The organism is Streptomyces sp. NPDC005303 (genome assembly GCF_040607335.1).
Classification (GTDB): domain Bacteria; phylum Actinomycetota; class Actinomycetes; order Streptomycetales; family Streptomycetaceae; genus Streptomyces.
Map to the genome: position 1 here is coordinate 1 of NZ_JBEXGM010000011.1, position 115,343 is coordinate 115,343.

Annotated in this window: 101 protein-coding genes, 3 tRNA genes, 3 pseudogenes and 1 riboswitch (1 of these 108 running past the window's edge); of the genes and pseudogenes, 49 read left to right on the forward strand and 58 right to left on the reverse strand. The window is 68.4% G+C overall.

Annotated elements, in window-relative coordinates:
- The coding region (locus ABZT93_RS17835; protein WP_356105386.1) for an MBL fold metallo-hydrolase at positions 1–289 on the reverse strand (289 nt) is incomplete at its 3' end.
- A gap of 610 nt (positions 290–899) precedes the next feature.
- Here ABZT93_RS17835 and ABZT93_RS17840 point away from each other — a divergent pair.
- Positions 900–1,337 (forward strand): MarR family transcriptional regulator, encoded by a 438-nt coding sequence (locus ABZT93_RS17840; protein ID WP_356105389.1) that lies wholly within the window; start codon positions 900–902, stop codon positions 1,335–1,337.
- A gap of 516 nt (positions 1,338–1,853) precedes the next feature.
- On the opposite strand, the gene ABZT93_RS17845 is transcribed toward ABZT93_RS17840, so the two are convergent.
- A complete protein-coding gene (locus ABZT93_RS17845) occupies positions 1,854–1,991 on the reverse strand; it encodes a hypothetical protein (RefSeq protein ID WP_356105392.1) in 138 nt (45 codons plus the stop codon).
- Between the two features lie 133 nt (positions 1,992–2,124).
- Positions 2,125–2,211, reverse strand: a tRNA-Leu gene (locus ABZT93_RS17850).
- Between the two features lie 489 nt (positions 2,212–2,700).
- Here ABZT93_RS17850 and ABZT93_RS17855 point away from each other — a divergent pair.
- The 6 genes from ABZT93_RS17855 (at position 2,701) to pknB (ending at position 10,878) form a co-directional block, all read left to right on the forward strand.
- Positions 2,701–3,582, forward strand: coding sequence for a DUF3662 and FHA domain-containing protein (locus tag ABZT93_RS17855; RefSeq protein ID WP_356105395.1), 882 nt, complete (start codon positions 2,701–2,703; stop codon positions 3,580–3,582).
- 10 nt (positions 3,583–3,592) lie between these two features.
- The gene (locus ABZT93_RS17860; protein WP_356105398.1) at positions 3,593–4,105 is read left to right on the forward strand and encodes an FHA domain-containing protein; all 513 of its coding nucleotides are present in this window, start codon (positions 3,593–3,595) and stop codon (positions 4,103–4,105) included.
- A 98-nt stretch (positions 4,106–4,203) separates the two neighbouring features.
- Positions 4,204–5,769, forward strand: a complete 1,566-nt coding sequence (locus tag ABZT93_RS17865) for a Stp1/IreP family PP2C-type Ser/Thr phosphatase (RefSeq protein WP_356105747.1) — start codon at positions 4,204–4,206, stop codon at positions 5,767–5,769.
- A gap of 27 nt (positions 5,770–5,796) precedes the next feature.
- Positions 5,797–7,242 (forward strand): FtsW/RodA/SpoVE family cell cycle protein, encoded by a 1,446-nt coding sequence (locus ABZT93_RS17870; RefSeq protein ID WP_356105401.1) that lies wholly within the window; start codon positions 5,797–5,799, stop codon positions 7,240–7,242.
- A complete protein-coding gene (locus ABZT93_RS17875) occupies positions 7,239–8,711 on the forward strand; it encodes a penicillin-binding protein 2 (RefSeq protein ID WP_356105403.1) in 1,473 nt (490 codons plus the stop codon). Before ABZT93_RS17870 ends, ABZT93_RS17875 begins: the two co-directional genes overlap by 4 nt.
- Before the next feature lie 169 nt (positions 8,712–8,880).
- Positions 8,881–10,878 carry a Stk1 family PASTA domain-containing Ser/Thr kinase gene (pknB, locus tag ABZT93_RS17880; RefSeq protein ID WP_356105406.1) on the forward strand — a complete coding sequence of 666 codons (1,998 nt, stop codon included), beginning with the start codon at positions 8,881–8,883 and terminating at the stop codon, positions 10,876–10,878.
- A gap of 124 nt (positions 10,879–11,002) precedes the next feature.
- Here pknB and ABZT93_RS17885 read toward each other — a convergent pair whose 3' ends face one another.
- Genes ABZT93_RS17885 through ABZT93_RS17910 form a run of 6 tightly spaced genes read right to left on the reverse strand, consistent with a single transcriptional unit; the run spans position 11,003 to position 15,242 of the window.
- Complete coding sequence (locus tag ABZT93_RS17885; RefSeq protein WP_356105409.1) at positions 11,003–11,740, reverse strand: class E sortase; 738 nt, start codon at positions 11,738–11,740, stop codon at positions 11,003–11,005.
- Positions 11,741–11,753: 13 nt separating this feature from the next.
- Positions 11,754–12,887: a class E sortase gene (locus ABZT93_RS17890; RefSeq protein WP_356105412.1), complete on the reverse strand. Its 1,134-nt coding sequence runs from the start codon at positions 12,885–12,887 to the stop codon at positions 11,754–11,756.
- Positions 12,884–13,522, reverse strand: coding sequence for an aminodeoxychorismate/anthranilate synthase component II (locus ABZT93_RS17895; RefSeq protein WP_356105415.1), 639 nt, complete (start codon positions 13,520–13,522; stop codon positions 12,884–12,886). Before ABZT93_RS17895 ends, ABZT93_RS17890 begins: the two co-directional genes overlap by 4 nt.
- Positions 13,519–13,680 (reverse strand): hypothetical protein, encoded by a 162-nt coding sequence (locus tag ABZT93_RS17900; protein WP_155057297.1) that lies wholly within the window; start codon positions 13,678–13,680, stop codon positions 13,519–13,521. The genes ABZT93_RS17895 and ABZT93_RS17900 overlap by 4 nt, the downstream gene beginning before the upstream one ends.
- A 53-nt stretch (positions 13,681–13,733) precedes the next feature.
- Positions 13,734–14,435 carry a class E sortase gene (locus ABZT93_RS17905; protein WP_356105417.1) on the reverse strand — a complete coding sequence of 234 codons (702 nt, stop codon included), beginning with the start codon at positions 14,433–14,435 and terminating at the stop codon, positions 13,734–13,736.
- Positions 14,436–14,462: 27 nt separating this feature from the next.
- Complete coding sequence (locus ABZT93_RS17910) at positions 14,463–15,242, reverse strand: DUF881 domain-containing protein (protein WP_356105420.1); 780 nt, start codon at positions 15,240–15,242, stop codon at positions 14,463–14,465.
- Positions 15,243–15,382: 140 nt separating this feature from the next.
- Here ABZT93_RS17910 and crgA point away from each other — a divergent pair, with 140 nt between their 5' ends.
- A complete protein-coding gene (gene crgA, locus ABZT93_RS17915; RefSeq protein ID WP_020119474.1) occupies positions 15,383–15,637 on the forward strand; it encodes a cell division protein CrgA in 255 nt (84 codons plus the stop codon).
- A 262-nt stretch (positions 15,638–15,899) separates the two neighbouring features.
- Here the strand turns inward: crgA and ABZT93_RS17920 are convergent, their stop codons facing one another.
- Together ABZT93_RS17920 and ABZT93_RS17925 are read right to left on the reverse strand one after the other, a co-directional pair.
- Positions 15,900–16,784, reverse strand: coding sequence for a rhomboid family intramembrane serine protease (locus ABZT93_RS17920; protein ID WP_356105423.1), 885 nt, complete (start codon positions 16,782–16,784; stop codon positions 15,900–15,902).
- Between the two features lie 104 nt (positions 16,785–16,888).
- A complete protein-coding gene (locus tag ABZT93_RS17925) occupies positions 16,889–17,422 on the reverse strand; it encodes a peptidylprolyl isomerase (protein ID WP_280850479.1) in 534 nt (177 codons plus the stop codon).
- Positions 17,423–17,664: 242 nt separating this feature from the next.
- On the opposite strand from ABZT93_RS17925, the gene ABZT93_RS17930 reads away from it, so the two are divergent.
- Positions 17,665–18,366 (forward strand): DUF5324 family protein, encoded by a 702-nt coding sequence (locus tag ABZT93_RS17930; protein WP_356105425.1) that lies wholly within the window; start codon positions 17,665–17,667, stop codon positions 18,364–18,366.
- Between the two features lie 149 nt (positions 18,367–18,515).
- Positions 18,516–19,469 carry a glycosyl hydrolase gene (locus ABZT93_RS17935; protein ID WP_356105427.1) on the forward strand — a complete coding sequence of 318 codons (954 nt, stop codon included), beginning with the start codon at positions 18,516–18,518 and terminating at the stop codon, positions 19,467–19,469.
- Between the two features lie 199 nt (positions 19,470–19,668).
- Here the strand turns inward: ABZT93_RS17935 and ABZT93_RS17940 are convergent.
- Positions 19,669–19,741, reverse strand: a tRNA-Ala gene (locus ABZT93_RS17940).
- Between the two features lie 184 nt (positions 19,742–19,925).
- On the opposite strand from ABZT93_RS17940, the gene ABZT93_RS17945 reads away from it, so the two are divergent.
- Positions 19,926–20,474 carry a DNA-binding protein gene (locus ABZT93_RS17945; RefSeq protein WP_031036313.1) on the forward strand — a complete coding sequence of 183 codons (549 nt, stop codon included), beginning with the start codon at positions 19,926–19,928 and terminating at the stop codon, positions 20,472–20,474.
- Positions 20,475–20,712: 238 nt separating this feature from the next.
- A pseudogene (locus ABZT93_RS17950) lies at positions 20,713–21,609 on the forward strand (serine/threonine-protein kinase); the annotation flags it as partial.
- Between the two features lie 2,038 nt (positions 21,610–23,647).
- On the opposite strand, the gene ABZT93_RS17955 reads toward ABZT93_RS17950, so the two are convergent.
- Positions 23,648–25,024, reverse strand: coding sequence for a hypothetical protein (locus ABZT93_RS17955; protein ID WP_356105430.1), 1,377 nt, complete (start codon positions 25,022–25,024; stop codon positions 23,648–23,650).
- A 270-nt stretch (positions 25,025–25,294) separates the two neighbouring features.
- A complete protein-coding gene (locus tag ABZT93_RS17960; RefSeq protein WP_003999697.1) occupies positions 25,295–25,423 on the reverse strand; it encodes a DLW-39 family protein in 129 nt (42 codons plus the stop codon).
- Between the two features lie 339 nt (positions 25,424–25,762).
- On the opposite strand from ABZT93_RS17960, the gene ABZT93_RS17965 reads away from it, so the two are divergent.
- Entirely contained in the window at positions 25,763–26,116 is a 354-nt protein-coding gene (locus ABZT93_RS17965; RefSeq protein ID WP_356105433.1) for a DUF6344 domain-containing protein, read from the forward strand.
- Positions 26,117–26,442: 326 nt separating this feature from the next.
- On the opposite strand, the pseudogene ABZT93_RS17970 reads toward ABZT93_RS17965, so the two are convergent.
- The 10 genes and pseudogenes from ABZT93_RS17970 to dnaA all read right to left on the reverse strand — a co-directional run.
- A pseudogene (locus ABZT93_RS17970) lies at positions 26,443–26,605 on the reverse strand (VOC family protein); the annotation flags it as partial.
- A 94-nt stretch (positions 26,606–26,699) separates the two neighbouring features.
- Positions 26,700–26,776 (reverse strand) — tRNA-Ile (locus ABZT93_RS17975).
- Between the two features lie 111 nt (positions 26,777–26,887).
- Positions 26,888–27,742 (reverse strand): DUF3566 domain-containing protein, encoded by an 855-nt coding sequence (locus ABZT93_RS17980; protein ID WP_356105436.1) that lies wholly within the window; start codon positions 27,740–27,742, stop codon positions 26,888–26,890.
- Between the two features lie 18 nt (positions 27,743–27,760).
- Positions 27,761–30,358: a DNA gyrase subunit A gene (gene gyrA, locus ABZT93_RS17985; protein ID WP_356105438.1), complete on the reverse strand. Its 2,598-nt coding sequence runs from the start codon at positions 30,356–30,358 to the stop codon at positions 27,761–27,763.
- A 42-nt stretch (positions 30,359–30,400) separates the two neighbouring features.
- Positions 30,401–32,449, reverse strand: coding sequence for a DNA topoisomerase (ATP-hydrolyzing) subunit B (gene gyrB / locus ABZT93_RS17990; RefSeq protein ID WP_356105441.1), 2,049 nt, complete (start codon positions 32,447–32,449; stop codon positions 30,401–30,403).
- A gap of 396 nt (positions 32,450–32,845) precedes the next feature.
- Positions 32,846–33,388 carry a DciA family protein gene (locus ABZT93_RS17995; protein ID WP_356105442.1) on the reverse strand — a complete coding sequence of 181 codons (543 nt, stop codon included), beginning with the start codon at positions 33,386–33,388 and terminating at the stop codon, positions 32,846–32,848.
- Positions 33,385–34,506, reverse strand: a complete 1,122-nt coding sequence (gene recF, locus ABZT93_RS18000) for a DNA replication/repair protein RecF (protein ID WP_356105445.1) — start codon at positions 34,504–34,506, stop codon at positions 33,385–33,387. Before recF ends, ABZT93_RS17995 begins: the two co-directional genes overlap by 4 nt.
- A gap of 65 nt (positions 34,507–34,571) precedes the next feature.
- Positions 34,572–35,447 (reverse strand): phosphogluconate dehydrogenase (NAD(+)-dependent, decarboxylating), encoded by an 876-nt coding sequence (gene gnd, locus ABZT93_RS18005; RefSeq protein ID WP_356105447.1) that lies wholly within the window; start codon positions 35,445–35,447, stop codon positions 34,572–34,574.
- A 127-nt stretch (positions 35,448–35,574) separates the two neighbouring features.
- On the reverse strand, positions 35,575–36,705 hold the full coding sequence (dnaN, locus tag ABZT93_RS18010; RefSeq protein ID WP_037707198.1) for a DNA polymerase III subunit beta: 1,131 nt from the start codon (positions 36,703–36,705) through the stop codon (positions 35,575–35,577).
- Positions 36,706–37,599: 894 nt separating this feature from the next.
- On the reverse strand, positions 37,600–39,567 hold the full coding sequence (gene dnaA / locus ABZT93_RS18015; protein WP_356105451.1) for a chromosomal replication initiator protein DnaA: 1,968 nt from the start codon (positions 39,565–39,567) through the stop codon (positions 37,600–37,602).
- Positions 39,568–39,950: 383 nt separating this feature from the next.
- Here dnaA and rpmH point away from each other — a divergent pair, with 383 nt between their 5' ends.
- The 9 genes from rpmH (at position 39,951) to ABZT93_RS18060 (ending at position 46,864) form a co-directional block, all read left to right on the forward strand.
- On the forward strand, positions 39,951–40,088 hold the full coding sequence (gene rpmH / locus ABZT93_RS18020) for a 50S ribosomal protein L34 (protein ID WP_005482975.1): 138 nt from the start codon (positions 39,951–39,953) through the stop codon (positions 40,086–40,088).
- Positions 40,089–40,109: 21 nt separating this feature from the next.
- Positions 40,110–40,481 (forward strand): ribonuclease P protein component, encoded by a 372-nt coding sequence (gene rnpA / locus ABZT93_RS18025; protein WP_078902551.1) that lies wholly within the window; start codon positions 40,110–40,112, stop codon positions 40,479–40,481.
- A complete protein-coding gene (gene yidD, locus ABZT93_RS18030; RefSeq protein WP_037707204.1) occupies positions 40,478–40,828 on the forward strand; it encodes a membrane protein insertion efficiency factor YidD in 351 nt (116 codons plus the stop codon). The genes rnpA and yidD overlap by 4 nt, the downstream gene beginning before the upstream one ends.
- 3 nt (positions 40,829–40,831) lie before the next feature.
- Positions 40,832–42,118: a membrane protein insertase YidC gene (gene yidC / locus ABZT93_RS18035; protein WP_356105455.1), complete on the forward strand. Its 1,287-nt coding sequence runs from the start codon at positions 40,832–40,834 to the stop codon at positions 42,116–42,118.
- A 15-nt stretch (positions 42,119–42,133) separates the two neighbouring features.
- A complete protein-coding gene (locus tag ABZT93_RS18040) occupies positions 42,134–42,646 on the forward strand; it encodes a R3H domain-containing nucleic acid-binding protein (protein ID WP_356021487.1) in 513 nt (170 codons plus the stop codon).
- Positions 42,647–42,765: 119 nt separating this feature from the next.
- Entirely contained in the window at positions 42,766–43,482 is a 717-nt protein-coding gene (rsmG, locus tag ABZT93_RS18045; protein WP_356105458.1) for a 16S rRNA (guanine(527)-N(7))-methyltransferase RsmG, read from the forward strand.
- Positions 43,483–43,747: 265 nt separating this feature from the next.
- Positions 43,748–44,821, forward strand: coding sequence for a ParA family protein (locus ABZT93_RS18050; RefSeq protein ID WP_078935937.1), 1,074 nt, complete (start codon positions 43,748–43,750; stop codon positions 44,819–44,821).
- Positions 44,818–45,918 carry a ParB/RepB/Spo0J family partition protein gene (locus ABZT93_RS18055; RefSeq protein ID WP_356105460.1) on the forward strand — a complete coding sequence of 367 codons (1,101 nt, stop codon included), beginning with the start codon at positions 44,818–44,820 and terminating at the stop codon, positions 45,916–45,918. Before ABZT93_RS18050 ends, ABZT93_RS18055 begins: the two co-directional genes overlap by 4 nt.
- Positions 45,919–46,246: 328 nt before the next feature.
- Positions 46,247–46,864: a GNAT family N-acetyltransferase gene (locus tag ABZT93_RS18060; protein ID WP_356105463.1), complete on the forward strand. Its 618-nt coding sequence runs from the start codon at positions 46,247–46,249 to the stop codon at positions 46,862–46,864.
- A 55-nt stretch (positions 46,865–46,919) separates the two neighbouring features.
- Here ABZT93_RS18060 and trxA read toward each other — a convergent pair whose 3' ends face one another.
- The 7 genes from trxA to ABZT93_RS18095 all read right to left on the reverse strand — a co-directional run bounded on the left by trxA (position 46,920) and on the right by ABZT93_RS18095 (position 56,553).
- A complete protein-coding gene (gene trxA / locus ABZT93_RS18065; protein WP_003991504.1) occupies positions 46,920–47,252 on the reverse strand; it encodes a thioredoxin in 333 nt (110 codons plus the stop codon).
- A gap of 46 nt (positions 47,253–47,298) precedes the next feature.
- Positions 47,299–48,267, reverse strand: a complete 969-nt coding sequence (trxB, locus tag ABZT93_RS18070; protein WP_266562422.1) for a thioredoxin-disulfide reductase — start codon at positions 48,265–48,267, stop codon at positions 47,299–47,301.
- A 168-nt stretch (positions 48,268–48,435) separates the two neighbouring features.
- On the reverse strand, positions 48,436–49,329 hold the full coding sequence (locus ABZT93_RS18075) for a hypothetical protein (protein ID WP_356105466.1): 894 nt from the start codon (positions 49,327–49,329) through the stop codon (positions 48,436–48,438).
- Entirely contained in the window at positions 49,326–50,051 is a 726-nt protein-coding gene (gene sigM / locus ABZT93_RS18080; RefSeq protein ID WP_356105469.1) for an RNA polymerase sigma factor SigM, read from the reverse strand. Before sigM ends, ABZT93_RS18075 begins: the two co-directional genes overlap by 4 nt.
- A 15-nt stretch (positions 50,052–50,066) precedes the next feature.
- On the reverse strand, positions 50,067–51,755 hold the full coding sequence (locus tag ABZT93_RS18085) for a protein kinase family protein (RefSeq protein ID WP_356105472.1): 1,689 nt from the start codon (positions 51,753–51,755) through the stop codon (positions 50,067–50,069).
- 119 nt (positions 51,756–51,874) lie between these two features.
- Complete coding sequence (gene murJ / locus ABZT93_RS18090; protein WP_356105475.1) at positions 51,875–54,139, reverse strand: murein biosynthesis integral membrane protein MurJ; 2,265 nt, start codon at positions 54,137–54,139, stop codon at positions 51,875–51,877.
- A 44-nt stretch (positions 54,140–54,183) separates the two neighbouring features.
- Positions 54,184–56,553 carry a DUF6049 family protein gene (locus ABZT93_RS18095; protein WP_356105477.1) on the reverse strand — a complete coding sequence of 790 codons (2,370 nt, stop codon included), beginning with the start codon at positions 56,551–56,553 and terminating at the stop codon, positions 54,184–54,186.
- A gap of 257 nt (positions 56,554–56,810) precedes the next feature.
- Between ABZT93_RS18095 and ABZT93_RS18100 the strand changes: the two genes are divergently transcribed.
- Complete coding sequence (locus tag ABZT93_RS18100) at positions 56,811–58,253, forward strand: CCA tRNA nucleotidyltransferase (protein ID WP_356105480.1); 1,443 nt, start codon at positions 56,811–56,813, stop codon at positions 58,251–58,253.
- Between the two features lie 83 nt (positions 58,254–58,336).
- Here the strand turns inward: ABZT93_RS18100 and ABZT93_RS18105 are convergent, their stop codons facing one another.
- The 3 genes from ABZT93_RS18105 to ABZT93_RS18115 form a co-directional block, all read right to left on the reverse strand.
- Positions 58,337–59,611: an MFS transporter gene (locus ABZT93_RS18105; RefSeq protein ID WP_356105483.1), complete on the reverse strand. Its 1,275-nt coding sequence runs from the start codon at positions 59,609–59,611 to the stop codon at positions 58,337–58,339.
- Between the two features lie 89 nt (positions 59,612–59,700).
- Complete coding sequence (locus ABZT93_RS18110; RefSeq protein WP_356105485.1) at positions 59,701–60,783, reverse strand: inositol-3-phosphate synthase; 1,083 nt, start codon at positions 60,781–60,783, stop codon at positions 59,701–59,703.
- Positions 60,784–60,827: 44 nt separating this feature from the next.
- On the reverse strand, positions 60,828–61,508 hold the full coding sequence (locus ABZT93_RS18115; protein ID WP_356105488.1) for a PadR family transcriptional regulator: 681 nt from the start codon (positions 61,506–61,508) through the stop codon (positions 60,828–60,830).
- A gap of 351 nt (positions 61,509–61,859) precedes the next feature.
- On the opposite strand from ABZT93_RS18115, the gene ABZT93_RS18120 reads away from it, so the two are divergent.
- Both ABZT93_RS18120 and ABZT93_RS18125 read left to right on the forward strand, forming a co-directional pair.
- Positions 61,860–64,559, forward strand: a complete 2,700-nt coding sequence (locus ABZT93_RS18120) for a transglycosylase domain-containing protein (RefSeq protein WP_356105491.1) — start codon at positions 61,860–61,862, stop codon at positions 64,557–64,559.
- Positions 64,560–64,667: 108 nt separating this feature from the next.
- Positions 64,668–66,167, forward strand: a complete 1,500-nt coding sequence (locus tag ABZT93_RS18125) for a glycosyltransferase 87 family protein (protein ID WP_356105493.1) — start codon at positions 64,668–64,670, stop codon at positions 66,165–66,167.
- A gap of 103 nt (positions 66,168–66,270) precedes the next feature.
- On the opposite strand, the gene ABZT93_RS18130 is transcribed toward ABZT93_RS18125, so the two are convergent.
- The 3 genes from ABZT93_RS18130 to ABZT93_RS18140 form a co-directional block, all read right to left on the reverse strand.
- Positions 66,271–67,302: an alanine racemase gene (locus tag ABZT93_RS18130; protein ID WP_355748755.1), complete on the reverse strand. Its 1,032-nt coding sequence runs from the start codon at positions 67,300–67,302 to the stop codon at positions 66,271–66,273.
- A gap of 74 nt (positions 67,303–67,376) precedes the next feature.
- Positions 67,377–68,498 carry a peptidoglycan bridge formation glycyltransferase FemX gene (gene femX / locus ABZT93_RS18135; protein ID WP_123761879.1) on the reverse strand — a complete coding sequence of 374 codons (1,122 nt, stop codon included), beginning with the start codon at positions 68,496–68,498 and terminating at the stop codon, positions 67,377–67,379.
- A gap of 180 nt (positions 68,499–68,678) precedes the next feature.
- Complete coding sequence (locus ABZT93_RS18140) at positions 68,679–68,993, reverse strand: hypothetical protein (RefSeq protein WP_356105496.1); 315 nt, start codon at positions 68,991–68,993, stop codon at positions 68,679–68,681.
- Positions 68,994–69,256: 263 nt separating this feature from the next.
- On the opposite strand from ABZT93_RS18140, the gene rpsF reads away from it, so the two are divergent.
- From rpsF to rplI, 4 genes are all read left to right on the forward strand, one after another.
- Positions 69,257–69,547: a 30S ribosomal protein S6 gene (gene rpsF, locus ABZT93_RS18145; protein ID WP_007383258.1), complete on the forward strand. Its 291-nt coding sequence runs from the start codon at positions 69,257–69,259 to the stop codon at positions 69,545–69,547.
- A gap of 78 nt (positions 69,548–69,625) precedes the next feature.
- Positions 69,626–70,231: a single-stranded DNA-binding protein gene (locus ABZT93_RS18150; protein ID WP_356105499.1), complete on the forward strand. Its 606-nt coding sequence runs from the start codon at positions 69,626–69,628 to the stop codon at positions 70,229–70,231.
- A gap of 56 nt (positions 70,232–70,287) precedes the next feature.
- Positions 70,288–70,524, forward strand: coding sequence for a 30S ribosomal protein S18 (rpsR, locus tag ABZT93_RS18155; RefSeq protein ID WP_003949403.1), 237 nt, complete (start codon positions 70,288–70,290; stop codon positions 70,522–70,524).
- An 18-nt stretch (positions 70,525–70,542) separates the two neighbouring features.
- Positions 70,543–70,989, forward strand: a complete 447-nt coding sequence (rplI, locus tag ABZT93_RS18160; RefSeq protein ID WP_020134131.1) for a 50S ribosomal protein L9 — start codon at positions 70,543–70,545, stop codon at positions 70,987–70,989.
- A 139-nt stretch (positions 70,990–71,128) separates the two neighbouring features.
- On the opposite strand, the gene ABZT93_RS18165 is transcribed toward rplI, so the two are convergent.
- The gene (locus tag ABZT93_RS18165) at positions 71,129–72,466 is read right to left on the reverse strand and encodes an MATE family efflux transporter (RefSeq protein ID WP_356105502.1); all 1,338 of its coding nucleotides are present in this window, start codon (positions 72,464–72,466) and stop codon (positions 71,129–71,131) included.
- 459 nt (positions 72,467–72,925) lie between these two features.
- Between ABZT93_RS18165 and dnaB the strand changes: the two genes are divergently transcribed.
- Positions 72,926–74,404 carry a replicative DNA helicase gene (gene dnaB, locus ABZT93_RS18170; RefSeq protein ID WP_356105504.1) on the forward strand — a complete coding sequence of 493 codons (1,479 nt, stop codon included), beginning with the start codon at positions 72,926–72,928 and terminating at the stop codon, positions 74,402–74,404.
- Positions 74,405–74,655: 251 nt separating this feature from the next.
- Positions 74,656–76,059 (forward strand): serine hydrolase domain-containing protein, encoded by a 1,404-nt coding sequence (locus ABZT93_RS18175; RefSeq protein ID WP_356105507.1) that lies wholly within the window; start codon positions 74,656–74,658, stop codon positions 76,057–76,059.
- 69 nt (positions 76,060–76,128) lie between these two features.
- On the opposite strand, the gene ABZT93_RS18180 is transcribed toward ABZT93_RS18175, so the two are convergent.
- Together ABZT93_RS18180 and ABZT93_RS18185 are read right to left on the reverse strand one after the other, a co-directional pair.
- Positions 76,129–76,581, reverse strand: a complete 453-nt coding sequence (locus ABZT93_RS18180; protein ID WP_356105509.1) for a GNAT family N-acetyltransferase — start codon at positions 76,579–76,581, stop codon at positions 76,129–76,131.
- A 188-nt stretch (positions 76,582–76,769) separates the two neighbouring features.
- Positions 76,770–76,875 (reverse strand): annotated as a pseudogene (locus ABZT93_RS18185) (MarR family transcriptional regulator); the annotation flags it as partial.
- A 154-nt stretch (positions 76,876–77,029) separates the two neighbouring features.
- Between ABZT93_RS18185 and ABZT93_RS18190 the strand changes: the two are divergent.
- Positions 77,030–78,238 (forward strand): MFS transporter, encoded by a 1,209-nt coding sequence (locus ABZT93_RS18190; RefSeq protein WP_356105512.1) that lies wholly within the window; start codon positions 77,030–77,032, stop codon positions 78,236–78,238.
- 82 nt (positions 78,239–78,320) lie between these two features.
- Here the strand turns inward: ABZT93_RS18190 and ABZT93_RS18195 are convergent, their stop codons facing one another.
- On the reverse strand, positions 78,321–79,187 hold the full coding sequence (locus ABZT93_RS18195; protein ID WP_356105515.1) for a GNAT family N-acetyltransferase: 867 nt from the start codon (positions 79,185–79,187) through the stop codon (positions 78,321–78,323).
- A 208-nt stretch (positions 79,188–79,395) separates the two neighbouring features.
- On the opposite strand from ABZT93_RS18195, the gene ABZT93_RS18200 reads away from it, so the two are divergent.
- A complete protein-coding gene (locus ABZT93_RS18200) occupies positions 79,396–80,028 on the forward strand; it encodes an HAD-IB family phosphatase (RefSeq protein WP_356105517.1) in 633 nt (210 codons plus the stop codon).
- A gap of 351 nt (positions 80,029–80,379) precedes the next feature.
- Positions 80,380–81,996: a globin domain-containing protein gene (locus ABZT93_RS18205; protein WP_356105520.1), complete on the forward strand. Its 1,617-nt coding sequence runs from the start codon at positions 80,380–80,382 to the stop codon at positions 81,994–81,996.
- Between the two features lie 11 nt (positions 81,997–82,007).
- On the opposite strand, the gene ABZT93_RS18210 is transcribed toward ABZT93_RS18205, so the two are convergent.
- The 5 genes from ABZT93_RS18210 to ABZT93_RS18230 all read right to left on the reverse strand — a co-directional run bounded on the left by ABZT93_RS18210 (position 82,008) and on the right by ABZT93_RS18230 (position 85,758).
- Positions 82,008–82,490: an NUDIX hydrolase gene (locus tag ABZT93_RS18210; RefSeq protein WP_356105523.1), complete on the reverse strand. Its 483-nt coding sequence runs from the start codon at positions 82,488–82,490 to the stop codon at positions 82,008–82,010.
- An 88-nt stretch (positions 82,491–82,578) separates the two neighbouring features.
- Entirely contained in the window at positions 82,579–83,499 is a 921-nt protein-coding gene (locus ABZT93_RS18215) for a LysR family transcriptional regulator (protein WP_356105525.1), read from the reverse strand.
- 247 nt (positions 83,500–83,746) lie between these two features.
- On the reverse strand, positions 83,747–84,886 hold the full coding sequence (locus tag ABZT93_RS18220) for a cystathionine gamma-lyase (RefSeq protein ID WP_356105528.1): 1,140 nt from the start codon (positions 84,884–84,886) through the stop codon (positions 83,747–83,749).
- Positions 84,883–85,374, reverse strand: a complete 492-nt coding sequence (locus ABZT93_RS18225) for a low molecular weight protein-tyrosine-phosphatase (protein ID WP_356105531.1) — start codon at positions 85,372–85,374, stop codon at positions 84,883–84,885. Before ABZT93_RS18225 ends, ABZT93_RS18220 begins: the two co-directional genes overlap by 4 nt.
- Positions 85,375–85,380: 6 nt before the next feature.
- Complete coding sequence (locus ABZT93_RS18230; protein WP_356105533.1) at positions 85,381–85,758, reverse strand: phage holin family protein; 378 nt, start codon at positions 85,756–85,758, stop codon at positions 85,381–85,383.
- Positions 85,759–85,815: 57 nt separating this feature from the next.
- Between ABZT93_RS18230 and ABZT93_RS18235 the strand changes: the two genes are divergently transcribed.
- From ABZT93_RS18235 to ABZT93_RS18250, 4 genes are all read left to right on the forward strand, one after another.
- Positions 85,816–86,133 (forward strand): cupin domain-containing protein, encoded by a 318-nt coding sequence (locus ABZT93_RS18235; protein ID WP_356105536.1) that lies wholly within the window; start codon positions 85,816–85,818, stop codon positions 86,131–86,133.
- Positions 86,134–86,291: 158 nt separating this feature from the next.
- Positions 86,292–86,504 carry a DUF5326 family protein gene (locus ABZT93_RS18240; protein WP_037711649.1) on the forward strand — a complete coding sequence of 71 codons (213 nt, stop codon included), beginning with the start codon at positions 86,292–86,294 and terminating at the stop codon, positions 86,502–86,504.
- A 510-nt stretch (positions 86,505–87,014) separates the two neighbouring features.
- Entirely contained in the window at positions 87,015–87,752 is a 738-nt protein-coding gene (locus tag ABZT93_RS18245) for a helix-turn-helix domain-containing protein (protein ID WP_356105538.1), read from the forward strand.
- Positions 87,753–87,850: 98 nt separating this feature from the next.
- Complete coding sequence (locus tag ABZT93_RS18250; protein WP_356105540.1) at positions 87,851–88,288, forward strand: SsgA family sporulation/cell division regulator; 438 nt, start codon at positions 87,851–87,853, stop codon at positions 88,286–88,288.
- Between the two features lie 437 nt (positions 88,289–88,725).
- On the opposite strand, the gene ABZT93_RS18255 is transcribed toward ABZT93_RS18250, so the two are convergent.
- On the reverse strand, positions 88,726–90,207 hold the full coding sequence (locus tag ABZT93_RS18255; protein ID WP_356105750.1) for a YibE/F family protein: 1,482 nt from the start codon (positions 90,205–90,207) through the stop codon (positions 88,726–88,728).
- Between ABZT93_RS18255 and ABZT93_RS18260 the strand changes: the two genes are divergently transcribed.
- Both ABZT93_RS18260 and thiC read left to right on the forward strand, forming a co-directional pair.
- Positions 90,124–90,546, forward strand: a complete 423-nt coding sequence (locus ABZT93_RS18260) for a hypothetical protein (protein ID WP_356105764.1) — start codon at positions 90,124–90,126, stop codon at positions 90,544–90,546. The two genes, ABZT93_RS18255 and ABZT93_RS18260, sit on opposite strands and share 84 nt — an antisense overlap.
- Positions 90,547–90,563: 17 nt before the next feature.
- A riboswitch (TPP riboswitch) is annotated at positions 90,564–90,753 on the forward strand.
- Positions 90,746–92,521, forward strand: a complete 1,776-nt coding sequence (thiC, locus tag ABZT93_RS18265) for a phosphomethylpyrimidine synthase ThiC (protein ID WP_356105542.1) — start codon at positions 90,746–90,748, stop codon at positions 92,519–92,521. It overlaps the preceding riboswitch by 8 nt.
- Positions 92,522–92,627: 106 nt before the next feature.
- On the opposite strand, the gene ABZT93_RS18270 is transcribed toward thiC, so the two are convergent.
- From ABZT93_RS18270 to ABZT93_RS18280, 3 genes are all read right to left on the reverse strand, one after another.
- The gene (locus ABZT93_RS18270; RefSeq protein ID WP_356105544.1) at positions 92,628–93,491 is read right to left on the reverse strand and encodes a hypothetical protein; all 864 of its coding nucleotides are present in this window, start codon (positions 93,489–93,491) and stop codon (positions 92,628–92,630) included.
- A gap of 193 nt (positions 93,492–93,684) precedes the next feature.
- Positions 93,685–94,749 (reverse strand): metallophosphoesterase, encoded by a 1,065-nt coding sequence (locus tag ABZT93_RS18275; RefSeq protein ID WP_356105546.1) that lies wholly within the window; start codon positions 94,747–94,749, stop codon positions 93,685–93,687.
- Between the two features lie 200 nt (positions 94,750–94,949).
- Positions 94,950–96,062, reverse strand: a complete 1,113-nt coding sequence (locus ABZT93_RS18280) for a LacI family DNA-binding transcriptional regulator (RefSeq protein ID WP_356105548.1) — start codon at positions 96,060–96,062, stop codon at positions 94,950–94,952.
- Between the two features lie 423 nt (positions 96,063–96,485).
- Between ABZT93_RS18280 and hisC the strand changes: the two genes are divergently transcribed.
- The 4 genes from hisC to cydD all read left to right on the forward strand — a co-directional run bounded on the left by hisC (position 96,486) and on the right by cydD (position 103,840).
- Positions 96,486–97,565, forward strand: a complete 1,080-nt coding sequence (hisC, locus tag ABZT93_RS18285) for a histidinol-phosphate transaminase (protein ID WP_356105550.1) — start codon at positions 96,486–96,488, stop codon at positions 97,563–97,565.
- A 183-nt stretch (positions 97,566–97,748) separates the two neighbouring features.
- Positions 97,749–99,257 (forward strand): cytochrome ubiquinol oxidase subunit I, encoded by a 1,509-nt coding sequence (locus ABZT93_RS18290; RefSeq protein WP_356105552.1) that lies wholly within the window; start codon positions 97,749–97,751, stop codon positions 99,255–99,257.
- An 18-nt stretch (positions 99,258–99,275) separates the two neighbouring features.
- The gene (gene cydB / locus ABZT93_RS18295) at positions 99,276–100,280 is read left to right on the forward strand and encodes a cytochrome d ubiquinol oxidase subunit II (protein ID WP_356105554.1); all 1,005 of its coding nucleotides are present in this window, start codon (positions 99,276–99,278) and stop codon (positions 100,278–100,280) included.
- Between the two features lie 59 nt (positions 100,281–100,339).
- Entirely contained in the window at positions 100,340–103,840 is a 3,501-nt protein-coding gene (gene cydD, locus ABZT93_RS18300) for a thiol reductant ABC exporter subunit CydD (protein WP_356105556.1), read from the forward strand.
- Between the two features lie 40 nt (positions 103,841–103,880).
- Here cydD and ABZT93_RS18305 read toward each other — a convergent pair whose 3' ends face one another.
- The 8 genes from ABZT93_RS18305 to ABZT93_RS18340 all read right to left on the reverse strand — a co-directional run bounded on the left by ABZT93_RS18305 (position 103,881) and on the right by ABZT93_RS18340 (position 111,376).
- The gene (locus ABZT93_RS18305; protein ID WP_356105558.1) at positions 103,881–104,765 is read right to left on the reverse strand and encodes an HAD family hydrolase; all 885 of its coding nucleotides are present in this window, start codon (positions 104,763–104,765) and stop codon (positions 103,881–103,883) included.
- Between the two features lie 83 nt (positions 104,766–104,848).
- Positions 104,849–105,751, reverse strand: coding sequence for an LLM class flavin-dependent oxidoreductase (locus ABZT93_RS18310; RefSeq protein ID WP_356105560.1), 903 nt, complete (start codon positions 105,749–105,751; stop codon positions 104,849–104,851).
- 52 nt (positions 105,752–105,803) lie between these two features.
- Complete coding sequence (locus ABZT93_RS18315) at positions 105,804–106,259, reverse strand: hypothetical protein (RefSeq protein ID WP_356105562.1); 456 nt, start codon at positions 106,257–106,259, stop codon at positions 105,804–105,806.
- Positions 106,260–106,283: 24 nt separating this feature from the next.
- The gene (locus ABZT93_RS18320; protein ID WP_356105564.1) at positions 106,284–106,856 is read right to left on the reverse strand and encodes an RNA 2'-phosphotransferase; all 573 of its coding nucleotides are present in this window, start codon (positions 106,854–106,856) and stop codon (positions 106,284–106,286) included.
- Between the two features lie 122 nt (positions 106,857–106,978).
- Positions 106,979–107,917 (reverse strand): MerR family transcriptional regulator, encoded by a 939-nt coding sequence (locus ABZT93_RS18325; protein ID WP_356105566.1) that lies wholly within the window; start codon positions 107,915–107,917, stop codon positions 106,979–106,981.
- Positions 107,914–108,783: a metal-dependent hydrolase gene (locus ABZT93_RS18330; RefSeq protein WP_356105568.1), complete on the reverse strand. Its 870-nt coding sequence runs from the start codon at positions 108,781–108,783 to the stop codon at positions 107,914–107,916. The genes ABZT93_RS18325 and ABZT93_RS18330 overlap by 4 nt, the downstream gene beginning before the upstream one ends.
- Positions 108,780–110,537: an SDR family oxidoreductase gene (locus ABZT93_RS18335; protein ID WP_356105570.1), complete on the reverse strand. Its 1,758-nt coding sequence runs from the start codon at positions 110,535–110,537 to the stop codon at positions 108,780–108,782. The genes ABZT93_RS18330 and ABZT93_RS18335 overlap by 4 nt, the downstream gene beginning before the upstream one ends.
- Positions 110,534–111,376 (reverse strand): M24 family metallopeptidase, encoded by an 843-nt coding sequence (locus tag ABZT93_RS18340; protein ID WP_356105571.1) that lies wholly within the window; start codon positions 111,374–111,376, stop codon positions 110,534–110,536. Before ABZT93_RS18340 ends, ABZT93_RS18335 begins: the two co-directional genes overlap by 4 nt.
- Before the next feature lie 248 nt (positions 111,377–111,624).
- Between ABZT93_RS18340 and ABZT93_RS18345 the strand changes: the two genes are divergently transcribed.
- The 5 genes from ABZT93_RS18345 to ABZT93_RS18365 form a co-directional block, all read left to right on the forward strand.
- Complete coding sequence (locus tag ABZT93_RS18345; protein ID WP_356105752.1) at positions 111,625–112,590, forward strand: ABC transporter ATP-binding protein; 966 nt, start codon at positions 111,625–111,627, stop codon at positions 112,588–112,590.
- Positions 112,580–113,488, forward strand: a complete 909-nt coding sequence (locus tag ABZT93_RS18350) for an ABC transporter permease subunit (RefSeq protein WP_356105573.1) — start codon at positions 112,580–112,582, stop codon at positions 113,486–113,488. The genes ABZT93_RS18345 and ABZT93_RS18350 overlap by 11 nt, the downstream gene beginning before the upstream one ends.
- Positions 113,485–114,396: an ABC transporter ATP-binding protein gene (locus ABZT93_RS18355; protein ID WP_356105575.1), complete on the forward strand. Its 912-nt coding sequence runs from the start codon at positions 113,485–113,487 to the stop codon at positions 114,394–114,396. The genes ABZT93_RS18350 and ABZT93_RS18355 overlap by 4 nt, the downstream gene beginning before the upstream one ends.
- A 10-nt stretch (positions 114,397–114,406) precedes the next feature.
- Positions 114,407–115,126, forward strand: a complete 720-nt coding sequence (locus tag ABZT93_RS18360) for an ABC transporter permease (RefSeq protein WP_356105577.1) — start codon at positions 114,407–114,409, stop codon at positions 115,124–115,126.
- A gap of 96 nt (positions 115,127–115,222) precedes the next feature.
- A protein-coding gene (locus ABZT93_RS18365; protein WP_280850557.1) for a hypothetical protein crosses the window boundary here: on the forward strand, positions 115,223–115,343 show its 5' portion. It continues 77 nt past the right edge of the window; only the first 121 of its 198 coding nucleotides appear in the window; it begins with the start codon at positions 115,223–115,225; the stop codon falls past the right edge of the window.

Here is a 115,343-nt window from a genome sequence, read left to right on the forward strand (position 1 = left end):
GCTGGATGTGCTCGATGACGATCGGGGTGGCGACGAACTTCGCCTCGGGGAAGGCGTCGGCGATCACCTCGGCGCCGAAGTAGAAGTCGGGGTCGCCGTGGGAGACGAAGACGGTGGTCAGCGTCTTGCCGGAGTCGAGGATCTCGGCGACCAGACGGTGTCCGTCGGCGCGGGTGAAGGCCGCGTCCACCAGCAGGGCCTCGCTCTCGCCGGTGACGAGGGTGGCCGTCTTGTTCCTGGATCCGGCCGGGAAGTCGAGATCGAGGACTTTGAAGGAGAGAGTGCTCATGCGTGCTTCCTCGGGTGAAGGGTGACGGTCGGAGAAATCGCCTCGCGGCGAGGTGTACGACGTGAACCGGATCGAGGTGGGCAGCCCGTGGCGAGCAGGGGTTCAACCTTGAGTGCCCGGCTGGTCGATCGGGTGGAGGCTGAGGACGTGGGGTCGGGCGAGTCGGCGCCGTGTACATCGGCGATGTAGAGGCTGAGGCGGGCCTTGTAACGGTCGAGGGCAGCGCGGCTTCTTCTCGAACGCGTTCTTGAGGCAGTCGTCCTGCCCGGACCTGTCACCACCGGTGAAGACGACGTGCCGGCCGCCTTCGGCCACGGCCCGCCGGTACAGCGCCCGCAACTGGGCCTCCTTGTCAGAGCCGGTCCGCTCGGCGGTGGAGGAGGTGGCGGCGTCGGCCGAAGTGGGCGCGCCGCGGACAGGCCGGACGCGAGGACGTCGTCCATGGGAGCTACGACGCCGAAGGCGGCCAGGACGCGCTTTCCCATGGGACGGACTCCACATCTGTGGGGTGGACACGGCGAAGTATCTGCCAACGCAGACAATATATCTGCCACAACAGATATTGCAACGGCAGATTCTTCCGCACACGCCCTTCTGTCATCCTTGAGGAGTGAACGAGCAACTGCTGAACGACGACGACGTGACACTCTTCGGTCTCTTCGTGGAGGCCCACAGCCGTATCAAGCCCCTGGTGAACCGCGATCTCGAGATACCGCACACCTGGTTCGAAGTGCTGCTGCGACTGGGCCGCACCCCCGGCCACCAGCTCCGCATGACGGACCTCGCAGAGGCCGTGTCCTTCAGCTCGGGCGGCTTCACCCGGCTCGCCGACCGCATGGAAAAGGAAGGACTCATCCGCCGCGACCCCGATCCTGCCGACCGACGAGCCGCACTCGCCGTACTGACCGACAAGGGCGGTCAGGCGCTCGACCACGCACTGACCGCCCACGTCTCCCACCTGCGCAACCACCTCGCCGGACCACTCTCAGCCGAGGACCGCCGCCACCTCGGGCGCATCCTGCGCACGCTCCGCGACGCGAACGCGTAAGTTCCTGCCCTTGATCCGGATCACCGTCGCGGGCTTCGGACGCCGCCAGAGCCTGCCCCTGGCTCCATCAGGCGTTTCTGATCCCTGGCCGTGAGGTGTGTACGACTGGATCATCTGGGTTGTGGGGGCTGACAAGGCGGCGCGACGGCACCATCGGCCACCGCGCTTCGGCTCAGCCGGGCACGAGCCTGACACCGACACAGGCCGTGTGGTGCGCCGCAGCTCCGGTGATCTCCACAGCGCTGTAGGTGTAGCAGTTCGCTGAGTCGGCACTCCAACTGTGCTCTGTGGATTGAACGGTCGCGAGCAAGCGCCTGAGAGATCGCCTGCTCCAAGTACTCCTCGGGAGTCTGCCGCTCCGCTGCCGCCAACCTCTGGATCCGCTCCTGAACCTCCTCACTCATGGGGATGCTCGTGAGGTACTTCCGTCGGACCCCGGAAAGAGGGTGCAGAGCACATCGATGGAGAGTGCGTCCTCCAATCGTCTCCAGATCTTTCTCACGCTCTGCGTTCGTTCTAGGCGGTCACCAGCACCACGAGCCGTTTCCGATCTCCCGCAGCCGCCATCAGCAGGTCGCTCTCCTGCTGTGCGGCCTTGAGCTCGGCGGCGTCGACGGTGCGGGTCAGGGCGATCTCAATGACATGCACGGTCACTGTTCGCTCTCCCGGCTGGGGGTTCGGGTCGGCCGTGAGATACCTCACCGCCGGGGCCCTGTCACGACAACGAGGAACGGGCCCCCACCGGTGACTTTCGTCACTGGTGAAGACCCGTTCCGTCGGTTCTTCATGGTGCGCGAGGGGGGAGTTGAACCCCCACGCCCTTTCGGGCACTGGAACCTGAATCCAGCGCGTCTGCCTATTCCGCCACCCGCGCATTGGGTGTGTCCTCGGGCCCCTCGCCTTGCGGTGCGGCGCCTTCCGACACGCAGAACATTAGCACGCTGGAGAGGGTGGGTTCACATCCCATATCCGCGGGCAGCCGCCCACCAGCGGCTTGGGAAGCGGCCCCCCGAACCGGGGTTCCGACGGGCACTTATCGACCTGCGCCGGTGCACGTATCAACTTGTGCTGGTTCACGTATCAACCTCGTACCGGTAGCACCCGTCTCCCCAGGACAGGTAGGGGTCCACAGCCAGGTGCGGGACACTGGTCTGCGGCCGCCTCTACGATCCTTGACAGAGGAGTTGGACAGCGGAGTTCGAAGTGGAGCTCCACAGGGAACTTCGGAGGCGTCGACACCCGTCGACCGTGCCGACAGGGGGAACCACCCGATTCACCGGCGCGTGGATACGATCAGTAAGCAGTACCAGGTAAGCAGCAGCCGGCGCAGTACCCAGGACGGCAAGGACGGAGGAGGTGCCTCATGGGAGTCCTGAAGAAGTTCGAGCAGCGTCTCGAAGGTCTGGTCAACGGCACCTTCGCCAAGGTGTTCAAGTCCGAGGTCCAGCCCGTGGAGATCGCGGGCGCGCTCCAGCGGGAGTGCGACAACAACGCGACCATCTGGAACCGCGACCGCACGGTCGTACCCAATGACTTCATCGTGGAGCTGAGCACGCCGGACTTCGAGCGGCTCAGCCCCTACTCGGGCCAGCTCGGCGACGAGCTCGCCGGCATGGTGAGCGACTACGCCAAGCAGCAGCGCTACACCTTCATGGGCCCGATCAAGGTCAATCTGGAGAAGGCGGACGACCTCGACACCGGTCTGTACCGGGTGCGCAGCCGTACGCTCGCCTCCTCCACCAACCAGCAGGCCCCCGGACCCGCGGCTCCGGCCGGCCGGGGCGGCGCACCGGGCCCGGGAGCCGGCTACGGCTACCCGCCGGCCGCTCCGGCGGGCGCCCCGCCCATGCCGGCCGCCCCGCCACCCGGTCGCGGCGCCCCCGGCGGCTACGGCTATCCGCAGCCGGCCCAGGCCCAGCGCCCCGGCGCCGGCGGCCCGGTCGGCGCGCCCGCGCCGGGCTCCCGTACCCGCCACTGGATCGAGATCAACGGCACCCGCCATCAGATCTCCCGCGCCACGCTGGTGCTGGGCCGCAGCACCGAAGCCGACGTGCGGATCGACGACCCCGGCGTCTCGCGCCGGCACTGTGAGATCCGGACCGGAACGCCCTCGACGATCCAGGATCTCGGGTCCACCAACGGCATCGTGGTGGACGGGCAGCACACCACCCGCGCTACGCTCCGCGACGGCTCGCGGATCGTCGTGGGCAGTACCACCATCATTTACCGGCAAGCCGAAGGGTGAAGCGGGGGCAATGTCAGAGCTGACCCTCACGGTCATGCGGCTGGGTTTCCTGGCCGTACTGTGGCTGTTCGTGATCGTGGCCGTGCAGGTCATCCGCAGCGACCTGTTCGGTACGCGCGTCACCCAGCGCGGCTCGCGCCGGGAAGCCGGGCGGGCCCAGCAGTCCCAACGGCAGGCGCCCCCGCAGCAGCGCCAGCAGCCGGCCGCCGGGGGCCGCCAGCGCCGTAACGCCCCCACCAAGCTCGTCGTGTCCGAGGGCACCCTCACCGGCACCACCGTCGCGCTGCAGGGGCAGACCATCACGCTGGGCCGGGCACACGACAGCACCATCGTGCTGGACGACGACTACGCCTCCAGCCGCCATGCCAGGATCTACCCGGACCGCGACGGCAACTGGATCGTCGAGGACCTGGGCTCGACGAACGGCACGTATCTCGACCGATCGCGGCTGACGACCCCGACACCGATTCCGCTGGGCGCGGCGATCCGCATCGGCAAGACCGTCATCGAGCTGCGGAAGTAGTGCTACATCATGAATAGGCGCGAGCGGAGCGAGCACGCGGTGTGGGCCCCCACCCCGGGCCCCGGCGCGCTCCCGACCGGAGGGTGGGCACCGTGCGGATGTACCCGGAGCCGACAGGCGAGGTGCGCATGAGTCTGTCACTGCGCTTCGCCGCCGGATCGCACAAAGGCATGATCCGGGAGGGCAACGAGGACTCCGGATACGCCGGGCCCCGCCTGCTCGCCATCGCCGACGGCATGGGCGGCGCCGCCGCCGGCGAGGTCGCCTCCTCCGAGGCCATCTCCACCATCGTCGCCCTCGACGACGACGTCCCCGGCTCCGACGTCCTCACCTCGCTCGGCGTGGCCGTCCAGCGCGCCAACGACCAGCTGCGCTCCATGGTCGAGGACGACCCCCAGCTCGAAGGCATGGGGACCACACTGACCGCCCTGCTGTGGACGGGCCAGCGGCTCGGCCTCGTGCACGTCGGCGACTCGCGCGCGTACCTGCTGCGCGACGGTGTCCTCACGCAGATCACGCAGGACCACACCTGGGTGCAGCGCCTGGTCGACGAGGGCCGCATCACCGAGGAAGAGGCCACCACCCACCCCCAACGCTCCCTGCTGATGCGAGCGTTGGGCAGCGGCGAACACGTCGAGCCCGACCTCTCCATCCGCGAGGTCCGCGCCGGCGACCGCTACCTGATCTGCTCCGACGGCCTCTCCGGCGTGGTCTCCCACCAGACCCTGGAAGACACCCTCGCCAGCTATCAGGGCCCCCAGGAGACCGTGCAGGAGCTCATCCAGCTCGCACTGCGCGGTGGCGGCCCTGACAACATCACGGTCATCGTGGCCGACGTCCTGGACCTGGACACCGGGGACACCCTCGCCGGGCAGCTCTCCGACACCCCGGTCGTGGTCGGCGCGGTCGCCGAGAACCAGCACCAGCTGCACGACAACGGCATCATGCAGACCCCCGCGGGCCGCGCCTCCGGGCTCGGCCGCCAGGGCCACGGGCAGGGCGGGGGCGGCGACTTCGGGCCGTCCAACCCCTCCGACACCACCGGCTACATCCCCGCGGGCAGCTTCGGCGACTACTCCGACGACGACTTCGTCAAGCCTCGCAAGAGCCGCAAGTGGCTGAAGAGATCCTTCTACTCGGTCCTCGCGCTCGCCGTCATCGGCGGCGGCCTGTACGGCGGCTGGCGCTGGACGCAGACCCAGTACTACGTCGGCACCAACGGCGAGCACGTCGCGCTGTACCGGGGCATCAGCCAGGACCTGGCGTGGGTCTCGCTCTCGAAGGTGTCCAAGGACCACCCCGAGATCGAACTCAAGTACCTGCCGCCGTACCAGCAGAAGTCGGTCGAGGGCACCATCGCCGAGGGCGACCTGAAGACGGCCCAGAAGAAGATCGACGAACTGGGCGTCCAGGCCTCCGCGTGCAAGAAGCAGGCCGAGGCTCAGGCCACGGAGAGCAACAAGAACTCCAAGACTGGCGAGGGCGAGGCCGGCGGCACCACGGGAACCACTCGGTCCTCCCTGACGTCAAAGGCCACACCGACCCCGACGAGCACGACCTCCCCGTCCCCGAGCGCTTCCGCATCCCCGAAGCCCACTCCCACCCCCGGCCCCACCCTCTCGGACGAGGAGAAGCAGGTCGTCGGGAACTGCGGAACGCAGTAGGCAAGCCGTGAGAGGCCCTGGCACACGATGAGCAGCAGTACTTCGAACACGTCGACGCACCACACGTCCACGATCGGCGCGATCGGCGCTCCGAGCCGTCGCAACACCGAGCTGGCGCTGCTGGTGTTCGCCGTCCTCATCCCGGTCTTCGCCTACGCCAACGTGGGCCTGGCCATCGACGACCAGGTCCCGACCGGGCTGCTGAGCTACGGCCTGGGCCTCGGTCTGCTGGCCGGCGTCGCCCATCTCGCCGTACGAAAGTTCGCCCCGTACGCGGACCCGCTGATGCTGCCGCTGGCCACCCTGCTCAACGGCCTCGGACTCGTCGCGATCTGGCGCCTCGACCAGTCCAAGCTGCTGCAGCAGATCGGCCAGGCCGGCGGCAAGGCCACCAACCAGCTGATCTACACGGCGATGGGCATCGCCCTGTTCGCCGTCGTCCTGGTCTTCCTCAAGGACCACCGGGTCCTGCAGCGCTACACCTACATCTCCATGGTCGGCGCACTGGTCCTGCTGCTCCTCCCGCTGGTCCCGGGCCTCGGCGCCAACATCACCTACGGCGCCAAGATCTGGATCCAGGTCGGCAGCTTCACCATCCAGCCCGGAGAGTTCGCCAAGATCGTCCTGGCGATCTTCTTCGCCGGCTACCTGATGGTGAAGCGCGACGCGCTCGCCCTCGCCAGCCGCCGCTTCATGGGCCTGTACCTGCCGCGCGGCCGCGACCTCGGCCCGATCATCGTCGTCTGGATGATCTCGATCCTCATCCTGGTGTTCGAGACCGACCTCGGTACCTCGCTGCTGTTCTTCGGCATGTTCATCGTCATGCTGTACGTCGCCACCGAGCGGACCAGCTGGATCTTCTTCGGTCTGCTGATGTCCGCGGCCGGCGCCGTCGGCGTGGCCAGCTTCGAACCGCACGTCCAGCAGCGCGTCCAGGCCTGGCTCGACCCGATGAAGGAGTACACGCTCTCCCGGCAGAACGTCGTCGGCCACTCCGAGCAGTCCATGCAGGCCCTGTGGGCCTTCGGTTCCGGCGGCACCCTCGGCACCGGCTGGGGCCAGGGCCACTCCGAGCTGATCCGCTTCGCCGCCAACTCCGACTTCATCCTCGCCACCTTCGGCGAGGAACTGGGCCTCGCCGGCATCATGGCGATCCTGCTCATCTACGGCCTGATCGTGGAGCGCGGTGTCCGCACCGCCCTCGCCGCCCGCGACCCCTTCGGCAAGCTGCTCGCCATCGGCCTGTCCGGCGCCTTCGCGCTCCAGGTCTTCGTGGTGGCCGGCGGTGTGATGGGCCTGATCCCCCTGACCGGTATGACGATGCCCTTCCTCGCGTACGGCGGCTCCTCCGTCATCGCCAACTGGGCCCTCATCGGCATCCTGATCAGAATCAGCGACACCGCACGCCGCCCGGCGCCCGCCCCCGCCCCCAGCCCCGACGCCGAGATGACCCAGGTGGTCCGCCCGTCATGAACAAGCCCCTGCGCCGGATCGCGCTCTTCTGCGGTCTCCTGGTCCTGGCCCTGCTCATCCGCGACAACTGGCTCCAGTACGTCAAGGCCGACAGCCTCCGCGAGGACCCGGCCAACCGCCGGGTGCTGATCGCGCGGTACGCCACGCCCCGCGGCGACATCATCGTCGACGGCAAGTCGATCACCGGGCACGCGGAGACCACGTCGGGCGACTTCAAGTACAAGCGCACCTACAAGGACGGCGCGATGTGGGCGCCGGTCACGGGCTTCGTCTCGCAGTCCTACGGCGCCACCCAGCTGGAGTCCCTCGAGGACGGCATCCTCACCGGCAACGACGACCGGCTCTTCTTCCGCAACACCCTCGACATGCTCACCGGCAAGCCGAAGGAGGGCGGCAACGTCGTCACCACCCTCAGCGCCGCCGCGCAGAAGGCCGCCTACGACGGTCTGAAGAAGCGGGGCGCCAAGGGAGCGGTCGCCGCCATCGAGCCGTCCACCGGCAAGATCCTGGCGCTGGCCTCGTACCCGTCGTACGACCCCTCGACGATCGCCGGTGGCAGCGACTCCGACGCGGAGGCGTGGAAGAAGCTCGACAAGAAGAGCAACCCCGACGACCCGATGCTGAACCGGGCGCTGCGCGAGGTCTACCCGCCCGGCTCCACCTTCAAGGTCGTCACCGCGGCCGCGGCACTGCAGAACGGCCTGTACAAGACGGCCGACGAGAAGACCGACTCACCGCTGCCCTGGACGATGCCCGGGACCACGACCCAGCTGAAGAACGAGGGCAGCATCCCCTGCAAGAACGCCACCCTGCGGGTCGCGCTGCAGTACTCGTGCAACACCGTCTTCGGCAAGGTCGGCTCCGACCTCGGCAACGACAAGATGCTCGAGGAAGCCAAGAAGTTCGGCTTCACCGAGGAGCAGTTCACTCCGGTCCGCTCCAGCGCACCGGTCTTCTCCGACGACATGAACCCCTCGCAGACCGCGCTGTCCTCCATCGGCCAGTACAACACCGCCGCGACCCCGCTCCAGATGGCCATGGTCGCCTCGGCCGTCGCCAACAACGGCACCCTGATGAAGCCGTACATGGTCGACTCCCTCCAGGCCCCGAACCTGGACACCCTGGAGAAGACCGAGCCGGAGAAGATGAGCGAGCCGCTGTCCGCGGAGAACGCCCAGATCCTCCAGTCGATGATGGAGACCGTCGTCCAGAAGGGCACCGGCACCACGGCCCAGATCGACGGCGTCACCGTCGGCGGCAAGACCGGTACCGCCCAGCACGGCGAGAACAACAGCAAGAACCCCTACGCCTGGTTCATCTCGTACGCCAAGGTCGGCGACAGCGCGCCGGTCGCCGTCGCCGTCGTCGTCCAGGACGACAAGGCGGTCCGCGAGAACATCTCCGGCAGCGGTCTCGCGGCGCCCATCGCCAAGAGCGTCATGGAGGCGGTCATCGACTCCAAGAAGTGACCCCGATCACGTCACCTCCACATCGATGCACGTTGCGATACCGGTCCTGTATCGGGTGACGCACTTGGCCAGGTCACACAAAGCTAGCCGGGTACGGTAGGCCCGGAGTGCAGCCTCCGACCGCACACACGTGCCGGTCGGGACCGACGGAGAGGGCTGGTAGGAAGCTATGGAAGAGCCGCGTCGCCTCGGCGGCCGGTACGAGCTGGGCCAGGTGCTCGGCCGTGGTGGCATGGCGGAGGTCTACCTCGCCATGGACACGCGCCTCGGCCGCACCGTGGCGGTGAAGACGCTGCGCGCGGACCTCGCGCGCGACCCGTCCTTCCAGGCCCGGTTCCGCCGGGAGGCCCAGTCGGCCGCCTCGCTCAACCATCCCGCGATCGTGGCGGTCTACGACACGGGCGAGGACTACATCGACGGGGTCTCGATCCCGTACATCGTCATGGAGTACGTCGACGGCTCCACGCTCCGCGAACTCCTGCACAGCGGCCGCAAGCTGCTGCCGGAGCGCTCCCTGGAGATGACCATCGGGATCCTCCAGGCGCTGGAGTACTCCCACCGGAGCGGGATCGTCCACCGGGACATCAAGCCGGCCAACGTCATGCTCACGCGCAACGGCCAGGTCAAGGTCATGGACTTCGGCATCGCCCGCGCCATGGGCGACTCCGGCATGACCATGACGCAGACCTCCGCGGTCATCGGCACCGCCCAGTACCTCTCTCCGGAGCAGGCCAAGGGCGAGCAGGTCGACGCGAGGTCGGACCTCTACTCCACCGGCTGTCTCCTCTACGAGCTGCTGACGGTCCGGCCGCCCTTCGTGGGCGACTCCCCGGTGGCCGTCGCGTACCAGCACGTACGCGAGGAGGCGCAGCCCCCGTCGGTCTTCGACCCCGAGATCACGCCCGAGATGGACGCCATCGTCCTCAGGGCCCTGGTCAAGGACCCGAACTACCGCTACCAGTCGGCCGACGAGATGCGCGCCGACATCGAGGCCTGCCTCGACGGCCAGCCGGTCGCGGCCACCGCGGCGATGGGCTCGGTGGGCTACGGCGGCTACCCCGACGACCAGCCGACCACGGCCCTGCGCTCCGACGCGGGCGCCACCACCATGCTGCCGCCGATGAACCCGGACGACGGCGGCTACGGCTTCGACGACCGCCCCGACCGACGCCGCCAGAAGAAGTCGAACACCTCGACGATCCTGCTGGTGGTGGCGGGCGTCCTGGTGCTCGTCGGCGCGATCCTCATCGGCAAGTGGATCTTCAGCGGCGGCGGTGCGGCCAACGACACGGTGCCCGTACCGAACCTGGTCAGCCAGTCACGGGCCGACGCGGAGAACCTTCTGACCAACAGCGATCTCAAGCTGGGTACCGTCACCAAGAAGGCCTGCGAAGACCAAAGTACGGGCAAGGTCTGTGAGCAGGACCCAGCCCAGGGAACCAAGGTCGACAAGAACTCCACCGTCAGCATCGTGATCTCCACCGGGGCACCCAAGGTGGCCGTCCCCAGCGTCCTCGGTCAGGACGTCGACAAGGCCACGGAGACGCTGGAGGGCGACAAGTACCAGTTCGTCGTCAAGACCAAGCAGAAGGTGTCCACCGAACAGGCGGGCACCGTGCTGGAGCAGGACCCGCCGCTGGGTGCGGAGGTGGAGAAGGGGTCCGACATCACCCTCACCATCGCCAAGGCCGAGGAGAAGTCCACGGTCCCGGACGTCATCGACCGCTCCTGTGACGACGCCAAGGCACAGATGCAGGCGAACAACCTCGTCGGCAACTGCACCGAGGTGGAGACCGACGACACCAACCAGATCGGCAAGGTCATCTCGACCACGCCGTCGGCCGGCGCCCAGGCCGACAAGGGCTCGTCGGTCAACATCCAGATCGGCAAGCCGAAGGACAAGACCGAGGTCCCGGACGTCAGGGGCCGCACGGTCGCCCAGGCCAGGCAGATCCTCAACAACGCCGGCTTCACGAACATCCAGTTCGCGAACGGCAGCGACCAGAGCGACACCGCGGTCGTCGCCCAGCAGGACCCGGGCGGCGGCAACGAGGTCGACGACCCGGGCCAGACCCAGATCAACCTGACCACCGTGAGCTTCGGCAACGGGGGCAACAACAACGGCGGCAACAACGGCGGAGGCATCTTCGGAGGCGCCGGAGGCTGACCCCCGCCTGCACCCCAGCACGAAGGAAGAGCCGGACCCCGTGCGGGGTCCGGCTCTTCTCGTCTGGAGGCGCACAGAGGCCCGTGGCCGCAAGAGCAACTTGCGGCTACGGGCCTTCTCCGTGCTAGGTCAGTTCCTTCGGCAACGTCCGCTCGCTGTCCACCTTCTCCGTGCGGACCAACTCCCCCCACACCACATACCGGTACCGCGACGTGTACACCGGCGTGCACGTCGTCAGGGTGATGTAGTGGCCGGCCTTCTTCTTGCCGGACTCCGCGGGGATCTGGCCGAGGACCTTGACGTTGTACTTCGAGGTCTCGGGCAGGACGGCGAAGACCTTGTAGACGTACCACTCGTCCTTGGTCTCGAAGACGATCGGATCGCCCTTCTCGACCTTGTCGATGTTGTGGAACTTCGCCCCGTGGCCGTCGCGGTGGGCCGCGAGGGAGAAGTTGCCGGTCTTGCCGCTGGTGGGGAGCGTGGCCTTGACCGGGTCCGTGTAGTAGCCGGCGACACCGTCGTTGAGGATCTTCGTCGAGGTGCCCTTCTCGACCAGGACCTCGCCGTTCTTCATCGCGGGGACGTGCAGGAAGCCGATGCCGTTCTTGGTGTCCAGCGCGCCGGGGCCGCCGGTGGTCCTCTCGGTCCAGGCGTCGCGCACCTTGTCGGCCTGTTTGTCAGCCGCGCGGTCGGCGACGACGTTCGTCCACCACAGCGAGTAGACGACGAACAGGCCCAGCACCAGGCCTGCCGTGATGAGGAGTTCACCGAAGACGCTGACCGCCATGGCGATCCGGCCGGTGCCGCGGCGACGCGGCGCGGGGCTGCCGGTGTGCTGCTCTTGCTCTGTGGTCGCTGCCACTGGTCATCTGCCCTTACTGGACGAGCGCATCCGGCTTGCCCTTGCTGCGCGGCCGTTCCTCGACCATCTTGCCCCAGACGATCAACCGGTACTTGCTGGTGAACTCAGGCGTGCAGGTGGTGAGCGTGATGTAGCGGCCGGCCGAGGTGAAGCCGGATCCCTTGGGGATGGGGTCGATCACGCTCGTGTTGCTCGGAGACGTCACCGGCAGCGTCGAGGTCATCTTGTAGACGTAGTACTCGTCCTGCGTCTCGACGACGATCGCGTCACCCGGCGAGAGCTTGTTGATGTAACGGAAGGGCTCGCCGTGCGTGTTGCGGTGCCCGGCCAGCGCGAAGTTGCCGGCCTTGGCGTCGGGCATCGCCGTCTTCAGCGCGCCCTCGCCGTAGTGCCCGACCATGCCCTTGTCGAGGACCTTCTTGTTGCTGACGCCCTCGGCTATCGGCACCACCACGTCCAGCTTGGGGATGTGCAGCAGAGCGAAACCCTGGCCCGGCTCGAAGGTGCCCGGAGCGCCCTTCCCGCTCGCCCAGTCGTTCTGGAGGCTGCTCGCCTCCTTGTCCGCCTGCGCGTGCGCCCGGACGTTGGTCCACCACAACTGGTAGCTGACGAACAGCAGCATCAGCACGCCGGTGGTGATGAACACCTCGCCGATCGCCCGGCTCGCGACGACGGCCGGGCCGGGTTTGCGCGCCTTGGCCGCCTTGCGGGCCTCGACACGCGAGAGCGGCTTGCCGTCCGGCGACTCCTGCTCCGGCTGCGGCTCGGGGGCGGCCACACCGCCATGCCGCCCATGACGGCCCTTGGCTGCCTTTCTACGGGCCGCACGGCCGCCCTGTGGGGATCCAGTGGCGGATGTGACGGAAGAGGCCGCAGAAGCGGGTATGGAGGGCGGCGGTGGATCGGGGATCCGCAGCGCGACCGTCTCGTCGTCAGCCGGAGGCACGTACGGCGCCGACGCCCCGCCGAACGACTCCTCGGTGTACGGCTCCTCGGTGTACGACTCCTCGACGTACGGCTCCTCCACGCGGCGCTCTTCGGCGTAGGGAGAAGCGCCGACGGGCCCCCCTGCGTAGGGATCGCCGCCGTAGGACTCGTACGACGCGTCGCCGTACAAGTCCTCGCGCTCGGGGCGCAGGGCCGTCACGCCGTGGCCCTGCCCACCACCGGGGCGAGCCCCGCCGACCTCGCCACCGCGCCCTGATCGCCGCACTCCACCAGCCAGTTGGCCAGCATCAGGTGACCGTGCTCCGTCAGCACGGACTCGGGGTGGAACTGCACGCCCTCGACCGGGAGTTCACGGTGCCTGAGCCCCATGACGATCCCGTCGTGCGTCCGCGCGGTGACCTCCAGCTCGGCCGGGACCGTCGACGGCTCGGCGGCCAGCGAGTGGTACCGGGTCGCCGTGAAGGGAGTGGGCAGCCCGGCGAAGACCCCGCGGCCCTCGTGCTCGACCAGCGATGTCTTGCCGTGCAGCAACTCGGGAGCACGGTCCACGACACCGCCGTACGCCACCTGCATCGACTGCATACCCAGGCAGACGCCGAAGACCGGCACCCCGGTCGCGGCGCAGTGGCGCACCATCTCGATGCAGACCCCGGCCTCCTCAGGCGTACCGGGACCGGGCGAGAGCAGGACGCCGTCGAAGCCGTCCTGGGCGTGCGCCGTAGACACCTCGTCGTTGCGCAGCACCTCGCACTCCGCACCCAGCTGATACAGGTACTGGACCAGGTTGAAGACGAAGCTGTCGTAGTTGTCGACGACGAGAATGCGCGCGCTCACTGGTTGTCCACCGTCACATCGTTGAAGGGCAGCAGCGGTTCGGCCCACGGGAACACGTACTGGAACAGGACGTAGACCACAGCAACGACCAGCATGAGCGAGAGCAGCGCCTTCACCCACGCGTTCCCCGGCAGATGCCGCCAGATCCAGCCGTACATGCCGTCCCTTCCGTCGCACCACGGCACCTACACACACGCCGTACCGCACCAGACTAACGGCGCAGGGCGACAGGCTTGCCGTCCTCCACAGGCTGTGTGGAGTCCAGGTGTGCCCAGACGATCAGCCGGTGACTGTGTCCCCACTCCGGATCGCACGTGGTCAGCGTGAGATAGCGGCCAGGCCGCCTGTACCCGGATTTACGTGGCACAGGATCGATCACCTCAATGTCGGTGGGCACGGTTTTGTAAGGCCCTTTGTCGATCCGATACGTGAACCAGGTCGTCCCGTCGGTCAGGACGACCGCGTCACCATGCCGCAGCCTCGGAAAGTCCTTGAAGGGATCGCCGTAGGTGCGCCGGTGACCAGCGACCGAGAAGTTGCCCTGCTGCCCGAGTCGCGCGGTGTTCGCGTAGTGCCCGAGGCCCTTCTTCAGCGTGCCGACCTCGGTGTCTTCGAGCACGGGCTTGTTCCACGTGAAACCGAGCCGGGGGATGTACATGATCGCGAAGGGCTTCCCGCTGCGGTACGGCGCCGGCTCCGCGGGAGACGGCGATGTCGAGGCAGCCGCGCCGGCCGTCGACCTGGGCTGCCCGACGCTCCCCTTGGCCCACTGGTTCTGTAACTGGTCGATCTGGTCGTCCATGACGGTGTCGGCCTTCACACCCGTCCAGAAGAGCACATAGGCGACGAACAGCACGATCAGGGCGCCGGCGGTGATGCACAGCTCGCTGACGATCCGGACGACGACACGCACCGGCGGCTCCAGAGGCTCACACCGTGCTCACTCCACGGGCTTGGCGTACTGCAGATCCACTGTGCCCGAGTAGCCGGGAAGAGTCACCGTGCCGTCGTCGGCGACATTCCAGCCGAGACCGTAGACGTTGACGTAGACCATGTAGTTCTGGATCGCCTTGGAGTCCGCGAGCGCCTGCTTCAGCCTGCCGGGGTCCCCTACCGCCTGGATCTTGTACGGCGGCGAGTAGACGCGGCCCTGGAGGATCAGGGTGTTGCCGACACAGCGCACGGCACTGGTGGAGATCAGCCGCTGGTCCATGATCTTGATGCCCTGGGCGCCACCCTTCCACAGGGCGTTGACCACGGCCTGCAGGTCCTGCTGGTGGATGACCAGGTAGTCGGGCTGCGGCTCGGGGTAGCCGGGGAGCTTGGCGGTGGCATTCGGCGGGGCGTCGTCGAGTGTGACCGTGACCGCCTTGCCCTTGATCTTCTGGGTGCCCGCCCGGTCCTCCAGGGCGGCGAGCTTGTCGTCTTCGGCCTTGGTGCTGCCGTCGTCGCGCTCGGCGAGCGCCTCGACGTCCCGGCGCAGCGAGCCGTTCGACTCGTCGAGCTCACCGTTGTTGCGGCTGCGCTCCTGGATGAGGTCCGAGAGCTTCAGCATGGAGGCGTCCGTGCGGATGTCGGTGCCCTTGGCCGTGTTGAAACTCGTGAAGAAAATGAGTCCGGCGAGAGCGAAGACACCCACCGTGAGCACCCGAACCGGCCGGAAACCCCGCCTGCGGACAGGACTGGATCCGGACTGGGGAGAGTCGGCAGAATTGCTCAACGTACCCTTATCTCCTTCGGCGCCGCGGAAGCACTACGCTAACGGACGCCCGGGGGAGCACTCAGTGTCCCCTTGTACGCTGCCCCGAGCCCGACCAGTTACCTGCGCGGCCACGCAGCGCATCGACAGGAGAGACCCTCGTGCCGAAGTCACGTATCCGCAAGAAGGCCGACTACACGCCGCCCCCGGCGAAGCAGGCGACCGCCATCAAGCTCAACAGCCGCGCCTGGGTCGCCCCTGTGATGCTGGCCATGTTCCTCATCGGGCTCGCCTGGATCGTCGTCTTCTATGTGACCGACGGCTCACTGCCCATCGATGCCCTGGACAACTGGAACATCGTGGTGGGCTTCGGTTTCATCGCCGCCGGATTCGGCGTCTCCACCCAGTGGAAGTAGCTCTCCCCAGGGGTATCCGCTGAGTTATCCACAGCCTGGAGCAATTTCCACAGGGCCTGGGGAAAAGACTACGATCTGTGGATAACTCATCGAGTGTTGACGCCGGTGCGACCATCACACCAGTCTCCGCAAGCCTGTTCGCCCCCTGCCTGACCTGCACAAACACGGTTCAGACGCAGGGGGCACAGCTGTTCCCGCACTGTATGCACAAGATCCGGGACTCTCTGTGGACAACGGGCCGCTCAGAGGGGTCGCGGACCCGTCAGGTCAGCTGGGCGGTTCTGACCAGAATCATGACCACGACTACCAGCAGTACCAGCGCACAGGTCCCGTACTGCACGAGTGCCCGCCGCTCACGCGGGGCGTGGACCATGCCGTAGCCCGTGATGAGACCGGCGACGAGGCCGCCGATGTGGGCCTGCCAGGAGATGCTGCTCCAGCCGAAGGTGAAGATCAGGTTGATCACCAGGAGCGCGATGATCGGCCGCAGGTCGTAGTTGAGCCGCCGCATCAGGACCGCGGTGGCGCCGAAGAGGCCGAAGATGGCACCGGAGGCGCCGAGCGTCTGGGTGCCCGGATCGGCCAGCAGGTAGGCCAGGGCGCTGCCCGCGAGACCGGAGACGACATAGACCGCGAGATAGCGCGCGCGGCCCAGGGCCGCTTCGAGCGGGCCGCCGAGCCACCACAGGCTCAGCATGTTGAAGCCGATGTGCCAGATCTCCTGGTGCGCGAACATCGAGGTGACCAGGCGGTAGTACTGCCCGTCCGCGACTCCCTCGGTGAGCAAGAACGGCGGCGCCGGATAGGCCCCGACAAGGCTGAGGTCCGCCGCCAGGGACGCGTTGGCCTGGATGGCGATGAACACCGCGACATTGATCCCGATCAGGATCTTGGTGAACAGCCGGGGGTCGGCCGTGACCGCGCCGCCCGCGATGGTGCGGGGCCTCGCCGTGGCCGGAGCCGGTCCGCTGCCGCCCCCGTCGCGCACGCACTCGGGGCAGTGGAAGCCGACGGAGGCGCTGACCATGCACTCGGGGCAGATCGGGCGCTCGCAGCGGGTGCAGCGGATGCCGGTCTCACGGTCCGGGTGCCGGTAGCAGCCAGGCAGGTTCTGGGCCTCCGGTGTGCTGCCCGCCTCCTGATTCATGCCATCCCCTAAGTCGCCCTGGGTCGTCGTGCCCACATGCACCGCCCCGCTCATCCTTACGGTTGAGCGGGGCGTTTGGTTCCCTGCGTGGAGCTGCCCGGGGCTCAGCCCTGGCGGGTCTCCACGACGACCTGCTCGATGACGACGTCGTTCACCGGGCGGTCGTTGGGGCGGGTGGTCTTGACGCCGGCGATGGCGTCGACGACCTTCTGGCTGGCCGGGTCGGTGACCTCGCCGAAGATGGTGTGCTTGCGGTTCAGCCAGGCCGTCGGGGAGACGGTGATGAAAAACTGCGAGCCGTTGGTGCCGGGGCCGGCGTTGGCCATGGCGAGCAGGTAGGGCTTGTTGAAGCCGAGGTCGGGGTGGAACTCGTCCTCGAACTCGTAGCCCGGGCCGCCGATGCCGGTGCCCAGCGGGTCGCCGCCCTGGATCATGAAGCCGCTGATGACGCGGTGGAAGATCGTGCCGTCGTAGAGCCTCTTGGTGGACTTCTCACCGGTGCCGGGGTGCGTCCACTCGCGCTCGCCCTGGGCGAGTTCGACGAAGTTCCTGACCGTCTTCGGGGCGTGGTTCGGCAGAAGCCGGACTTCGATGTCGCCGTGGTTGGTCTTCAGGGTGGCGTAAAGCTGCTCGGCCACGATCTGCCTTCCGTTGTCTTCTTGTGCCCCACCGATCCTCGCACGGATCCGGCCGAGGAGGGCCCGGGCAGGGGCGCGGAGCGGCGATCCGTGGCATTGTCGTCGACAAGCTCCTGTTGCCACGTATTCATCCGTTATTGATCCGGATGCCCGCCCTCAGGTGCCGGGCTGCACTCCGGCAGGCATGATCCGTAAAAGGGTGGAAAGTCGAATTACCGTACGCCACCGAGGAGGAGGATCCCGTGACCCGCATCGACAGCGTGCGCGCCGCGACCGGCTCGGCGAAGGACAGCGTGCTGCACGCCGCGGAAGTGGTGGCGCCCTACGCCGACACGGCCAAGGACAAGGCCTCGCACTACGCGACGGAGGCACGCGTACGGCTCGCGCCCAAGGTTTCCCTGGCGGCCGAGCAGGCGCGTGTCCAGTACGGCGCTCATGTCGCGCCGCGTCTGGAGCAGGCCCGTACGCATGTTCCGCCGAAGGTCGACCAGGCCGCCCACGAGGCCGCTGTACGCACTCGCAAGGCAGCTCGGCAGGCCGCCGACTATTCCCGCCCCAGGATCGAGCAGGCCGTCGCCGCGGCCGGCCCGGTCCGTGAGGAGGCCACAGCCCGCAGCGTGGCCGCACTGGCCGCACTGCGTGGCCAGATCACGCCGAAGGAGGTCCAGAAGCTGGTCCGCAAGCACGAACGGCGGGCCCGCGCAGGACGGCTCGCCAAGGCGCTGGCGGTCGCGGGCCTCGTCGCGGGCGGCGCCTACGCCGCCTGGAAGTGGTGGGACAAGCAGGCCAACCCCGACTGGCTGGTCGAGCCGCCCGCCGCGACCGAGGTACCCGAGACGGGTCGGCTGACGTCCGTGGACGGCACCGGCCAGTCCGTCCTGGACCCGGAGGTCCAGGCGAAGGAGGCCGAGGAGGACGCCGCGAAGCACGACGAAGGGCGCTGACGCCGACACCGGCGTGTACCAGGGGTGGGGCGGAACTTCTCCGCCCCACCGTCGTGTTCACCCGACAGTGTGGCCGGGCCGGTGCGGCAGGGTTCCCGTGCGCCACAGTCGCGGGGACATGTCTTCGCACCGGATGGACCGCCGCCCTGATGAAGTCCTCGCGCCGCGGGCCGCTCGCCCTGGCCGTCGTACTGCTGCTCCTGGCCTCGGCCTGCACCGCCGCCCGTGACCCCGAGCCCGCGGCGGTTTCCCCGTACGGCGCGTACGTCGGCTACGAGCCCGCCGACGTGGGGCGCATTGGCGCGCTCGGTGCCTGGCTGGGCGGTCCCGCGCCCCGGGTGGGGCACGTGTATCTGCCCGGCGACCGCTGGAGCAACATCGAGGGGGCGCCTGACTACCTGGAGTCATGGGCGGCGTGGCGGCGGGCGGATCCGCGGCGGATGTTCGTCCTGAACGTGCCGATGCTGGAACACACGGAGGCCGACCTCCCCGACGGTGTGGTCCGCGAACAGCTTCGGCGTGGGGCGAACGGCGACTACGACGGCCATTTCCGCGCCCTGACCCGGCGGCTGACGGCTCTCGGCGTCCCGGACACGATCGTCGTCCTCGGTTGGGAGATGAACGGCACCACCTACACCCACCGCTGCGGCCCGGACCCGGCCGCGTGGAAGGCGTACTGGACGAGGATCGTGCGCGCGATGCGCTCGGTGCCCGGTCAGCGCCTGCGCTTCGAGTTCACGCCGAACCGAGGCCGCGACGCGATCCCGTGGCCGCGCTGTTATCCGGGCGACGAGGTCGTCGACATCATCGGCATGGACGCCTACGACGCCCCGCGCGGTCTCGGCTTCACCGAGCAGGTGAGCGAGCCGTACGGGCTGCGCGCCCACGTCCGCTTCGCCCGCGCTCACGGCAAGCCCTTCTCGTACCAGGAGTGGGGCCTGTACAAGAACGGCGACGACCCGGCGTACATGCGCGGCATGCTCACCTGGTTCGCCCGTCAGCGGCCCCTGTACCAGGCCATCACCGACTACTGCCCGCACGGGGTGTGGGGCTGCCGGGCCCATCCGAGGTCGTCTGCGGTGTATCGCTCGCTGATGAAGTAGGCGGACGGCCACGTCCTGGCGCGCGGAGGGGGTGCTCGGATCCATGCAGGCGCGGCAGCGGCTCGGAGGCTGCGGGCAGACCGACGGCCGGTGCGGTGCGGGGATCGGCAGGCCGCATGACTCGCGGAGCCACCGCTCCCGGCTCCCGCACGAAAAACCCCTCCGCCCGCGTATCCGCAGGTCGGAGGGGATCTTGGAGTGGAGCCTAGGGGAGTCGAACCCCTGACATCTGCCATGCAAAGACAGCGCTCTACCAACTGAGCTAAGGCCCCGGGAAGAGTGACGTCCGCCGCAAGAACCACTTGCCGGTGGGCGCCGCAGACCAGAGTACCGGGTCACCCCCGGTATTCCGCAAAAAGATTGGGGGTCCCCGCGAACGACCACTCTCCGTAAGATGCTCGGCGTGGTTCGCTGTCGCGAACCACGGTTTTTTGGGGAAGCGATGGGGAGACGCACATGGACGCCGCACAGCAGGAAGCGACCGCAAGAGCGCGGGAACTGCAGCGGAACTGGTATGGGGAGCCGCTGGGGGCGCTCTTCCGTAAGCTCATAGACGACCTCGGCCTCAACCAGGCTCGTCTCGCGGGGGTGCTGGGACTGTCGGCTCCGATGCTGTCACAGCTGATGAGCGGTCAGCGGGCGAAGATCGGCAATCCCGCCGTGGTCCAGCGGGTGCAGCTGCTGCAGGACCTGGCGGGGCAGGTCGCGGACGGCAGCGTGAGCGCGGCCGAGGCGACCGAGCGCATGGACGAGATCAAGAAGTCGCAGGGGGGCTCGGTGCTCAGCAACACCACGACCACGACCAGCAGTTCGGGCGCGCCGACGGTCAAGCGGGTCGTCCGCGAGATCCAGTCGCTGCTGCGCTCGGTGGCGGCCGCGGGAGACATCATCGACGCGGCCGACACTCTCGCCCCGACCCACCCGGAACTGGCAGAGTTCCTCCGTGTCTACGGCGCCGGCCGCACCTCCGACGCGGTCACGCACTACCAGTCCCACCAGAACTGAGCCGCCCGTCCGGTCGCCGAAGGGGGTTCGGCAGCCGGGCGGGGGGCCGTGCGGTGCGACGGAGGAGCGCGAGGGGGTCGCACTCCTCACCGGCGGGCGACATACGGGGGTGTGTCGCCCGCCGAGGAGACGAGGAACACGGGGCCGTATCTCTCATCGGGGAGGCCACGAGGGGTCGTATCGCTCATCGAGGGGGAAGCAACGGGGGTAACCGCAGGGGGAGGAGCGACGCGCAGTCATGGGTGAGGTGTTCGCCGGCCGGTACGAACTGGCCGATCCGATCGGACGCGGAGGCGTCGGCGCCGTCTGGCGTGCCTGGGACCACCGGCGCCGCAGGTATGTGGCAGCCAAGGTTCTGCTGCAGAGCGACGCCCACTCCCTGCTGCGCTTCGTGCGCGAACAGGCCCTGCGAATCGACCATCCCCATGTCCTCGCGCCCGCCAGCTGGGCCGCCGACGACGACAAGGTCCTGTTCACCATGGACCTGGTCGCCGGTGGCTCGCTGGTCCATCTGGTCGGGGACTACGGCCCCCTGCCGCCCGCGTTCGTCTGCACCCTGCTCGACCAACTCCTCGCGGGGCTGGCCGCGGTGCACTCGGAAGGTGTCGTGCACCGTGACATCAAGCCCGCCAACATCCTGCTCGAAGCCACCGGCACCGCCCGCCCACGGCTGCGGCTGTCCGACTTCGGCATCGCCATGCGGTTGGGTGAGCCCCGCCTGACCGAGACCAACCTCGTCGTGGGTACGCCCGGTTATCTCGCCCCCGAGCAGATGATGGGCGCGGAACCGGACTTCCCCGCCGACCTGTTCGCCGTCGGCCTGGTCGCGCTGTACCTCCTGGAGGGTGCCAAGCCCGACACCAAGGCGCTCATCCAGTACTTCGCCGCCCATGGCACCCCCGGCGCGCCCCAGAGCGTCCCCGACCCACTCTGGCAGGTCGTGGCCTCTCTCCTCCAGCCGGATCCCCAGGCCCGTTTCCGCACCGCGACGGGGGCCCGCAAAGCCCTCGCCGCCGCCAGAGAACTCCTCCCGGACCCCGGCCCCGACGACGAGTCCATCGAGATCTTCGACCAACTCGGCCCCTTGCCGCCCGGGTTCGGCCCGGAAGGACCACTCAAGCGGGCACCGGGCGTGGACCCGAACAGGACACGGAACGGGGGATCCGGGACGGGGGGAGGGGCGCGCTTCGGGACGGGTGACGCGAGCGGGGGTTCCTTTGGGGGCGGCGGAGGGAGCGGGGTTCCTTCCGAGGCCGGCGGAGGAAACGCGGGGGCTTTTGCGGGCGGCGGAGGGAATGGGGGAGCTTTCTGGCGGGGGGCCGGCGGAGGGGCTGATGCTGGGTCGGGGGCCGGTGGTGCCGGGGGCGGTGTCGGGGCCGGTGGTGCTGGGTCGGGTGCCGGTGGGGGCGGTGTCGGGCCCGGTGGTGCTGCGTCGGGGGCCCGGCCCAGTGGTGCTGGGTCGGGTGCCGGCGTCGGGGCCGGTGGTGCTGGGGCCGGTGCTGAACCGGGTTCCGGTGCGAGATCTGGTGGTGCTGCTGGGCTGTCCGGTGCCGGTGCTGCGCCCGGTGCGGGTGAGGCCGACGGGATGCTTTGGCCCGGCCAGGGGGACGGCGTGGCTTCCGGGCAAGGTGGGGCAGGCGGGGCACCCTCCTGGTTCGGTGTGGGAAATGAACCGCCTCTCTCCCAGCCCGGAGAGGCGAGGGGGACACCCCCCTGGTCCGGTGAAGGACACGGCGTGGGGTCGCAGCCCGGGGAAGTGAGCAGCACCCCCTCCCAGCCCGGGGAGGCAAGGGGAGCGACCGACTGGTCCGGCGAAGGACACGGACGGTCCTCCCACCCCGAGATACCCGGTGAGGTCCCCTCCTGGCCCAGAGAGGTAAGCGGACTTCCTTCCCAGCCCCACGAGGCAAGTGAGCCGCCTTACCAGCGAGGTGGGGCCGATGAACCTCCCTACGGGTTCGACTACCGACCCGGCGAGCCGAGCAGACCTGGGTCTCAGCCCGGCGAGCCATACGGGGCGGTCTCCTGGCCGGGCCAAGGAAACGGCGCGTCCTGGCCCGGAGAGGGCAGCGAGGCCCCCGGAAGACCTCCCGAGGAGGGACCCGCCGAAGGAAACACACCACCCTGGTCCGCCGAGGCGAACTCGCCGTCCTGGCCCAGGGAACCGAACCCGGCGCCATGGCCAGAACAGGCCCACCCGCTCTCCTGGCCCCGCGAGGCCGGCACCCCGTCCTCCCCAGGCCCCGACACGCCAACTACCCCTCCGCACACCGGCACCGACGCGCCCTCCCCCACCACCGGCCGCGGAACCCCCTGGCCCGCTCCCACCAACCCACCCCCGTTGTCGGACACCGGCAGCTTCCATCTGCCGCCGCCCCTCCCCCCGAACTCCGGCTCCCGGCCCTCCACTCCACCGGAGCATCACGCGCAGGCGCACCACCCCCAACCACAGGCCCAAGCCCAACCACGTCGGCCTGCGCCCCCGGCCCCCTCCGCCTACGACTCCCCCCACGACCCCACACCCCCCACTCATGTCCTGCCCTCCCCCCAACCCCGCGCCGCACGCTTCCCCACGCAGGCTCCGCCACCGGTCCAGCACCAGCTCCACGCCGCTACCTCTACTGCTTCGTACACCGCTCAGAGCCCGCAGGTTCCACCTCCCGCCCCGTCACTTTCGCAAGCGCGCCGCAGCGGCCCACCCGCAAAGGTGGCGATCCCCCTCCTGCTCCTGGCCCTGGCCTGCTACGCCGTGGGGTTCTGGGCACTCAGCCAGATCTGAGATCCCGGCATTCCGGACGGACCGGCATCTCGGCAGACCGCCGTCACAGCAGACCGCCACCTCGACAGACCGCCGTCTCAGCAGACGGCCATCTCGACAGACGATCGTCCCCACAAACGGCACTTTGAGCAGCCACACCACCCACACCCTCGGGGGGGAGCTCCCCAGCCCCGGATCACCTGTGGGCCCGCACTACCCGCAGCGCGCCGCCGCAGGCAGTCCCCCGACCGACGGCAAGAAAGCCGCACACAAGCAGGCAGGCGTCAACCCCGAGCTCCGACCCCCGCATCGCCCGCATCGCCCGCATCGCCCCGCTCATCCCAAGCCCCCGGAACCGAACCGTTCAGTCGCCGAGCCCCGCCCCGTCACGTACCTCCGCAGCGCCCCCCACGCCCTACACCCCGGCAGCCCTCCGCCGCCCCACCGCAACCCACACCCCGAGAACCACCAGCACCACGGTCCCCGCCCCGATCCCCCCGACGGCGACCAGCTTCATCCCGGTGCCACCGCCACCCGCCCCACCACCGTCACCATCGCTCGCACCCGCGTCCCCCACCGCCCCCGAAGCCCGCCCAAGCAGCCCCACCTGGAAGATCCCCGAGGGCTCGGACTGCCCCGCGTAACCAGGCCCGGCCGTCGCCGCCCCCTTCACCCTCACCCTCAGCGTCAGCTCGAACGGCCCGTCGCCGAAGTCCTCGCCCACTCGAGCGGCGAGATGGACGACGAGGTAGTAGGACCCGGCGAACCGCATCCCGCCCACCCGGTCGGAAACGGCGTACCGGTTGTCGTACCCCACCGGCGGCAGCGCAGCGAGCGCACCGGACTTCTGGCTGCCGTTGTAGCTGATGCTGGTGTCGTCGACGAGTCCGCGTACGGGGTTGTACAGGGCCAGATTCACGCCCCCCGGCACAAAGCCACCCCCCGCCCCGCCACCGCTCGCACTGCTCAGATCGGCGGTCGCGTACACCTGCTGTCCCCAGTCGACCGGCACCTTGTAGAACAGCGTCTGCCCGGGCCGTAGGTCGTCGCGCCAGGCCCCTTGTTCCAGTGCGGTCGCCGAGCCGAAGCCTTTGCCGCCCCGCAGCCGCACGGACTCCCCGCCGGGAGGCGAGGGGGTGGCCGAGTCCCAGGCCTCGGGCGCACTGGTCGAACCGGCCTTCCGCAGCCCCGGTTCCAGCACGGGCGCGAGCTCCAGGTCCCAGTCACCCGGTGAGGACGCGGTGCGCAGCACCCGCTCGACGACGACGTAGTACGTACCGGCGGTCCGGCACAGTGACCGGCTCGTCGGGAGCTGACGCGCGCCCCACACGGTGAGGGGGCGCGGGCTGCGGCCGGCGCCGATGCTGGCGGTGTCGGGCGCGGAGCAGGAACGGCCCTCGGCGTCCTGCACGGACACTCTGACGCCTTCCGTGGGGGTGACTGAGGCGTCCGTCGGGGGTACGGCCGTCGCGGCGACGTACACGGTCGATGTGCCGTCGAGCACGAGGCGGTAGTACACCTTGCCGTCGCTGGGCAGCGAACTCCGATAGGTCGTGCCGGGTCGGAGACGCTCGGCGTCCGCGGTGTCCGTCGCTCCGGTGACCGACGGGGCGTCTTCGGCAAAAGCGTACGAGGAGGCCGTGGCGGACGATGAAGGAGAGGTGGCAGAGGCGGAGGGGGACGCGGGAGGAGAGGTCGAGGCGGCGAAGCCAGGAGATCCCGGCGCACCCGCCACCGCGCCCAGCACGACCCCCATGACGGTCACCCGCCACCACGCCGTACGCCGCCCCATCCCGCGCCACCCCTCCGTGCCCGCGCCCGAACTCCTACGACCGTCACCGATCACGACATGCCCGGACGTGCGGTCGGGCGTCCGTGCGGCCGGGAGCCGTGGCCCATCCTGCCCCGCAGGGCCGCCCCCCACCCTCGCAATCCGTACGACCGTCCGAAACCCCTGGCCACCCCCGGCCACTGCCGGTCCCGGAGCCGGGCCGGGCCATGGGCAACACAAAACCCCGACCGCAACAACGGCCGGGGTCTGTTCAGAATCGGATGTCGGTACTCACGAACCCGTGGGCACGGAGTCAGTCGCCTCCGTCCACAGATCCTGCTCGGCGCGATCCGCCTGGATCTGGCGGTACACGAGGAGCCCGCCGATGGCGGCCAGTGCGACCAGGAGCAGCTTCTTCACCGCGCTACCTCGTCTTTCCTTGACGTAGGGGACCTCTGGCGCCCGACTATACACACCGACCGATACCGATCGGTGACCTGCGTCCGGGCCCTCAACTCCCGTCGAGAACGGCCCAGTAGAAGCGGAACAGGGACCTCCGACCAGAGAGTGATCACACCTCCACGGACTACCATTTCGACCCCTATCGCACCAGTTCTCCTATTTTTCGCCCTTTATGCACCCATCCGTGTGGTGTTCATCGGAAGATCCACGCGCCACAGACTCGGGTCCGTGATTTCGCGGCGCTCATACACATCATGAGGAAAGTACGCAAATCGCCCAACCCGAAAGTGAGGGACCATGGCCCAGAACAAGGTCATGAAGCTGTGGACCGTCGTCATCACCGCCTTCCTCGCGCTGTTCACGGCGCTCGGACTCATCACGACGACCACCGCCGCCGCGGTACCGCAGAACCAGCCGGCCCGCAACAGCGCCGCCGCCCACCCGGAGCCCCCGGCGGTGTCCCAGGGGCTCTGGTCCCACGACAGGTCCCTGCCTCCCACGATGAAGCAGCGGATCCGGGCAGAGGCCCACGGCAAGACCCCCAGCTGCCGCTCCGGCTCCCTCGCCGACACGGCCACGGACACGGCCACGGAGCTGGCCCCGGACACGGAAGCGGCCACAGCCGAACCGGTCGGCGCGGACTGCGTGTGACACCCCCGCCCCGCTCCGCCCTATGACCCGCCGAAGACGCACCACGGACGCACCACAGACGCACCGAAGACGCACCACAGGCGCAACGATGACGCAGCGAAGACGTACCAAAGAGGCAGCGAAGAGGCCCCGAAGAAGTGTGATGACGTCGCACCCAGCACCGCACGCAAACACCCGCACGGAGACACCCGCCCGCACGCCGAAGACCCCGACCGGAACCGGCTGAAGGTCTTCGCCTCCGGGCGAATCAAGAGGACGTACTCCCGAGGTCACCGCACCGATGGACGCGCCCCCGTGTTCACCGGCCCCCGACCCGCTCAGGGGCCTCACTGACACCGTTGGCCCAGGACACAGAACCCGTTTGCCTTCCGAGTCGGCCATGACCACCCACGACTGGTCCCCCTGGCCGATGTCGACCCGCTTGGCGCCGTGAGCCTCAAGGCGAGCCACCTCGGCGGCCTGGTCATCAGGCCTGAAGTCGAGATGCAGCCAGCTTATGACTCTCGTAGACGCCAAACCCCCGACGGCGAAACACTCCGGACGACAAAAACCCCCAACCGTGATCGGTTGAGGGTCTTCGTGCTGGTGGGGCTAACAGGATTTGAACCTGTGGCCTCATCCTTATCAGGGATGCGCTCTAACCAACTGAGCTATAGCCCCGCCGCGCTCTGCGGAGTGTGTCCCGCGCGCTGACTCCTGAAGATTAGCGCACGACGTGGGCAGTCCCAAAATCGGTTCCCGGAGGACCGCCCCCGCAGGTTTGGGGCAGCGTTACTCGTCCTCGGCCAGCGTCAGCTCGACGCCGCCGACGAAGCCCGCGGAGAGGTTGTAGATGAACGCGCCGAGAGTCGCGAGCGCCGTCGCGAGGACGACGTCGATGACCGCGATGATCGACGTGAACATCAGGACGTTCGGCAGGGAGAGGAACGCCTGGAGGTCGAAGCCGTTCGACTCGTTGGAGCCGGTCGCCTCGGAGATCGTCCCGCCGACCGTCGAGAAGACGCCCATCGCGTCCATGACCATCCACAGCACGGCGGCCGCGACGATCGTGCAGATGCCGAGCGCGATGGAGAGCAGGAAGCTGACCTTCATGACGGACCACGGGTCGGCCTTGGCCACCCGCAGACGCGCCTTGCGGGTACGGGGCATGGTGCGCGCACCGGTGCGCGGGCGGCGTACGGTACCGGCCGCGGCGCCCTGGGTCGGGTAGGCCTGCGGCGGGTGGTACGGGCCGGCCTGCTGCTGCGGCTGCCGTTCCCCCGGAAGCGGAGAGGGCGAAGGCTGGGGCTGTACCGCGGGCTGAGGCTGCGGCTGGGCCGCCCCCCTCGGCGGTGCGGCGGGCGCCGTCGGCTGGGCCGGCGGCTGGGTGTCCGTCACAGGTCCCCCCTGGGATCCATGAGTCTCGGGCGAGCGCGACTGGGTCGCGGGCGGCTTGATCGCCTTGAGTTGAGTCGTGTGCGTATCTGTCGTGTGCGGTTCTGTCGCCCGCGCGTCACTCGCCCGTCCGTCTGTCGCCCGTCCGTCGGCCGCACGCGCGGCGGAGCCACGGCCGCCGCCGTCCGCCTCCGTGCCGGGGGAGGACCCCCTAGAGGTTCCGGTCGATCCGGCGCCCGTGGCTCCGCTCACGATGACTCTCTCCTCGTGCTACTCGGCCGAGGGTGCCTCACCCTCGTCCGTGCCGATGGTCTCGGCGGCACCGTCGACGGTCTCGTCGTCGGCCACATCGCCGTCGACCTCCTCCGCCTCACGTCCCGCCTCGGCGTTACGTGCGATGCCGACGACGGCATCGCGCTTGCCCAGGTTGATCAGTTGGACGCCCATGGTGTCACGGCCCGTCTCCCTGACCCCGTTGACTCGCGTACGAATCACACCGCCGGACAGCGTGATGGCGAGGATCTCGTCGGTCTCCTCGACCACCAGCGCACCGACGAGCGATCCGCGGTCCTCCACGATCTTGGCAGCCTTGATGCCGAGGCCGCCACGACCCTGGACGCGGTACTCGTCGACGGGGGTCCGCTTCGCGTACCCGCCGTCCGTAGCAGTGAACACGAACGTACCGGGTCGAACAACATTCATCGAGAGCAGCTCGTCGCCCTCGCGGAAGCTCATGCCCTTGACACCCGAGGTGGCACGGCCCATGGGACGCAGGGTGTCGTCCGAGGCGGTAAACCTGATCGACTGCGCCTTCTTGCTGATCAGAAGCAGATCGCTGTCGGCCGAGACGAGTTCGGCACCGATCAGTTCGTCGTCCGAACCGTCCTCGCGCTCCCGCAGATTGATGGCGATGACGCCACCGGAACGCGGAGAGTCGTAATCCTTCAGTGACGTCTTCTTGACCAGACCCGCCTTGGTGGCGAGCACCAGGTACGGCGCGGCGTCGTAGTCACGGATCGCGAGGATCTCGGCGATCGCCTCGTCCGGCTGGAAGGCCAGCAGGTTGGCGACGTGCTGTCCGCGCGCGTCCCGCCCGGCGTCCGGCAGTTCGTACGCCTTGGCCCGGTAGACGCGGCCCTTGTTGGTGAAGAACAGCAGCCAGTGGTGCGTGGTGGAGACGAAGAAGTGGTCGACGATGTCGTCTTCCTTGAGCTTCGTCCCGCGAACGCCCTTGCCGCCGCGCTTCTGGGCGCGGTAGTCGACGGCCTTGGTGCGCTTGACGTAACCGCCGCGCGACACCGTGACGACGATGTCCTCCTCGGCGATGAGGTCCTCGATGGACATGTCGCCGTCGTAGGGCACCAGCATGGTCTTGCGGTCGTCGCCGTACTTCTCGACGATCGCGGCGAGTTCGGCGCTGACGATGCCGCGCTGGCGCACCGGCGAGGCGAGGATCTCGTTGTACTCGGTGATCTTCGCCTGGAGTTCGTCGTGCTCCTGGACGATCTTCTGGCGCTCCAGGGCGGCCAGTCGCCGCAGCTGCATCTCGAGGATGGCGTTCGCCTGGATCTCGTCGATCTCCAGGAGCTCCATCAGGCCCGTGCGCGCGATGTCCACGGTGTCACTGCGCCGGATCAGCGCGATGACCTCGTCGATGGCGTCCAGGGCCTTCAGCAGGCCGCGCAGGATGTGCGCCCGCTCCTCGGCCTTGCGCAGCCGGAACTTCGTACGGCGGACGATGACCTCGATCTGGTGCGCCACCCAGTGCCGGATGAACGCGTCCAGGGACAGCGTGCGCGGAACGCCGTCGACGAGCGCCAGCATGTTGGCGCCGAAGTTCGACTGCAGATCCGTGTGCTTGTAGAGGTTGTTCAGTACGACCTTGGCGACCGCGTCACGCTTCAGGACGATCACGAGTCGCTGGCCCGTACGCGACGACGTCTCGTCCCGGACGTCCGCGATGCCGCCGACCTTGCCGTCCTTCACCAGGTCGGCGATCTTCTGCGCGAGATTGTCGGGGTTGGTCTGGTACGGCAGTTCCGTGACCACCAGGCACTGGCGGTTCTGGATCTCCTCGACCTCGACGACCGCGCGCATGGTGATGGAGCCACGGCCGGTGCGGTACGCCTCCTCGATGCCCTTGCGGCCGACGACGAGGGCGCCGGTCGGGAAGTCGGGGCCCTTGATGCGCTCCATGAGGGCGTCCAGGAGCTCCTCGTGCGAGGCCTCCGGGTTCTCCAGGTACCACTGGGCGCCGGCCGCGACCTCGCGCAGGTTGTGCGGCGGGATGTTGGTGGCCATGCCGACCGCGATACCGGCCGAACCGTTGATCAGCAGGTTCGGGAAGCGGGCCGGCAGAACGGTCGGCTCCTGGGAGCGGCCGTCGTAGTTGTCCGTGAAGTCGACGGTCTCCTCGTCGATGTCACGGACCATCTCCATCGACAGCGGCGCCATCTTGCACTCGGTGTAGCGCATGGCCGCCGCCGGGTCGTTGCCCGGGGAGCCGAAGTTGCCGTTGGAGTCGACCAGCGGCATCCGCATCGACCACGGCTGGGCGAGGCGCACCAGGGCGTCGTAGATCGAGGAGTCGCCGTGGGGGTGGTAGTTGCCCATGACGTCGCCGACCACGCGCGCGCACTTGTAGAAGCCGCGCTCGGGGCGGTAGCCGCCGTCGTACATGGCGTACAGGACGCGGCGGTGGACGGGCTTGAGACCGTCCCGGACGTCCGGCAGCGCACGGGACACGATGACGGACATCGCGTAGTCCAGGTACGAACGCTGCATCTCCGTCTCGAGCCCGACGGGCTCGACACGCTGGGCGATGACGCCGCCCTCTTCAGAGGTGACGGGCGTGTTCTCGTCGGCCATTGCGGGTGAAGATCCTTCCTGGTGCGGTCAGCTGAGACCGACTCAGATGTCGAGGAAGCGGACGTCCTTGGCGTTGCGCTGGATGAACTGGCGGCGGGCCTCCACGTCCTCGCCCATCAGGACGGAGAACAGATCGTCCGCCTGGGCTGCGTCGTCGAGGGTGACCTGACCGAGGACGCGGTGCTCCTGGTCCATGGTGGTCACACGCAGCTCCTCGGCGTTCATCTCGCCGAGACCCTTGAAGCGCTGGATGGAGTCCTCGCGGATGCGCTTGCCGCGCTGGCGGCCCATCTCGATCAGCGCGTCGCGCTCGCGGTCGGAGTACGCGTACTCGATGTCGTCCCGGCCCCACTTGATCTTGTACAGCGGGGGGCGGGACAGGTACACGTGCCCGGCCTCGACCAGCGGCCGCATGAAGCGGAACAGGAAGGTCAGCAGCAGGGTGGAGATGTGCTGGCCGTCGACGTCGGCGTCCGCCATCAGGATGATCTTGTGATAGCGCAGCTTCTCGATGTCGAAGTCCTCATGGACCCCGGTACCGAAGGCCGAGATCAGCGCCTGGATCTCCTGGTTCTGCAGGATCTTGTCGATCCGCGCCTTCTCGACGTTCAGGATCTTGCCGCGGATCGGAAGGATCGCCTGGTACTCCGGGTTACGGCCGGACTTGGCGGAGCCGCCGGCGGAGTCACCCTCGACGATGAAGATCTCGCACTTGGTGGGGTCGTTCGACTGGCAGTCGGAGAGCTTGCCCGGCAGGGACGCGGTCTCCAGCAGGCCCTTGCGGCGGGTCAGGTCGCGGGCCTTGCGGGCCGCCACGCGCGCGGTGGCCGCCTGGATGGACTTGCGGATGATGTCCGCGGCCTCGACGGGGTTGCGGTCCAGCCAGTCGGTGAGGTGCTCGTAGACGACCTTCTGGACGAAGGTCTTCACCTCGGTGTTGCCCAGCTTGGTCTTGGTCTGGCCCTCGAACTGCGGCTCGCTCAGCTTCACCGAGATGATCGCGGTCAGACCCTCGCGGATGTCGTCACCCGTGAGGTTGTCGTCCTTCTCGCGCAGCAGCTTCTTGTCGCGCGCGTACTTGTTGATCAGCGAGGTCAGCGCCGCGCGGAAGCCCTCCTCGTGCGTGCCGCCCTCGTGCGTGTGGATGATGTTGGCGAAGGAGTACACACCCTCGCTGTAACCACCGTTCCACTGCATCGCGAGCTCGAGGGACAGGCCCTTGTCCTTGTCCTCGGCCTCGAGGTCGATCACGGTGGGGTGGACGACCTCTCCCTTGCGGGAGTTGAGGTACTTCACGAAGTCGACGATGCCGCCCTCGTAGTGGTACGAGACGGCCTTGACCTCGTGCTTCTCGTCCTCGCCCGCCTCGTCCGCGCCGGCGGTGGCCTTCGCCGACTCGCGCTCGTCGGTGAGGTTGATCCTCAGACCCTTGTTGAGGAACGCCATCTCCTGGAAGCGCCGCGAGAGCGTCTCGAAGGAGTACTCGGTGGTCTCGAAGATGTCCGGGTCGGCCCAGAAGGTGACCGTGGTGCCGTGCTCGTCCGTGGCCTCGTGCTGAGCCAGCGGGGCCGTCGGCACGCCCAGCTTGTAGTCCTGCGTCCAGCGGTAGCCGTCGGTCTTGATCTCGACGGACACCTTGGTGGACAGGGCGTTCACGACGGAGACGCCCACGCCGTGCAGACCGCCGGAGACCGCGTAACCGCCGCCACCGAACTTGCCGCCCGCGTGCAGCACGGTCAGCACGACCTCGACGGCCGGCTTGCCCTCGGAGGGGACGATGCCCACCGGGATGCCACGGCCGTTGTCGATGACGCGCACGCCACCGTCGGAGAGGATCGTCACGTCGATGGTGTCCGCGTGGCCGGCCAGCGCCTCGTCGACGGAGTTGTCGACGACCTCCTGCACCAGGTGGTGCAGACCGCGCTCACCGGTCGAGCCGATGTACATACCGGGTCGCTTGCGGACCGCGTCCAGACCCTCGAGGACGGTGATGGCGCTGGCGTCGTACGAGGCGGTTACCTCGCCGTTCGACGAGGTCGCCTCGGCGTCGGTGGACGGAATGTTCTCGTTGGGGTTGCCGGAATCGGCCACGAAGCGCCCTTTCTGGCACAGCACGAGCCGGGCTCGTCGGCGGGTTGCCGGAGCGGCTGCGGCATGTTGCGTTGGTAAGCCTTGATCAGCGTTGCTCAGCTTCTCCCGGGCGGTCCCCACGTTCGGGGCGGGATTGGCTTCCAGTCTACCGGTAGCGCCGACAGTGATGGGGGTTTGCCGGTACCTGAGTCCGCATGTGCCGCCCTCAACCGGCGTCTTCCGGGTCCCCATATACGGAGCGGGGCTCCAAGAGGCTCACAGCGGCACTCAGCGCTTCCAGCTGTCAACCCTTGGCTACTTGGGAGTCAGGTCGGAATTCGCAACCGCGTGCAGTGCTACGACAAAGGCGTCGGCGGCGCCCCGAAGGCACCGCCGACGCCCCTGATGTGATGTCTGTCACCCGTAGGTGTCACCGGGTCCCGTGCTGCCCGGGGCGCGCAGCGGACCGTAGCGACGGGCGGGCCCGCCCGGGCCGTTCACCTTGATCAACTTCACGGCGCCGTGCCCGAGATCCTCGTTCAGACGGGCCACCAGCTGCGGGGCGAGCAGCCGCAGGTTCGTCGCCCAGGCCGTCGAGTCGCAGCGCACCACCAGCACCCGCTCGTCCTCGTCGTACTTCTCCGGCTCGCAGTGCTTGGCCAGGTCCTCGCCCACGATCTGCGGCCAGCGCCCCATCACCCCGCCCACCGCGGCCGGCGTCTCCCAACCGCGCTCGGTGATCAGGCGGTTGATGGCGGCACCGAACGCCATGGGGTCGCGTCCGTCAGCGCGCGCGCCGGAGCGCAGACCCCCTCCACGCCGTGCCTGCCGCTTCTGCTGCGCCGCGTCCCCACGCGCGCGTGCCTGTTCCTTCGCGGCCCTGAGCGCCACGCGCGCGAGGTCGACACCCGAGGGTTCGGCGGACTCGGGCCTCTTGGCAGGCGGTTGTTCGTCGGTCATACGCGCTCCACCGCCCCCTCGGACACGGCGTACCGCGTCCCCGTCAGCACGTGCGGCACGTCGTCGTCGACCGCCGCCGTCACCAGGACCTGCTCACCGGGCGCGACCAGCTCGGCCAACCGCTCCCGGCGACGGGTGTCCAGCTCGGCGAACACGTCGTCGAGGATCAGCACGGGCTCGTTCCCCTCGGCCCGGAGCAGGTCGTACGACGCCAGGCGCAGCGCCAGCGCGTACGACCAGGACTCACCGTGCGAGGCGTACCCCTTGGCGGGCAACTGACCGAGTTTGAGATTCATATCGTCCCGATGAGGTCCTACGAGGGTCACGCCCCGCTCGATCTCCTGCTTGCGCACCTCGGTGAGCGCCGCCATCAGCTGCTCGTGGAGAGCCTCACGCGTGTGTGCCTCGCCCGGCGCGGACGGCTTGTACTCCAGGGCCACCGGGCCGCCGCCCGGGGCCAGTTGCTCGTACGCCTTGTCGGCCAGCGGCTGGAGCGCGGCGATCAGGTCGAGCCGCTGGGCGAGCAACTCGGCACCCACGCGCGCGAGGTGCTGGTCCCAGACGTCGAGAGTGGACAGGTCCATCGAGCGGCCGCCGTGCCGCCTCGCGAGGGCGGCCGACTTCAGCAGGGTGTTGCGCTGCTTGAGGACGCGCTCGTAGTCGGAGCGAACGCCGGCCATGCGCGGGGAGCGCGCGGTGATCAGCTCGTCCAGGAAGCGGCGCCGCTCGCCCGGGTCGCCCTTCACCAGCGCGAGATCCTCCGGCGCGAACAGCACCGTGCGCACGATCCCGAGCACATCGCGCGGCCTGACCTGCGAGGACCTGTTGATGCGGGCACGGTTCGCCTTGCCGGGGTTCAGCTCCAGCTCGACCAGCTGCTGCCGCTCGCCCTGTCTGACCTGCGCCCGGACGATCGCGCGGTCGGCGCCCATGCGGACCAGGGGGGCGTCGGAGGCGACCCGGTGGCTGCCGAGGGTGGCGAGGTAGCCGATCGCCTCGACCAGGTTCGTCTTGCCCTGCCCGTTGGGGCCGACGAACGCGGTGACGCCCGGGTCGAGCGGAACTTCGACCCGGGCGTACGAGCGGAAGTCGGCCAGCGACAGATGCGTGACGTGCATGGTCGGTCGCCGACCTCCCCCAGCTTGTGGACTGCGGCCTGTGGATTGCTCCGCAGCCCTGTGGATTACTTCGTCTCGACCGCGTGGCCGCCGAACTGGTTGCGCAGCGCCGCGATCATCTTCATCTGCGGCGAGTCGTCCTGACGCGACGCGAACCGCGCGAACAGCGACGCGGTGATCGCCGGCAGCGGCACCGCGTGGTCTATCGCGGCTTCCACGGTCCACCGGCCCTCGCCGGAGTCCTGTGCGAAACCGCGCAGCTTGTCCAGGTGCTCGTCCTCGTCGAGAGCGTTGACCGCGAGGTCGAGCAGCCAGGAACGGATGACCGTGCCCTCCTGCCAGGAGCGGAAGACCTCCCGGACATCGGTCACGGAGTCGACCTTCTCCAGGAGCTCCCAGCCCTCGGCATAGGCCTGCATCATCGCGTACTCGATGCCGTTGTGGACCATCTTCGCGAAGTGGCCCGCGCCGACCTTGCCCGCGTGCACCGAACCCGCGTCGCCCTCGGGCTTGAGGGCGTCGAAGACCGGCTGCACCTTGGCGACGTTCTCCGCGTCCCCGCCGTACATCAGCGCGTAGCCGTTCTCCAGGCCCCACACACCGCCGGAGACGCCGCAGTCGACGAACCCGATGCCCTTGGCCGCCAGCTCCTCGGCGTGCTTCTCGTCGTCCGTCCAGCGGGAGTTCCCGCCGTCCACCACGACGTCACCGGGCTCCAGGAGCTCCGCCAGCTCGTCGACGGTCGCCTGGGTCGGCGCTCCGGCCGGGACCATCACCCACACGACCCGCGGGCCCTGCAGCGCGTCCACAAGCTCCTTCAGGCTGTGGACATCGGCGAGGTCCGGGTTGCGGTCGTATCCGATCACGGTGTGGCCTGCGCGGCGTATCCGCTCGCGCATGTTGCCGCCCATCTTGCCGAGGCCGACGAGACCGAGCTCCATCAGTGGTTCCTTAGGTTGCTGTGGCGTGTGAGGCACTTTCGTACCCACGTACGAGCCTAAACCCGGACGCTCACGCACACCTGTGGGCATACGCGCTCAAACGTATGCCCCCACCTGGGGCTTTGACTCAGCCGCTGAGGCGCACCGGCATGATCAGGTACTTGTAGGCCTCGTCCGCCTCGGCGTCCAGGGCGGGCTTGCCGCTCAGCAGCGCGGGCTTGGTGGACGTCGTGAAGGAGAGCTGGGCCACCGGGGAGTCGATGGCGCTCAGGCCGTCCAGCAGGAAGGTCGGGTTGAAGGCGATCGAGATGTCGTCGCCCTCCAGCTGGGCGTCGACCCTTTCCACAGCCTGTGCGTCGTCGCTGGAGCCGGCCTCCAGGATCAGCACGCCCTGCTCGAAGCTGAGGCGCACCGGGGTGTTGCGCTCGGCGACCAGGGCCACGCGCTTGACGGCCTCCACGAACGGGGCGGTCTCGATCACGGCCACGGAGTTGAACTCCGTCGGGAACAGCGTGCGGTACTTCGGCAGGTCACCTTCGAGCAGCCGCGTGGTCGTACGGCGGCCCGCGCCCTCGAAACCGATCAGGCCCTCGCCCGCACCGGAGCCGGAGAGCGCCAGGATGACGCTGTCGCCGCTCGTAAGCGCCTTGGCGGTGTCCAGGAGCGTCTTGGCGGGCACCAGGGCGACGGCGGACGCCTCGGGGTTCTCCGGCTTCCACAGGAACTCACGGACCGCGAAGCGGTAGCGGTCGGTGGACGCCAGCGTGACGGTGTCGCCCTCGATCTCGATGCGCACACCGGTCAGGACCGGGAGCGTGTCGTCGCGGCCCGCGGCGATGGCCACCTGGGAGGCGGCGGAGGCGAAGACCTCACCGGGGACGGTGCCGGTCGCGCTCGGCATCTGCGGCAGCGCCGGGTACTCCTCCACAGGCAGGGTGTGGAGTGTGAACCGCGAGGAGCCGCAGACCACCGTCGCCCGTACACCGTCTGTGGAAATCTCCACCGGGCGGTTGGGCAGAGCGCGGCAGATGTCGGCGAGCAGGCGGCCGGAGACCAGCACCGTGCCCTCCTCCTCGACCTCGGCCTCCACGGAGACCCGCGCGGAGACCTCGTAGTCGAAGCTGGACAGGCTCAGCTGGCCTTCCTCGGCCTTCAGGAGAAGGCCGGCGAGGACCGGCGCCGGCGGACGGGCCGGGAGGCTGCGCGCCGCCCAGGCCACTGCCTCCGCGAGTACGTCGCGTTCCACCCGGATCTTCACTGTTGCCGCCTCCTGCTGTTGCCGGCGCTGCTCGGCCTGCCTGGCTTCGTCGTCTGTCTCGGTGTCGTCGGTCCCTGTGCCGGGAAGGACACCGGGGAACAGTCTGACGCACCCCACTGACAGTAGGTGCCTCTCGGGGTCAAGTCGTGACGAGGGGCAGCCGGGAGCCGGACAGCGAGTTGTGCACAGGCCCCACTTCGAAACGGATTCCCAGCTCTCTCTAGTTGGGAGTAGTAGTAGGGGCTGTGGATACCGTGGATAACCCCGTTTTCCCAGCTCAGAGCAGGAATTTTGTCCACCGGCCCTGTGGGCGACGGCGGTGGACAACCGGGGGTATCTGTGGAGAACAAAAAGTTCTGCACACTCCGTGCACAGCCAGAGGCGACTTCTCCCCAGCGCCGTCCCCAGCTTTACCCGTCTTTCCCACAGCCCAACCCGGCACCTTCGTGTGACGCCTTTCACTCGACCCGGTGATCAGGCGCGTCGCGTTGCCGAACAGTGGACAGGCATGTGGAGAAGCCGGTGATCGCTGGGGACAACCGGCCCCTGCCTGTGGGCGGCCGGTGGACAACTTGATGCACAGCCTGTGGATCTTCTCGCTGTCCACAGTCTGTGGAGATCCTTCGTCCACGAATCCACAACCACCTGACCTGGCCTGATGGTCTTTCACCAGGAAGCCTGTGGACCGCGATCTGGACAACTTCGCAGTCCCCAGGATGTGGACGGGAAAAAGTCACCGGATCTGTGGAGGGAGGCCGTAACCCGGCGGGGAATCGAACAGCGGGCTACGGCGCCGTGACCTGTGGAATGCCGAAGGGCGCCCTCGGGATCTCGTCCCCAGGGCGCCCTCGGCGTTGAAACCGCCGTGACTCCGCCTGTGTCAGCGGTTCTGTGTCAGCCGTTCTTGATGCGGTTCGTCAGCTCGGTCACCTGGTTGTAGATGGAGCGTCGCTCGGCCATCAGATTGCGGATCTTGCGGTCCGCGTGCATCACGGTCGTGTGGTCGCGGCCGCCGAACAGGGCGCCGATCTTCGGCAGCGAGAGGTCCGTCAGCTCGCGGCACAGGTACATGGCGATCTGGCGGGCCGTGACGAGCGCCCTCCCGCGCGAGGTGCCGCACAGGTCCTCGACGGTCAGGCCGAAGTAGTCCGCCGTGGCGCTCATGATGGCCGTCGAGGTGATCTCGGGCGCCGAGTCCTCGCCGCCGGGGATCAGGTCCTTCAGCACGATCTCCGTCAGGCCCAGGTCCACCGGCTGCCGGTTGAGCGACGCGAACGCCGTCACCCGGATCAGCGCGCCCTCCAGCTCACGGATGTTGCGCGAGATGCGGGAGGCGATGAACTCCAGGACCTCCGGCGGGGCGTTGAGCTGCTCCTGCACCGCCTTCTTGCGCAGGATCGCGATCCGCGTCTCCAGCTCGGGCGGCTGGACATCCGTGATCAGACCCCACTCGAAACGGTTCCGCAGCCGGTCCTCCAGCGTCACCAGCTGCTTGGGCGGCCGGTCACTGGACAGCACGATCTGCTTGTTCGCGTTGTGGAGGGTGTTGAAGGTGTGGAAGAACTCCTCCTGCGTCGACTCCTTGTCCGCGAGGAACTGGATGTCGTCGACGAGCAGGATGTCCATCTCGCGGTAGCGCTTGCGGAAGCTGTCGCCCTTGCCATCGCGGATGGAGTTGATGAACTCGTTGGTGAACTCCTCCGAGCTCACGTACCGCACGCGCGTGCCGGGATACAGGCTGCGCGCGTAGTGCCCGATCGCGTGCAGCAGGTGGGTCTTGCCGAGCCCCGACTCCCCGTAGATGAACAGGGGGTTGTAGGCCTTGGCCGGAGCCTCGGCGACCGCCACCGCGGCCGCGTGGGCGAAGCGGTTGGAGGCACCGATGACGAACGTGTCGAAGAGGTACTTCGGATTCAGCCGCGCGGTGGGCTCACCGGGGCCGGTCGCCGGGGCGGGCTGCGCGGCCAGCGGGCCGGGGGCGCCGGTGGTGGGCAGGTTGGAGCCGACCGGGCCGCCGCGGTGCACATGCCCGGAGCCGGGCGGCGGATCGGGCAGCTCCCGGCGGCCGTCGCGCTGGTCGTAGTCGGACCGTGGCTGGTCGTAGTCGGGTCGCGGCTTGTCGTAGTCCGGGCGCTCGTCGTAGTCGCGGCGCGGACTGTCGTAGGACGGGCGCTCCATCGCCTGCGGGCGGTAGTCCTGCGACGGAGGGCCGTACGACTCCTGGGTGTACGGCTCCTGCGGATAGGGCTCCTGCGACGGTGACGCGTACGGGTCGCGCTCCGGGAAGCCGAGCCGCTGCTGCTGCCAGCTGTACTCGTCCTGTGCCGGCCGCGGCCAGGCGCCGGGCTCGGGGCGCTGGTACTCCGACGGGTAGGCGGGGCGCGCGGTCGGGAGCTGGTCCGGGCGGGGCGCCTGGCCGCCCTGGTGTCCGGGGCGCTGTTCACCGCGGCCCTGGCGGGAGTCGTCGGCGCGGTGACGGCCGTAGCCCTCGTACTGATTGTCGTACTGGCCGGAGGGCAGCTCCGGCTCCTCGTAGCGCGGCTGGGGCCGGGGCGCCTGAGGTGCGGGCGGCGGTGGGGGCTCGCCCGCGGAGTCGTCGACGGTGATCGCGATGCGGATAGGGCGGCCGCACTCGCGGCTCAGGGTCTCGCTGACGGCCGGGGCCAGCCGGCCCTCCAGTACGCCTTTCGCAAATTCGTTCGGTACGGCGAGCAGGGCGGTGTCGGCGACCAGCGCGAGGGGCTGGCAGCGCCGGATCCAGTGTTCGTCCTTCGCCTCCACACCCTGGACGCGGCCCTCACCGAGAAGCTGCTCGAGTACGCGTGGCCACACTGCGGCAAGATCGGCAGGTACGTCAGCCACAGGGCACGCTCTCTCACGGGTCCCACGAACGTGTGGTTGTGGGACGAGTCGGGATTCAAATGGGGTGGAGCCGAAACAGAGGGGTCAAGGGAACGAATCGGAGTTCGGTCACGGTAGTCAGGGCGACGGGTGCGGTTCAAGTTGTTGTCCCCAGCCTGTGGATAGTGTCTCCCGGCGACCACTGGTTTGACCGGATGGCTCAGCCGCGCGTACCGTAACCAGGTCGAGTTGTCGATGGCTGCTGCCGCCTGCCTCCGATGGGCACAGATCGCGTCAGGTGATCGGGAAGCGGTGCACACGGGCGTAACTGCGAGCTACTCGTGGGCGCACGGTGACAGCCAGGACGGCACCCGCCACCACCGATTGATTTCTGGAGCCCCCGAGTGAGCAAGCGCACCTTCCAGCCGAACAACCGTCGTCGTGCCAAGACCCACGGCTTCCGTCTGCGGATGCGTACCCGCGCCGGCCGCGCGATTCTGGCGAACCGCCGCAGCAAGGGTCGCGCCAGCCTGTCCGCCTGATCCCGGTCAGGTCATGCCGTCGTGCTGCCCACCGAGAACCGGCTGAGGCGGCGCGAGGACTTCGCGACCGCAGTACGACGAGGGCGCCGGGCCGGACGCCCGTCCCTCGTCGTCCATTTTCGTAGCGGTGCCACGGACCCGCACGCGCCTGGGGAGAGCGCTCCCCCGACGCGTGCGGGTTTCGTCGTGAGCAAGGCCGTGGGCGGCGCGGTCGTACGCAACAAGGTGAAGCGCAGACTGCGTCACCTGATGCGCGACAGGGTCGTCCTGTTTCCCCCCGGTAGCCTGGTAGTCGTACGAGCGCTGCCCGAGGCGGGCGACGCCGATCACGAACAGCTGGCCCGAGACCTGGATGCCGCCGTTCAGCGGCTGCTGGGAGGGGGCGCACGATGAAGTACCCGCTGCTGGCGCTGATCAAGCTGTACCAGTGGACCATCAGCCCGCTGCTGGGGCCGGTGTGCAAGTACTACCCGTCGTGCTCCCACTACGGCTACCAGGCCATCGACCGGCACGGTGCGATCAAGGGAACGGCACTCACCGCCTGGCGCATCCTGCGGTGCAATCCGTGGTCGCTGGGCGGTGTGGACCATGTCCCGCCGCGCAAGCGTCCGCGGTGGCACGAAATGCTGCGTAACGCCTGGCGTGCACGTAGGGGCGGGCCCTCCGCCGCCTCGGCCACCGAGGGACAGACTCCTTCGAGCCCGGCCGCAGAGACTCCGTCCCATGCCCAAGGAGCATGATTAGTGGACACGATTGCCAGTCTTTTCAGCTTCATCACGACACCCGTCTCCTGGGTCATCGTTCAGTTCCACACGGTGTACGGCAAGATCTTCGGCCCTGACACCGGGTGGGCCTGGGGCCTGTCGATCGTGTCCCTCGTGATCCTGATCCGTATCTGCCTGATCCCGCTCTTCGTGAAGCAGATCAAGTCGACGCGGGCCATGCAGACGCTCCAGCCCGAGATGAAGAAGATCCAGGAGCGCTACAAGAACGACAAGCAGCGTCAGTCCGAAGAGATGATGAAGCTGTACAAGGAGACGGGCACCAACCCGCTCTCCTCGTGCCTTCCCATCCTGGCGCAGTCCCCGTTCTTCTTCGCCCTGTACCACGTGCTCAACGGCATCGCGACGGGCGACACCATCGGTGTCATCAACGAATCGCTGCTGGCCAGCGCCCGTAAGGCGCACATCTTCGGTGCCCCGCTCGCCGCGAAGTTCAAGGACGGCTCCGCCACCGTCCAGGCGCTGGGTGCCACGGTCACGGACGTGCGGGTCGTCACCGCGGTCATGATCGTCATGATGTCGGCGTCGCAGTTCTACACGCAGCGTCAGCTGATGACGAAGAACGTCGACACCACGGTCAAGACGCCGTTCATGCAGCAGCAGAAGATGCTGATGTACGTCTTCCCGGTCATGTTCGCCGTCTTCGGCATCAACTTCCCCGTCGGTGTCCTCGTCTACTGGCTGACCACCAACGTGTGGACCATGGGCCAGCAGATGTACGTCATCCACAACAACCCGACCCCGGGTTCCAAGGCCCAGGCTGCCTACCTGGAGCGCCTCACCAAGCACGTCACGAACCACGGCAAGGCCCGCAAGCGCAGCGAGCGCACCATCATCAAGGCGATCGTCGCCAAGGGCCGTGACCGCAACGAGTTCGAGCGCAAGTTCATCAACGGTCTGAACAAGGCGGGCCTCGCGGCCCAGGCCGACGGCTCGGTCATCCAGAGCGAGTCCCAGGCCGCGGTCCAGACCGAGGACGGTTCGCCGACGAGCGCGGCGGCTCCCAAGCGTCAGCAGCCCAAGCGGCAGAGCAAGTCCCAGCGACAGTCGGGTGCGGCTTCGGCCGGCTCGAAGGCGGCCGGTGACGATCAGTCGTCCGAGTCGATCTCGCTGAGCAAGTCCGACGAGCCCGAGGACGCCAAGCCCGCCGCTCCCGCCAAGAAGCAGTCCGGCGGCGGAACCCGCAGCAAGGCCCAGTCCGGACAGCGCAAGGGTCCGCAGCGGCCCAAGTCCCCGTCCAAGAAGTAAGAAGGAGTCCATCCCGTGACGGAAGGCACCACCTCCGCCGCTGCCGAGGGTGCAGACACCCTGACTCGCCTGGAGCAGGAGGGCGAGATCGCGGCGGACTACCTCGAGGGTCTGCTCGACATCGCCGATCTCGACGGCGACATCGACATGGACGTCGAGGCCGACCGCGCCGCTGTCTCGATCATCAGCGACGCGGGTGGCCGCGACCTGCAGAAGCTGGTCGGTCGTGACGGCGAGGTGCTGGAGGCCCTGCAGGAGCTCACCCGCCTGGCCGTGCACCGGGAGACCGGGGACCGCAGCCGACTGATGCTGGACATCGGCGGTTACCGGGCCAAGAAGCGTGCGGAGCTCTCCGAGCTGGGCGCCAAGGCCGCTGCCGAGGTGAAGAGCACCGGTGAGGCCGTGAAGCTCGACCCGATGACGCCGTTCGAGCGCAAGGTCGTGCACGACGCGATCAAGGCCGCCGGCCTGCGCAGCGAGTCCGAGGGCGAGGAGCCGCAGCGCTTCGTCGTCGTGCTTCCCGCCTGATCGGTCCGTACGTTCCTCCGGCCCCGTCTGTAGAGCAGGCGGGGCCGGAACTTTGTCAGCCTGATAGTTCTGATGGTCGGCGCCCGGTGCGCTGATGCGGTACGGAAGGACGGTTCCCCGTGACGGAGGCAGCGGAGCTTCCCCCCGCGCCCGAGCAGGCGCGTGAGGTGTTCGGCGATCGCTTCGAGGACGCGGTGCGCTACGCCGAGCTGCTCGCTGAGGCGGGTGTGCAACGTGGCCTCATCGGCCCCCGTGAAGTGCCCCGTCTGTGGGAGCGGCATCTGCTGAACTGCGCGGTGCTCTCGGAGGTCGTCCCCGAGGGCGTGACGGTGTGCGACGTCGGCTCCGGTGCCGGCCTGCCCGGCATTCCCCTGGCGCTCGTCCGTGAGGACCTGAAGATCACGCTGCTGGAACCGCTGCTGAGGCGCACGACCTTCCTGACGGAGGTGGTGGAGCTGCTGGGCCTGGACCATGTGACAGTGGTGCGGGGCCGTGCCGAGGAAGTCATGGGCAAGCTGACCCCCGTGCATGTGGTGACAGCGCGGGCCGTGGCTCCACTGGACCGTCTGGCGGCGTGGGGAGTCCCGCTGCTGCGTCCCTACGGCGAGATGCTCGCGCTCAAGGGCGACACCGCGGAGGAGGAACTCAAGGCGGCAGGTACGGCCCTGAGTAAGCTCGGTGCCGTGGAGACCTCCATCCTGCATGTGGGCGAGGGCGTGGTCGACCCGTTGTCCACGGTGGTGAGGGTCGAGGTAGGGGAGAGTCCAGGCGGCGTGCGTTTCGCGGCCAAGCGTGCCAAGGCGGCCCGCACCGGCCGCACACGTCGACGTCGCTGAACCGTCCTGACGACGAGACGTACTCCACACAAGCTGCCAAACCTATGCATGTCGGAGTGTCGCGGCAGAACGGGCATGGCTGCCCTGCATCGTGTTTCACGTGAAACGTCGCTCACTGCTGCACGGCATCATCAGCCGGGGCCGCGCCGCGGCCGAACCCCGCGACCGGAAGCCTCTCGGCTCACTCGGAGAGGTAACGGAGTTGTCCACAGAAGTGGATTTCTCCACAGAACAACAGGCCTCACTGGTTCACGACCCCGAAGACATGGGAGGCTCTGTTCATTGCGAGCCTGAAGTCGAGGAGAGTGAATCCTTGCGGTCCGACGCCAACATCGCGGGACCGATGACCGATCCGGTCCCCGGTCCCCGAACCGAGTCGATGGGGGAGGATGTTTCACGTGAAACACCGCCCCCGATGGACGACACTCCGATCGGTCGTGCTGCCCAACTGGCGGTAGAGGCTCTTGGCCGCGCCGGCGAGGGCCTGCCACGGCCCGAGCAGACCCGGATCATGGTCGTCGCCAACCAGAAGGGCGGGGTGGGCAAGACGACGACGACCGTCAATCTTGCTGCTTCGCTGGCTCTGCACGGTGGTCGTGTCCTGGTGATCGACCTCGACCCCCAGGGCAACGCGTCCACTGCGTTGGGGATCGACCACCACGCCGAAGTGCCGTCCATCTACGACGTCCTGGTCGAGAGCAGGCCGCTGGCCGAGGTCGTCCAGCCGGTCCCTGATGTAGAAGGCCTCTTCTGCGCCCCCGCCACCATCGATCTCGCCGGTGCGGAGATCGAGCTGGTGTCCCTGGTGGCACGTGAGAGCCGACTGCAGCGAGCGATCCAGGCGTACGAGCAGCCACTGGACTACATCCTCATCGACTGTCCGCCCTCGCTCGGCCTGTTGACCGTCAATGCGCTCGTGGCCGGCGCGGAGGTCCTCATCCCGATCCAGTGCGAGTACTACGCGCTGGAGGGCCTCGGTCAGCTGCTGCGCAACGTCGATCTGGTGCGGGGCCACCTCAACCCCACCTTGCATGTCTCGACGATCCTGCTCACCATGTACGACGGCCGGACGCGCCTCGCGTCCCAGGTCGCGGACGAGGTGCGCACCCACTTCGGCGACGAGGTGCTGCGGACGAGCATTCCCCGCTCGGTCCGTATCTCCGAGGCGCCGAGTTATGGACAGACGGTGCTGACCTACGATCCAGGATCGAGCGGCGCCCTGTCCTACCTTGAGGCGGCGCGAGAGATCGCGCTGAAGGGCGTCGGCGTCAGCTATGACCCGACGCAGGCGCACATCGGCGCACAGAGCAACCCAAGCATGGTGGAGGGGATCCAGTGAGCGAGCGACGGAGGGGTTTGGGTCGTGGTCTCGGCGCACTGATCCCGGCTGCACCGACAGAGAAGACGCCGACTCCGGCGGCGATGGGGGGCCCTGGTTCAGCGTCACCGACGTCCGTTCCGGTGCTGACGACCGATCGTGGAGTGGCCGCGGCGAAGGTGGCCACACTGCCGCCTGTTTCACATGAAACCGAGGCGCCGTCGGCCAACGGCTACCCGGAGACGCCCGCGCCTCCCATGGGCGCCCACTTCGCGGAGCTCCCCCTCGACTCCATCACGCCGAACCCCCGCCAGCCGCGTGAGGTCTTCGACGATGACGCGCTGCAGGAGCTGGTCACCTCCATCAAGGAAGTCGGTCTTCTCCAACCGGTCGTCGTCCGACAGGTCGGTCCCGCCCGCTACGAGCTCATCATGGGCGAGCGGCGCTGGCGGGCCACCCGTGAGGCTGGTCTGGAGGCGATCCCCGCGATCGTGCGGGCCACGGAGGACGACAAGCTCCTCCTGGACGCCCTCCTGGAGAATCTGCACCGTGCTCAGCTGAACCCGCTGGAAGAGGCGGCCGCCTACGACCAGTTGCTGAAGGACTTCAACTGCACGCACGACCAGCTGGCGGACCGCATCGGCCGGTCCCGTCCGCAGGTCTCCAACACCCTGCGTCTGCTGAAGCTCTCGCCGGCGGTGCAGCGCCGAGTGGCCGCCGGAGTGCTCTCCGCCGGACACGCCCGTGCCCTTCTCTCCGTCGACGACTCGGAGGAGCAGGACCGGCTGGCCCACCGGATCGTGGCCGAGGGGCTCTCGGTGCGTGCAGTCGAGGAGATCGTGACCCTCATGGGGTCGCGGCCGCAGACTGTCCAGCGTTCCAAGGGGCCGCGTGCCGGCGCCCGGGTCTCTCCGGCGCTGACCGACCTCGCGACCCGCCTCTCGGACCGCTTCGAGACGCGGGTGAAGGTGGACCTGGGGCAGAAGAAGGGCAAGATCACCGTCGAGTTCGCCTCGATGGAGGACCTCGAACGCATCCTCAGCTCCCTCGCCCCCGGTGAGGGACCGGTTCTGCAGAAGAGCCTGCTGGACGGCGAAGCCGAGGAGACGGAAGGCTGAGCCAAGGCCCCGCCAGGGTGACACCGCCCAGGCGAAGCACACAGAACGGGCTGTGTCCGGTGTGTCCCGGAACACGGCCCGCTCTTTGCTTTCAGGCGGTATCGATGGAATCGCTGTGTGGATACGATGCGAATGGGTGCAGCACATCCACCCGGCAGTACCTCTGAGGGGAGGCAGGGGCGATGCGAACGATGAGCCGAAGCGGACTGGTGAGCGCGGGCCTGGGACTGGGGGCGGTCGGCGGATTCGTCGGCAGCTTGCTCAGGGAACGGAGCGCTCTGACGGCCGCCCGCGATGCGGCGGGCGAAGGAAGCGAGGAACAGCCTTCATGGGGCGTCGGCTCGTACCGCTCACGCTGGACAACCTTCCGGACCTACCCCGGCGTTGCCGCTCGTGTGTCTTCTGGGAGTTGGACCCCGTCAGTGGAGAAGCCGCGGTAAAGGCGGGAACAGCGGCTCTGGAGAAGGAAGCCTGGATCTCCGCCGTTCTGCTGGACTGGGGATCGTGCGGCCGGGTCGTCTACGTCGACGACGTTCCGGTCGGCTACGTCCTCTACGCCCCTCCCGCATATGTTCCACGCTCCACGGCGTTTCCCACCAGCCCCGTCTCTCCGGACGCCGTCCAGTTGATGACGTCGTTCATCATGCCGGGCTATCAGGGGCAGGGACTGGGCCGGGTGATGGTGCAGACGGTCGCCAAGGACCTGCTGAGGCGGGGCTTCAAGGCCATCGAAGCCTTCGGTGACGCCCGTTGGAAAGAGCCCGCCTGTCTGCTTCCCGCGGACCATCTGCTCGCCGTGGGTTTCAAGACGGTCAGACCCCATCCCACGTATCCGAGACTGAGGCTGGAACTGCGGACCACACTCTCCTGGAAGGAAGACGTGGAGATGGCACTGGACCGGCTTCTGGGGGCGGTACAGAAGGAACCGGCGCTGCGGCCCCTGTAACGCGACGATGGGGCCGGCCCTTTCGGGTCGGCCCCATCGTGTTTCACGTGAAACATCACTCGGCGATGAAGTCCTCGAGGTCGCGCACGATCGCGGCCTTCGGCTTGGCGCCGACGATGGTCTTGGCGACCTCGCCACCCTGGTACACGTTCAGAGTCGGGATGGACATGACGCCGTACTTGGCGGCCGTACCCGGGTTCTCGTCGATGTTCAGCTTGACGACCTCGATCTTGTCGCCGTACTCGGCGGCGATCGCCTCGAGGGACGGCGCGATCTGACGGCACGGTCCGCACCAGGCGGCCCAGAAGTCCACCAGGACGGGCTTGTCGCTCTTCAGGACGTCCTGCTCGAAGGAATCGTCGGTCACATTCTTCAGGGTGCCGGCCACGGCGGGCTCCTTAACTGGGTTGGTGCGGTGGGGCGGGATGGGGGGGTCAGACAGCGGTCTTCTCGGGCTCGGCCTTCTCTTCGTCCGCGAGGGCGGCGAGGAAGCGCTCGGCGTCGAGAGCGGCGGAACAGCCGGTGCCGGCCGCGGTGATCGCCTGGCGGTAGGTGTGGTCGACCACGTCACCGGCGCCGAAGACACCGGTCAGGTTGGTGCGGGTCGAAGGCGCTTCCACCTTCAGGTAGCCCTCACCGTCCAGCTCGAGCTGGCCCTTGAAGAGCTCGGTACGCGGGTCGTGGCCGATCGCGATGAACAGGCCGGTGACCGCCAGGTCCGAAAGCTCACCGGTCTTGAGGTTGCGCAGCTTCAGACCCGAGAGCTTCGGGTCGCCCTGGATCTCGGCGACCTCGCTGTCCCATACGAACTTGATCTTCGGGTCGGCGAAGGCGCGCTCCTGCATCGCCTTGGAGGCGCGCAGGGTGTCACGGCGGTGGACGATCGTCACGGACTTGGCGAAGCGGGAGAGGAAGGTCGCTTCCTCCATCGCGGTGTCACCGCCGCCGATCACGGCGATGTCCTGGTCCTTGAAGAAGAAGCCGTCACAGGTGGCACACCATGAGACACCGCGTCCGGAGAGGGCGTCCTCGTTGGGCAGGCCGAGCTTGCGGTGCTGCGAGCCGGTGGTGACGATCACGGCCTTCGCCCGGTGGACCGTGCCCGAGGTGTCGGTGACGGTCTTGATCTCGCCGGTCAGGTCGACGCTGACGATGTCGTCCGGGACGAGCTCGGCACCGAAACGCTCAGCCTGGGCCCGCATGTTGTCCATGAGCTCGGGGCCCATGATGCCGTCCTGGAAGCCGGGGAAGTTCTCCACCTCGGTGGTGTTCATCAATGCGCCACCGGCGGTGACGGCGCCCTCGAACACCAGCGGCTTCAGCGACGCGCGCGCGGTGTAGAGCGCCGCCGTGTAGCCGGCGGGCCCGGAGCCGATGATGATCACGTTACGGACGTCGCTCACGGCTTGGTTCCTCGTCTCTGGACTGCGTCGTCGGACCGGTGGAGCCCCTCTCAGAACTCTCACCCCACCCAACGGATCCTAAGGGGCGTGCATTCCCGGTGTGTCCGGGCACACGGAGAGGCCGCACCGTAAGCACTACCAAGCAGGACGGAGACGAAGCGTCAGGGCTCAGGAACGTGTGTAGGACTGCTTCAACAGAACCTTCGCGGTGCCGGTCGGTGCCGTCTTCACGCACGACGCATCCACGATGTAGGCGGTGACCCTGGTGCTGTCGGAGGGATCACGCAGCACGACGAGAAGCGCTTCCGTGCCCTTGTAGACGCCGTCCTCGGTCGCGAGTGGCGCGTCGCTGGTACGGATGCCGTTCTGGATGCACTGGGGAACCTCGGGCGTCACCAGGATGCGGGGGTCCCCGGAGCCCGGGATCTCCGCCGCACCCATGCTGGTGTGCGGAGCCCGGGATCCGCCGCTCGCACTCTTCTCGGTGAGGAGGTTCGAGACCTGCTTCTCGAGTCCGCTCGCCGAGAAGGTGTCGGCGGTGGGGGTCGGCTGTCCGTGTGCGCTGTTGGTTGGCTTGTCGTCATCAAGCACCGACAGCAGCACGGAGCCGAATCCCAGAGCGGCGACGGTGAAGACGGCGCCGAGGACGGCGATCTTGCGGCGTCCGTTCCTCTTGCGGTCCTTGCGGCCGGGGCCGGTGGTGGCCGTACGGGCATGCCCAGTGGGACGGTCTGCCGTGAGCGATGTTTCACGTGAAACATGTGCAGTCTCGACCGGTGCCGGTGCGTTCACGGCCTCGGGAGCAGTCGCCTGCAGGAGAGCCTCGGCGGCGAGAGCGGCGTCGATCCTGCCGGCGACGTCGGCGGGCATCTGCGGTGGGCCCGGCAGTGTGCCGAGCAGTCCGCGGATCTCCTCCAGCGAAGCGTGCACGTCCGCGCAGAGTTCGCACCCGTCCAGATGCCGACGTACGGCGGCGGTCCTGGAAGCGGGGAGGATGCCTTCGGTGAGGTCGGAGATCTCCGCGACGTCCGGGTGCCCGGCTGTGTCTGTCGTGGAAGTCACGCTCGCCCACCTCCGCCCTTCACTGCAGCTGAATCGCTTGATCCTGAATCCGGCGAGCCTTCCGAGGGAGGTCCCGCTGCGGGTGGGACGGATGTCCCCTGCGTCCGGTTCCGTCCAGCGCCTGTTTCTCTGCCGTCTCCGGCTCTTTCCGGCCGGAGATGAGTGAGAAGGGGGAGCAGTCTGGCTCTGCCCCGGGCGCAGCGGCTCTTCACCGTCCCCGTGGGCACATCGAGCATGCGGGCGGCTTCGGCGACCGGATAGCCCTGCATGTCCACGAGGACGAGGGCGGCGCGCTGGTCGGGTGGGAGCGTGCCGAGGGCCTCCAGGAGCTGGCGGTGGAGGTCGTTGCGCTCCGCGGGAGCCGAGGCGGACTCGTGCGGCTCCAGGAGCTGCTCCAGGCGCTCGGTGTCGTCCACGGGGGATGTCTTGCGGGAGGCTGCCTTTCTGGCCCGGTCCAGGCAGGCGTTCACTGTGATCCGGTGCAGCCAGGTCGTGACCGCCGACTGACCCCTGAAGGTGTGCGCGGCCCGATAGGCGGACACCAGGGCGTCCTGAACGGCGTCAGCGGCGTCCTCACGGTCCCCGAGCGTCCGGAGAGCGACGGCCCAGAGCCGGTCGCGGTGCCGCCGCACGAGCTCACCGAAGGCGCCGGGATCGCCTTCTACATGACGGGCCAGGAGATCCTGATCGCTGGTGTCGCCGTACGCGGTGTCATCTGCCATCGGACCCCCTCCGCCTTAACTGGTGACCTTGATGTCCGCCACCCGGCCGCGGTAGGTGCCTTCTTCTGTCAGGGGCAGCTTGGTCAGCCAGACCAGAAGGTAGCGGGACTTCACAGCCTTGTCCGGCTTGAGCGGGACACCCGTACCGGAGCCCGCGGCGACCTTGGTGAAGGCGTCGAAGGTGGTCGGCCTGGAACTGGCGTCACTCGAGGCGGCGCGCAGCTCGACAGATGTGTCGCCCTTGAACGTGACGGTGACCTTGCCGATGTCCTGGACCTTGCCGAGATCGAGGATTATCCCCAGGCCCGGCTTGAGATTCCCGAAGTCGGCGCCCGCGTAGTAGTCCGTCTGCCAGTACGACGAGGTGTCGCTGTCGTACGCCTTGCTTATGTCGGCCGGCTTCTCGGATCCGTCGCCGAACGGGTCGAAGTCGTACCCCTTGGCGATGGTGATCGGCGCGCTGGCCTTCTTCGTCGGGCTCTTGTCGCCGTCGTCGTTCGTCTGGGTCTGGTTCTCGTCCGACTTGCCGCCACGGTCCATCAGCGCGTCCGCGAGCTGCCAACTGCCGAGGCCCAGCGCGGCGATGAGGAGGGCAGAGACCGCCCACTTCAGGGCCCGGCCCGTACGGCTCTGCAGCGGCGGTGGCGGGGTAGGTACGGGCTGGGTGACACCGGGGCGCGGTGCCGGGCGGCCGTACGTACCCTGCTGGTACGTCGTGCGCTGGTATTCGGGCGGGGCCGTGAACGCCGGCTCCGGCGGGCGGATGCGGGGCATCTCACCGATCGCCTTGACCAGTTCCTCGGGCGTCGTGCACGCCGACTCGTGCCGGGAGGCGGTCGCACCGTCGTTGGCGAGCGCCCGCATGGACAGCTCGGACAGCCCACGGTGGACACCCGCGCGCACCTGGTCGGGCGCGATGAGGCCGACGTCCTTGGGGAGACCGGCGAGACCGTAGGCGTCGTTCTCGTACGGCCACCGCTGGGTGAGCGCCGCGTACAGGAGCGCTCCGATCGCCTCGGTGTCCGTACGCTGCGGGGACTCCGAACTGGCGCCTCGCAGCGCGGCGTTCACGGCGAGGCCGCGGATGCGCCACTGCCCGCTCGACGTACGCAGGACCGCGTTCGGGTTCAGCCGCAGATGCGCGAGCCCCTCACGGTGGGCCGCGGCCATGGCGGACGCCACCTGACTGACCATCTGGTAGGCGTCGTACGGTTCCAGCGGGCCGGGGGCGAGGAGGGTGGTCAGCTCGGTCGCGTCGGGCAGCCACTCGTGGACGACGTAGACGAGGTCGTTCTCCTCGACGGCGTCCAGGACCTGCACGAAGCGCGGGTCGCCCAGCAGCGCGGACGAACGGGCCGCGGCCAGGACGGAACGCGCCCGCGCATGGTCCGCGGGCAGGATGTGCACACCGACGGCCCGACGGAGTTTCTCGTCGACGGCACGCCAACTGCTGAACCCGTCCAGACGGGTGACGCACTCCTCGAGACGGTAGCGTCTTGCGAGCTTGTGGCCGCTGTGCAACTCCGGCGGTGACGCCTTACCAGGACTCTCGGTCCCGCCACTCCCCTGTGCCTCGACGTCTTCCGTGTCCCGCTCCCGGTTCTTGGCCACGCCGTCGGCCGTGGACTGGTCCGCCTTGGCGGTCAGCGGTTCGTCACCGCTGTTGTCTGCCACGTCGACGGCAGCCGTGCTCCGTTCCGCCACCGTCGTTCCCTGCCTCCCCATTCATTGCGCGCCGTGCGACGCAGAATCCAATTGTGCCCACAGTCCGCCGCTATGCACGACACACAGTGGCGGACGATGGTTGTGCGCGTACCCCTGCCTCAGCGCCCCAGACGCCCCCGGACCATGCCGACCAGTGAGTTCAACTCCTCGATCCGCATCTTGCGTGCTGCGACGAAGAAGATCACGAGCAGAACCGCGCCGCCCGCGATGAGAGAGGCGAACGAACCGACGACTCCCTGGCCGAGCGAGTGACCGATGCCGTAGCAGACCGCTCCGCTGAGCAGCGCCGCCGGGACGGAGGCGATGCAGAGTCGGGCGTAGGTCCGCAGGACGCGGTTGCCGTCCAGGTCACCGCCGAGGCGCTTGCGCAGCCGGTTCCAGGCGACGCCGACGCCGATCGCGTAGGCGAGACCGTACGAGGCGGCCATGCCGACCACGGCCCAGCGGGGCGGCAGCACGGCGTAACAGGCGGCGGAGGCTGCGGCGTTGACGGCCGCCACGATGACGGTGTTGTAGAAGGGCGTCCGGGTGTCCTCGTAGGCGTAGAAGGCGCGCAGGACGACGTACTGCACGGAGTAGGGGATCAGGCCGAGGCCGAAGGCCATCAGCATGTAACCCATGTTCGTGGCGGCGCCGGTGCTGGAGGCACCGAAGATCAGCGTGCACATCGGGATGCCGAGTGACAGGAAGCCGAAAGCGATGGGCACGATGGCGACCGCTGTGGTCCGCAGGCCCTGCGAGATGTCGTCACGGACCGCGCCGGCGTCGTCCTCCGCGGCAGAGCGGGAGATGCGCGGCAGCAGGGCGGCCATCAGCGAGACGGTGATGATGGCCTGCGGGAGGCCCCAGATGAGCTGAGCGTTGGCGTAGGCACTGAAGCCGGTGCCGGCGATCTTGGTGTCGGCGACGGCTGCGGTGGCGAGCTGGGTGACCACCAGGGCGCCCGCCTGGTTGGCGAGGACGAACAGGATGGTCCACTTCGCGAGCATCGCGGCCTTGCCGAGGCCGTGGCCCTTCCAGTCGAAGCGCAGACGCGGCCGGAACCCGGTCTCGCGCAGATACGGGATCATCGCGAGCGCCTGCACCACGAGGCCGAGCAGGATGCCCACACCCAGCAGCCGCTGCCCCTCCGGCGGAATGTTCGTGACGCTCATACCGGAGTGCCCGGCGGTGCCGTACACCCACAGGAACATCGCGAGCGTCACGATGATGACGATGTTGTTGAGGACCGGAGTCCACATCATCGCGCCGAACTTGCCGCGCGCGTTGAGGATCTGTCCCATCACCACGTGAATGCCCATGAAGAAGATGGAGGGCAGGAAGTAGCGGGTGAAGGTGATGGCGACCTCGTTGGCCGCGGGGTTGGTCGCCACAGGGTTCGACAGTGCACGTACCAGGAGCGGCGCGGCGAACATGGTGAGGGCGGTGAGCGCGGCGAGAGCCACCATGACCAGCGTCAGGAGCCGGTTCGCGAAGGCCTCGCCGCCGTCGTCGTCCTCCTTCATGGCGCGTACGAGCTGCGGCACGAAGACGGAGTTCAGACCACCGCCGACAGTGAGGATGTAGATCATGGTCGGCAGCTGGTAGGCCACCTGGAAGGAGTCGCCCAGGAAGGCGGTGCCGAGCGCGGACACGATCAGCGCCGAGCGGATGAAACCCGTGAGGCGCGAGACCATCGTGCCGGCCGCCATCACGGCGCTCGACTTCAGCAGGCCCCCGGCCTTGCCGCCCTTCTGCGCGGGAGCCGCGGGTGCCGCAGCCACCGCCGCAGCCGGCGCGGTACCGAGATTCATGGTCTCGTCGGCCGAGGGCGCGGGGGCGGCCGGTGCCTGGAACTGCGGTGTCGGTGACGGCCCGCCAGGCCCCGGCACCGACGGGGGATCCGTCGGGCGGCCGCCGCGCTGCTGCTGGTCGCGGAAGAGATGTGCGAACGCGTCCGGCTCATGGCGTTCCTCGCCGGCCTGGCTCACCAGGTCGTCGACCCCCACGAACTGCGTGGTGCGAGGGTTGTCGCCGTACGGCAGGTACTGCGTCGGGCCCTCCGGCTCGGGCGCCGGGGTCTGCGCCCACACGTGCGGGTCCGGTGCGTAAGGGGACTGGGGCGGCTGGGAGTACAGCGGCTGCTGCGGCTGATAGGTGCCGGGCGGCGGCGGGGGATGTGCGGCACGGTCGTACAGAGCCTCGGCGACCGGGTCCTGGGCATGCAGGTCCTGTGCCCGGTAGGGGTCCTGGTCGTAGGCGTCCTGGAGGTACATGTCCGCGGGAGCCTGCGGCGGCACCTGGCCGTGCTCGGGCGGCGGCCCCTCGGGGCGACCCGAGCTGTCCGCGCCCTGACCGCGATCACCGTCGTACGGCGCGTTCATGGTTACCCCACCTCATCGTCCCGGGCCCACCGGCCACGACATCCTCAACGGTCCACTCTCTCACCCGTGCCGGACGGGTCGGCGTTTTCCGCTGCGGTGTCCGCCGTCAGGTCACTCGGCTGCTCCGGGTCGTCCGACCCGGGCCCGGTGCCGGTCTCCTCCTTGAGACGGTCCTCGGGGCCCTCCAGGTTCTCCGGAGCCTCCGCGGCTTCGTCGGCCTCGTCGCCCGGGCCGTTCTGCTCGGCCGCACGGGCGGCGGCGCGCTTGCGCTGGGTGTACATCCGGAATCCTGCCAGCACCAGCAGCAGGACGCCGCCGCCGATGACCAGCATCACGGTGGCCGTGAACTCGGTGACCTTCACGTCGAACCTGACGGCCTCGCCGTACGGCTGGCCGTTCTCGGTGTACAGCTGGGCGATCACCGATGCCTTGCCGTTGGCGTTGGCCGTCGTGGTGAACTTCACCGTCTGGCTGTGGCCACCGGAGACCTCGACCGCCTGCTCGTCGTAGGAGGAGCCGCCGATCTCGAGCCGGTTCGGGCTCAGGGAGGTCAGTCGGAGCCGGAGGTGCTCCACTCCTTGCACCAGGTTGTTCTGGACCGTCACGGGGATCGTGGCACTGCGGCCGGAGAGCTTGGTCTCCGACTTGTCGATCAGACTGACCTGGGAGGTCAGTTCGTCGAGGTAGTCCTCCACGTCGTTGCGGAAGCCGCTCGCCTCGGTGCCGCGGCCCCGCCACGACGTGGACATCTCGCGGTTCACGGCCCGTCCGAAGGGGGTCACGACGCGGGACTGGTCGGAGAGGATCACCTTGAAGTTGTCGAGCTTGTTCTGCGTGCTCGCGATCTGCTGGAAGGCCCACTTGGGCAGCTCCTGCTTGCGCAGCGAGGTGGGATAGGCGGACGCGGAGGGCACCCTGGTGGTGGCCCCGGGGTCCGGCTTGGCCGCGGCCGCAGCCGTGAGCTTCTGGGCCTGCGACCAGTTGCCGCCCTGCAACGAGGTGATCGCTGCGGCCATGGCGCCGGCCTGGCTCGCCGTGGGCGTGCGCTGCGGGGCGACCACGATGCTGCGCGGCTTGTCCGTCTGAAGGTCGAGAGCGAGGCTCTGGGCGAGGAACCGCTGGACGGCGAGCGTGGCGGACGATGCCTTGGTCAGATCACCCTGGAAGGACGTGGACAGCCGCGCGTCCGCGACGACCGCCGTGGTGCCGCCGCCGATGGGGCGGGCCGCGGAGGGGGTGTACGACAGTCCGGCGGTCTCCTGGAGGCTGTCGCTGCGGGCGATCACCTTGTCGGCGCCGGCGGAGGTGGCGACCTTGACGATCGACGGGTCCACCGCGCCGTTCACGGGCCAGGCGAAGTCGGTGCTCGGCGTCACGTGGAGCACGGTCCTGACCGTGGTGGCCGCGACGTCGGTCGCCTCGTCCAGGTGGCTGAGGGAACCGGTGACGCTGGTGCCGTTGTGGGCCAGGGAAGCGAGGTCGGGGTCGGCGAAGGGAAGCGCGACGACCTCCTTGTCCTCCACCGCCTTCTGCAGCCTGGCCAGCCACTGCTTGGCGACTGCCTGGTGGGTGCCCGGGGTGGTGGTGTCGCCCGCACCCTGGATCCGGTAGCTGCGGGTCATCGCGTCGACGGACGCCAGCAGGTCCGGGTCGATCACCCAGGTGACGTCCAGGTTCTGGCCCAGCGAGAGCATCTGGTCCAGTCGGCCGCCCGCCGAGATCTCCTCAGCGAGGTCGTCGTTGAGGAAAACCGGCGTCTGCTGGGCGTTCGAACCGGTCTCCGCAGTCATGTGCACGGTGGAGATCAGCGGCCACAGGAAGGTCGTCTTCGTCTTCGTGTCCGCCTCGTCGGCCTGCCAGGGCAGGAAGGTCCGCTGGATGCCGAGCGGCTGGTCCCACGGCTGTGCCGAGGTCCTGCCCGACAGGGAGACGGCGAACTGGTAGACGCCGGCGTCCCCGAGGTCCAGCTCGTCGACCGGCACGGAGATGGAGAAGGGCTCGGCCACCCCAGGGGTCAGCTTCGCGAACTTCGCCACGTACTTGCCGCCGATCTCGGACCCCGTGGCTCCCTGGAGGGAGTCCCGGTCGTCGGTGACGGTGTCGATCGACGAGCGGGTGTTCAGCTCCGGGCCCACCCGCAGGCCCACATGCGCGGCTGTGACGGCCTGCTTGCCGTTGTTGGTCACCGTCCCCGACACGGTGAGCGTGTCACCGTCCGTAGGTGCGGTGGGGCTGAGTGTGTCGATCGCGACGGACACCGATCCGGAATCGTCGGCGGCCTGGGCGGGAGCTGCGGCGGGAAGCTGGCACAGGCCGGCCATGAGGGGCACCCCTGCGAGCAGGGCCCCGGTGCGCCGCAACCAGCGGCGGGCAGGTGAGGGACTCGTCCCCTGGAAGTCTGCCGCCTCGGCCACGCGCTCGCCCGTCCCTCGTCGTCGTCAGTGGTCGTCGGAATGTGCGTCCACGCATGGTAACGATGCGCGCTGAGGGGAAGTGCCGCGGACTGCTCCACAAGATCGGGGGACGCTGCCGCACTGTCCCGAATGTGCACGTATAAAGGGGAGCACGCCCGTGAGTCTCCGGGGCAGACCTTGTGCAGGTCTGCATGGCGAGTCTGTGCACGTTTAATGGAGGCGCCCGAGGGTGCCGGGGCCACGTACCCTCTTCTGTTGTGCCGAACGCCAAGGAAGACAGCCTCAGTGCCCCGAATCGGGTGCAGAACCCAGCGGTGAACCAACCGCTGGAAGTCGCACCCGTCGCCGACGACCTCGCCCGCCGCTTCCAGGAGGCCGGGTTCTCACTCGCCCTGGTCGGCGGGTCGGTACGGGACGCACTGCTCGGCCGGCTCGGCAACGACCTGGACTTCACGACCGACGCCCGCCCGCAGGACGTTCTGAAGATCGTTCGGCCGTGGGCGGACGCTGTGTGGGAGGTCGGGATCGCCTTCGGCACGGTGGGGGCGCAGAAGGACGGCTTCCAGATCGAGGTGACCACCTACCGGTCCGAGGCGTACGACCGCACCTCACGCAAGCCCGAGGTGTCGTACGGCGACTCCATCGAGGAGGACCTGGTCCGGCGTGACTTCACCGTGAACGCGATGGCCGTCGCGCTCCCGGAGAGGAAGTTCATCGACCCGCACGGTGGCCTCGACGACCTCGCGGCGCGTGTGCTGCGGACGCCGGGCACTCCGGAGGCATCCTTCTCGGACGACCCGCTGCGGATGATGCGGGCCGCCCGCTTCGCGGCGCAGCTCGACTTCGAGGTGGCGCCCGAGGTGGTCACCGCGATGACGGAGATGTCCGCGCGTCTGGAGATCGTCTCCGCCGAACGGATCCGGGACGAGCTGAACAAGCTCATCCTGTCCACCCATCCGCGTAAGGGCCTGACGCTGCTGGTCGACACGGGGCTTGCCGAGCATATGTTGCCCGAGCTCCCGGCCCTGCGACTGGAGAGCGATGAGCACCACCGGCACAAGGACGTCTACGAGCACACGCTGATCGTCCTGGAGCAGGCCATCGCGCTGGAGAAGGAAGGGCCCGACCTGACCCTCCGCCTGTCCGCGTTGCTCCACGACATCGGCAAGCCGCGCACCCGCCGTTTCGAGAAGGACGGCCGGGTCTCGTTCCACCACCACGAAGTGGTCGGAGCGAAGATGACCAAGAAGCGGATGACGGCGCTCAAGTACTCCAACGAGTTGGTGAAGGACGTCTCGCGGCTCGTCGAACTCCATCTGCGTTTCCACGGATATGGCACCGGGGAGTGGACGGACTCGGCGGTTCGCCGCTACGTGCGGGACGCGGGGCCGCTGCTCGACCGGCTCCACAAGCTGACCCGCTCGGACTGCACGACCAGGAACAAGCGCAAGGCGGCCGCGCTGTCGCGTGCCTACGACGGTCTGGAAGAGCGGATCTCCCAACTCCAGGAGCAGGAGGAGCTGGATTCGATCAGGCCCGACCTCGACGGCAACCAGATCATGGAGATCCTCGGCGTGGCACCCGGCCCTGCGGTGGGCCGCGCGTACAAGCACATGCTGGAGCTTCGCTTGGAGAATGGGCCCATGAAGCACGACGAAGCGGTGGCTGCGCTCAAACAGTGGTGGGCCGCTCAGGACTGAGGCCGTGAAACGGGGTCATGTTTCACGTGAAACATGACCCCGGACGCATCGAGGGGCGGTGTTTCACGTGAAACATCGCCCCTTCATCGGTCCGTCGCCATCTGCCGTTCCCGCGTCATCGACACGGCGATCGTTGCGTAGAGGACGGCGACCGTGACCACCAAGGTTGCCGAGCGGCCGTCCGCCGGCAGGATCAGGGCGGCTACTCCCGCAGCCGCCACGAAGGCGATGTTGAAGAGGACGTCGTAGACGGAGAAGATCCGGCCCCGGAATCCGTCGTCGACGGAGGACTGCACGATTGTGTCAGTGGCGATCTTCGCGCCTTGGGTGATCAAGCCCAGCACGAATGCCGCGATGAGCATGGGCGCGGTGGCGAAAGGGAGCCCGAGGGCGGGCACCAGTACCGCGGCGGTTGCCGCGCACACGACGATCCAGCGTTCCGGTCCGAGTTTTCCTGCGGCCCAGGGGGTGATGACCGCGGCGACGAAGAAGCCGGCACCGGAGATTCCCAACGCCAGGCCCAGAAGGGCGAGACCGTCGTTGGGATGGGATGTCAGGGTGTACCGGCAGAGCATCAGCACCATGACGAGCAGAGCGCCGTAACAGAACCGCATGACCGACATCGCGCCGAGCGCGCGGGCGGCCGAGCGACGTGTGGGTGCGGCCAGATGACGGACGCCGCCCGTCAGGTCACGCGCCGTTCCGGCGAGGGCAGCGCCGAGGCGGGTCTGGATCAACTCGCGGTCGGGACCCAGCAGTTCCGGTGGCATGCGCAGTGCGGCGAGCGCACCGCACAAGTACAGCCCCGCTCCCAGCACCACCACGGCCGCGTCGGAGTCGGCGACCAGGAGGCGTACGACGAAAGCAAGGCCGCCGCCCGCGGTCGCTGCGAGCGTTCCCGCCGTCGGGGAAAGGGAGTTGGCGATCACCAGCCGTTCTTCGTCAACGACACGGGGCAGTGCGGCGGACAGACCGGACAGGACGAAGCGGTTGACGGCGGTGACGCACAGAGCGGAGACGTAGAAGAGCCACTCCGGCACGTGGCTGAGCATCAGGGCGGCCGTCGCCGATGCGAGCAGGGCGCGCACGAGATTGCCGTAGAGGAAGACCTGGCGGCGGCGCCAGCGGTCCAGGAGGACGCCTGCGAAAGGACCGACCAAGGAGTAAGGGAGCAGCAGGACTGCCATCGCGGAGGCGATCGCGGTGGCGGAGGTCTGCTTCTCAGGGGAGAACACGACGTAGGCGGCGAGCGCGATCTGGTAGACGCCGTCCGCGCCCTGGGAGAGCAGACGCACGGTGAGCAGGCGTCGGAAGTCCCGGAAACGGAGAAGGACACGCAGATCACGGACGACGGACATGGGGCACAGCCTCACACACGGCGAGGGTCCCCGGGTCGATACAACCCGGGGACCCTCTGTAGCCCTGGCAGGAGCGTTTTGAGTGAGCCTTAGCGCTCGACTTCACCCTTGATGAACTTCTCGACGTTCTCGCGCGCCTCGTCGTCGAAGTACTGGACCGGCGGGGACTTCATGAAGTAGCTGGAGGCCGAGAGGATCGGGCCGCCGATACCGCGGTCCTTGGCGATCTTCGCGGCGCGCACGGCGTCGATGATGACACCCGCGGAGTTCGGGGAGTCCCAGACCTCCAGCTTGTACTCCAGGCTCAGCGGCACGTCGCCGAAGGCGCGACCCTCGAGGCGGACGTAGGCCCACTTGCGGTCGTCGAGCCACTGCACGTAGTCCGACGGGCCGATGTGGACGTTCTTCGCGCCGAGATCCCGGTCGGGGATCTGAGACGTCACGGCCTGCGTCTTGGAAATCTTCTTGGACTCGAGACGCTCGCGCTCGAGCATGTTCTTGAAGTCCATGTTGCCGCCGACATTCAGCTGCATCGTGCGGTCCAGGACGACGCCGCGGTCCTCGAACAGCTTCGCCATGACGCGGTGCGTGATGGTGGCGCCGACCTGGGACTTGATGTCGTCACCGACGATCGGGACGCCCGCCTCGGTGAACTTGTCCGCCCACTCCTTGGTGCCGGCGATGAAGACCGGAAGGGCGTTGACGAAGGCGACCTTGGCGTCGATGGCGCACTGGGCGTAGAACTTCGCCGCGTTCTCGGAGCCGACGGGCAGGTAGCAGACGAGAACGTCGACCTGCTTGTCCTTGAGGATCTGGACGATGTCGACCGGCTCGGCGTCGGACTCCTCGATGGTCTCGCGGTAGTACTTGCCGAGGCCGTCGAGGGTGTGACCGCGCTGGACGGTCACGCCGGTGTTCGGCACGTCGCAGATCTTGATGGTGTTGTTCTCGGAGGCGCCGATGGCGTCGGCGAGGTCGAGACCGACCTTCTTCGCGTCGACGTCGAACGCCGCGACGAACTCGACGTCACGAACGTGATAGTCGCCGAACTGGACGTGCATCAGCCCGGGGACCTTCGACGCCGGGTCGGCGTCCTTGTAGTACTCGACTCCCTGAACCAGCGACGCGGCGCAGTTGCCCACGCCGACGACGGCTACGCGAACCGAACCCATTCCGGTTGCTCCCTGTGTGTACGAGTGAGGCCCTGGCAGGGACCTCACGTGGCGGTGTCGCCGGGCGTATCCGGACCGGGGCTGTCCCCGGGCCGGGGCAGGACGCCCGGCGCTCCCTCTGTGGTGTCGCGAGTGGGTTCTCCATGGCCGGGACCTTTGAGATCCCGGCCGGCCCGCTCGCTCTCGATGAGCTCGTTCAGCCAGCGCACTTCGCGCTCCACGGACTCCATCCCGTGGCGCTGGAGCTCAAGCGTGTAGTCGTCGAGGCGCTCCCGGGTGCGTGCCAACGAGGCACTCATCTTCTCCAGGCGCTCCTCCAGCCGGCTGCGGCGGCCTTCGAGGACTCGCATGCGGACGTCGCGCGAGGTCTGCCCGAAGAAGGCGAAACGAGCGGCGAAGTGCTCGTCCTCGTACGCGTCGGGACCCGTCTGCGAGAGCAGCTCCTCGAAGTGCTCCTTACCTTCCGCCGTCAACCGGTAGACGATCTTGGCGCGACGCCCTGCGAGTGGTGCGGCGAGGGCGTCCTCGTGGGTGTTCCCCGGTTCCTCGATCAACCAGCCGTTGGTGACCAGCGTCTTGAGGCAGGGGTAGAGCGTGCCGTAGCTGAACGCACGAAACACACCCAGTGACGTATTGAGACGTTTGCGCAGCTCATAGCCGTGCATCGGGGACTCACGGAGCAGGCCGAGTACGGCGAATTCGAGGATCCCGGAACGCCGGCTCATCGTCGCCTCCTCGTCGTTGTGTCGCACCGATGTATCGACTCGATACATCAAGACGATAGAACGCTCTTCCGCAAGCGACAAGTGGGGGGACGGTGAACGGGATCACATCAATGTTTCATGCGAGCCAAGTTGCCTGATTTGGGGTGAACTTCGGGGCTCGGCGGGTTTTGACGGTGCGTAGTCTGTGCGGCATGCACACCACCGGGAACCGAGTGACGCCTGGGGGGCGTCGCTGTCCCGGTGCGGTACGGATGAATGCGGGACCGACCACATCCGTACTTCGGGGGGACCGGAAACCAGCCGCCGTTTCCAGGCGCGCAAAGGTGCGCCTGCCCGAGGAGTAGTCGTTCGATGAGCGAGCACCGTCGCAAACCGCCGCAGCCGCAGGGAGGCGGACGTGCCGCGGCCCGACGCGGCCAGTCCGGCTCGTCCTCCGGCCGCCGCGCGGCTCCGCGAGGCGCCACCGGGTCTCTTGCCGACTCCTATGGGACGAGCTCCCAGGAGTCGGCACCGTACGGCCCGGGAGGCGAGGAACGTCAGTACGGCAGCCGTGCCGAGGCCCGCCGTGCGGCCCAGAGAAGCACGGGCGGCGGTGGTCGCCGCAGAGGGGCGGAGCCTGGCCGCGGAGCCCGGCGCGGGGCGTCGGCCGGTCGGGGTCGCGCGTCCGAGCCCGGCAAGAAGCGGTTCGTCGACTATCCGCGCGCGGGCAAATACGGCGTGGCGCGCTGGGTGCCGTCCTGGAAGCTGGTGACAGGCCTGTTCATCGGGTTCATCGGCAGTCTGGTGGCCGTGGCCGGCATCGGATACGCGGTGGTGGCCGTGCCCGACCCGGCGCAGACCGCGACGGCGCAGAACAACGTCTTCTACTGGTCCGACGACACCGAGATGGTCTCCACGGGTGGCGAGACCAACCGTCAGATCGTCAACCTCGCGCAGATCCCGAAGGCGATGCAGTACGCCGTCGTCTCGCAGGAGAACAAGACCTTCTACACCGACAGTGGCATCGACCCCAAGGGCATCGCCCGCGCCGTGTTCAACATGGCCAGGGGCGGCAACACCCAGGGTGGCTCCACCATCACCCAGCAGTACGTCAAGAACGCGCGCCTGAACGACCAGTCCCAGACCATCACCCGCAAGTTCAAGGAGATCTTCATCTCCATCAAGGTGGGTGCCACGGTCAAGAAGGACGACATCATGGCGGGCTACCTGAACTCTGCCTACTACGGTCGCAACGCCTACGGCATCCAGGCTGCCGCGCGCGCGTACTTCAACAAGAACGCCAAGGACCTGGACCCGGGCGAGTGCGCCTTCCTGGCCGCCACGCTGAAGGGCGCCACGTACTACGACCCGGCGGGCGCGATCTCCATCGATCCGGCCAACGCCACGCCTGACGCCAACCGCAAGCGAGCCCTGCGGCAGATGCAGGACACCCTGGACAAGATGGTCGAGTACGGCCATCTCGGCGCGGCGGAGCGAGCCAAGTACACCTCGCTTCCCAAGGTGCAGAACCCCCGGTCCAACACCCAGCTCAAGGGTCAGGTCGGCTACCTGGTCGACCTCGCCAAGGCCTATCTGATCAACAACAAGATCATCAGTGCCGACCAGCTTCAGCAGGGTGGCTACTCGATCTACACGACCTTCGACAAGAAGAAGGTCAGAGAACTCGAGGCAGCGGTCAAGAAGGTCCGCAAGGAGAACATCGACCCCAAGAAGCGGCCGACGAAGGACACCTTCGTCCAGTTCGGAGGGGCGTCGGTGGAGCCGTCCACCGGTGCGATCCGGGCCTGCTACGGCGGCGAGGACGCGACCACCCACTTCACCAACAACTGCGACTCGACCGGTGCCCAGGTGGGTTCGACGTTCAAGACCTTCGTGCTCGCCGCGGCGATGAAGTGGGGCGTGCGCAATCCGGATCTCGGTGAGAGCCAGGCACAGGACGAGCGCACGGTCGTCAACGCGAAGAGCCTGTTCAGCGGCAAGAACGATCTCAAGATCAAGAACTACGACGGTTCGATCTGGAAGAACGAGGAGGGCAAGGAATGGCTCCAGGAGAACGACGGCAAGCAGTCCTACGGCTCTCCGCCCAAGTACCAGATCGACCTTCGTGAGGCGATGCGGGAGTCGGTGAACTCCGCCTTCGTGCAGCTCGGCATGGATGTCGGCCTGGACAAGGTGAAGGAGTCGGCCATGGACGCGGGCCTCAAGGAGAACAGCCTGGCCGGCACCAACTTCCCGTCCTTCTCCATCGGTATCTCCGACCCCAGCGCGATTCGCATGGCGGGCGCGTACGCCACCTTCGCGGCCAGCGGCAAGCAGAACGAGCCGTACTCGGTCGAGAGGGTCACGAGCATTGATGGTGACGTCTTCACCCACAAGGTGACGCCCAAGCAGGTCTTCGAGAAGAACGTCGCCGACAACGTCACCGACGTTCTCAAAACCGTGGTGGAAAAGGGCACGGGCACCAACGCCCAGCTGACCGGCCGTGATGTGGCGGGCAAGACCGGTACCACTGACGGCAACAAGTCGGCCTGGTTCGTCGGGTACACCCCGCAGCTGTCCACGTCGATCACGATGTTCCGGCTGGACGACGACGAGACCAAGAAGAACCGCACGTTCCTCGAGATGTACGGAACGGGTGGTCAGGAGAAGATCCACGGTGCTTCGTTCCCGTCCGAGATCTGGCATGACTACATGGAGCAGGCGCTGAAGGGCCAGAAGGCGATCGACTTTCCGACGCCGGAGCCCATCGGTAAGATCCTCAACGAGGAGCCGAGCCCGACGCCCACTCCGACGCCCAGCGAGACCGAGTCGGCCACCCCGACTCCGACGCCGACGCCCAGCGAGACGTTCCCGTCACCGACGCCCACGGCGTCCGAGAGCTGCCGGTTCGACTGGCAGTGCTCCGAAACGGGTGGTACGGACAACGGTGGCACCGACGGAGGCGTGACCTCGACACCCACCGCCACACCGACGGACCCCAACGGTGGCAACGGCAATGGCAACGGCAACGGCAACGGCAATGGAGGCCTCTTCGGCGGTCCAGGCGGTTAGTCGCCACTTGCCCCGTCGAGGGTGTTTCACGTGAAACATGGGCCGTCGCACCCACCAGGTGCGGCGGCCCTCGGCGTACCCCTAGCCTCGTACGGCAGGATGGGCCGCATGCCCAGTGCTGAATCGACGCCAGTGAGCGTGCACGACTCGGACCCAGTGCGTCCGACCAAGGACGACGAGGTCTCCAGGAACGGCAGCGAGTTCATCGGCGGCCCTCTCGGACGGCGTGCCCTGCTGGGGACCTCCTGGTGGACGCCCGTCCGGGTCATCGCGCTCGTGGCCATCGGCGTGTTCGCGCTCGGCCTGGTCCAGAAGGCGCCCTGCTACAACGGCGGCTGGTTCTTCGGTGCCAGCTCCCAGTACACCCACGCGTGCTACTCGGACATCCCGCACCTCTATCAGGGACGCGGCTTCGCCGACGGACTCGTCCCGTACTTCGACAAGCTCCCCGGCGACATGCAGTACCTCGAATACCCGGTGCTGACCGGTGTGTTCATGGAGGTGGCCGCCTGGCTCACGCCCGGGAGCGGCAGCATCCAGGACCAGGAACAGTGGTACTGGATGGTCAACGCCGGGATGCTGATGGTCTGCGCGGCCGTCATCGTCGTCTGCGTGAGCCGTACTCACGCCCGCCGCCCCTGGGACGGCCTGCTGGTCGCCCTGGCACCCGCCTTCGCGTTGACCGCCACCATCAACTGGGACCTGCTTGCGGTCGCTCTGACGGCCTCCGCGATGCTGATGTGGGCGCGGGGCCGCTCGCTCGCCTTCGGTGTCCTCCTGGGGCTCGCCACGGCCGCGAAGCTCTACCCCGTCTTCCTGCTCGGCCCGCTGTTCGTACTGTGCTGGCGGGCAGGCAAGTGGCGGGACTTCGGCAAGGCCCTGGGCGGCACGGTCGTCTCCTGGCTCGTGGTGAACCTGCCGGTGATGTACTTCGCCTTCGACGGCTGGTCGAAGTTCTACACGTTCAGCCAGAAGCGGGGCGTGGACTTCGGCTCCTTCTGGCTGATCATGGTCCAGAAGTGGAACCCGCTGAGCACCGAAACCGTCAACGTCTTCGCCACGCTGCTTGTGCTGCTGTGCTGCGCGGGCATCGCGGCGCTGGCCCTGACCGCCCCGCGCCGGCCGCGTTTCGCCCAGCTCGTCTTCCTGATCGTCGCCGCGTTCATCCTCACCAACAAGGTCTACTCACCGCAGTACGTCCTGTGGTTGGTGCCGCTGGCCGTGCTGGCCCGGCCGAAGTGGCGGGACTTCCTCATCTGGCAGGCGTGCGAGGTGGTGTACTTCCTGGGGATCTGGATGTACCTCGCGTACACGACCAGCGGCAACGCTCACAAGGGACTGCCGGCCGACGGCTACTACTGGGCCATCGGAGTGCATCTGCTGGGCACGGCCTACCTGTGCGCGGTGGTCGTGCGCGACATCCTCATGCCGGAACGGGACGTGGTGCGTCGGGCCGGCGACGACGATCCTTCGGGCGGTGTGCTCGACGGAGCCGAGGACGTCTTCGTACTGGGCCCCGCGGCCCATCCGCCGCGGCACGCGGCCCACTTCGACGGCCCACAGGTGGAGTGGGGCAGCGACCCGCAGTCCACGGACCGTTCGCTCTGAGCGAACAGCCCCTGGACGGCGTACGCCGGTTGAGCCATACGCGTGAAAGGCCGTACACGGACATCCCGTGGACGGCCTTTTTCGCCAGGGGCACTGAGGGCGCTCAGCGGTCGACGATCCGGTCGAACTGCGTGGTGGTGTGCCGCAGATGGGCCACCAGTTCCTCGCCGACCTTCGGCTCCGGGGCGTCCGAGGGCACGAACAGGATGGAGACCTGCATGTGCGGCGGTTCGGCGAACCAGCGCTGCTTGCCACCCCAGACGAACGGAGAAAGGTTCCGGTTGACCGTGGCCAGGCCGGCGCGGGCGACGCCCTTCGCGCGGGGCATGACGCCGTGCAGGGCCTTCGGGGCCTCCAGGCCCACACCGTGCGAGGTACCGCCCGCCACGACGACCAGGAAGCCGTCTGAGGCCGCCTTCTGCTGCCGGTAGCCGAAGCGGTCACCCTTGGAGACGCGGGTGACGTCCAGGACGGCGCCGCGGTACTCGGTGGAGTCGTGGTCCCCCAGCCAGAGCCGGGTCCCGATGCGGGCGCGGAAACGGGTCTGCGGGAACTGCTGCTGCAGCCGGGCGAGGTCCTCGGCCTTGAGGTGGCTGACGAACAGGGTGTGCAGCGGGAGCCGGGCCGCGCGCAGCCGGTCCATCCAGCCGATGACCTCCTCGACGGCGTCCGAGCCGTCGGTGCGGTCCAGCGGCAGGTGGATCGCGAAGCCCTCGAGACGGACGTTCTCTATGGCGGCGTGCAGCTGCGGCAGGTCCTGCTCACTGATGCCGTGCCGCTTCATCGAGGACATCACCTCGATGACCACACGGGCGCCCACCAGACCGTAGACGCCGTCGATGGACGACACCGAACGGATCACCCGGTCGGGCAGGGGCACGGGCTCCTCGCCCCGTCGGTAGGGCGTCAGCACCAGCAGGTCACCGCCGAACCAGTCCTTGATCCGCGCGGCCTCGTAGGTCGTGCCGACGGCGAGGACGTCCGAGCCCAGCCGGGTGGCCTCCTCCGCCAGCCGCTCGTGCCCGAAGCCGTAGCCGTTGCCCTTGCAGACCGGGACGAGCCCCGGGAACTGCTCCTGCACGTGCTTGTGGTGCGCCCGCCAGCGCGCGGTGTCGACGTAGAGCGTGAGCGCCATGGCCGGACCCGGAACCTTTCTAGTCGCTGCGGTGTATCAGAGGTATGCGAGCTATTGAAGCGAAGAGCGCGACGTCAGCGGCGCGACATGTAGATGTCGAGGGCCTTGTGGAGCAGCTTGTTGAGCGGGAAGTCCCACTCGCCGAGGTACTCGGCGGCCTGGCCGCCGGTACCGACCTTGAACTGGATCAGACCGAAGAGGTGGTCGGTCTCGTCCAGCGAGTCGGAGATGCCCCGCAGGTCGTAGACGGTCGCGCCGAGCGCGTAGGCGTCACGCAGCATCCGCCACTGCATCGCGTTCGAGGGCCGGACCTCACGGCCGATGTTGTCGGAGGCGCCGTAGGAGTACCAGACGTGGCCGCCGACGATCAGCATGGTCGCCGCCGACAGGTTCACGCCCTCGTGCCGGGCGAAGTACAGCCGCATCCGGTTGGGGTCCTCGGTGTTGAGGGCCGTCCACATGCGCTGGAAGTACGACAGCGGGCGGGGCCGGAAGTGGTCGCGCACCGCAGTGATCTCGTACAGTCGCTGCCATTCCTCAAGGTCCTGGTAACCGCCCTGGACGACCTCGACGCCGGCCTTCTCGGCCTTCTTGATGTTGCGTCGCCACAGCTGGTTGAAGTTCTTGTGGACCTCTTCGAGGGAGCGGTTCGCGAGCGGCACCTGGTAGACGTAGCGCGGCTGCACGTCCCCGAAGCCGGCTCCCCCGTCCTCGCCCTGCTGCCAGCCCATGCGGCGGAGCTTGTCGGCCACCTCGAAGGCGCGCGGTTCGATGAAGTCGGCCTCGATGTCACGCAGGCGCTTCACGTCCGGGTTCTGGATGCCGGCCTTGATGGAGGTGGCCTCCCAGCGCCGGATGATCACCGGCGGACCCATCTTCACGGAGAAGGCGCCCTGGTGCTTGAGGTGCGCGAGCATCGGTTCCAGCCACTCGGTCAGATTCGGCGCGAACCAGTTGATGACCGGGCCCTCGGGCAGATAGGCGAGGTAGCGCTTGATCTTGGGCAGCTGCCGGTAGAGGACGAGACCCGCGCCGACCAGTTCGCCGGTGCGCTCGTCGAACCAGCCGAGGCTCTCCGAGCGCCACTCCGCCTTGACGTCTGCCCAGGCCGGAACCTGCATGTGGCTCGCCGACGGCAGGCTCTGGATGTACGCCAGATGCTGCTCGCGACTGATCGTCCTCAGGGTCAGGCTCATTCGGGGCGCTCCTCGGGCTGGTGTGTCCCCATGGGTACAGGGGCTCCGGCTCTCGCGCCGAAGCCTACTGCGCCTGGCGAGCGCCCCGGCTGGGCGTACGGAACCTGCGCCCCGGCTCATGGGCCGCCGAGGCGTTCCGTGGTGCTTTGGGTGATGTTGAGGAGACGGGTGCCCGTGGCGTCAGCTGATGACTCCACCGAAGAGGCCGCCGTGCGCCATGCCGAGGAAGAAGCCGACCGCCGCCGCGCCGAGGCCGAGGATCAGCCCGAAGCGCTCACGGGTCGTCTCCGAGACCCACTGGCCGTACGCACCGGTGAGGATGCCCACCAGACCGGCCCAGGAGCTGAGCAGGTGCAGGTTGTGGAACATCGCCGTGACGAAGGCCGTGATGCCCAGCACCAGGGTCACCGCGAGCAGCGTGTCCTGGAGGGGATGGGGCTTTCCGTCCGTGGCGAAGAGGCCTCCGGCGGTGTTGGGTCGCATTGCCTGTGCCATAGGGCACCTCCTGCGGAAGGCGGCGCATCGTAGCGCCGTACACACCCGATGTGTACAGAGTGACCGTCCCCGGGGCCGGATTTCAACCGGAAGCCGGTGTGCGGGTAGTCTGTACCGTCTGCACGGTGTCTGCCCATGTCACGACCGGGACTACCGCGAGGAAGCCCCGATTGTCAGTGGCGGCCGATACCGTTGCGTACGCATCACAACCCTCCTGCCACGGAACGACCGTGGCCGTTGAGTCCAAAGGAGGTGGGTTCCACATGCGTCACTACGAGGTGATGGTCATCCTCGACCCCGATCTGGAGGAGCGCGCTGTCGCCCCCCTGATCGAGAACTTCCTCTCCGTCGTCCGTGAGGGCAACGGAAAGGTCGAGAAGGTCGACACCTGGGGCCGTCGTCGGCTCTCGTACGAGATCAAGAAGAAGCCCGAGGGCATCTACTCGGTCATCGACCTGCAGGCCGAGCCTGCGGTCGTCAAGGAGCTCGACCGCCAGCTGAACCTGAACGAGTCGGTCCTCCGGACCAAGGTCCTCCGCCCCGAGACCCACTGAGCTTCCGCTCAGTTGATCCCGGGATTCGAGTAGCAGCAACCAAGCAGCCAGAGCAGCAAACCCGCCGAGAGGTTCCCCATGGCAGGCGAGACCGTCATCACGGTCGTCGGCAATCTTGTCGATGACCCCGAGCTGCGCTTCACCCCTTCCGGTGCGGCGGTCGCGAAGTTCCGTGTCGCGTCCACCCCCCGCACCTTCGACCGTCAGACGAACGAGTGGAAGGACGGCGAGAGCCTGTTCCTGACCTGCTCGGTCTGGCGTCAGGCGGCGGAGAACGTCGCCGAGTCGCTCCAGCGAGGCATGCGCGTCATCGTGCAGGGCCGGCTGAAGCAGCGGTCCTACGAGGACCGTGAGGGCGTCAAGCGCACGGTCTACGAGCTGGATGTCGAGGAAGTCGGCGCCAGCCTGCGCAGTGCCACGGCCAAGGTCACCAAGACTGCCGGCGGTGCCGGACGCGGTGGCCAGGGTGGTTACGGCGGCGGTAGCGGTGGCGGCCAGGGTGGCGGCGGCTGGGGCGGTGGCCCCGGCGGCGGTCAGCAGGGCGGCGGCGCTCCCGCCGACGACCCCTGGGCGACCAGTGCTCCCGCCGGTGGTAGCCCGGCCGGCGGCGGCGGTGGCGGCGGCTGGGGTGGAAACTCCGGCGGCGGCGGCGGTGGCGGCTACTCGGACGAACCCCCCTTCTAGGCCCTGGGCCGAGGGTGGGTCGTACCCACACTTCTTGATCACACAGGAGAAACACCATGGCGAAGCCGCCTGTGCGCAAGCCTAAGAAGAAGGTCTGCGCTTTCTGCAAGGACAAGGTCACGTACGTGGACTACAAGGACACGAACATGCTGCGGAAGTTCATTTCCGACCGCGGCAAGATCCGTGCCCGCCGCGTGACCGGCAACTGCACGCAGCACCAGCGTGACGTCGCCACGGCTGTCAAGAACAGCCGTGAGATGGCGCTGCTGCCCTACACCTCCACCGCGCGATAAGGGAAGGGTGACCGACTAATGAAGATCATCCTCACCCACGAGGTCTCCGGCCTCGGTGCCGCGGGCGACGTCGTCGACGTCAAGGACGGTTACGCTCGCAACTACCTGATCCCGCGGAACTTTGCGATCCGCTGGACCAAGGGCGGCGAGAAGGACGTCGAGCAGATTCGTCGTGCTCGCAAGATCCACGAGATCCAGACCATCGAGCAGGCCAACCAGGTGAAGGCCCAGCTCGAGGGCGTCAAGGTCCGTCTGGCCGTCCGCTCGGGCGACGCCGGTCGTCTCTTCGGTTCCGTCACCCCGGCCGACATCGCTTCCGCGATCAAGGCTTCCGGTGGCCCCGAGGTCGACAAGCGCCGCATCGAGCTGGGCTCGCCGATCAAGACCCTGGGCGCCCACGAGACGTCCGTGCGTCTGCACCCCGAGGTTGCCGCCAAGGTCAACATCGAGGTCGTCGCGGCCTGACCGCCGCGGTTGTCTTGAGCAGTGGTGAGAGGGGCCGTACCTATGGAGGTACGGCCCCTCTTGCATGCCTTGGAGCCGTTGCAGAACGCGTGGTGTTTCACGTGAAACGTGGCAGCCCGCGATGTTTCACGTGAAACGGTCAGCGGGTCGCACCGGTGACGATCCAGCGGCCCGAGCGGGTTCTCACCCAGAGCGTCACCATGCGGATCACCATCATCAGAGTCATTGCTGCCCACAGTGCGGTGAGACCGCCGCCCAGTGTGGGCACGAGCAGAGCTACCGGGGCGAAGACGGCCAGGGTGATCACCATGGCCCAGGCGAGATAGGGTCCATCGCCCGCTCCCATCAACACGCCGTCCAGAACGAAGACGACACCGCAGATCGGCTGCGAGAGAGCCACGATCACCAGGGCGGGCAGGGCGGCGCCTTTGACCGTGGAGTCACTGGTGAACAGAGGAAGGAACAGCGGTCGGGAGAGTACGACCAGGACGCCGAGGACGACTCCGACCGCGATGCCCCACTCCACCATCCGACGGCATGCCTGGCGGGCGCCTTCGGTGTCGTCGGCACCCAGATAGCGCCCGATGATGGCCTGCCCGGCAATGGCGATGGCGTCCAGTGCGAAGGCGAGCAGGCTCCATAGGGACAGGATGATCTGGTGGGCGGCTATGTCGGCGTCACCGAGGCGCGCTGCGACGGCTGTCGCGATCATCAAGATCGCCCTCAGGGAAAGCGTGCGGACCAGCAGAGGGACACCGGCTTGGGCGGAGGCTCTGATCCCAGCGGCGTCCGGGCGCAGGGAGGCGCCGTGTCTGCGAGCTCCCCGGACGACGACCACGAGATAGGCGCCAGCCATGCCCCATTGGGCGATGACGGTGCCCCAGGCCGAGCCCGCGATGCCGAGGTCGGCGCCGTAGACGAGGCCTGTGTTGAGAACGGCGTTGGCTACGAAGCCGGCGATGGCGACGTAGAGCGGAGTCCTGGTGTCCTGCAGCCCACGGAGTACTCCGGTCGAAGCGAGCACCACCAACATGGCCGGGATGCCGAGGGCCGAGATCCGCAGATAGGTGGTCGCGTAGGGAGCAGCGGTGTCAGAGGCACCGAAGAGCTCCACGATCGACGGTGCTGCGGGCAGGACGGCAGTTATGACCACGGCGCCGAGCAGCAGCGCCAACCAGATGCCGTCCATGCCTTGGCGGATGGCGGCCTGGGGATCGCCGGCTCCTACACGGCGGGCGACGGCGGCCGTGGTGGCGTAGGCGAGGAAGACGAAGACGCTGACGGCTGTGGTGAGAAGGGCCGAAGCGATGCCGAGACCGGCGAGTTGGGCGGTGCCCAGATGGCCGACGATCGCGCTGTCGGCCATGACGAAGAGGGGCTCAGCGACGAGTGCACCGAAGGCCGGAACGGCGAGTGCGACGATCTCGCGGTCGTGCTGTCGTCGGTTGGCCATGGGGGTCGCGGACGCCTGTGTCATGTGCACCAATCTAATCGTCCACAGGTAAGAGATGCAATCGAGATTAGACCCTTACTAACGTTCAGAAGGTGTGCGCCGCTGTGTACAGTTCGAACTGATCTTGAGCCGACCGGGAAAGTTTTTCTTCTGCACAGCCGGTGGACGGTGAAGGTGCAGGTCAGGGCCCCTGATTGAGAGGAGGGGGGAGCTTGTTCACAGGGCTGTCCACCGGGTCGTGCACAGGTTTTGAGGGGTTCTCCACAGCATCCGGGCCGTCGTCCACATGGCCTGTGGATAACCAGATTGGCTGACGGTGCCCGCGGGCCTACCGTGGTCCGGCGCCCGCTCCGTCCGTCGGCTCGAAAAGCATCACAAAACCGACGCGCCAGAACCGGAGTTGGGCGTCTCATTTGTCAGTGCCGTGCCGTAGAACTGAGAAGCATGGCGAGGTCCGCTCGGCGGACGGGAGGAGGTGGCTCGGTGAGTATTTCCGAGCCCTTGGACGACCCGTGGGCCGACAGCGGTCCCAGCGATCGTCTGCCTTCCTCGCGCCGCCGCGGCGACGGGGGCCGGGGCCGAGACGAGCAGCATGACCGCGGCAGGGACAGCGACGCATGGGACGGCGGAGGCACGGCCTTCGAACGGGTCCCGCCCCAGGACCTGGACGCCGAGCAGTCAGTCCTCGGCGGCATGCTGCTGTCGAAGGACGCCATCGCGGATGTCGTCGAGGTCATCAAGGGCCACGACTTCTACAAGCCCGCCCACGAGACGATCTTCCAGGCGATCCTGGACGTCTATGCCAAGGGCGAGCCGGCCGACCCCATCACGATCGCCGCCGAGCTCACCAAGCGCGGTGAGATCAACAAGGTCGGCGGCGCGTCGTATCTGCACACCCTGGTCCAGACCGTGCCGACGGCGGCGAACGCCGAGTACTACGCGGAGATCGTCCATGAACGGGCGGTGCTGCGGCGCCTGGTGGAGGCGGGGACGCGCATCACTCAGATGGGATACGCGGCCGACGACGACGTCGACGAGATCGTCAACCGCGCCCAGGCCGAGATCTACGCGGTCACCGAGCAGCGCACCAGCGAGGACTATCTGCCGCTCGGCGACATCATGGAGGGCGCGCTCGACGAGATCGAGGCGATCGGCTCGCGCAGTGGTGAGATGACCGGTGTGCCCACCGGCTTCACCGACCTCGATTCGCTCACCAACGGCCTGCACCCGGGCCAGATGATCGTCATCGCGGCCCGCCCGGCCATGGGCAAGTCCACCCTCGCCCTGGACTTCGCCCGCGCCGCCTCGATCAAGCACAACCTGGCCAGCGTCATCTTCTCCCTCGAGATGGGGCGCAACGAGATCGCGATGCGTCTCCTGTCGGCCGAGGCGCGGGTGGCCCTGCACCACATGCGTTCGGGCACCATGACGGACGAGGACTGGACTCGGCTGGCGCGCCGGATGCCCGAGGTGTCCTCCGCGCCGCTCTACATCGACGATTCCCCGAACCTGTCGATGATGGAGATCCGTGCCAAGTGCCGGCGACTCAAACAGCGCAACGACATCAAGCTCGTGATCATCGACTATCTGCAGCTGATGCAGGCCGGTGGTTCCAAGCGCTCCGAGAGCCGTCAGCAGGAGGTGTCGGACATGTCCCGTAACCTCAAGCTCCTGGCCAAGGAGTTGGAGGTCCCGGTGATCGCGCTCTCGCAGCTCAACCGTGGTCCCGAGCAGCGCACGGACAAGAAGCCCATGGTGTCCGACCTGCGTGAGTCCGGCTCCATCGAGCAGGACGCCGACATGGTCATCCTGCTGCACCGCGAGGACGCCTACGAGAAGGAGTCTCCCCGCGCGGGCGAGGCGGACATCATCGTGGGCAAGCACCGAAACGGCCCGACGGCGACGATCACCGTGGCCTTCCAGGGGCACTACTCGCGCTTCGTGGACATGGCCCAGACCTGATCTCGGTGTCTCGTCGGATTGTGCTGGTCACCGGGGGGCTCGAGGTCGGCACCCTGACGCGACCGCTGTCGGAGGTGCTCACCGTGAACCCCATGTGACCGACGGATCCATCCGCCCTCGCCGTCCAGGTCCGACCCATGTTCGATCACGAGATGCCACAGCCTGAGACGGCAGCCGTCGGTCGGCCGTCCACACCATCCCCGGGGCTAAAGAAGTCGACGCCTGCGTATCCCACGGGATGGACTGGGGGCATGACGACATCTCAGGAAGAGCTGCTTCCCGGCACGCGCCGGGCGCTGCTGCACCGGATCGCCGTAGCCCAGGCGGAGGGGAGGGCACCCTCACTGGTCGCGGCGGTCGTGCGTGGCGGACGGACCGTGTGGCACGGTGCGCGCACGTCGGTGGACGGTCACGGCCCGGACGAGAACGTGCAGTACCGCATCGGCTCGATCACGAAGACCTTCACCGCCGTCCTCGTCCTGCGACTGCGTGACGAGGGAATGCTCGACCTCGGTGACCCGCTGGAGAAGTATGTCCCTGGTACAGGTGCGGGGGAGGCCACCGTCGCCGAACTCCTCGCGCACACCGGCGGTTTGGCAGCCGAGTCCCCCGCCCCCTGGTGGGAGCGCACTTCAGGGGCTCTGCGTCCTGAACTCGCCGACGTACTGGGCGAGCAGCCCTTCCTGCATCCGACAGGACGCCTCTTCCACTATTCGAACCCCGGCTACACCTTGCTGGGAGCGCTGGTGGAGAAGCTGCGCGGGGCTCCGTGGGAGGAGGTGCTCCGAAGGGAAGTGCTCGTACCTCTGGGCCTCGACCGCACGAGTGTCCGTCCGGAAGCGCCGCATGCAGGGGGCTGGGCGGTTCATCCGTGGGCCGACGTGATGCTGCCCGAGCCGTCCGAGGACCTCGGGCGGATGGCTCCGGCCGGGCAACTCTGGTCCACGACGGCGGACTTGGCGCGCTTCGCCGTCTTCTTGGCTAACGGAAACGACCGGGTGCTGTGCGCGGAGACCGTGCGTGAGATGCGCACGCCCGCGGCGCCGACCGGTGCGGGGGAGCTCGCCGACGGCGCCACATACGGTCTCGGGCTGCAGATCCAGCACCGCGACGGTCGGCTGCTCGTGGGCCACTCGGGCTCACTGCCGGGATTCCTCGCGAATCTCACGATCAGTGTGACGGACGATGTCGCCGCCGTCGTGCTGGCCAACTGCACCTCAGGCCCGCTGCTGTCCGCAGTAGGGTCCGAGCTCGTACGGATCGTCGCCGAGGCCGAGCCCAGGATCCCCGAGCCCTGGCGTCCGATGCGTGAAACCGACTCGCCCGCACTGGAATTGGCGGGCCAGTGGTACTGGGGAACGAACGGATTCGCTCTACGGCTGACGGCGGACGGACTCGTCTCGTTGGAGCCCCTGTCGGGCGCAGGCCGGCGTTCGCGATTCCGGGCCAACGGCGACGGCACCTGGGCCGGCCTCGAGGGCTACTTCCAAGGGGAGGTCCTGAAGGCCGTACGGCGGCCTGACGGATCGGTGGACCACCTGGACCTCGGTTCGTTCGTGTTCACTCGTCAGCCGTACGAGGAGGGGTCTTCCGTGCCGGGTGGAGTGGATCCGGCGGGGTGGCGAGGTATCGGCTGGACGCCCCTGGCTGATTGACCGAGCGGCGCTCTGTTTCACGTGAAACAGAGCGCCTTGCTGTGCGGGAGGAAACAGCCCTGGGGAAGATCACAGGGTCAGCTTGAAGCCGACGTGCGAGGCCGTGAAACCGAGCCGTTCGTAGAAGCGGTGGGCATCCGTGCGTGTCTTGTCGGACGTCAGCTGGACCAACTGGCAGTTCTGACGGCGGGATTCCTCGATGGCCCACTCGATGAGCCGGGACCCGAGTCCACTGCCCCGCTCGTCGGCGTGGATGCGCACCCCTTCGATGACCGATCTGGTGGCACCGCGACGGGACAGTCCCGGAATGATGGTGAGCTGAAGCGTGCCGACCACGCGATTCTCTCGCGTGGCGACGACCAGGCGCTGGTTCGGGTCCGAGGAGAGTCGCTTCAGCGCGGCCAGATAGGGGGCCAGGTCGTCCGGGGACTCGCGCTGGGCGCCCAAGGGGTCGTCGGCAAGCATGCCGACGATCGCAGAGACGTCGTCCGCCGTGGCGGGCCGAATTTCAAGATCTCCCATGTCCGCACCTTATGCGGAGTGCTCGTGAGCGGGCACCGCAGACGGGCGGCGGGCCTCCAAGGCTCATACGGGGGGAGCGAGTTCGGGTTCGTGGCGGCTTGGTCGGCGCTTTTCGCAGGGCTGTGTTCGAGGAGGCCGCGGCGGGTGTCGGTGACGTCGGTGCAGCTGCCGCGGCGGTCAGTGTGGCCGGTGGGGGCGCTGGCCGCGGATAACGGCGTCGGCGACCTGCTTCATCCGCAGGTGTCCGCCCTCGCCGTCGTGTCGGCGGCCCAGGACGCCCAACAGGGAGTGCTGCGCCCGCTGAGGTCGTGTGCGCGCACCAGTCCTGGGCTCCTGCGCGAGGCATGAGCGAACCGATATTACCGTCGCTTGCAAATATAGAGCGTCTGCAATTATTGTGAGCGTTCGCAACATGCTCCTGCAATCGTCTGGGAAGGTGTGCCCCTCCATGCCGCTCGCGCTTCTGGCTCTCGCGATCGGGGCCTTCGGAATCGGAACGACCGAGTTCGTGATCATGGGCCTGCTGCCCGAGGTCGCGGACGACTTCGGGGTCTCCATCCCCACAGCCGGCTTCCTGGTCACCGGCTACGCGCTCGGCGTCATGTTCGGCGCCCCCCTGATGACCGCCCTCGGCACCAAGATCTCGCGCAAGCGAATGCTGATGCTGCTGATGGGGCTGTTCGTCATCGGCAACCTGCTCTCGGCCCTCGCCCCGTCCTTCGCCGTCATGCTGATCGGCCGCGTGGTGGCCTCCCTCGCCCACGGAGCCTTCTTCGGCATCGGCTCGGTCGTCGCCGCAGACCTGGTGGCACCGGACAAGAAGGCCGGAGCCATCGCGACGATGTTCACCGGTCTGACCGTCGCCAACGTCGTCGGCGTCCCGCTCGGCACGCTGATCGGCCAGAGCGCCGGCTGGCGTCTCACCTTCACGATCGTCGCGATCCTCGGTGTCGTCGGCCTGGTCGGCATCGCCCGGCTCGTCCCCGAGATACCCCGGCCTGAGGGCGTGCGCCTGCGCCACGAGCTGGCCGCCTTCAAGAACGTCCAGGTGCTGCTCGCCATGGCGATGACGGTCCTCGGTTTCGGCGGTGTCTTCGCCGCCATCACCTACATCGCGCCGATGATGACCCACGTGGCGGGCTTCGCCGACAGCTCGGTGACCTGGTTGCTGGTTCTCTTCGGCCTCGGCATGGTCGGCGGCAACCTGGTTGGCGGCAAGTACGCCGACCGGGCCCTGATGCCCATGCTGTACGTGTCCTTGGGTGCCCTGGCCCTCGTGCTCGCGCTCTTCACGCTCACCGCGCACCACAAGGTCCTGGCCGGCGTCACGATCGCTCTCATCGGCGCCCTGGGCTTCGCCGCGGTGCCGCCGCTCCAGAAGAGGGTTCTCGACCAGGCGCACGAGGCCCCGACGCTAGCCTCGGCCGTCAACATCGGTGCTTTCAACCTCGGCAACGCCCTCTCCGCCTGGCTCGGCGGCGTGGTCATCGCAGCCGGCTTCGGCTACACGGCTCCCAACTGGGTGGGTGCCGCCCTCGCCATGGGTGCTCTGCTTCTGGCGTTCCTCTCGGCCGCGCTGGAGCGCAGGGACAGCACTCCCGGCGCCGTGGTCGCGCGGGCGACACCCGTGGAGCAGCCGGCCGCGGTGCGCCACTGACCTGGCGTGGCTCGCAACCAGGCATGAAGACGGCGCCGGTGCTCCGAAGTCCGGGGCACCGGCGCCGTCGTACAGGCATTTCTCAGACCGCGGCCACCGTCAGCGGGGCGAACCGCCTCTGCCAGTCGCCCGGCAGCTCCTGAATCCCGTACGTCATGACGGAGTTGAGGGTGACCGGTGCCAGACCACGATCCCAGGCCCACGCCCTTAGCTCTTCGTGCCGTACGTCGATGTCGGTGCGCAGGGCGCGGTCGGTGCCGGCGGCGAGTGACGTGAGGAGTGCCTGGGCCGTCTCGGTGTCACGGGCGACCAGTGGACCCACGACGTGGGTGTCCATGTTGGGCCAGGCAGCCGCGTATCCGATGATCCGGCCGTTCTCCTCGGCGACGCGGAACTGGTCGGCGAAGGCAGGCAGCCGGGTGATGAGGTGGGTGCGATCCGTGCCGAGCACCTCTTCGTCGAACCGGAGGATCGTGGCGAGGTCCTCGGCGGTGGCCGCACGCGTACTCACCGTCGGGACCGGGCCGCCCGGAGTGAAGTGTCCGCGGAGCATCTCCGCTTGGCCGATGACCTTGAAGCCGAGTTCCTCGTAGAGCGGGCGGCCGTAGGGCGTCGCGTGGAGAGTCAGAGGGGTGGTGCCCATCGCGGAGAGAATGTGGTGCATGAGCCGACGGCCGATGCCCTGTCGGGCGTGCCGTTCGGCGACCAGCACCATGCCGATCGCTGCCAGATCGGGCTCGCTGTAGGGGCCGTACTCCGTGACCACGCAGGCGGTGACGAGGCCTCCGTCGGGGTCGTCGATGCCGTAGCCCTTTCCGGCCGCGAGGAGAAGGCCCCACTTGTGTTCCTCGCGTGGCCACCCCCGGTCCTCGGACAAGTCCGCGCAGGCGGTGAGATCGCGAAGCGTCAGACGACGGATGGGCAGAGCGGCGAGAGAAGGAATCGGCACGCAGGTCAGGCTGTCCGACGGGTACCCTCGGCGTCCACCTGTTTCCCGGGGTGTGTACGAGCTTTTGGCCATGTCGTAGCCAAGCGTGCAGCACGCGATCAGATGCCGAGTGTTTCACGTGAAACATCGGAGAACGGCGACCGTCCGGCGGTCCACGGGAAGTTCCCATGGCACCTCGCCGCTCTCATGGAACAGTAGCCTCAACGACATGGCGAGACTTCATCTCTTCGACCTCGATGGCACTTTGATGCACGGGACCAGCGCGCCCGTGCAGATTTCCCGGCAACTCGGTCTTGAGGCCGAGACAGTGGCACTCGACCAGGCGATCGGAGCCGGACTGATAGGTCCGCCCGAATATGCGCAGCAGGTGTACACGCTGTGGGCTTCCCTGACCGAGGCACACGTCGTCGCGGCTTTCGAAGGTGCCCCGTGGCTGGCCCGCATCCGTGAGGTCTGGGCGGAGATCAGGGCACAGGGCGACTACTGCGCAGTCGTGTCACTCTCACCGTCCTTCTTCGTGGAACGGCTGACCAGCTGGGGAGCCGATGCCGCGTTCGGGTCCCGCTTTCCGGCCGTCCCCTTCGCCGAGCCCATGGATCCTGCCGGTGCACTCAGCGCCGCAGCCAAGGTCCTGATCGCGGACCGGCTATGTGAGCAGTTCGGAGTGACACGGGCCGACTGCATTGCCTATGGCGACTCATCCTCCGACAAGGATCTGTTCGCCGCAGTGCCGATCTCCGTGGCGGTCAATGCGGACCATCACCTGTCCGATATCTCGACCCACTCCTACAAGGGCATGGATCTGTGGGAAGCCTATGAATTGGTGCGCCATGCTCGGTAATTGAGGGGGTATGACGGCCACCGGCACGGTGACTGGTTCCTGACCGTACCGGGGTGCGACCCTCCCGGGCGACCGAGAGCGGGACAATGCAGCCTAACGGGGCAGAGAGATCGAAGACCCGCATTTTTGGTTATGCGGCCAAGGTATCCGTACGCCGTGGGACGCTGCAGTGAGGGCGCCGCGGCCAATGGAACACTCGCTCCTGCTTGTCCGTACGGACTGCGAATACGGGTCGAATGGTGCCGCGTTGGCCGTGACGCCGAGCGGGGAAACAAACCGCCCCGCGGAAAGTCATGTTGCGACCGAGGAAGTGCGCAGACCGACCGAGAAATGTTCGAGGCGAGGCACACCATGGACGCTCCGACCCCGATGCCGGCCCACAACGGCACTTCTGGGGGTGGCGACTGGTTCGCTCCACGCAATCAGCCGACGGCGGCCCCCGGTGCCGAACAGGAGACGACAGAGGGAAGCGGGCCGGGGGCGGCCACATCTTCAGGAGCCCCGACAGCCAGTGAGGCGGACCCGCCGACTTGGGCCACAGCACCGACCGACGCTTCAACTCAGGCCGCAGTGCCAGCCGGTACGGAGGCGAACGGCGGGAAAGGGACGCCCGCCGAGGAGATACCCGCTCCGGCCGACGAGACACAGCTCCCGACACGGCCGGACCGGATACAGCCCCCGCCACAGACACCGCCGCGGTCCGGCCCGGCTCAGTTCCCGACGGCGCCGGTCGGCGCCTCTTCCGTACGCCGCCGAGTCCCCGGCCGACGTTCCTCTCCGCACCAAGGCACCCTCACGGCGCTGGGCACCACCCCTGCGCACGTCCCGGACCTGTCTCCGAGAGACCAGTCGCCCTCCCCGGACGCCGTCCGCATCCGCCGGACCATGGCCGAGATCGCCCCTGTCGCCGAGAAGGTGACGGCGTACTTCTACGCGCTGCTCTTCGTACGCCATCCCGATCTGCGCCCGCTGTTCCCCGCCGCCATGGACGCTCAGCGGGACCGCCTGCTCAGGGCGCTGCTGACGGCGGCCGAGCACATCGACAACACCCCGGTCCTGTTCGACTACCTGCAGAACCTGGGCCGGGGCCACCGCAAGTACGGCACACGCGCCGAGCACTTCCCGGCGGTCGGGGAGTGCCTCATCGGCGCGCTGAGCAGGTACGCCTCCGGTATCTGGGACGCGGAGACGGAAGCGGCCTGGGTACGGACGTACACGACGATCTCGCAGGTGATGATCGACGCCGCGGCCGCGGACGAAGTGCGTGCACCCGCCTGGTGGTACGCGGAGGTCGTGTCGCACGACCTGAGGACCGCCGACGTCGCCGTGGTCACCGTCCGACCGGACCAGCCCTATCCGTTCCTTGCCGGCCAGTACACAAGTCTGGAGACACCGTGGTGGCCGCGCATATGGCGTCCCTACTCCTTCGCCTCGGCACCCCGTTCGGACGGCCTGCTGTCCTTCCATGTGAAGGCCGTCCCGGCGGGCTGGGTCTCCAACGCCCTGGTGCACCGGGCCCGTCCCGGCGACATCATCCGGCTCGGTCCGCCGACCGGGTCCATGACCGTGGACCACACCACCGACAGCGGGCTGCTCTGTCTGGGCGGCGGTACAGGCATAGCTCCCATCAAGGCTCTGGTCGAGGACGTGGCGGAACACGGCGCACGACGGTCGGTCGAGGTGTTCTACGGAGCTCGCACCGACAACGGCCTGTACGACATCGACACGATGCTCAGGCTCCAGCAGTCCCACCCCTGGCTGTCGGTCCGCGCCATCGTCGACCAGCAGGCTGCCCGTCCCCAGCTCCTGGGGGCCGTACGCGAGTACGGCCCCTGGCGGGAGTACGACGCCTACCTCGCGGGACCCCCCGGCATGATCCGCAGCGGTGTGGACACGCTCAGGTCCGTCGGGATCCCGGCGGAACGCATACGCCACGACTCCGTCGAGGAACTGGTCCTGGCCCAGTGACCTGCGAGAGGTCAGCCCAGGTCCGGTGCGTGCATGGCCCGTACGCCCTCGATGTTGCCGTCGAGATAGTGGCGCAGGGACAGCGGGACCAAGTGGACGGAGGCGATCCCGACGCGGGTGAAGGGAACCCGGACGATCTCGTACTCGCCGAGGGGCTCGTCCACTTCGGGCCCGTGCCGTAGGGACGGATCCATCGACTCCAGGTGGCAGACGAAGAAGTGCTGCACCTTCACTCCGGTCGCACCACCGTCATCGCCGATGTGCTCGACGGTGTCCACGAAGCAGGGCACCACGTCGGTGATCTTTGCGCCGAGCTCCTCGTACACCTCGCGGTGCAGGGCGTCGACGACGGTCGTGTCCGTCGGCTCGACTCCGCCGCCGGGAGTCAGCCAGTAAGGATCCATGCCGGGCTTGGTGCGCTTGATCAGGATCAGATGGTCGCCGTCCAGCAGGACGGCACGGGCGGTGCGCTTGACCACGGGTCGGACGGTCATGGGGGGTATGTGGCCCGGATGGTTCCACGTGAAACATCGCGTGGTGTCACCGGTCGGGATCGCTGCGTCAACAGCACAAAACCCCTGCTCAACACCAGTCGACAGCCGCGCGCAACAGCCATTCGTGCGCCCGCGCGATATGCGGCATGGCCAGCGTCCCGGTGCGCACCACCAGGAAGTACGTCCGCAGCGGGGGCACGGAGGGCTCGTGCAGCGCGACGACGTCACCGCGCTCCAGGGCGGCTGCGGCCAGATAGCGCGGCAGCACCGCGAGGCCGGCGCCCGCGACCGCGCAGGCGAGCACAGCGCGCAGATCGGGCACGACGACGGTGCCCGGTGCGGCCGGGCGGGAGTCGAAGACCGAGGCCCAGTAGCGCGAGACGAAGGGCAGCGACTCGTGCACCTCGATCACGGGGACGTCCTCGAACGCGGGGGCCGGCTTGACCGCGGGAAGGCTTTCGACCGCCTCCCCCGAGTCGAGCCGGCCGGCCCAGCTCGGGGCGGCGACCAGGACGTGCTCCTCGTCGCAGAGCGTGCTCGCGGTGAGCAGCGCACCCCGTGGACGAGCCGTACTGATGGCCAGATCATGATGTCCGGCGGCCAGCCCCTCCAGGGCCTCCTCCGCGTTCCCGAAGGAGGCCCGCAGGGCGAAGCCCTGGCCGTCCTCGCCGGTCAGCTCGGTGAGCGCGGGCAGCGCACGCTCGGCTGTGAACTCGGGAGGCCCCGCGAGATGCAGCGTGCGCAGGGACGACTCGTCGTCGAGGCCGGTCTCGGTGATCTCCACCAGGGCGTCCAGATGAGGGGCGGCCTTGTGGGCGAGTTCGTCACCGATGGTCGTGGGGGTCACGCCGCGGGCCTGCCGTAAGAACAGGGGGCGGCCCAACTGGCGTTCAAGGGTGCGGATCTGGGAGGTGACGGCCGGCTGTGAGAGTCCGAGCAGCGCGGCGGCGCGCGTGAAGGAACCGGCCCGGTGCACCGTCACAAAGGTGCGCAGCAAGGCCAGATCCATGGCGACACCCCCCTTTCCTGCCCTTTCACCGGCCCGGGGCAGGGGCCCAACTATAAATATGTCGATAGGTCTCTGTCGCTACTGTGATTGGACACTGACACAGAGTCAACTAGCCTTGTTCGCGCGGTTCTTCGCGCGCGGGAACCGGGACGGTCCGAGCCACGAGGGGGGAGGCTCGGACCGTCCGTTGTACGTAGCCGGACATGGCCGGACGTCCGTAAGGGCCCTGCTGAAACCGCTGAAACGGTCAGTCGGCCGACTCGTCCAGCGCGCGCAGCACATCCGCCACCAGGTCCTCGGGATCCTCCGCCCCGACCGAGAAGCGGATGAAGCCCTCCGGCACGTCGTCGCCGCCCCAGCGCCGACGTCGCTCGGCCGTGGAGCGCACCCCGCCGAAGCTCGTCGCGTCGTCCACGAGCCGCAGGGCGTCGAGGAAACGGTCGGCACGCGTGTGCGTGGGCAGCGTGAAGGAGACCACACATCCATAGCGGCGCATCTGCTGCGAGGCGATCTTGTGCGAGGGGTCGTCGGGCAGCCCGGGGTAGCGCAGCCCGGTCACCTCGGGCCGCTCCCGCAGCGCCTGGGCCAGCACGAGTGCGGTCGCGTTCTGCCGGTCGACCCGCATCTGCAGGGTCGCGATCGAGCGATGGGCGAGCCAGGCCTCCATGGGTCCCGCGATCGCCCCGACGATCTTCCGCCATCGGCGGACGGCGTCCATCGCGTCGCCCTCGTGGCCGGTCACATACCCGAGGAGGACGTCTCCGTGCCCCGTGAGCTGCTTGGTGCCGCTCGCCACGGAGAAGTCCGCGCCGAGCTCCAGCGGGCGCTGTCCGAGCGGTGTGGCGAGCGTGTTGTCGACCGCGACGAGCGCACCACGCGCGTGTGCGGTCTCGACGAGCCGCCTGATGTCACACACGTCGAGGCCGGGGTTGGACGGGCTCTCGATCCACAGCAGCCGTGCGCCGTCGAGGACCTCGAGTTGGGCGTCGCCGCCGGTCGGCGCGGTGCGCACCTCGATGCCGTACGCCTCCAGCTGGGCGCGGATCAGCGGCAGCACCTGGTAGCCGTCGCTCGGCAGGACGACCGCGTCCCCGGCGCGCAGCTGCGAGAAGAGCACGGCGGAGATGGCGGCCATGCCCGAGGCGAAGACCAACGTCTCCACGCCGTCCCGCCCGGGCGCCTCCAGTTCGCCGATGGCGCGTTCCAGCAGGCTCCAGCTCGGGTTGGTGTCGCGGCCGTAGGTGTACGGGCCGTCGACCTCACCAGGCAGATGAAAGTGGGCGGCGAAAGCCGGACCGGGCAGGGTCGGCTCGTTCTTGACCGCATCGGGCAGTCCGGCCCGTACCGCGCGCGTGCCCTCCCCCTGGTCCGCAGCCCTGTCGCTCATGCCACCCGTCCTTCCGTCCGCTCGCGCACCTCGGCGAGCAGACCCTCGCTCGCCGCCTCCACCATCTCAAGGCACTCCTCGAAGCCGCCCAGGTCCCCGTAGTACGGGTCCGGAACGTCCAGGTCGTCGCCCGCGGCGGGGTCGTACGACCGCAGCAGCCGTACCTTCCCGGCGTCCTCCGGGGTGGGCGCGAGGCGTCGCAGGGCCTTCAGGTGGCCGGTGTCGAGGGCGATGACGAGGTCGAGGCGGGAGAACCAGGATGGCTGGAACTGCCGGGCCGTATGGGTGCCGTCGTAGCCGTGCTCCTCAAGGACGGACACGGTGCGCGGGTCGGCGCCGTCGCCCTCGTGCCAGCCGTCCGTACCGGCACTGTCGACCTCGATCAGTTCATCCAGGCCGGCTTCCGCTACGCGGGCGCGGAACACCGACTCGGCCATCGGGGAACGGCAGATGTTGCCCGTACAGACGAAACAGACGCGGTAGGTCATGCCTCCTCAGTCCTCGTCGGGCAGGACGACGTGCAGGGCCCAGGACACGATCGAGATGATCAGGCCGCCCAGAACGGCGGTCCAGAATCCCTCGACGTGGAAGCTCAGGTCGAGCTTGTCGGCGAGCCACGAGGTCAGCAGGAGCATCAGCGCGTTGACGATCAGCGTGAACAGGCCGAGCGTCAGGATGAACAGGGGGAAGGTAAGGAGCTTCACGACCGGCTTGACCAGGAAGTTCACCAGGCCGAAGACCAGGGCGACGAGGATCAGCGTCCAGACCTTCTTGCCGGTGCTGTCACCGGTCAGGGTGATCTTGTCGAGCAGCCAGACGGCGACCGCCAGAGCGCCTGCGTTGGCGATCGTCTTGACTAGGAAATTCTTCATGTGTCTGATCGTGGCAGACGAGATCGGTTACGGGTACGACGAGGGCGGACTAAGTCGATGAAGGTATTCCGGTTGGATGAACTGGAGGCGGAGCGTGCCGCCAACGACGGCGCCTACCTGCAGTTCCTGCGTGAGCGGAACATGTCGGTCGGCCTGTACGCACTCGACGCCGGAGCACAGGACCCGCAGCAGCCGCACCACCAGGACGAGGTCTACTTCGTGGTCAGCGGACGCGCGGCGATCACCGTGGGCATGGAGACCACCCAGGTCGCGCGCGGGAGCGTGGTGTACGTGCCCGCCGGAGTCGCGCACAAGTTCCACCACATCAGCGAGGATCTCAGGGTCATGGTGGTCTTCTCTCCCCCGGAGAGCTGACCTGCGGCCTCGGGGTTCCCTAGGGGATCAGTCAGGGGAGGACAAGGGGTGCGAGGCCCCCGCAGCGGTACCTCCCGGCCCTAGCATCGAGGGCAGGACATTGGTGGATCCGGTACCAGAGGGGCCGGACGGTGCCGGACTTCAGAGAGGTAAGTGCGATGGGAGAGATCTTCGCGGGACTGCCGTGGTGGGTGAAGTGGATCGCGGTGCCGGTCATCGCCCTGGTCGTGTTCGGCGGGCTGATAGCCACGGTCGTCGGCTTCGTCATCGGCCTGCTCTTCAAGCTGCTGGTCTTCGTGGCCCTGGTCGGCGGACTCGTCTACGTCGTACGGAAGTTCATGTCGAGTTCCTCGTCGCGCAGCGACTGGTGAGCGTCCGGAGCGGACGGGGCGACCGGTAACAGGAATGCCCCGTTCCCTCGGGCGGGGGAAGTTTCCCGGACAGGCCGTATACGAGCGGTGGCGGACCGTTAAAGTCCGGAACTCGACGCGGGGACGACCCCGCGAGCGGAGTACACCCCCACCCGTGTTCCCCGCACGGGCTGCCCCCTCTCGCTCCGGGAGTGCCCCTTGGCCACGGTTGACACCGCACCCGCACAGATCGACGCCCGCTCGACGACGGCGCCGACACAGCCCACGGCTTCGGTACGACCGACGGCTCCCAGAGGTCCGGTAGCTCCTGAGCAACCGGTAGCTCCTGACCAACCAGTAGCTGCTGTCCGACCGGCAGCTCCGGTCCGGGCATCCGCTCCCGTACAGCCATCCGCTGCCGTACGGCGATCCGCTCCCGTTCGGCCGACGGCCCCGGTACAGCCGTCAGCCCCCGTCCAACGGCACGCGGCGCCCTCCGGAGGACCTCCCGAACAGGCCCACTCCGCGACGTTGATCGGGTCTGTCCAGCGCGCGATGCGTCTGTTGGAATCCGTCGCGGAGCACGACCACGGAGCCCCCGCCAAACAACTCGCCCGCGAGACCGGGCTGGCGCTCCCCACCGCTTACCACCTGCTGCGCACACTCGTGCACGAGGGCTACCTGCGCCGCGACAAGGGTCTGTTCTTCCTCGGGGAAGCGGCCGTGCGGCTGAGCAGCAATGGAGCGGAGCAGAAACGTCGCAGCACCGTTGTCGAGGCGCTCGCGCACTGGCGTGACCTGATCGGCGTGCCGGTCTACTACGCCCAGTACCGCGATGGCGAGATCGACGTCCTCTGCGTCTCCGACAGCCCCGGAAACCCGGCGGTCGAGGAGTGGGCCGACTTTCGGGAGACCGGGCACGCCCACGCCATCGGTCAGTGTCTGCTGGCTCAGCTCGACGACGAGGCCCGGCGCGACCACCTCGACCGGTATCCCGTCCAGTCCATCACGCCGTACACCGTGCGCGACGGCCACAGCCTGCTCCGGCGTCTCGAACGGACCGCGCGTATGGGACCGGTGATCGAGCGTCAGGAGTACGCACTGGGGACGGTCTGCGCCGCGATTCCAATCACGGTGGGTAACGCTGCGTCAACGATGGCCATCTCGTTGCCCGCTCATCAAGGGGACCGGTTGCTGGCCGCCACCCAGCAACTGCAAGAGGAAATCGGACGTCTGATGGGCTCGCTCTCGATCTCTATCAGTATCTGAAAACTCACTCCTTGTGATCTGTCGTGCACGTTCAGCAAGATGCCACCAGTGTCAGAGGGATCATTCCGGGCCGACGAAGGCAGATGACGGGGTAGGCAATGCGCGAGACCGTACAGGCAGAGGTCATGATGAGCTTTCTCGTGTCGGAGGATCTCTCCTTCCGCATTCCGGTGGAGCTGCGCTACGAGGCCGACGACCCCTACGCCGTCCGGCTGACCTTCCATCTCCCGGGTGATGCTCCCGTGACCTGGGCTTTTGGACGCGAGCTGCTGATCGACGGGGTGGGTCGGCCCTGTGGGGAGGGCGATGTACGGGTCTCGCCCGCCGGTTCCGACCTACTGGGTGATGTCCTGATCAGGCTTCAGGTCGGCGGCGACCAGGCCCTGTTCCGCTCGTCGACGGCGCCGATCATCGCCTTCCTGGACCGCACCGACAAACTGGTGCCGCTGGGCCAGGAGGCCGCGCTGGCCGATTTCGACACCCATCTCGACGAGGCGCTGGACAGGATCCTGGCGGAGGAGCAGAGCGCGGGCTGATGCCGTCGACGGCGAGGTGCGGGAGCGCTTCAGCGTGGGACGGGAGGGTGCAGGAACGCTTCTGCCGAGGTTGGGGCGGCAGGGTCGGGCAGGGAATTGGGGCCGTGGCTAGGGATTTGGGGCTGTGGCTGGGAGGGGGGGTGGCACCCGAGTCGGGGCACGGGGAGGTGTCCCGATCGGATCGGGATGCGGTGATTGATTCAAATCGGGGCGTGGACGCCGCAGGAACGACCAGGCAGCGGGTCGCTCTTGCCCGTGCAATTTCTATGGCGAGCAGGTTTCCTCGTAGGAGCCGGGAGCCGGGAGCCGGGAGCCGGGAGCCGGGAGCCGGGAGCCGGGAGCCGGGAGCGTAGGAGTTGGGGAACCGGGCCAGGGCCCGGAACCGGAGTTCGGATCCGTGACGCACAGCCCCGGCTCACCCCCCGGACAGGCCCCTCTCAGCGCCTGCGCCGGCGACCTTTCCCACCGCGTCCCGCTGCGGGCCGACTGTCGGCCGTGCCCGCGCTCGCACTCGTCGCCGGTACGGGCGCCCCCGCCCCCGCCGCAGCCTCCGCCCCCGGTCGGTCGGCCGAGACCACCAGGGCCGCCAGGGCCGTCGTGACCGGAACCGAGGCGACGAGGCCGATCGAGCCGACCAATGTGCGCACGATCTCCTCCGCGACCAGCTCGCTGTTGGCGACGGTCCCCACACTGGACTGCGCGATGGAGAAGAGCAGGAGCAGCGGCAACGCGGCACCGGCGTAGGCGAGGACGAGGGTGTTGACGACGGACGCGATGTGGTCGCGGCCGATCCGGATACCCGCGCGGTACAGCCCACGCCAGCCCATGGTCGGGTTGGCCTCGTGCAGCTCCCAGACCGCCGACGTCTGCGTGACCGTCACGTCGTCGAGGACACCGAGGGAGCCGATGATGACCCCGGCGAGCAGCAGACCGCTCATGTCGATCGACGGGTACAGCCCGTGGATGAGCCCGGTGTTGTCATCCGTGTTGCCCGTCAGTGCGGCCCAGCCGATGAATTGCGAGCCGAGGATGCCGATCAGTACCAGGGAGATCAGCGTCCCCAGTACCGCGACGGAGGTGCGGGCCGACAGACCGTGGCACATGTAGAGGGCGATGAGCATGATGGCGCTCGCCCCGACCACCGCCACGAGCAGCGGGTTCGAGCCCTGCAGGATCGCGGGCAGGACGAAGAAGTTCAGCAGCAGGAAGCTGACGGCCAGCGCGACCAGTGCCATGACACCGCGCATTCGTCCGACGACCACGACGGCCAGCGCGAAGATGCCGGCGAGCAGTCCCATCGGGAATTTGCGGTTCACGTCGGTGACCGAGTACTGGAGGTCCTTGGGCGCGGAGGGTTCGTAGGCGACCACAACCTTCTCGCCCTCGTGCAACTGCCGCGACTGGTCCGGCTGGACGATCTCAGTGAAGGTACGGCCCTTGTCGTCTCCGGTGTCGACCCGGATCGTCGCCTTCTTGCAGGTGCCGTTCGCCTGCTGCTCGGCGGACGAGCCCTCGGCGGTGGAGGTGTCCCCGGTCGGGGTCTCCCCCGAGGCGTTCACCGACTTGCAGCTGACGCTCACGACCTTGCTGACCGTGGCCTGCTGGGTCTGCCGGTCGAAGCCGACCCCGGTGCGTTCGTGCGCCGGGGCACCACCGGGCCACAGCACCCCGAGCCCTACCACCACGGCTACGCCGAACGGGATGAGGATCGCCGCGATGACCTTGCGCAGGTGCTTGGAGACGGGAGTGGCCGGCCCATGGCTATGACTGTGCGAGTGACCGTGCCCACGGTCGGAGCCGGGCATGCTCCCATGCCCATGCCCATGCCCATGCCCATGCCCATCACCGGAACCATGCCCATGCCCGTCATCGGATCCATGGCCACGCCCCTGCCCGTCGTGGCCACCACCGTCACCCAGACCGCCGCCACCACCGCCTGGGGCAGCGTGGCTCACGCCTGGACCGCGGCCGTAGCCGTGACCGCCGCCATGCGCGCCACTGTGCTGCTCCTGCTCATGCCAGCCGCCGACCCCGCCGACCCCGCCGACCCCGCCGACCCCGCCGACCCCGCCGGCCCCACCAGCCCCACCGTCTCCGAAGCCATCGCGGGAGCCGCTGCCCGGGCCGTGCCCAGGGCCGTTTCCGGAGCCAGGCCGGCGCGGAGGCTCGGGGGGCGGGTACGGGGGCTGATGCGTCGTGGTCACCGCCCGATCATCGCAAGAACGACAGGGGCCCTCTGTTCACCGCGCCCGAATTGACGCTAGCGTGGAGCCACCTTTGTACACGCGGGAGCTCGGAGCACCGGGCTGAGAGGGCGCTGACCTCCGTCCCAGCGATGTTTCACGTGGAACGTCATCTCAAGCGAGTGACGTTCCCCACGAAACGTCGGCAGACGGAAGCCGCTGCGTCGACCGCCGAACCTGTTACCGGGTAATGCCGGCGTAGGGAGTAGGTCTCATGACCATCAAGGACGCGCGCACGCCTGCCTCCGACCAGCTCGACGAGGCCGGGAAGTCCATCGGCTGGCACAAGGCGTACGTCGAGGGCTCGCGCCCCGATCTGCGGGTGCCGGTCCGACAGGTGCACCTCACCAACGGGCAGTCGGTCACGTTGTACGACACCTCGGGCCCGTACACCGATCCGCTCGCGGAGACGGATGTCCGTCGGGGCCTTCTGCCGCTGCGGGAGAACTGGATCATCGCCCGCGGGGACACCGAGGAGTACGCGGGGCGTCCCGTGCGCCCCGAGGACGACGGCATCAAGCACACCTCACCGCGGGGAGGTCTCCGTAACCTCGACGCGGTCTTCCCGGGGCGGTCCCGCCAGCCGCGCCGCAGCCGTGACGGCCAGGCGGTCACACAGCTCGCCTATGCCCGACGCGGTGAGATCACACCGGAGATGGAGTACGTGGCCATCCGGGAGAACGTTGCTCCCGAGGTGGTCCGTGAGGAGATCGCGGCGGGCCGCGCGGTGCTGCCGGCGAACGTCAACCACCCGGAGATCGAGCCGATGATCATCGGCAAGCGGTTCCTGGTGAAGGTCAACGCCAACATCGGCAACTCGGCGGTGACCTCCTCCATCGAGGAGGAGGTCGAGAAGATGACCTGGGCGACCCGCTGGGGCGCCGACACGGTCATGGACCTGTCCACCGGCCGCAACATCCACACCACCCGTGAGTGGGTGCTGCGCAACTCCCCCGTCCCCATCGGCACGGTGCCGCTCTACCAGGCACTGGAGAAGGTCGACGGCCGCGCGGAGGAGCTGACCTGGGAGATCTACAAGGACACGGTCATCGAGCAGGCCGAGCAGGGCGTGGACTACATGACGGTCCACGCGGGCGTGCGCCTGCCGTACGTACCCCTGACGGCCAACCGCAAGACCGGCATCGTCTCGCGCGGCGGCTCGATCATGGCGGCGTGGTGCCTGGCGCACCACAAGGAGTCGTTCCTGTACGAGAACTTCGAGGAATTGTGCGAGATCCTCGCCGCCTATGACGTCACGTACTCGCTGGGCGACGGCCTCAGGCCCGGCTCGATCGCGGACGCCAACGACGAGGCGCAGTTCGCGGAGTTGCGCACGCTGGGGGAACTCAACCGGATCGCGAAGCGTTTCAACGTACAGACCATGATCGAGGGCCCGGGACACGTCCCGATGCACAAGATCAAGGAGAATATCGACCTTCAGCAGGAGATCTGCGATGAAGCTCCGTTCTATACGCTCGGCCCGCTGACCACGGACGTCGCGCCGGCCTACGACCACATCACCTCGGGCATCGGCGCCGCCATGATCGCCTGGTGGGGCACAGCGATGCTCTGCTACGTCACGCCCAAGGAGCACCTGGGCCTGCCCAACCGGGACGACGTCAAGACGGGTGTCATCACCTACAAGATCGCCGCCCACGCGGCCGACCTCGCCAAGGGACACCCAGGCGCCCAGGAGTGGGACGACGCCCTCTCCGACGCCCGCTTCGAGTTCCGCTGGGAGGACCAGTTCAACCTGGCCCTCGACCCCGACACGGCCCGGGAGTTCCACGACGAGACCCTCCCGGCCGAACCGGCCAAGACGGCTCACTTCTGCTCGATGTGCGGGCCGAAGTTCTGCTCGATGAAGATCTCCCAGGACATCCGCCGCCGTCACGGCGGCAGTCAGGGGGAGATCGAGGAGGGCATGGCCCAGAAGTCGAAGGAGTTCGCGGCGGCGGGCAACCGGGTCTATCTGCCGATCGCCGACTGAGGCGGGCGATCCGTCGGCGGCCGAACCGTCGGCGGGTGGCCCGCGGTCGGGTCTTCGGCTTGCGCTCCCCGTGGTGGGGGCGCAAGCCGAGGGGCTGTGCCGGGTGTCATTCCGGCTGGTGCTCCGGCCCCCCGAAGTCCGGGCTGGTGTAGTCCGGGCTGGTGAAGCTCGGGCGGGAACCGGAGGCTCCTTCGTCCGGGCTGCTGAAGCCCGGGCGGTCGTAGCCCAGGCTGGGCATCCGGCTGGTCGGCGCGGGCGGTGCCGTGTGGTGCAGTGCGGCGGTGCCGGGATCGGTCAGTGCCTCTCTGAGGAAGGGGAGGAGGCCGCGTTCCAGCAGGGCCTCGCGCCAGGCGTCCCTGGCCCGTGCCACCTCCTCGCTGAGTTCGCCGTACCCCGCGTCCGGCGAGGGCCGGTTGCGCAGGGCGGTGAGCAGCAGGCCGCCGGCGGCGACCAGGATCGCGGCCGCGGTCAGGGCGCCGAACACCCACCCGATGGTGATCATGGCGTGGGCGAACGCCGGTGGTGGGCTGAGCATCTGGAGGATGTAGCCGACGAGCAGGAAGATCGCCGCGGCGATTCCGGCGAGGACGGGCGTCAGGACGGCGGCGACGGCGACGGCGCCCGCACCGGCGGTCTCGGCGACCTCTCCCATGGTGGTGGCGAGCCCCATCGCACCCGTGCCCGAGTCGGCGGGACCGGGTTCGTGCACGGACGACAGGGTGGACGGCGTCGCCGGGCGGCGCTGTTCCTCGCGGACCTTCACGTAGTACTGGTACTCGGTCGCCGCGGCCGCCGTGATGAGTGCGGTGGCGTTGAGCGCCATGGTGCGCAGCTGTTCGGGGTTCAGCCGCTGTCCGACAGCGGCCAGTTCCGGGCGGGTAGGGGCGGAGCGCAGCGCCTCGTCGAGGATCCGCTCGTACTCCTGGCGGTCCTCGCTGTGCAGGTGCTGCGGAACGCTGTTCATGTGCATCCCCCGATGCTCCGTAGGGCTTGGGGCTCGCATGCCAACGAGCCGTCGGGCAGAAACGGAGGGGAGCCTGCTACGGATAAGCCGATGGTAGAGCGGTCACGGCACACGGTGACAGGGGGTTTCCAGAAATTGGCCTCTGGCCTGCGCGGTCGATGGTCGGTCCGCCGTGGGGGAACGTCTGCCCTGTGAAGGTTCAGATATCCAGGGGCAGTTGCTGGACCAGCAGTTTTCCGGCCATGGTCACTCCGCCGTCCATGGCGATGGCCAGACCGTCGGCGTAGATGTGCGGTCCCTCGACCACCGGACCGGATTCCTCCTTGTCGTCCTCGGAGCCCACTTCGCCGAGCAGATAGGGGATCGGGCTGTGGCCGTGGACGATGCGGGTGCCGCCGTATGTGTCGAGCAGGGAGCGCACATGGTCGGCGCCGCCTTCGTCACGGAAGGAGAAGCGCTTGGTGAGTTTCCGGAACAGGTCCCAGACCTCGTCCGCGTCATTGCGCGTGAGGGTCTCGCGGACGGTGTCGTTGACCGCCTCGATCGAGTCGCCGTAGTCGAGGTAGGCGGTGGTGTCGGAGTGCACGAGCAGATGCCCGTCCACCTCCTCGACGGCGTCGAGGCGGGCCATCCACTGCAGGTGATGGTCCTGGAGGCGGTCCATGTCGGTCTTCTGGCCGCCGTTGAGGAGCCAGGCCGCCTGGAAGGTGGCGGTGCCCGCGCCGGAGTTGACGGGGGTGTCGCCGAACCGTTTGGCGCCGAGCAGCAGCAACTCGTGGTTTCCCATGAGGGCCTTGCAGTAGCCGCCGGCCGCTGCGGCCTCCGCGGACAGCCGCATCACGAGGTCGATGACGCCGATGCCGTCGGGGCCGCGGTCGGTGAAGTCGCCGAGGAACCAGAGCCGGGCGGTGCCCGCGCACCAGTTGCCCTCGGCGTCGACCAGGCCTTTCTCGTGGAGTGCGGCCATCAGTTCGTCGAGGTAGCCGTGCACGTCGCCGACGACGAACAGGGGGCCGGGACCGTCCCCCGCCGGTTCGGCGGGGTCGGCGGCCGCCTGGAGTCCGTCGTCCTGGCTGATGACGGGCAGGTCCTGCTCGGTGGGGGTGTACCCCTCCGGGTAGGCATCATCAGGGGCCGGGACGACGTCGCCGGGGTGTGTGCTGTGGCCGTACGGACCGGTCTCGTTGACGTACGCGGGTACCCGGAAGTCGCGCAGCACCGCCGTGCGCTCCACCTCGGGTCCCTGACCGGCCCCCTGAGTCATCAGACCCCTCCACCATCGCGCCGCATCTGCACCGCTTCGGACTGCCTGGTCGCAGCGGCCCGCGGTGTCGTGGGCCCATCATAGGAATGCGGATCGCGCCGTGTGATGACCCAGGGGTGGTGAATCGGAGCAAGACTCCTGTCCACCGCGGCATTCGCCCCGATTGGGCCGGGCTTGGACCCTCGCCCGGCCACTTCCTGTTACTTCTCCTCGGGTGACCGCGGCGAGCTGACCGTCGTGCGCGGGGCGCGCCGCTGGGAGGAGGTGCGCACGATCAGCTCCGTCGGTATCACCTGCTCGACCGGTTGGTCCGATTCGACCCCTTCGATGGCGTCGATGAGGAGCTGGATGACGGCCGTGCCGATGCGGCGCGGCTTGAGGGAGAGCGTGGTGACGGGCGGCTCGGTGCTGGCGTACACGGTGGACTCGCTGCAGCAGACGATCAGCAGGTCGTCCGGGACGCGCAGCCCGTAGCGGCGGGCGGCGGCCAGCAGGTCGGTGCCGTTCGGGTCGAACAGGCCGTACACGGCGTCCGGTCGGTCCGGGCGGGCGAGCAGCCGGTCGGCGGCGACGGCGCCCGCGCACGGATCGTGCGCCGGGTAGGCCTCGTAGACCGGATCCTGGCCCACCCGCTCGCACCAGCGCAGATACGCGGTGGTCGACAGATGGGTGTAGGTGTCCGTCGTGGTCCCGGTCAGCAGGCCGATGCGGCGGGCGCCGGCGGCGGCCAGGTGGTCGAGGATGCCGAGGACGGCGGCCTCGTGGTCGTTGTCGACCCACGCGGTGACCGGGAGCGCGCCGGCCGGGCGGCCGTCGGAGACCACCGGTAGGCCCTGCCGGACCAGCTCGCTGACGACCGGGTCCTGGTCGGACGGGTCGATGACCACCGTGCCGTCCAGGGCGACGTTCGACCACACGTCGTGGCGCGAGGTCGCCGGCAGGATGACGAGGGCGTAGCCGCGGGCGAGCGCGGCCGAGGTGGCGGCCCGCGCCATCTCGGCGAAGTACGCGAACTCGGTGAAGGTGAAAGGTTCATCCCCGTACGTCGTCACGGTCAGGCCGATGAGTCCCGACTTGCCGGTACGGAGGGTTCTGGCCGCGGCGGAGGGCCGGTAGCCCAGTCGGTCGGCGACCTCCCTGACGTGGCGGCGGGTGGCGTCCGGGAGCCTGCCCTTTCCGTTCAGAGCGTCGGACACGGTCGTGATGGAGACTCCGGCGGCGGCGGCTACGTCTCTGATGCCCGCCCGGCCCGGCCGACTGCCTCGACGTGAGGTTTCCGCGCGGCTCACCTGGTGCTTCCCTGCTGCTGTCATGGCGAGCCGATAGTAGGGCTCATGCGGTGGGGTAGGGCGGACGCATATGCACGCGTTGACAGGCACGTTTCTGCAAGGTCATTTGGCGTCAACTACCTTTGAAACAAAGTCAGTTAAACGATCCAATGGCACTACGTAACTTGTCGGCACGCATGGACCTGCCGAGTCCCCGATGTTTCGAAGAGGTCTCAACTCACCTTCACGGGTGATGCGCGCTACGGCGTGAGCCACCCGCGCATAGATATATGTGACCGCGCCCCCTGATTCGTCTGCCTTCGTGCGGTGATGCCCCTGATGCCTGTGAGGCTGACGAGGTTGGTTCTCACCTGTACGCAGCGGAGCCCAATCCTCATAAGGTGAGCAGTATTGGAGCCGGCTGCCGGAGTCGGCCGCCATGTGTCGGTGGTCATGAGGAGGACTGCGGTGAGCGAGACAAGCCCCAAGCTGCGCGCCGAGCTGGAAGGTATCCCCACGTACAAGCCGGGCAAGCCTGCCGCTGCCGGCGGTCCCGTGGCCTACAAGCTGTCCTCCAACGAGAACCCCTATCCGCCGCTGCCGGGTGTGCTGGAGACCGTGACGGCCGCGGTCTCCTCCTTCAACCGCTACCCGGACATGGCCTGCACGGGCCTGATGAACGAGCTCTCCGAGCGTTTCGGCGTCCCGCTCTCCCATCTGGCCACCGGCACCGGTTCCGTCGGCGTCGCCCAGCAGCTGATCCAGGCGACCTCGGGACCGGGCGACGAGGTCATCTACGCCTGGCGGTCCTTCGAGGCGTACCCGATCATCACGCAGATCAGCGGTGCCACCTCGGTGCGGGTGCCGCTGACGGCGGGCGATGTGCACGACCTGGACGCGATGGCCGAGGCGATCACCGACCGGACCCGGCTGATCTTCGTCTGCAACCCCAACAACCCGACGGGCACGGTCGTGAAGCGCGCCGAGCTGGAACGCTTCCTCGACCGGGTGCCCAGTGATGTGCTGGTGGTACTGGACGAGGCCTACCGCGAGTTCATCCGCGACCCCGAGGTGCCGGACGGCGTGGAGCTGTACCGCACGCGGCCGAACGTCTGTGTGCTGCGCACCTTCTCCAAGGCGTACGGCCTCGCGGGCCTCAGGGTCGGCTTCGCGATCGCCCATGAACCGGTGGCCGCGGCGCTGCGCAAGACGGCGGTGCCCTTCGGGGTGAGCCAGCTCGCCCAGGAGGCGGCGATCGCCTCGCTGCGGGCCGAGGACGAACTGTTCGGCCGGGTCGGCTCGCTGGTCTGTGAGCGTAACCGTGTGGTGGAGGGGCTGCGAGCGCAGGGCTGGACGGTGCCCGAGACCCAGGCCAACTTCGTCTGGCTGCGGCTGGGGGAGCGCACGGTCGACTTCGCGGCGGCCTGCGAGCAGCACGGTGTGGTCGTACGGCCCTTCGCGGGCGAGGGTGTGCGTGTGACGGTCGGGGAGGCCGAGGCGAACGACATCTTCCTGAAGGTGGCGGAGGCTTTCCGCAAGGAGCTCTAGCTCACACAGGCTTGGTGTCTGCGCAGGTCAGAGCGGTAAGACAGGGGGGTCCGGAGATGATTGGGACCCCCCTTCGTCTATCGAAAACGGGTGCGGCATACTAGCTTGTGAATGTGAACGCTTTCACAAGCGGTCGCTTCACACGCATATGTTCCACAAGCCTGTGAGGTAAGGAGCGGCGACGTGGACCTGGCTCTGGCGCCGGAGACCCTGGCGCGCTGGCAGTTCGGCATCACCACCGTCTACCACTTCCTGTTCGTCCCCCTGACGATCTCGCTGGCCGCCCTCACGGCCGGCCTGCAGACCGCCTGGGTGCGTACGGAGAACGAGCGGTACCTCAGGGCCACCAAGTTCTGGGGCAAGCTCTTCCTGATCAACATCGCGATGGGTGTGGTCACCGGCATCGTGCAGGAGTTCCAGTTCGGCATGAACTGGTCCGACTACTCGCGCTTCGTCGGTGACGTCTTCGGTGCCCCGCTGGCCTTCGAGGCGCTGATCGCCTTCTTCTTCGAGTCCACCTTCATCGGCCTGTGGATCTTCGGCTGGGACAAGCTGCCCAAGAAGATCCACCTGGCCTGCATCTGGATGGTCTCGATCGGCACGATCCTGTCGGCGTACTTCATCCTCGCGGCCAACTCGTGGATGCAGCACCCGGTCGGTTACCGGATCAACAAGGCGAGGGGCCGCGCCGAACTCACGGACTTCTGGGCGGTGCTGACCCAGAACACCGCGCTCGCTCAGGCCTTCCACACCCTCAGCGCGTGCTTCCTGACCGGAGGCGCGTTCATGGTCGGTATCGCGGCCTTCCACCTCTTCCGCAAGAAGCACATCCCCGTGATGAAGACCTCGCTACGGCTGGGCCTCGTCACCGTGGTCATCGCCGGCATGCTCACCGCCATCAGCGGTGACACCCTCGGCAAGGTCATGTTCAAGCAGCAGCCGATGAAGATGGCGGCCGCCGAGGCGCTGTGGGACGGCCAGGACTCCGCACCGTTCTCGATCTTCGCCTACGGCGACGTGGAGAAGGGCCACAACACCGTGGCCATCGAGATTCCCGGGCTGCTGTCCTTCCTCGCCAACGATGACTTCACCTCGTACATCCCCGGCATCAACGACGTCAACAAGGCCGAGCAGCAGAAGTACGGGGCGGGCGACTACCGGCCGAACATCCCCGTCACCTTCTGGGCCTTCCGCTGGATGATCGGCTTCGGCATGACGTCCTTCGCCATCGGCCTCGCCGGACTCTGGCTGACCCGCAAGAAGTTCATGCTCCCGCAGCACCTGAGGGTCGCCGACGACGAGGTGCCGCATCTGGTCCTCTTCAAGAACAAGGCCCTCAGCCCCAAGCTCGGCAGGCTCTACTGGCTCGCGGCGATCTGGACCCTGGGCTTCCCTCTGATCGCCAACTCCTGGGGCTGGATCTTCACCGAGATGGGCCGCCAGCCCTGGGTCGTCTACGGCGTCCTGCAGACCCGGCACGCGGTCTCCCCCGGCGTCTCCCAGGCCGAGGTGCTCATCTCGATGCTGGTCTTCACGACTCTGTACGCCATCCTCGCCGTCGTCGAGGTCAAGCTGCTCGTGAAGTACGTCAAGGCCGGCCCGCCCGAACTCACCGAGGCCGACCTCAACCCGCCCACGAAGATCGGCGGCGACACCAGTGACGCCGACAAGCCGATGGCCTTCTCGTACTAGGCCGAGGGAGATCGAGTCATGGAACTTCACGACGTCTGGTTCGTGCTCATCGCCGTCCTGTGGACCGGCTACTTCTTCCTGGAGGGCTTCGACTTCGGGGTCGGTGTCCTCACCAAGCTGCTCGCCCGCAACCGGGTCGAGAAGCGCGTCCTGATCAACACCATCGGTCCCGTCTGGGACGGCAACGAGGTGTGGCTGCTGACGGCGGGCGGCGCGACCTTCGCCGCTTTCCCCGACTGGTACGCCACACTCTTCTCCGGCTTCTACCTGCCGCTGCTGCTCATCCTGGTCTGCCTGATCGTCCGCGGTGTCGCCTTCGAGTACCGGGCCAAGCGGCCCGAGGAGAACTGGCAGCGCAACTGGGAGACCGCGATCTTCTGGACCTCGCTCATTCCCGCGTTCCTGTGGGGGGTGGCCTTCGGAAACATCGTGCACGGGGTGAAGATCGACCAGCACTTCGAGTACGTCGGCTCCCTCTGGGACCTGTTCAACCCCTACGCCCTGCTCGGCGGACTGGTGACGCTCACCTTGTTCACCTTCCACGGAACGGTGTTCACGGCCCTGAAGACCGTCGGGGAGATCCGGGAGCGGGCGCGGAAGCTGGCAACCAAGGTCGGTCTCGTCGCGGCCACGCTGGCGTTGATCTTCCTGCTCTGGACTCAGGTCGACAGCGGGGACGCCAAGAGTCTGATCGCGCTGGCGGTGGCCGTGGTCGCGCTGGTCGCCGCCCTGGTGGCCAACCAGGCAGGGCGTGAGGGCTGGTCGTTCGCGCTGTCGGGCGTCACCATCGTGGCCGCCGTCGCCATGCTCTTCCTGACGCTCTTCCCGAACGTCATGCCGTCCTCGCTCAACGCGGACTGGAGCCTTACGGTCACCAACGCCTCGTCGAGCCCGTACACCCTGAAGATCATGACCTGGTGTGCGGGGATCGCCACACCGATCGTCCTGCTCTACCAGAGTTGGACCTACTGGGTGTTCCGCAAGCGGATCGGCACGCAGCACATCGCCGAAGCCGTGCACTGAGCCCGCATTGGGGCATGTTTCACGTGAAACATGCCCCTTGAGAAGAGGGTGTGTTTCACGTGAAACCGATCGACCCGCGTCTGCTCCGATACGCCCGGGCCACCCGCCTCTTCCTGGTGGCGGTAGTCGGCCTCGGCGGTCTCGGAGCCCTGTTGGTCATCGCTCAGGCGATGCTCATCGCCGAGATCGTGGTCGGAGCGTTCCAGCACGGTCTGGCGGTCGCTGAACTCCGTACTCCCCTGCTGCTGTTGGCTGCCGTAGCTGTCGGCCGTGGACTCGTCTCCTGGCTCACTGAACTCGCGGCCCACCGGGCGAGCGCGGCGGTGAAGTCGGAGCTGCGGGGACGGCTGCTGGAGCGGGCCACCGCGCTGGGGCCCGGCTGGCTCAGCGGGCAGCGGACGGGGTCCCTGGTCGCGCTCGCCACCAGGGGAGTCGACGCCCTCGACGACTACTTCTCGCGCTACCTCCCGCAGTTGGGCCTTGCGGTGGTCGTGCCGGTGGCGGTGCTGGCGCGGATCGTGACCGAGGACTGGGTCTCGGCAGCCATCATCGTCGGGACCCTGCCCCTCATCCCGGTCTTCATGGTGCTGATCGGCTGGGCCACGCAGTCCCGGATGGACCGTCAGTGGCGACTGCTGTCCCGACTGTCCGGACACTTCCTGGACGTCGTCGCGGGACTGCCGACCCTGAAGGTGTTCGGCCGGGCCAAAGCACAGGCCGATTCGATCCGCCGTATCACCGGCGAATACCGGCAGGCGACCATGCGGACGCTGCGGATCGCCTTCATCTCCTCTTTCGCCCTGGAGCTGCTGTCGACGCTCTCGGTGGCTCTGGTCGCCGTGACGATCGGGATGCGTCTGGTCCACGGCGAGATGCGCCTGTACGACGGCCTGGTCATCCTCATCCTGGCCCCGGAGGCGTATCTGCCCCTGCGGCAGGTGGGTGCTCAGTATCACGCCGCGGCGGAGGGGCTGGCGGCCGCCGAGGAGATCTTCTCGGTGCTGGAGACGCCGGTACCGGCATCGGGCACGGCTGCGGTACCGGCCGGGGCGCTGGCCTTCGAACAGGTCACGGTCAGGTACTCGGGCCGCTCCGGGGACGCCCTCACGAACGTGTCCTTCGAGGTCGCGCCCGGGGAGACGGTGGCGCTCATCGGGCCCAGCGGGGCGGGCAAGTCGACGTTGCTGAACGTCCTGCTGGGATTCGTGCGGCCGGACGAGGGGCGGGTGCGGATCGGGGGAACCGATCTCGCCGAGGCCGACCTGGAGGAGTGGCGGTCGCGCGTGGCGTGGGTACCGCAGCGGCCGCAGCTGTTCGCCGGGACGATCGCCGAGAACGTGAGGCTGGCCCGGCCTGATGCCGACGAGGCCGCCGTACGGCGAGCGCTGGGGGACGCGGGGGCTCTGGAGTTCGTCGACGCGCTCCCGCTGGGGGCCGATACCGTGCTCGGTGAGGACGGGGCTGGACTGTCCGCCGGGCAAAGGCAGCGGCTCGCGCTGGCCCGGGCCTTCCTCACGGACCGGCCGGTCCTGCTCCTCGACGAGCCGACAGCGGCGCTCGACGGAGCCACCGAGGCGGAGATCGTGGCGGCGGTACGGCGGCTGGCGGCCGGGCGCACGGTACTGCTGGTGGTGCACCGACCGGCGTTGCTCGCGGTGGCCGACCGGGTGGTGCGGCTGGCGGAGCCCGCGTCGCCGGCTCCGGCGGACGCCATGGCCAGGACGTCCACGGCACGCGCGGTCGAAGGCAACGGCCCCGCTCCGGCGGAGCCTGGGACGGCCGACTCGCCGACGGAGGCGCGCAGCGTTCTTGCCCGCGTCCGTGCCATGTCGGGACCCCGACGAGGCCGTCTCGCGCTCGCGATGCTGCTCGGCAGTCTCGCGCTCGGCAGCGCCGTGGGACTGATGGCCACCTCCGGTTGGCTGATCTCGCGGGCCTCGCAGCAGCCACCCGTGCTGTATCTGATGGTGGCGGTGACGGCGAGCCGGGCCTTCGGGATCGGGCGGGCCGTGTTCCGGTACGCGGAGCGGCTGGTGTCGCACGACACGGTGCTGCGCATGCTCGCCGACACCAGGGTGGCCGTGTACGGGCGCCTGGAACGGCTGGCGCCCGCCGGGCTGCGCACGGTTCGCCGGGGTGATCTGCTCTCGCGGCTCGTCTCCGACGTGGACGCCCTCCAGGACTACTGGCTGCGCTGGCTGCTGCCCGCCGGTGCGGCCGTCGTGGTGTCGGCGGCCTCCGTGGGTTTCACGGCCTGGCTGCTGCCGGAGGCCGGTGCCGCGCTCGCCGTGGGCCTGCTGGCCGCCGGTGTCGGTGTCCCGCTCGTCACGGGAGCCGTGGCCCGACGCGCCGAGCGCAGGCTCGCCCCCGCCCGCGGGGAACTGTCGACCCGCGTGACCGATCTCCTCACCGGGACCGCGGAGCTGACCGTCGCCGGTGCCGTGCCCGCCCGTACCGCCCAGGCACGGCGGGCCGACGGCGTCCTCACCCGGATCGCCTCCCGCGCCGCCACCGCCACCGCACTCGGTGACGGTCTCACCGCGCTGATCTGCGGCCTGACCGTCACCGCCACCGCCCTCGTGGGCGCCCAGGCGGTCGCCTCGGGGCGCCTCGGCGGGGTGGTCATGGCTGTCGTCGTGCTCACTCCGCTGGCAGCCTTCGAGGCCGTCCTCGGGTTGCCGCTCGCCGTGCAGTACCGCCAGCGGGTGCGCAGAAGTGCGGAGCGTGTCCACGAGGTGCTGGACGCGCCCGAACCGGTGCGGGAGCCGGAACACGCTCGGCAGGCGCCGGCCTCGCTGTTCCCGCTCGTCCTCCAGGGACTGACCACCCGGCACCAAGGCCAGGACCGGGACGCGCTCACGGGCCTCGACCTGACCCTCACGGAGGGCCGGAGGACCGCCGTGGTCGGCGCCTCAGGCTCCGGAAAGACGACGCTCGCGCAGGTGCTGCTGCGCTTCCTGGACGCGAACGCCGGCACGTACACCGTTGGCGGCGTGGACGCCTACGGCCTGCGGAGCGACGACGTACGGCGGCTGGTGGGGCTGTGTGCCCAGGACGCCCACCTTTTCGACAGCTCGGTGCGCGAGAACTTGCTCCTCGCCAAGAAGGACGCGACCGAGGACGAGCTGCGCGACGCGCTGCGGCGGGCCCGCCTGCTCGACTGGGCCGAGAGCCTGCCCGACGGGCTCGACACCCTGGTCGGCGAGCACGGCGCCTGGCTGTCCGGCGGTCAGCGCCAACGGCTCGCGCTGGCCCGGGCGCTGCTCGCCGACTTCCCCGTCCTGGTCCTGGACGAGCCGGCCGAGCATCTCGACCTGCCCACCGCCGACGCCCTCACCGCCGATCTGCTGGCCGCGACCGAGGGCCGTACGACACTCCTCATCACGCACCGCCTGGCGGGACTCGAGTCGGTGGACGAGGTGGTCGTACTCGACGAGGGACGGGTGGTGCAGCGGGGGCCCTTCGCGGAACTGGCGAGTGTGGAGGGGCCGTTGCGAAGGATGGCCGAGCGGGAGGCGAAGTCGGAGTTGCTGGGGGCACCTGGGGTGGCGGTCGGCTGAGCCGTGCGTGGAGTGTCCCTCGGCCGAGCCGGGACGCCACCTACAGCCGTTCCAGCATCCGCTCGATCACGACGGCCACCCCGTCGTCGTTGTTGGCGACGGTCCGGCCCGAGGCCGCGGCGATCACGTCGGGGTGGGCGTTGCCCATCGCGTACGACTGTCCTGCCCAGGTGAGCATCTCGACGTCGTTGGGCATGTCCCCGAAGGCGACGACCTGTTCGTGCGAGATCCCGCGTTCGGCGCAGCACAGGGCGAGCGTGCTGGCCTTGGAGACACCGGGGCCACTGATCTCCAGCAGGGCGCTGGGGCTGGACCGGGTGACGTTGGCGCGGTCGCCGATCGCGAGGCGGGAGAGGGTGAGGAAGGCGTCCGGGTCGATCGAGGGGTGGTAGGCGAGGATCTTCAGCACCGGCTCGGCGGCACCGGGACCGTCCTCGGCCAGCAGTTCCTCGGCGGGGGCGAGGTTGTCCGGGACCTCCATGTGCAGCTTGGGATAGTCCGGCTCCTGGTGGAAGCCGTACGTCTGCTCCACCGCGTACACCGTGCCCGGCGCCGCCTCGCGCAGCAGCTGTACGGCGTCCAGCGCGTTCTCCCGGGCCAGCTCGCGAACCTTCACGAACCGGTGGGCCCCGGGGCCGCCGTGCAGGTCGACCACCGCGGCGCCGTTGCCGCAGATGGCGAGGCCGTGGCCGTGGACGTGGTCGCTGACGACGTCCATCCAGCGGGCCGGGCGACCGGTGACGAAGAAGACCTCGATGCCGGCCTTCTCGGCGGCGGCGAGGGCCGCGACCGTGCGTGGGGACACCGACTTGTCGTCGCGCAGCAGTGTGCCGTCGAGATCGGTGGCGATCAGGCGGGGCGGTATGCCGGCGGCCGGGGTCTCGGGCTGTCGAGTTGCTGAGGTCACCGGCTTATTCTCCCGCATATGCGTGCACGACCGTGCGGGCGCCCACACAGGTGAGACATAGATGACGCGGGGGCGGCCCCACCCGCCCCGGTGCGGCTGTCTCAGCCCAGCTGTGCCGGGGCCTCCATGGCGATCCGCTCGAAGACCTTCTCCTCTGCGGCGAAGTCCGAGTCGGGGATCGGCCAGTGGATCACGAGCTCCGTGAAGCCGAGTTCCTGGTGGCGGCCCGCGAAGTCGACGAACGCGTCGAGGGACTCCAGCGGGCGGGCTCGGTCCGGGGTGAAACCGGTGAGCAGGATCTTGTCCAGAGTGTTCGCGTCCCGGCCGAGCGCCGCGCAGGCATCGCTGAGCCTGTCGACCTGGCCGCGGAGGGCCTGGAAGGACTGCTGGGGGGTGCCGTTCTCGTGCAGCTTCGGGTCACCGGTGGTCACCCACGCCTGTCCGTGGCGTGCGGCGAGCTTCAGCCCGCGCGGTCCGGTGGCGGCCACGGCGAAGGGCAGCCGGGGTCGCTGGACGCACCCGGGGATGTTGCGGGCCTCGTGCGCCGAGTAGAAGTCGCCCTCGTAGGACACCGAGTCCTCGCTGAGCAGGCGGTCGAGCAGCGGGACGAACTCGGCGAGCCGGTCGGCACGTTCGCGAGGACTCCACGGGTCCTGGCCGAGTGCGGTGGCGTCGAAGCCGGTGCCGCCCGCGCCGATGCCGAGGGTGACGCGGCCGCCGGAGATGTCGTCGAGCGTGATCAGTTCCTTGGCGAGGGTCACCGGGTGCCGGAAGTTCGGCGAGGTGACCAGGGTGCCCAGGCGCAGCCTGTCGGTGACTCCCGCTGCGCCCGTGAGCGTCGGCACGGCCCCGAACCAGGGTCCGTCGCGGAAGGTGCGCCAGGACAGGTGGTCGTAGGTGTATCCGGTGTGGAAGCCGAGCTGCTCCGCGCGCTGCCATGTCTCGCGGCCCCCCTCGTTCCAGCGGCGGTGGGGGAGGATCACGGTGCTCAGGCGCAGACTCATGTGTCCGAGCGTAAGCGCAGGGCCGTGTTTCACGTGAAACAGCGACTCACGGTCACTGGGTGCGGCCGCTGAGCCAGGGGCTGAGGCCGACCGGGATGAACTCCTTGTGCACGCGGTCGCCCGGGAGCGGCACCATGAGGAAGTGGCTGGGCGGGAAGCGGCGCGCCTTGACCCAGGCGTGGCCTTCGTAGAGGGCGCGGAGGAAGGCGGGGACGTCGTCGCGGGCGATGTCGGGGCACTCGACTCCGTCCACGGTGATCAGGGCGTCGTCGTCCGGGAAAAGGCGCACATCCACGCGCGGGCGGCCGCCGAGCTCGACATAGGCCTCGTGGGGCAGGGTGCCGTCCGGGTCGGTGGTGACGCCGACGCCTGCCGCGCTGCGGCGGGAGGTCTGGTCGGCGCCGATGTCGTGGGTCACCTCGATGGCGAGCGCATACTCGGCGGCGAGGGCGCGGAGCGCGGTGACGGCGGCCTCGGTGGTGGGGAGGTGGTCCCTGCCGTTGTCCATGGCGTCGATCATCTCCCACCGGGTTCAGTGCGACTCGGGAAGGCGCAGGTATCGCGGTGGCACGGCCTGGGTCAACCACACCCCGTTCGCGCTGACGTGGAAGACGTGGCCGTCGCGGTGCATGGCCTGCGCGTCCACGGAGAGCACGACGGGACGGCCGCGGCGGGCACCGACCCGGGTCGCGGTCTCGCGGTCGGCCGATAGGTGCACGTCGTGCCGGTTCATGGGACGCAGTCCCTCGGCGCGGATCGCGTCCAGGTGGCGGGCCACGGTGCCGTGGTAGAGGTACGGCGGCGGGGTCGCCGGGGGCAGGCCCAGGTCGACGTCGATGCTGTGGCCCTGGCTGGCGCGGATGCGGGTGCCGTCGATCGCGAAGCGCTGCTTGTCGTTGGCGGCGACCACGTGGTCCAGCTCGTCCCGGGTGAAGCGGAAGCCGTGCGCGGTGGCCGCGGCGATCAGGACGTCGATCTCGACCCAGCCGGCCTCGTCGAGCGTGAGCCCGATCCGCTCGGGCTGGTGGCGCAGATGCTTGGAGAGGTACTTCGACACCTTCACGGTGCGTCTCTCGTCCCTCTCGCGTGGCTTGTTCTCGTTCATCCCGCCAGGGTGCCGGGAGAGACGTGAATCACGCGAATGATTTTGGCCCGGATGTTTGATCCACAACCAACTGTAGTTATCCACAGGTTACTTGCCGTTTCTGTGGACAACTCCCTGTCATGTCAGTCCCCTTCGTCAAGATCGACTGGGGGCGGCCCACTTGACGTGAGCGCATCCAACTTCCTTGCCCGCACCTCCCGTTCAGCCGCCAACACAAAGAACTCCGCCACCCGCTCCGCCCCAACCAGCCCCTCCACCGCCCGCATCGTCTCCTCGGGCACCGCCACGGAACGTGACACCGGACCCCCGTCGGGCGTCTCCTCTGAACCCAGGTGCTGCCGCAGCTGCCGCACCGCCAACAGCCGCATCGCACGTGCGAGTTCGGCGTCCACGGTCTGCTGGGCGAGGGGTCGCAGCCGTCGTACGAGTGAGGCCGCTTCGGTGGCGTCGGCGTCGGTCGGCTGGTGCGGCCCGGTCAGGTAGCGGGCGAAGACGTGCTCGGTGGTGAACTCCAGGAAACGGGCGGCGATGTGCTCGACCTGTCCCCTCAACTCCCGCAGATGGCCCGAGATCGCGGAGAGGGGCACTCCGGCCGCGTGCAACTCGGCGGCCACAGCGAGCTCTTGGGGGCTCGGCACGAGGAAGACGTCCTCGTCTCCGGGTACCGGCTCCAGTACGCCGAGTTCCACCGCCTCGGCGACCGCGGCCGCGTCGCGGATACCGCCGAAGCGTGCGTCCAGTTCGGCGCGGGAGATCCGGACGGCCTCCTCGTCGGTCCACGGCCTGTCGACCTCGGCGACCAGCCCGAGGATCCCGCCGAGGCCGCGGCCGGAGTCGTAGGCCTCCAGGAGCTCCTTGATGGAGGCCAGGCCGTAGCCGCGGTCGAGGAGGTCGGCGATCTGCCGCAGCCGGGCGAGGTGGGTGTCGGTGTAGATGTTGGCGCGGCCGCGGCGCTCGGGGCGGGGGAGCAGCCCGCGGTCCTGGTAGGCGCGGATGGTGCGGACGGTGGCGCCGCTGAGGTGGGCGAGGTCCTCGATCCGGTAGGCAGGGGTGTCGCTCACGAGGCCGCCCGGGCCGCCGGTGACCGCTTCAGATACTCCACCGCACGGCTCAACGACCCTTCCCGCGAAGGGTGGTAGGTCCGCCGGAGATAGCGCGGTACGGCCGCACCGAGCGCACCCCAGGCCGGCAGCAAGCCCTTGCGTACGGCCTTCTGGTGCTCCTTGAGGGAGTAGCGCAGCCGCCCGGCCAGCTGTGGATCGTGGCGCATCAGGTAGGCCGTGCCCCATACCCACAGGTACAGCATGACCGGGGCCGTCACCGCCATGCCCGCGATGCGACGGGTGTAGCGGGGTGTGCCGGTGCCGCCGCAGTGCTGGTACATGTCGAAGGCGACCGCGCGGTGTTCGACCTCCTCGGCGCCGTGCCAGCGCAGCAGGTCGAGCATGACCTCGTCGGCGTCGGCCCGATCGAGGCCGTCGGCGGCCAGGACCCAGTCGCCGAGCACCGCCGTGAACTGTTCGACAGCGGCGACCACCGACAACCGGAAACGCAGCCACTCGCGCGCGGGAATGGGCGTGTTGAGCGGTGGGCGCTCGCCGAGCAGCCGCTCGAAGAGGAAGTCGACGTACTTGGTGAAGCCGGCGGTGTCGAGCTGCTGCGCCGCCAGGTGGTCCAGCACGTGCGTGTGCTGGACGCTGTGCGTGGCCTCCTGGCCCATGAACCCCTTGACGTCGGAGCGGAGTTCGGGGTCCGTGATCAGCGGCAGGGCCTCCTTGAAGACCTTCACGAACCAGCGCTCCCCCGCCGGCAGCAGCAGGTGCAGGACGTTGATGACGTGGGTGGCGGTGGGCTCGTCGGGGATCCAGTGCAGGGGCGTACGGGACCAGTCGAAGGCGACCCGGCGCGGGGCGATGTCGTGGCTCACTTCGGTGGCTCCAGCCGTGCGATCGCGCGCAGTGCCTTCGGCGCCCACCGGGCCAGGGCGTGTGCGCCGCGGGCCTCGGGGGTGACCGGTACGACGGCCTGGTTGCGCACGACCGCTCTCAGGATGGCGTCGGCGACCTTCTCGGGCGGGTAGTTCCGCAGCTGGTAGAGGCGGGCCGTGCGCTTCTGGCGGCGTTTCTCCTCGTCGGCGTCGACGCCCGCGAAGCGCGCGGTGGAGGTGATGGCGGTGTTGACGAAGCCGGGGCAGATCGCCGAGACACCGATCCCCCGGCCCGCCAGCTCCGCGCGCAGGCTCTCGCTGAGCATGAGGACGGCGGCCTTGGAGGTGCCGTAGGCGGACAGCGCCCTGGAGGGCTGATAGGCGGCCGCCGAGGCGATGTTGACGATGTGGCCGCCCTGTCCGCGCTCGGCCATCTGCCGGCCGAAGAGCCGGCAGCCGTGGATGACGCCCCACAGGTTGACGTCGAGGACCTTCTTCCAGTCCTCGGTGGTGGTGTCGAGGAAGGAGCCGCCGAGGCCGATGCCCGCGTTGTTGACCAGGACGTCCACCACGCCGTACTCGGCGGCGACCTTGGCGGCGAGTTTCTCCATGGCCTGCTCGTCGGAGACGTCGACGGTCTCCGCCCAGGCTTCGGGAGCGCCGAGCAGCCGGGACAGTTCGGCGGTGCGGGCGGCGGACTCGGCGTCCCGGTCGACGGCCACCACGCGCGCGCCGGCCTCGGCGAAGGCGAACGTGGTGGCCCGTCCGATGCCGCTGCCCGCGCCGGTGACGAGGACGAGCTGTCCGCCGAACCGGTCGGCGTGCTTCCCGGTCGCCTGTACGGCGGTCCGGCCGCCTTCGACGGACGTCACGAACTCCGTGATCCACGCCGCCAGCTGGTCGGGCCGGGAGCGGGGGATCCAGTGCTTGGCGGGAAGGGTGCGCCGGGTCAGCTGTGGCGCCCACCCCTCCAGGCCGTCGTAGAGCTTCTCCGAGAGGAACGCGTCGCCCACGGGCGTGATGAGCTGCACGGGCGCGTGTGCGTACGCGTCGGTGCGCGGGTGGCGCAACCGGGCCCGGATGTTGTCCCGGTACAGCCAGGCGCCGTGGGCCGCGTCGCTGGGCAGCGAGGGGGTGGGGTAGCCGTCGGCGGGGATCTTCTCGGCGCGCTCCAGGATGCGCGGCCAGACCTTGCCGAGCGGGCCGCGCCAGGCCAGTTCGGGCAGGGCGGGGGTGTGCAGCGCGTACACGTACCAGGACTTGGCGCCCTGGCCGAGGAGCTGGCCGATGCGGCGGGGTGTGGGGCGCCTGAGGCGGCCCGCGATCCAGTGGCCGAAGTGGTCGAGGGACGGTCCGGACATCGAGGTGAAGGAGGCGATGCGGCCCTCGGTGCGCCGGACGGTGACGAACTCCCAGGCCTGCACCGAGCCCCAGTCGTGTCCGACCAGGTGCACGGGCCGGTCCGGGCTGACGGCGTCCGCGACGGCCAGGAAGTCGTCCGTCAGCTTCTCCAGGGTGAACCCTCCGCGCAGCGGCTTCGGTGCCGTGGAGCGGCCGTGGCCGCGGACGTCGTAGAGGACGACGTGGAAGCGGTCGGCGAGGCGGGAGGCGACCTCGGCCCAGACCTCCTTGCTGTCCGGGTAGCCGTGCACGAGGACGAGGGTCGGCTGCCCCGGGTCGCCCAGTTCGGCCACGCACAGGTCGACGCCGCCGGTGCGTACCCGGCGCTCGCGCGCGTCTTCGAGCAAGGTCATTTCTCCTCCGCCCAGCGCCGCACGTGCGGCAGGTCGTCGTCCAGCCAGAAGGCGCTCTGCTCGGGGTCCGCGGAGTCGGTGACGACCAGGATCTCCTCGAACTTCGCTCCCGTGCCCCGGAATCCGAGGTGGGGTTCGACCGCCCACAGCCCCGGCTGCGGCGGGTGGTCGGAGAAGCGGTACGGCGACCACAGGGGGGACCAGCCCTCCCGGTGACCGTGCAGCGCGTCGGCCGCCAGGCCTTTCAGTGCCTGGGTGCCGAACCCGAAGACGTGGGGTGACCAGCGGCGCTGCTTGACCTGGTCGACCTTGTGGGCGATCACACCGAAGGGGTACGCGCGGTGCCGGTTGGCGTAGCCCTGGCGGACCATGAGGCGGTCCACGTCCTGGTAGATCTCGCGCAGCGACCGCCGCTCGCGGACCTCGCGCAGGATCAGCTCGCGGTGTGCCTCCAGGTCGGACATCAGCCTGTCCTGGAGGGGGTTGACGCCGAGCGAGCCGGAGTAGCCGATGTCCGCGGTGTACCCCTCGTACACCGGGGCCAGGTCCAGGATGAACGGCATCCCGGGCTCCAGGCGGCGGTCGGTGGGGAAGAACTGGAACGGAACGCGGAAGCCCGTGAACGCGGTGCGGTCCCCGAACCAGGCGAAGGGCAGATGGAACCAGTCCCGGACGCCCCGCGCGCGCAACCACTCGCGCTGCATCCGGGCGGCCTGCCGCTCGCTCACGCCGGGCTCCAGACGGGCCGCGACCGCCTCCGCGCAGTCGTACGCGAGTCGCTGGACCTGCCTGAATCCCCGCAATCGGGTGGAGAGTTCGCCGTTCACTGTCGTCGTCATGCCGCCTCGTCCTCGTCGACTGCGGTACGTGCCCGTAACGTGACACTGGCGAATGTGACAGTCATTGGAGGTTGCGTCAATAGGGCCCGGGCGGGCTGTGGAAAAACCCGCCGATGTGGAAAACGGTGGCCGCGTTGTGGGACTTCAGGGTGACCCCTAGGTGCCCGTACGCCTGGAGTCTGATGCCGATGCAGCTCTGCGGGGTGACGACCTGAGTGGTCCGCGTCACTACTGTCGGGGATGTGACTGTGATCGCGACCGAAAGCCTGAGCAAGCGGTTCCCCAGGGTGACCGCGCTTGACCGGCTCTCCTTGGACGTCGGACCCGGTGTGACCGGACTCGTCGGAGCCAACGGAGCCGGCAAGTCCACCATGATCAAGATCCTGCTGGGTCTGTCCCCCGCCACCGAGGGCCGCGCCGAAGTGCTCGGCCTCGACGTCGCGACCAAGGGCGCCGCCATCCGCGAGCGGGTCGGCTACATGCCGGAGCACGACTGCCTGCCGCCCGACGTCTCGGCCACCGAGTTCGTCGTGCACATGGCCCGCATGTCCGGACTGCCGCCCACCGCCGCGCGGGAGCGCACCGCGGACACCCTGCGCCATGTGGGCCTGTACGAGGAGCGCTACCGCCCCATCGGCGGCTACTCCACGGGTATGAAGCAGCGCGTGAAGCTCGCGCAGGCCCTGGTCCACGACCCGCAGCTGGTCTTCCTGGACGAGCCGACCAACGGCCTCGACCCGGTCGGCCGCGACGACATGTTGGGCCTGATCCGCCGTATCTACACCGACTTCGGTATCTCGGTCCTGGTCACCTCGCACCTGCTGGGCGAGCTGGAGCGCACCTGCGACCACGTCGTCGTCATCGACGGTGGCAAGCTCCTGCGCTCCAGCTCCACCACCGACTTCACCCAGACCACCACGACCCTCGCGGTCGAGGTCACCGACACCGACGAGCACCCGGACGGCACCCGCGCGGTGCGCGAGGCACTGCACGCGCGCGGGGTGGAGGTCCTCGACTCCCAGAGCGGTCTGCCGGGCGCCGGCCACATCCTGCTGCTGACCGCACAGGGCGAGGAGACCTACGACGTCGTCCGGGACGTCGTCGCCGATCTCGGCCTCGGCCTGGTGCGCATGGAGCAGCGCAGGCACCACATCTCGGAAGTCTTCACGAACGAGGACGAGCAGCGGAAGGAGGCCGTAGGCCATGGCAGTTGAGCACCCGGTCACCGCCCCCTCGGGTGACCAGTCCCGCATCCACAACATCGGCTACCGCAGCTACGACGGCCCCCGTCTGGGCCGTTCCTACGCCACCCGCTCGCTCTACTCGCAGTCCCTGCGCGGCGCCTACGGCCTCGGCCGCTCGGTCAAGTCCAAGGTGCTGCCGATGCTGCTGTTCGCGGTGATGTGCGTGCCGGCGGCCATCATGGTGGCCGTCGCGGTCGCCACCAAGGCGAACGACCTGCCGGTCGACTACACCCGCTACGCGATCATCATGCAGTCCGTGATCTGCCTGTACGTCGCCTCCCAGGCGCCCCAGTCCGTCTCGCGCGACCTGCGCTTCAAGACCGTGCCGCTGTACTTCTCGCGGCCCATCGAGACCGCGGACTACGTGCGCGCCAAGTACGCGGCGCTGGCCACCGCGATGTTCATCCTCACCGCCGCCCCACTGATCGTGCTCTACGTGGGCGCGCTGCTGGCCAAGCTGGACTTCACCGAACAGACCAAGGGATTCGGTCAGGGACTGGTCTCCGTGGCGCTGCTCTCGCTGCTCTTCGCCGGTATCGGCCTGGTCATCGCGTCGGTCACCCCGCGCCGGGGCTTCGGCATCGCGGCCGTGATCGCCGTGCTGACCATCTCCTACGGCGCGGTCTCCACCCTCCAGGCCATCGCCGACGCCCAGGGCAGTACCGGTGCCATTCCGTGGATCGGCCTGTTCTCGCCGGTCACCCTCATCGACGGTGTGCAGTCCGCCTTCCTGGGCGCGACCGCGGCGCTCCCGGGCGGACACGGCCCCTCGACCGGCCAGGGCGTGGTGTACGTCCTGCTCACGCTCGGCCTGATCGCCGCCAGTTACGGCCTCCTGATGCGCCGCTACAAGAAGGTGGGACTGTGACCACGCTCCAGATCGACCACGTCTCCCGCTGGTTCGGCAACGTGGTCGCCGTCAACGACATCACCATGACGATCGGCCCCGGCGTCACCGGCCTCCTCGGCCCCAACGGCGCCGGAAAGTCCACCCTCATCAACATGATGGGCGGCTTCCTCGCCCCCTCCACCGGCACCGTCACCCTCGACGGACAGCAGGTGTGGCGCAACGAGGAGATCTACAAGCACATCGGCATCGTCCCCGAGCGCGAGGCGATGTACGACTTCCTCACCGGACGCGAATTCGTCGTCGCCAACGCCGAGTTGCACGGCCTCGGCGCCAAGGCCGCCCAGAAGGCGCTGGCCACGGTCGAGATGGAGTACGCGCAGGACCGCAAGATCTCCACGTACTCCAAGGGCATGCGCCAGCGCGTCAAGATGGCGTCCGCCCTGGTCCACGACCCCTCGCTGCTCCTGCTCGACGAGCCCTTCAACGGCATGGACCCGCGTCAGCGGATGCAGCTCATGGACCTGCTGCGGCGCATGGGCGACGAGGGCCGCACCGTGCTGTTCTCCTCGCACATCCTCGAAGAGGTCGAGCAGCTCGCCTGGCACATCGAGGTCGTCGTCGCGGGCCGGCACGCGGCCAGCGGCGACTTCCGCAAGATCCGCCGCCTGATGACGGACCGCCCGCACCGCTATCTGGTGCGTTCCAGCGACGACCGCGCCCTCGCGGCCGCGCTGATCGCCGACCCGTCGACGTCCGGCATCGAAGTCGACCTGACGGAGGGCGCGCTGCGCATCCAGGCCGTCGACTTCGGCCGTTTCACCGCGCTGCTGCCCAAGGTCGCGCGCGACCACGGCATCCGGCTGCTCACGGTCTCGCCGTCCGACGAGTCCCTCGAGTCCGTCTTCTCGTATCTCGTCGCGGCGTAGGAGGCCCAAGATGTACGACCCCACAGTCGCCCGACTCACCTACCGGGCCCTGCTCGGCCGCCGCAGGGCTCTCATCCTGGGCGCCCTGCCGATGCTGCTGATCGTGATCTCCGTGATCGTGCGCGCTCTGGTCGGCGCCGACGACCAGACCGCGTCCGATCTGCTGGGCGGACTCGCGCTCGCCACGATGGTGCCGATCATCGGTGTCATCGCGGGAACCGGCGCGATCGGCCCGGAGATCGACGACGGCTCGGTGGTGTACCTGCTGTCCAAGCCGGTCAAGCGGCCGACGATCATCTTCACCAAGCTGATCGTGGCGATCGCCGTCACGATGGTGTTCTCGGCCCTGCCGACGCTGATCGCGGGCTTCATCCTCAACGGCAACGGCCAGCAGATCGCCGTCGCCTACACGGTGGCCGCGCTGGTCTCCTCGATCGCCTACGCGGCGCTCTTCCTGCTGCTCGGCACGGTGTCCCGGCACGCGGTGGTCTTCGGGCTCGTCTACGCGCTGGTCTGGGAAGCCCTGTTCGGCTCCCTGGTCTCCGGGGCGAAGACCCTGAGCGTCCAGCAGTGGTCGCTGGCCGTCGCCCACAGGGTCGCGGGCGGGGACCTGGTCACCTCGGACGTCTCACTGCCGACGGCCACGGTGCTGCTGGTCGTGGTGACCGTCCTCGCGACCTGGTACGCGGGACAGAAGCTGCGGTCGCTGAAGCTGGCGGGCGAGGAGTAAGGGCCCCTGACGTCCCGCTTATTGACGGGGACTTCATCTTTGTCCGGGAACACTGGACAAAGGGGAACGTTCTGCTGCGAGTCGAAGGGAACGGGCATGGCAGACGACTGGGACGACCTCGTGCTGGACGAGGACTTCATACGGTCCGCGGGGACGACCGAGCCGTCTGCCCGAGCCCGGATGCTGGCAGCGCGCTGGCGTGAGGAGGAGCCCGAAC

Bases quoted from the DNA above. Each gene is read 5' to 3' on its own strand.
- femX (WP_123761879.1), bottom strand. From the start codon at position 68,498: ATGAGCCTGACCCTGAGGACGATCAGTCGCGAGCAGCATCTGGCGTAC.
- ABZT93_RS18240 (WP_037711649.1), top strand. From the start codon at position 86,292: ATGGGAGAGATCTTCGCGGGACTGCCGTGGTGGGTGAAGTGGATCGCG.
- ABZT93_RS17965 (WP_356105433.1), top strand. From the start codon at position 25,763: ATGGCCCAGAACAAGGTCATGAAGCTGTGGACCGTCGTCATCACCGCC.
- recF (WP_356105445.1), bottom strand. From the start codon at position 34,506: ATGCACGTCACGCATCTGTCGCTGGCCGACTTCCGCTCGTACGCCCGG.
- ABZT93_RS18260 (WP_356105764.1), top strand. From the start codon at position 90,124: ATGCCCATCACCGGAACCATGCCCATGCCCGTCATCGGATCCATGGCC.
- ABZT93_RS18200 (WP_356105517.1), top strand. From the start codon at position 79,396: ATGGCGAGACTTCATCTCTTCGACCTCGATGGCACTTTGATGCACGGG.
- ABZT93_RS17870 (WP_356105401.1), top strand. From the start codon at position 5,797: ATGAGCAGCAGTACTTCGAACACGTCGACGCACCACACGTCCACGATC.
- ABZT93_RS18060 (WP_356105463.1), top strand. From the start codon at position 46,247: ATGGGGCGTCGGCTCGTACCGCTCACGCTGGACAACCTTCCGGACCTA.
- ABZT93_RS18125 (WP_356105493.1), top strand. From the start codon at position 64,668: ATGCCCAGTGCTGAATCGACGCCAGTGAGCGTGCACGACTCGGACCCA.
- ABZT93_RS18350 (WP_356105573.1), top strand. From the start codon at position 112,580: ATGGCAGTTGAGCACCCGGTCACCGCCCCCTCGGGTGACCAGTCCCGC.
- ABZT93_RS18180 (WP_356105509.1), bottom strand. From the start codon at position 76,581: ATGGGAGATCTTGAAATTCGGCCCGCCACGGCGGACGACGTCTCTGCG.
- ABZT93_RS18050 (WP_078935937.1), top strand. From the start codon at position 43,748: ATGGGAGGCTCTGTTCATTGCGAGCCTGAAGTCGAGGAGAGTGAATCC.
- murJ (WP_356105475.1), bottom strand. From the start codon at position 54,139: ATGAACGCGCCGTACGACGGTGATCGCGGTCAGGGCGCGGACAGCTCG.
- ABZT93_RS17860 (WP_356105398.1), top strand. From the start codon at position 3,593: ATGTCAGAGCTGACCCTCACGGTCATGCGGCTGGGTTTCCTGGCCGTA.
- ABZT93_RS17945 (WP_031036313.1), top strand. From the start codon at position 19,926: ATGGACGCCGCACAGCAGGAAGCGACCGCAAGAGCGCGGGAACTGCAG.
- ABZT93_RS18335 (WP_356105570.1), bottom strand. From the start codon at position 110,537: ATGACCTTGCTCGAAGACGCGCGCGAGCGCCGGGTACGCACCGGCGGC.
- ABZT93_RS18305 (WP_356105558.1), bottom strand. From the start codon at position 104,765: ATGCGGGAGAATAAGCCGGTGACCTCAGCAACTCGACAGCCCGAGACC.
- ABZT93_RS17995 (WP_356105442.1), bottom strand. From the start codon at position 33,388: ATGACCGACGAACAACCGCCTGCCAAGAGGCCCGAGTCCGCCGAACCC.
- pknB (WP_356105406.1), top strand. From the start codon at position 8,881: ATGGAAGAGCCGCGTCGCCTCGGCGGCCGGTACGAGCTGGGCCAGGTG.
- ABZT93_RS17855 (WP_356105395.1), top strand. From the start codon at position 2,701: ATGGGAGTCCTGAAGAAGTTCGAGCAGCGTCTCGAAGGTCTGGTCAAC.
- ABZT93_RS18120 (WP_356105491.1), top strand. From the start codon at position 61,860: ATGAGCGAGCACCGTCGCAAACCGCCGCAGCCGCAGGGAGGCGGACGT.
- ABZT93_RS17920 (WP_356105423.1), bottom strand. From the start codon at position 16,784: ATGAATCAGGAGGCGGGCAGCACACCGGAGGCCCAGAACCTGCCTGGC.
- ABZT93_RS17955 (WP_356105430.1), bottom strand. From the start codon at position 25,024: ATGGGGCGGCGTACGGCGTGGTGGCGGGTGACCGTCATGGGGGTCGTG.
- ABZT93_RS17900 (WP_155057297.1), bottom strand. From the start codon at position 13,680: ATGTACGGCTGGATCTGGCGGCATCTGCCGGGGAACGCGTGGGTGAAG.
- ABZT93_RS18205 (WP_356105520.1), top strand. From the start codon at position 80,380: ATGGACGCTCCGACCCCGATGCCGGCCCACAACGGCACTTCTGGGGGT.
- rplI (WP_020134131.1), top strand. From the start codon at position 70,543: ATGAAGATCATCCTCACCCACGAGGTCTCCGGCCTCGGTGCCGCGGGC.
- ABZT93_RS17935 (WP_356105427.1), top strand. From the start codon at position 18,516: ATGAAGTCCTCGCGCCGCGGGCCGCTCGCCCTGGCCGTCGTACTGCTG.
- rpsF (WP_007383258.1), top strand. From the start codon at position 69,257: ATGCGTCACTACGAGGTGATGGTCATCCTCGACCCCGATCTGGAGGAG.
- ABZT93_RS18105 (WP_356105483.1), bottom strand. From the start codon at position 59,611: ATGTCCGTCGTCCGTGATCTGCGTGTCCTTCTCCGTTTCCGGGACTTC.
- ABZT93_RS18280 (WP_356105548.1), bottom strand. From the start codon at position 96,062: ATGACAGCAGCAGGGAAGCACCAGGTGAGCCGCGCGGAAACCTCACGT.
- ABZT93_RS18235 (WP_356105536.1), top strand. From the start codon at position 85,816: ATGAAGGTATTCCGGTTGGATGAACTGGAGGCGGAGCGTGCCGCCAAC.
- ABZT93_RS17865 (WP_356105747.1), top strand. From the start codon at position 4,204: ATGTACCCGGAGCCGACAGGCGAGGTGCGCATGAGTCTGTCACTGCGC.
- ABZT93_RS18315 (WP_356105562.1), bottom strand. From the start codon at position 106,259: ATGGACAACGGCAGGGACCACCTCCCCACCACCGAGGCCGCCGTCACC.
- yidD (WP_037707204.1), top strand. From the start codon at position 40,478: ATGAAGTACCCGCTGCTGGCGCTGATCAAGCTGTACCAGTGGACCATC.
- cydB (WP_356105554.1), top strand. From the start codon at position 99,276: ATGGAACTTCACGACGTCTGGTTCGTGCTCATCGCCGTCCTGTGGACC.
- ABZT93_RS18320 (WP_356105564.1), bottom strand. From the start codon at position 106,856: ATGAACGAGAACAAGCCACGCGAGAGGGACGAGAGACGCACCGTGAAG.
- ABZT93_RS18210 (WP_356105523.1), bottom strand. From the start codon at position 82,490: ATGACCGTCCGACCCGTGGTCAAGCGCACCGCCCGTGCCGTCCTGCTG.
- ABZT93_RS18225 (WP_356105531.1), bottom strand. From the start codon at position 85,374: ATGACCTACCGCGTCTGTTTCGTCTGTACGGGCAACATCTGCCGTTCC.
- ABZT93_RS18130 (WP_355748755.1), bottom strand. From the start codon at position 67,302: ATGGCGCTCACGCTCTACGTCGACACCGCGCGCTGGCGGGCGCACCAC.
- ABZT93_RS18250 (WP_356105540.1), top strand. From the start codon at position 87,851: ATGCGCGAGACCGTACAGGCAGAGGTCATGATGAGCTTTCTCGTGTCG.
- ABZT93_RS18215 (WP_356105525.1), bottom strand. From the start codon at position 83,499: ATGGATCTGGCCTTGCTGCGCACCTTTGTGACGGTGCACCGGGCCGGT.
- ABZT93_RS18190 (WP_356105512.1), top strand. From the start codon at position 77,030: ATGCCGCTCGCGCTTCTGGCTCTCGCGATCGGGGCCTTCGGAATCGGA.
- ABZT93_RS18165 (WP_356105502.1), bottom strand. From the start codon at position 72,466: ATGACACAGGCGTCCGCGACCCCCATGGCCAACCGACGACAGCACGAC.
- ABZT93_RS17875 (WP_356105403.1), top strand. From the start codon at position 7,239: ATGAACAAGCCCCTGCGCCGGATCGCGCTCTTCTGCGGTCTCCTGGTC.
- ABZT93_RS18360 (WP_356105577.1), top strand. From the start codon at position 114,407: ATGTACGACCCCACAGTCGCCCGACTCACCTACCGGGCCCTGCTCGGC.
- ABZT93_RS18340 (WP_356105571.1), bottom strand. From the start codon at position 111,376: ATGACGACGACAGTGAACGGCGAACTCTCCACCCGATTGCGGGGATTC.
- ABZT93_RS18140 (WP_356105496.1), bottom strand. From the start codon at position 68,993: ATGGCACAGGCAATGCGACCCAACACCGCCGGAGGCCTCTTCGCCACG.
- ABZT93_RS18310 (WP_356105560.1), bottom strand. From the start codon at position 105,751: ATGAGTCTGCGCCTGAGCACCGTGATCCTCCCCCACCGCCGCTGGAAC.
- ABZT93_RS18230 (WP_356105533.1), bottom strand. From the start codon at position 85,758: ATGAAGAATTTCCTAGTCAAGACGATCGCCAACGCAGGCGCTCTGGCG.
- ABZT93_RS18270 (WP_356105544.1), bottom strand. From the start codon at position 93,491: ATGCACATGAACAGCGTTCCGCAGCACCTGCACAGCGAGGACCGCCAG.
- ABZT93_RS18110 (WP_356105485.1), bottom strand. From the start codon at position 60,783: ATGGGTTCGGTTCGCGTAGCCGTCGTCGGCGTGGGCAACTGCGCCGCG.
- ABZT93_RS18220 (WP_356105528.1), bottom strand. From the start codon at position 84,886: ATGAGCGACAGGGCTGCGGACCAGGGGGAGGGCACGCGCGCGGTACGG.
- rpsR (WP_003949403.1), top strand. From the start codon at position 70,288: ATGGCGAAGCCGCCTGTGCGCAAGCCTAAGAAGAAGGTCTGCGCTTTC.
- ABZT93_RS18175 (WP_356105507.1), top strand. From the start codon at position 74,656: ATGACGACATCTCAGGAAGAGCTGCTTCCCGGCACGCGCCGGGCGCTG.
- thiC (WP_356105542.1), top strand. From the start codon at position 90,746: ATGACCATCAAGGACGCGCGCACGCCTGCCTCCGACCAGCTCGACGAG.
- gyrA (WP_356105438.1), bottom strand. From the start codon at position 30,358: ATGGCCGACGAGAACACGCCCGTCACCTCTGAAGAGGGCGGCGTCATC.
- ABZT93_RS18275 (WP_356105546.1), bottom strand. From the start codon at position 94,749: ATGACTCAGGGGGCCGGTCAGGGACCCGAGGTGGAGCGCACGGCGGTG.
- ABZT93_RS18150 (WP_356105499.1), top strand. From the start codon at position 69,626: ATGGCAGGCGAGACCGTCATCACGGTCGTCGGCAATCTTGTCGATGAC.
- ABZT93_RS18115 (WP_356105488.1), bottom strand. From the start codon at position 61,508: ATGAGCCGGCGTTCCGGGATCCTCGAATTCGCCGTACTCGGCCTGCTC.
- gnd (WP_356105447.1), bottom strand. From the start codon at position 35,447: ATGGAGCTCGGTCTCGTCGGCCTCGGCAAGATGGGCGGCAACATGCGC.
- sigM (WP_356105469.1), bottom strand. From the start codon at position 50,051: ATGGCAGATGACACCGCGTACGGCGACACCAGCGATCAGGATCTCCTG.